This window comes from Roseateles sp. PN1 (genome assembly GCF_038419725.1).
In the GTDB taxonomy this organism is placed as follows: domain Bacteria; phylum Pseudomonadota; class Gammaproteobacteria; order Burkholderiales; family Burkholderiaceae_C; genus Paucibacter_A.
Genome location: NZ_JBCARA010000006.1, coordinates 171,879 through 287,221, shown reverse-complemented (window position 1 = coordinate 287,221; position 115,343 = coordinate 171,879). Strand labels below are relative to the sequence as shown.

General features: G+C 62.7%; 99 protein-coding genes, 1 other RNA gene and 2 pseudogenes (1 of these 102 only partly in view). 47 read left to right on the top strand and 55 right to left on the bottom strand.

Annotation, left to right across the window (positions count from 1 at the left end; all coding sequences use genetic code 11):
* Both pyrC and AABB87_RS12155 read right to left on the bottom strand, forming a co-directional pair.
* A protein-coding gene (pyrC, locus tag AABB87_RS12160) for a dihydroorotase (protein ID WP_341971490.1) crosses the window boundary here: on the bottom strand, positions 1–816 show its 5' portion. Its footprint begins 216 nt before the window's first position; only the first 816 of its 1,032 coding nucleotides appear in the window; the start codon lies at positions 814–816; its stop codon lies off the left edge, out of view.
* A 71-nt stretch (positions 817–887) separates the two neighbouring features.
* The gene (locus AABB87_RS12155; RefSeq protein ID WP_341971489.1) at positions 888–3,467 is read right to left on the bottom strand and encodes an ImpA family metalloprotease; all 2,580 of its coding nucleotides are present in this window, start codon (positions 3,465–3,467) and stop codon (positions 888–890) included.
* Positions 3,468–3,640: 173 nt separating this feature from the next.
* Here AABB87_RS12155 and AABB87_RS12150 point away from each other — a divergent pair, with 173 nt between their 5' ends.
* Positions 3,641–3,958 carry a hypothetical protein gene (locus tag AABB87_RS12150; protein ID WP_341971488.1) on the top strand — a complete coding sequence of 106 codons (318 nt, stop codon included), beginning with the start codon at positions 3,641–3,643 and terminating at the stop codon, positions 3,956–3,958.
* 460 nt (positions 3,959–4,418) lie between these two features.
* Here the strand turns inward: AABB87_RS12150 and AABB87_RS12145 are convergent, their stop codons facing one another.
* The 5 genes from AABB87_RS12145 to AABB87_RS12125 all read right to left on the bottom strand — a co-directional run bounded on the left by AABB87_RS12145 (position 4,419) and on the right by AABB87_RS12125 (position 8,974).
* Positions 4,419–5,153: an amino acid ABC transporter ATP-binding protein gene (locus tag AABB87_RS12145; RefSeq protein ID WP_341971487.1), complete on the bottom strand. Its 735-nt coding sequence runs from the start codon at positions 5,151–5,153 to the stop codon at positions 4,419–4,421.
* 171 nt (positions 5,154–5,324) lie between these two features.
* Positions 5,325–5,990 carry an amino acid ABC transporter permease gene (locus tag AABB87_RS12140; protein ID WP_341971486.1) on the bottom strand — a complete coding sequence of 222 codons (666 nt, stop codon included), beginning with the start codon at positions 5,988–5,990 and terminating at the stop codon, positions 5,325–5,327.
* Positions 5,991–6,066: 76 nt separating this feature from the next.
* A complete protein-coding gene (locus AABB87_RS12135; RefSeq protein WP_341971485.1) occupies positions 6,067–6,810 on the bottom strand; it encodes an amino acid ABC transporter permease in 744 nt (247 codons plus the stop codon).
* A gap of 183 nt (positions 6,811–6,993) precedes the next feature.
* Positions 6,994–7,890, bottom strand: a complete 897-nt coding sequence (locus tag AABB87_RS12130) for an amino acid ABC transporter substrate-binding protein (RefSeq protein ID WP_341971484.1) — start codon at positions 7,888–7,890, stop codon at positions 6,994–6,996.
* A gap of 136 nt (positions 7,891–8,026) precedes the next feature.
* Positions 8,027–8,974, bottom strand: a complete 948-nt coding sequence (locus AABB87_RS12125) for a LysR substrate-binding domain-containing protein (protein ID WP_341971483.1) — start codon at positions 8,972–8,974, stop codon at positions 8,027–8,029.
* 237 nt (positions 8,975–9,211) lie between these two features.
* Between AABB87_RS12125 and AABB87_RS12120 the strand changes: the two genes are divergently transcribed.
* On the top strand, positions 9,212–9,940 hold the full coding sequence (locus AABB87_RS12120) for a hypothetical protein (protein WP_341971482.1): 729 nt from the start codon (positions 9,212–9,214) through the stop codon (positions 9,938–9,940).
* A 106-nt stretch (positions 9,941–10,046) separates the two neighbouring features.
* Here the strand turns inward: AABB87_RS12120 and AABB87_RS12115 are convergent, their stop codons facing one another.
* On the bottom strand, positions 10,047–11,891 hold the full coding sequence (locus tag AABB87_RS12115; protein WP_341971481.1) for an ABCB family ABC transporter ATP-binding protein/permease: 1,845 nt from the start codon (positions 11,889–11,891) through the stop codon (positions 10,047–10,049).
* 135 nt (positions 11,892–12,026) lie between these two features.
* Between AABB87_RS12115 and AABB87_RS12110 the strand changes: the two genes are divergently transcribed.
* The gene (locus AABB87_RS12110; RefSeq protein WP_341971506.1) at positions 12,027–12,398 is read left to right on the top strand and encodes an acyl-CoA thioesterase; all 372 of its coding nucleotides are present in this window, start codon (positions 12,027–12,029) and stop codon (positions 12,396–12,398) included.
* 31 nt (positions 12,399–12,429) lie between these two features.
* The gene (locus tag AABB87_RS12105; protein ID WP_341971480.1) at positions 12,430–13,575 is read left to right on the top strand and encodes an NAD(P)/FAD-dependent oxidoreductase; all 1,146 of its coding nucleotides are present in this window, start codon (positions 12,430–12,432) and stop codon (positions 13,573–13,575) included.
* Positions 13,576–13,641: 66 nt separating this feature from the next.
* On the opposite strand, the gene AABB87_RS12100 is transcribed toward AABB87_RS12105, so the two are convergent.
* From AABB87_RS12100 to AABB87_RS12065, 8 genes are all read right to left on the bottom strand, one after another.
* Complete coding sequence (locus AABB87_RS12100) at positions 13,642–14,406, bottom strand: enoyl-CoA hydratase (protein WP_058720733.1); 765 nt, start codon at positions 14,404–14,406, stop codon at positions 13,642–13,644.
* A gap of 28 nt (positions 14,407–14,434) precedes the next feature.
* Positions 14,435–15,301: an alpha/beta hydrolase family protein gene (locus AABB87_RS12095; protein ID WP_341971479.1), complete on the bottom strand. Its 867-nt coding sequence runs from the start codon at positions 15,299–15,301 to the stop codon at positions 14,435–14,437.
* A gap of 95 nt (positions 15,302–15,396) precedes the next feature.
* A complete protein-coding gene (locus AABB87_RS12090) occupies positions 15,397–16,611 on the bottom strand; it encodes an acetyl-CoA C-acyltransferase (protein WP_058720735.1) in 1,215 nt (404 codons plus the stop codon).
* A 65-nt stretch (positions 16,612–16,676) separates the two neighbouring features.
* A non-coding RNA gene (locus AABB87_RS12085) (sX9 sRNA) lies at positions 16,677–16,751 on the bottom strand.
* A gap of 51 nt (positions 16,752–16,802) precedes the next feature.
* Positions 16,803–19,199 carry a 3-hydroxyacyl-CoA dehydrogenase/enoyl-CoA hydratase family protein gene (locus AABB87_RS12080; protein WP_341971478.1) on the bottom strand — a complete coding sequence of 799 codons (2,397 nt, stop codon included), beginning with the start codon at positions 19,197–19,199 and terminating at the stop codon, positions 16,803–16,805.
* A gap of 67 nt (positions 19,200–19,266) precedes the next feature.
* Complete coding sequence (locus AABB87_RS12075) at positions 19,267–19,701, bottom strand: DUF2147 domain-containing protein (protein WP_341971477.1); 435 nt, start codon at positions 19,699–19,701, stop codon at positions 19,267–19,269.
* 66 nt (positions 19,702–19,767) lie between these two features.
* Positions 19,768–21,558 (bottom strand): acyl-CoA dehydrogenase C-terminal domain-containing protein, encoded by a 1,791-nt coding sequence (locus AABB87_RS12070; RefSeq protein WP_341971476.1) that lies wholly within the window; start codon positions 21,556–21,558, stop codon positions 19,768–19,770.
* Positions 21,559–21,604: 46 nt separating this feature from the next.
* Positions 21,605–22,351 (bottom strand): TetR/AcrR family transcriptional regulator, encoded by a 747-nt coding sequence (locus AABB87_RS12065; protein ID WP_058720739.1) that lies wholly within the window; start codon positions 22,349–22,351, stop codon positions 21,605–21,607.
* Positions 22,352–22,838: 487 nt separating this feature from the next.
* On the opposite strand from AABB87_RS12065, the gene AABB87_RS12060 reads away from it, so the two are divergent.
* From AABB87_RS12060 to AABB87_RS12000, 13 genes and pseudogenes are all read left to right on the top strand, one after another.
* A complete protein-coding gene (locus AABB87_RS12060) occupies positions 22,839–23,396 on the top strand; it encodes an HNH endonuclease (protein WP_058720740.1) in 558 nt (185 codons plus the stop codon).
* Positions 23,397–23,571: 175 nt separating this feature from the next.
* Positions 23,572–24,069 carry a glycine zipper 2TM domain-containing protein gene (locus AABB87_RS12055; RefSeq protein ID WP_341971475.1) on the top strand — a complete coding sequence of 166 codons (498 nt, stop codon included), beginning with the start codon at positions 23,572–23,574 and terminating at the stop codon, positions 24,067–24,069.
* A gap of 433 nt (positions 24,070–24,502) precedes the next feature.
* A complete protein-coding gene (locus AABB87_RS12050) occupies positions 24,503–25,009 on the top strand; it encodes a hypothetical protein (RefSeq protein WP_341971474.1) in 507 nt (168 codons plus the stop codon).
* 40 nt (positions 25,010–25,049) lie between these two features.
* Positions 25,050–25,415: a response regulator gene (locus AABB87_RS12045; protein WP_058720743.1), complete on the top strand. Its 366-nt coding sequence runs from the start codon at positions 25,050–25,052 to the stop codon at positions 25,413–25,415.
* A gap of 84 nt (positions 25,416–25,499) precedes the next feature.
* On the top strand, positions 25,500–25,811 hold the full coding sequence (locus AABB87_RS12040; RefSeq protein WP_341971473.1) for an STAS domain-containing protein: 312 nt from the start codon (positions 25,500–25,502) through the stop codon (positions 25,809–25,811).
* Positions 25,812–25,815: 4 nt separating this feature from the next.
* Positions 25,816–28,104, top strand: a complete 2,289-nt coding sequence (locus tag AABB87_RS12035; RefSeq protein ID WP_341971472.1) for a chemotaxis protein CheA — start codon at positions 25,816–25,818, stop codon at positions 28,102–28,104.
* Between the two features lie 60 nt (positions 28,105–28,164).
* The gene (locus tag AABB87_RS12030) at positions 28,165–31,014 is read left to right on the top strand and encodes a methyl-accepting chemotaxis protein (RefSeq protein WP_341971471.1); all 2,850 of its coding nucleotides are present in this window, start codon (positions 28,165–28,167) and stop codon (positions 31,012–31,014) included.
* A gap of 72 nt (positions 31,015–31,086) precedes the next feature.
* A pseudogene (locus AABB87_RS12025) lies at positions 31,087–32,061 on the top strand (PAS domain-containing protein); the annotation flags it as partial.
* A 939-nt stretch (positions 32,062–33,000) separates the two neighbouring features.
* Positions 33,001–33,747, top strand: a pseudogene (locus AABB87_RS12020) (methyl-accepting chemotaxis protein); the annotation flags it as partial.
* Positions 33,748–33,756: 9 nt separating this feature from the next.
* Entirely contained in the window at positions 33,757–34,317 is a 561-nt protein-coding gene (locus AABB87_RS12015) for a chemotaxis protein CheW (protein ID WP_341971470.1), read from the top strand.
* 34 nt (positions 34,318–34,351) lie between these two features.
* The gene (locus tag AABB87_RS12010) at positions 34,352–35,164 is read left to right on the top strand and encodes a CheR family methyltransferase (RefSeq protein ID WP_341971469.1); all 813 of its coding nucleotides are present in this window, start codon (positions 34,352–34,354) and stop codon (positions 35,162–35,164) included.
* A gap of 18 nt (positions 35,165–35,182) precedes the next feature.
* On the top strand, positions 35,183–35,782 hold the full coding sequence (locus AABB87_RS12005) for a chemotaxis protein CheD (protein WP_341971468.1): 600 nt from the start codon (positions 35,183–35,185) through the stop codon (positions 35,780–35,782).
* Positions 35,783–35,816: 34 nt separating this feature from the next.
* Entirely contained in the window at positions 35,817–36,926 is a 1,110-nt protein-coding gene (locus AABB87_RS12000) for a protein-glutamate methylesterase/protein-glutamine glutaminase (RefSeq protein ID WP_341971466.1), read from the top strand.
* Between the two features lie 65 nt (positions 36,927–36,991).
* Here the strand turns inward: AABB87_RS12000 and AABB87_RS11995 are convergent, their stop codons facing one another.
* Positions 36,992–37,357, bottom strand: a complete 366-nt coding sequence (locus AABB87_RS11995; RefSeq protein ID WP_341971465.1) for a response regulator transcription factor — start codon at positions 37,355–37,357, stop codon at positions 36,992–36,994.
* Positions 37,358–37,555: 198 nt separating this feature from the next.
* Here AABB87_RS11995 and AABB87_RS11990 point away from each other — a divergent pair, with 198 nt between their 5' ends.
* The 7 genes from AABB87_RS11990 to AABB87_RS11960 all read left to right on the top strand — a co-directional run bounded on the left by AABB87_RS11990 (position 37,556) and on the right by AABB87_RS11960 (position 44,892).
* A complete protein-coding gene (locus AABB87_RS11990; protein ID WP_341971464.1) occupies positions 37,556–39,100 on the top strand; it encodes a methyl-accepting chemotaxis protein in 1,545 nt (514 codons plus the stop codon).
* Between the two features lie 239 nt (positions 39,101–39,339).
* Positions 39,340–41,007 carry a type IV-A pilus assembly ATPase PilB gene (gene pilB / locus AABB87_RS11985; RefSeq protein WP_341971505.1) on the top strand — a complete coding sequence of 556 codons (1,668 nt, stop codon included), beginning with the start codon at positions 39,340–39,342 and terminating at the stop codon, positions 41,005–41,007.
* 38 nt (positions 41,008–41,045) lie between these two features.
* Positions 41,046–42,272: a type II secretion system F family protein gene (locus AABB87_RS11980; RefSeq protein WP_341971463.1), complete on the top strand. Its 1,227-nt coding sequence runs from the start codon at positions 41,046–41,048 to the stop codon at positions 42,270–42,272.
* Positions 42,273–42,279: 7 nt separating this feature from the next.
* Entirely contained in the window at positions 42,280–43,209 is a 930-nt protein-coding gene (locus tag AABB87_RS11975; protein ID WP_341971462.1) for a prepilin peptidase, read from the top strand.
* Positions 43,206–43,808 carry a dephospho-CoA kinase gene (gene coaE / locus AABB87_RS11970; protein ID WP_341971461.1) on the top strand — a complete coding sequence of 201 codons (603 nt, stop codon included), beginning with the start codon at positions 43,206–43,208 and terminating at the stop codon, positions 43,806–43,808. The genes AABB87_RS11975 and coaE overlap by 4 nt, the downstream gene beginning before the upstream one ends.
* A gap of 113 nt (positions 43,809–43,921) precedes the next feature.
* On the top strand, positions 43,922–44,677 hold the full coding sequence (zapD, locus tag AABB87_RS11965; RefSeq protein WP_058722348.1) for a cell division protein ZapD: 756 nt from the start codon (positions 43,922–43,924) through the stop codon (positions 44,675–44,677).
* A gap of 11 nt (positions 44,678–44,688) precedes the next feature.
* Positions 44,689–44,892, top strand: coding sequence for a DNA gyrase inhibitor YacG (locus tag AABB87_RS11960; protein WP_341971460.1), 204 nt, complete (start codon positions 44,689–44,691; stop codon positions 44,890–44,892).
* On the opposite strand, the gene AABB87_RS11955 is transcribed toward AABB87_RS11960, so the two are convergent.
* From AABB87_RS11955 to tal, 3 genes are read right to left on the bottom strand one after another with little or no spacing between them, the layout of a single operon-like run.
* On the bottom strand, positions 44,881–45,492 hold the full coding sequence (locus AABB87_RS11955; RefSeq protein ID WP_341971459.1) for an HAD family hydrolase: 612 nt from the start codon (positions 45,490–45,492) through the stop codon (positions 44,881–44,883). The two genes, AABB87_RS11960 and AABB87_RS11955, sit on opposite strands and share 12 nt — an antisense overlap.
* A 17-nt stretch (positions 45,493–45,509) precedes the next feature.
* The gene (gene pgi, locus AABB87_RS11950) at positions 45,510–47,141 is read right to left on the bottom strand and encodes a glucose-6-phosphate isomerase (RefSeq protein ID WP_341971458.1); all 1,632 of its coding nucleotides are present in this window, start codon (positions 47,139–47,141) and stop codon (positions 45,510–45,512) included.
* Positions 47,142–47,143: 2 nt separating this feature from the next.
* Positions 47,144–48,088 (bottom strand): transaldolase, encoded by a 945-nt coding sequence (gene tal, locus AABB87_RS11945; RefSeq protein ID WP_058720759.1) that lies wholly within the window; start codon positions 48,086–48,088, stop codon positions 47,144–47,146.
* 275 nt (positions 48,089–48,363) lie between these two features.
* Between tal and zwf the strand changes: the two genes are divergently transcribed.
* Both zwf and AABB87_RS11935 read left to right on the top strand, forming a co-directional pair.
* Entirely contained in the window at positions 48,364–49,809 is a 1,446-nt protein-coding gene (gene zwf / locus AABB87_RS11940; RefSeq protein ID WP_341971457.1) for a glucose-6-phosphate dehydrogenase, read from the top strand.
* A 55-nt stretch (positions 49,810–49,864) separates the two neighbouring features.
* Positions 49,865–50,725 (top strand): MurR/RpiR family transcriptional regulator, encoded by an 861-nt coding sequence (locus AABB87_RS11935; RefSeq protein WP_058722349.1) that lies wholly within the window; start codon positions 49,865–49,867, stop codon positions 50,723–50,725.
* On the opposite strand, the gene AABB87_RS11930 is transcribed toward AABB87_RS11935, so the two are convergent.
* From AABB87_RS11930 to AABB87_RS11810, 25 genes are all read right to left on the bottom strand, one after another.
* Positions 50,713–51,060, bottom strand: a complete 348-nt coding sequence (locus AABB87_RS11930; protein ID WP_341971456.1) for an STAS domain-containing protein — start codon at positions 51,058–51,060, stop codon at positions 50,713–50,715. The genes AABB87_RS11935 and AABB87_RS11930 overlap by 13 nt on opposite strands.
* A 20-nt stretch (positions 51,061–51,080) precedes the next feature.
* Positions 51,081–51,731, bottom strand: a complete 651-nt coding sequence (locus AABB87_RS11925; RefSeq protein ID WP_341971455.1) for an MlaC/ttg2D family ABC transporter substrate-binding protein — start codon at positions 51,729–51,731, stop codon at positions 51,081–51,083.
* Between the two features lie 93 nt (positions 51,732–51,824).
* The gene (locus tag AABB87_RS11920) at positions 51,825–52,583 is read right to left on the bottom strand and encodes an MlaA family lipoprotein (protein WP_341971454.1); all 759 of its coding nucleotides are present in this window, start codon (positions 52,581–52,583) and stop codon (positions 51,825–51,827) included.
* Positions 52,580–53,068 (bottom strand): outer membrane lipid asymmetry maintenance protein MlaD, encoded by a 489-nt coding sequence (gene mlaD / locus AABB87_RS11915; RefSeq protein WP_058722351.1) that lies wholly within the window; start codon positions 53,066–53,068, stop codon positions 52,580–52,582. The genes AABB87_RS11920 and mlaD overlap by 4 nt, the downstream gene beginning before the upstream one ends.
* Before the next feature lie 14 nt (positions 53,069–53,082).
* Positions 53,083–53,868, bottom strand: coding sequence for a lipid asymmetry maintenance ABC transporter permease subunit MlaE (mlaE, locus tag AABB87_RS11910; RefSeq protein ID WP_058720763.1), 786 nt, complete (start codon positions 53,866–53,868; stop codon positions 53,083–53,085).
* Positions 53,865–54,701, bottom strand: a complete 837-nt coding sequence (locus AABB87_RS11905; RefSeq protein WP_341971453.1) for an ABC transporter ATP-binding protein — start codon at positions 54,699–54,701, stop codon at positions 53,865–53,867. The genes mlaE and AABB87_RS11905 overlap by 4 nt, the downstream gene beginning before the upstream one ends.
* A gap of 126 nt (positions 54,702–54,827) precedes the next feature.
* The gene (locus AABB87_RS11900) at positions 54,828–55,277 is read right to left on the bottom strand and encodes an energy transducer TonB (protein WP_341971452.1); all 450 of its coding nucleotides are present in this window, start codon (positions 55,275–55,277) and stop codon (positions 54,828–54,830) included.
* Between the two features lie 296 nt (positions 55,278–55,573).
* The gene (locus tag AABB87_RS11895; protein ID WP_341971451.1) at positions 55,574–59,074 is read right to left on the bottom strand and encodes a pilus assembly protein; all 3,501 of its coding nucleotides are present in this window, start codon (positions 59,072–59,074) and stop codon (positions 55,574–55,576) included.
* A gap of 29 nt (positions 59,075–59,103) precedes the next feature.
* Positions 59,104–59,754: a pilus assembly PilX family protein gene (locus tag AABB87_RS11890; RefSeq protein ID WP_341971450.1), complete on the bottom strand. Its 651-nt coding sequence runs from the start codon at positions 59,752–59,754 to the stop codon at positions 59,104–59,106.
* A gap of 1 nt (position 59,755) precedes the next feature.
* Positions 59,756–60,868 carry a PilW family protein gene (locus AABB87_RS11885; RefSeq protein ID WP_341971449.1) on the bottom strand — a complete coding sequence of 371 codons (1,113 nt, stop codon included), beginning with the start codon at positions 60,866–60,868 and terminating at the stop codon, positions 59,756–59,758.
* Between the two features lie 4 nt (positions 60,869–60,872).
* Positions 60,873–61,280, bottom strand: coding sequence for a type IV pilus modification PilV family protein (locus AABB87_RS11880; protein ID WP_341971448.1), 408 nt, complete (start codon positions 61,278–61,280; stop codon positions 60,873–60,875).
* Positions 61,281–61,309: 29 nt separating this feature from the next.
* On the bottom strand, positions 61,310–61,912 hold the full coding sequence (locus tag AABB87_RS11875) for a pilus assembly FimT family protein (protein WP_341971447.1): 603 nt from the start codon (positions 61,910–61,912) through the stop codon (positions 61,310–61,312).
* Position 61,913: 1 nt separating this feature from the next.
* Complete coding sequence (locus tag AABB87_RS11870; protein WP_341971446.1) at positions 61,914–62,387, bottom strand: type IV pilin protein; 474 nt, start codon at positions 62,385–62,387, stop codon at positions 61,914–61,916.
* 340 nt (positions 62,388–62,727) lie between these two features.
* Entirely contained in the window at positions 62,728–64,203 is a 1,476-nt protein-coding gene (locus tag AABB87_RS11865) for a glutamate synthase subunit beta (protein ID WP_341971445.1), read from the bottom strand.
* A gap of 30 nt (positions 64,204–64,233) precedes the next feature.
* Positions 64,234–68,988, bottom strand: coding sequence for a glutamate synthase-related protein (locus tag AABB87_RS11860; RefSeq protein WP_341971443.1), 4,755 nt, complete (start codon positions 68,986–68,988; stop codon positions 64,234–64,236).
* Between the two features lie 116 nt (positions 68,989–69,104).
* A complete protein-coding gene (locus AABB87_RS11855) occupies positions 69,105–69,827 on the bottom strand; it encodes a transposase (protein ID WP_341971442.1) in 723 nt (240 codons plus the stop codon).
* Positions 69,828–69,868: 41 nt separating this feature from the next.
* Positions 69,869–70,993, bottom strand: coding sequence for a deoxyguanosinetriphosphate triphosphohydrolase (locus AABB87_RS11850; RefSeq protein ID WP_341971441.1), 1,125 nt, complete (start codon positions 70,991–70,993; stop codon positions 69,869–69,871).
* A gap of 115 nt (positions 70,994–71,108) precedes the next feature.
* Entirely contained in the window at positions 71,109–72,230 is a 1,122-nt protein-coding gene (aroB, locus tag AABB87_RS11845) for a 3-dehydroquinate synthase (protein ID WP_341971440.1), read from the bottom strand.
* Positions 72,231–72,278: 48 nt separating this feature from the next.
* The gene (locus AABB87_RS11840; RefSeq protein ID WP_341971439.1) at positions 72,279–72,872 is read right to left on the bottom strand and encodes a shikimate kinase; all 594 of its coding nucleotides are present in this window, start codon (positions 72,870–72,872) and stop codon (positions 72,279–72,281) included.
* A gap of 21 nt (positions 72,873–72,893) precedes the next feature.
* Positions 72,894–74,897 carry an Ig-like domain-containing protein gene (locus AABB87_RS11835; protein WP_341971438.1) on the bottom strand — a complete coding sequence of 668 codons (2,004 nt, stop codon included), beginning with the start codon at positions 74,895–74,897 and terminating at the stop codon, positions 72,894–72,896.
* Between the two features lie 111 nt (positions 74,898–75,008).
* On the bottom strand, positions 75,009–77,195 hold the full coding sequence (pilQ, locus tag AABB87_RS11830) for a type IV pilus secretin PilQ (protein WP_341971437.1): 2,187 nt from the start codon (positions 77,193–77,195) through the stop codon (positions 75,009–75,011).
* Positions 77,192–77,731 carry a pilus assembly protein PilP gene (locus tag AABB87_RS11825; RefSeq protein ID WP_341971436.1) on the bottom strand — a complete coding sequence of 180 codons (540 nt, stop codon included), beginning with the start codon at positions 77,729–77,731 and terminating at the stop codon, positions 77,192–77,194. The genes pilQ and AABB87_RS11825 overlap by 4 nt, the downstream gene beginning before the upstream one ends.
* Positions 77,728–78,426, bottom strand: coding sequence for a type 4a pilus biogenesis protein PilO (locus tag AABB87_RS11820; protein WP_341971435.1), 699 nt, complete (start codon positions 78,424–78,426; stop codon positions 77,728–77,730). The genes AABB87_RS11825 and AABB87_RS11820 overlap by 4 nt, the downstream gene beginning before the upstream one ends.
* A 19-nt stretch (positions 78,427–78,445) precedes the next feature.
* Positions 78,446–79,090: a PilN domain-containing protein gene (locus AABB87_RS11815; RefSeq protein ID WP_341971434.1), complete on the bottom strand. Its 645-nt coding sequence runs from the start codon at positions 79,088–79,090 to the stop codon at positions 78,446–78,448.
* Positions 79,087–80,124, bottom strand: a complete 1,038-nt coding sequence (locus tag AABB87_RS11810) for a pilus assembly protein PilM (protein ID WP_341971433.1) — start codon at positions 80,122–80,124, stop codon at positions 79,087–79,089. The genes AABB87_RS11815 and AABB87_RS11810 overlap by 4 nt, the downstream gene beginning before the upstream one ends.
* 351 nt (positions 80,125–80,475) lie before the next feature.
* Between AABB87_RS11810 and AABB87_RS11805 the strand changes: the two genes are divergently transcribed.
* On the top strand, positions 80,476–82,860 hold the full coding sequence (locus tag AABB87_RS11805) for a penicillin-binding protein 1A (protein WP_341971432.1): 2,385 nt from the start codon (positions 80,476–80,478) through the stop codon (positions 82,858–82,860).
* Here AABB87_RS11805 and cyaY read toward each other — a convergent pair.
* Positions 82,846–83,232: an iron donor protein CyaY gene (gene cyaY / locus AABB87_RS11800; RefSeq protein WP_341971430.1), complete on the bottom strand. Its 387-nt coding sequence runs from the start codon at positions 83,230–83,232 to the stop codon at positions 82,846–82,848. The genes AABB87_RS11805 and cyaY overlap by 15 nt on opposite strands.
* Positions 83,233–83,250: 18 nt before the next feature.
* On the opposite strand from cyaY, the gene lptM reads away from it, so the two are divergent.
* Complete coding sequence (lptM, locus tag AABB87_RS23070; protein WP_445944859.1) at positions 83,251–83,478, top strand: LPS translocon maturation chaperone LptM; 228 nt, start codon at positions 83,251–83,253, stop codon at positions 83,476–83,478.
* Positions 83,479–83,524: 46 nt separating this feature from the next.
* Here the strand turns inward: lptM and AABB87_RS11795 are convergent, their stop codons facing one another.
* The 7 genes from AABB87_RS11795 to AABB87_RS11765 all read right to left on the bottom strand — a co-directional run bounded on the left by AABB87_RS11795 (position 83,525) and on the right by AABB87_RS11765 (position 90,870).
* Complete coding sequence (locus AABB87_RS11795; RefSeq protein WP_341971429.1) at positions 83,525–84,541, bottom strand: ABC transporter ATP-binding protein; 1,017 nt, start codon at positions 84,539–84,541, stop codon at positions 83,525–83,527.
* Positions 84,538–85,518, bottom strand: coding sequence for an ABC transporter ATP-binding protein (locus AABB87_RS11790; protein ID WP_341971428.1), 981 nt, complete (start codon positions 85,516–85,518; stop codon positions 84,538–84,540). The genes AABB87_RS11795 and AABB87_RS11790 overlap by 4 nt, the downstream gene beginning before the upstream one ends.
* 5 nt (positions 85,519–85,523) lie before the next feature.
* A complete protein-coding gene (locus AABB87_RS11785) occupies positions 85,524–86,483 on the bottom strand; it encodes an ABC transporter permease (RefSeq protein ID WP_341971504.1) in 960 nt (319 codons plus the stop codon).
* Positions 86,484–86,485: 2 nt separating this feature from the next.
* Positions 86,486–87,463 (bottom strand): ABC transporter permease, encoded by a 978-nt coding sequence (locus AABB87_RS11780; protein WP_341971427.1) that lies wholly within the window; start codon positions 87,461–87,463, stop codon positions 86,486–86,488.
* A 232-nt stretch (positions 87,464–87,695) separates the two neighbouring features.
* Positions 87,696–88,421: a DUF3047 domain-containing protein gene (locus tag AABB87_RS11775; RefSeq protein ID WP_341971426.1), complete on the bottom strand. Its 726-nt coding sequence runs from the start codon at positions 88,419–88,421 to the stop codon at positions 87,696–87,698.
* A gap of 183 nt (positions 88,422–88,604) precedes the next feature.
* Positions 88,605–89,675, bottom strand: a complete 1,071-nt coding sequence (locus AABB87_RS11770) for a porin (RefSeq protein WP_341971425.1) — start codon at positions 89,673–89,675, stop codon at positions 88,605–88,607.
* Positions 89,676–89,865: 190 nt separating this feature from the next.
* The gene (locus AABB87_RS11765; protein WP_341971424.1) at positions 89,866–90,870 is read right to left on the bottom strand and encodes a porin; all 1,005 of its coding nucleotides are present in this window, start codon (positions 90,868–90,870) and stop codon (positions 89,866–89,868) included.
* Between the two features lie 281 nt (positions 90,871–91,151).
* Between AABB87_RS11765 and coq7 the strand changes: the two genes are divergently transcribed.
* Entirely contained in the window at positions 91,152–91,808 is a 657-nt protein-coding gene (gene coq7, locus AABB87_RS11760; protein ID WP_341971423.1) for a 2-polyprenyl-3-methyl-6-methoxy-1,4-benzoquinone monooxygenase, read from the top strand.
* A 27-nt stretch (positions 91,809–91,835) separates the two neighbouring features.
* Here coq7 and AABB87_RS11755 read toward each other — a convergent pair whose 3' ends face one another.
* The gene (locus tag AABB87_RS11755; protein ID WP_341971422.1) at positions 91,836–92,267 is read right to left on the bottom strand and encodes an OsmC family protein; all 432 of its coding nucleotides are present in this window, start codon (positions 92,265–92,267) and stop codon (positions 91,836–91,838) included.
* 399 nt (positions 92,268–92,666) lie between these two features.
* Between AABB87_RS11755 and ilvA the strand changes: the two genes are divergently transcribed.
* Both ilvA and AABB87_RS11745 read left to right on the top strand, forming a co-directional pair.
* Positions 92,667–94,256, top strand: a complete 1,590-nt coding sequence (ilvA, locus tag AABB87_RS11750) for a threonine ammonia-lyase, biosynthetic (RefSeq protein WP_341971421.1) — start codon at positions 92,667–92,669, stop codon at positions 94,254–94,256.
* Between the two features lie 47 nt (positions 94,257–94,303).
* Positions 94,304–95,392 carry a nicotinate-nucleotide--dimethylbenzimidazole phosphoribosyltransferase gene (locus AABB87_RS11745; RefSeq protein WP_341971420.1) on the top strand — a complete coding sequence of 363 codons (1,089 nt, stop codon included), beginning with the start codon at positions 94,304–94,306 and terminating at the stop codon, positions 95,390–95,392.
* A 60-nt stretch (positions 95,393–95,452) separates the two neighbouring features.
* Here the strand turns inward: AABB87_RS11745 and AABB87_RS11740 are convergent, their stop codons facing one another.
* A complete protein-coding gene (locus AABB87_RS11740; RefSeq protein WP_341971419.1) occupies positions 95,453–96,058 on the bottom strand; it encodes a hypothetical protein in 606 nt (201 codons plus the stop codon).
* Positions 96,059–96,204: 146 nt separating this feature from the next.
* On the opposite strand from AABB87_RS11740, the gene gspG reads away from it, so the two are divergent.
* From gspG to AABB87_RS11660, 16 genes are all read left to right on the top strand, one after another.
* A complete protein-coding gene (gene gspG / locus AABB87_RS11735; protein WP_058720796.1) occupies positions 96,205–96,672 on the top strand; it encodes a type II secretion system major pseudopilin GspG in 468 nt (155 codons plus the stop codon).
* A 53-nt stretch (positions 96,673–96,725) separates the two neighbouring features.
* A complete protein-coding gene (locus tag AABB87_RS11730; protein WP_341971418.1) occupies positions 96,726–97,253 on the top strand; it encodes a prepilin-type N-terminal cleavage/methylation domain-containing protein in 528 nt (175 codons plus the stop codon).
* Positions 97,243–97,617, top strand: coding sequence for a type II secretion system minor pseudopilin GspI (gene gspI / locus AABB87_RS11725; RefSeq protein ID WP_341971417.1), 375 nt, complete (start codon positions 97,243–97,245; stop codon positions 97,615–97,617). Before AABB87_RS11730 ends, gspI begins: the two co-directional genes overlap by 11 nt.
* A complete protein-coding gene (locus AABB87_RS11720) occupies positions 97,617–98,285 on the top strand; it encodes a PulJ/GspJ family protein (RefSeq protein WP_341971416.1) in 669 nt (222 codons plus the stop codon). The genes gspI and AABB87_RS11720 overlap by 1 nt, the downstream gene beginning before the upstream one ends.
* Before the next feature lie 2 nt (positions 98,286–98,287).
* Positions 98,288–99,313, top strand: coding sequence for a type II secretion system minor pseudopilin GspK (gene gspK, locus AABB87_RS11715; protein ID WP_341971415.1), 1,026 nt, complete (start codon positions 98,288–98,290; stop codon positions 99,311–99,313).
* A 175-nt stretch (positions 99,314–99,488) separates the two neighbouring features.
* Entirely contained in the window at positions 99,489–100,760 is a 1,272-nt protein-coding gene (gspL, locus tag AABB87_RS11710) for a type II secretion system protein GspL (RefSeq protein ID WP_341971414.1), read from the top strand.
* On the top strand, positions 100,757–101,281 hold the full coding sequence (gspM, locus tag AABB87_RS11705) for a type II secretion system protein GspM (protein WP_341971413.1): 525 nt from the start codon (positions 100,757–100,759) through the stop codon (positions 101,279–101,281). Before gspL ends, gspM begins: the two co-directional genes overlap by 4 nt.
* Entirely contained in the window at positions 101,278–102,222 is a 945-nt protein-coding gene (locus AABB87_RS11700) for a type II secretion system protein N (protein WP_341971412.1), read from the top strand. Before gspM ends, AABB87_RS11700 begins: the two co-directional genes overlap by 4 nt.
* A 2-nt stretch (positions 102,223–102,224) precedes the next feature.
* Entirely contained in the window at positions 102,225–104,492 is a 2,268-nt protein-coding gene (gspD, locus tag AABB87_RS11695) for a type II secretion system secretin GspD (RefSeq protein WP_341971411.1), read from the top strand.
* A 24-nt stretch (positions 104,493–104,516) separates the two neighbouring features.
* On the top strand, positions 104,517–105,938 hold the full coding sequence (gene gspE / locus AABB87_RS11690) for a type II secretion system ATPase GspE (protein WP_341971410.1): 1,422 nt from the start codon (positions 104,517–104,519) through the stop codon (positions 105,936–105,938).
* Positions 105,939–105,969: 31 nt separating this feature from the next.
* Positions 105,970–107,181, top strand: coding sequence for a type II secretion system inner membrane protein GspF (gene gspF / locus AABB87_RS11685; RefSeq protein WP_341971409.1), 1,212 nt, complete (start codon positions 105,970–105,972; stop codon positions 107,179–107,181).
* A gap of 323 nt (positions 107,182–107,504) precedes the next feature.
* Complete coding sequence (locus AABB87_RS11680) at positions 107,505–108,035, top strand: PEP-CTERM sorting domain-containing protein (protein WP_341971408.1); 531 nt, start codon at positions 107,505–107,507, stop codon at positions 108,033–108,035.
* 48 nt (positions 108,036–108,083) lie between these two features.
* Entirely contained in the window at positions 108,084–109,796 is a 1,713-nt protein-coding gene (locus tag AABB87_RS11675) for a hypothetical protein (protein WP_341971407.1), read from the top strand.
* Between the two features lie 58 nt (positions 109,797–109,854).
* Positions 109,855–110,721, top strand: a complete 867-nt coding sequence (locus tag AABB87_RS11670; protein ID WP_341971406.1) for a peptidylprolyl isomerase — start codon at positions 109,855–109,857, stop codon at positions 110,719–110,721.
* Between the two features lie 67 nt (positions 110,722–110,788).
* Positions 110,789–111,691 carry a 5'-nucleotidase gene (locus tag AABB87_RS11665; protein ID WP_341971405.1) on the top strand — a complete coding sequence of 301 codons (903 nt, stop codon included), beginning with the start codon at positions 110,789–110,791 and terminating at the stop codon, positions 111,689–111,691.
* A gap of 194 nt (positions 111,692–111,885) precedes the next feature.
* The gene (locus AABB87_RS11660; protein ID WP_341971404.1) at positions 111,886–115,281 is read left to right on the top strand and encodes a S41 family peptidase; all 3,396 of its coding nucleotides are present in this window, start codon (positions 111,886–111,888) and stop codon (positions 115,279–115,281) included.
* The last annotated feature ends 62 nt before the right edge of the window (positions 115,282–115,343 follow it).

Genomic DNA, 115,343 nt, shown 5'->3' with positions numbered 1-115,343 from the left:
CTCCAAGGCCGACATGGCGGTGTAGCAACCGGCACCACAGACCGAGTTCTCTTTCAGCACCGAGGCATGCGGCGCGCTGTCGGTACCGAGGAAGAATTTGTTGCTGCCCGAGGTAGCGGCTTGAATCAGCGCCAAGCGATGTTGCTCGCGCTTGAGCACCGGCAGGCAGTAGTAATGCGGGCGCAGGCCACCGGTGAAGATGGCGTTGCGGTTGTAGAGCAAATGCTGGGGCGTCAGCGTGGCCGCGGTGAAGCGGTCGCTCTCGGCCACGTATTGCGCGGCTTCCAGCGTGGTGATGTGCTCGAACACCACCTTCAGTTCCGGGAAGTCCTTGCGCAGGGGGCGCATGACGCGGTCGATGAAGACGGCCTCGCGGTCGAACACATCCACCTCCGGGTCGGTCACCTCGCCGTGCACCAGCAAGAGCAAGCCCTCGCGCTGCATGGCCTCCAGCGTGCGGTAGGTCTTGCGGATATCGCTCACGCCCGCATCGCTATTGGTGGTGGCACCGGCCGGATACAGCTTCAAGGCCACCACGCCAGCATCACGCGCCCGGCGGATTTCCTCCACCGGCGTGTTGTCGGTGAGGTACATGGTCATCAAGGGCGTGAAGTTCGCACCTTCCGGCAGCGCCGCCAGAATGCGCTCGCGGTAAGCCTGTGCCAGCGCGGCCGTGGTGATCGGCGGGCGCAGATTCGGCATGACGATGGCGCGCGCGAATTGACGTGCGGTGGCGGGCAAGACGGCGGCCAGAGCAGCGCCGTCGCGCAGGTGCACATGCCAATCGTCGGGGCGGGTAATGCGGATCTCGTTCATGCTTGAATTATCTCATCCGCCGCTGCGCACCCGCCCATCAGGCCGGGCGCAACAAAGGCTTTGGCCTGCCCTTAGAAGCTGGGGTAGGCCGGCACGCTGGCCTCGATGTCCACCCAGCGTCCGGTGGCCAAGATGTTGTGCTTGCCCGCTGGCAAGGCGTAGAAGACTCGCGAGGCCACCGGCAACTTCAAGTCCTGCACCGAGCCCACGGCCTCAGGGCTCAAGGGCAAGCCGTACATCTCGAAGTACTTGCTCACGTCCTTGCCGATGATTTTGGAGCTCAAGACATAGAACAAGTCTTCGTTCTTGATGGTGTTGTTGGCATAGCGGCCCATGGCGTACTTGCCACGGTTATTGGCATCCCAGGCGCGCGCCACCAGGCGGTCGGCCTTGGTGAGCAGCTGGAAGAATTCCAGCGTGGTCAGCATGGTGGGTTGGGCCAGGCCATAGCGTTCCTTGGCATACAGGAAGGCCAGTTGGAAGTGCACCGCACGCATGGGGTTTTGCGAGCTGCCGCCCCACAGCTGCGTCTGCATATTGGCACGCAAGGCCTCACCGGTCAGACCCGCACCGCGCGCCGCCAAAAGCATGGCGTAGAGGCCTGGGTGATCCAGGTTATGCCCGGTATTGATGCCCATGGTCTCGTAGATACGCAACATGGTGGCGCTGGCCAGGATGTTGTTGTCGCACTCGGTCGAGCAGCCCTTACCGCCAGGCACCATGCGCATCACGCGCTGCACGGTGTTGTGACCCAACTCGTGCGCCCAGCCCCAGCCGACGCCCAGGCCGGCGGAGCCATCCGATGGGTTGCCGGAACACAGGAAGCCACAGGTGGCGATCCAGCCAATGAAGTGCTGCACGCCGGGCGCGTTATGAATGGGGCCGCTGCAGTCCCAAGCGAAGGCATCGCACAGCGTCGTGGCCGTGGCCGAAATGGGCATATTGCGATAGCCGTTGGCGAAGTGATTGCTATCGAACAAGCCTTCCTTGAGGTTGTTCACCACATAAGTGCGCGGGTCGCCGTTACCGATGGCGCTCTTGGCATATTTGGTGATTTGCTGGATTTCCCCACCCACAAACTTATTCGTCTGCCAACCAAAGTCGCCCTTCTTGAGCGCGGCCACCGCCTCGTCGAGTTCTGCCTGGCTCGGGTTCTTGGTGAAGTCAAAGTGGGCATATTTCGCCGCACCCTTGATACGCAAAGTGATCACAGTGGCAGGTGTTGCGCCACCGTAAGACAACATCAAAGGGCCGCCAAATGGCGAGACGAAATTGGTCACGCCACGCAAGGGAATGGCAAAAGAATTCGGGCGGCGCGGGCGGGCATAGCTGCCGTCCGTGAGGGGGTTGCCCCAGACGCGCAGGTAACTGGTTTGCAAAGACAGGCTGGTGGCGCCCTTGGCATCCAGCACTTCGACTTGCAGCGGCTTACCTGGGATGGACGCACGCCCGATCAGCGTAACGCCGCCGGTCTGCGGAATGGTCACCGTCAGCGTTTCCCAATCATTGCTGACCGCGATATCACGCGCCTGCGGGGGCATGTAATCACCTGCGCCGTTGGGCGGCACCGTGGTCGCACTGCGATTGAAGACCAGCCAGGAGTCAGAGGCATAGGTCCGCAAAAAGTCCCCTGAATTGCCCTTGGCCGAGAGCGGCGCGCCATAGCGCACATTCAAGCGCTGCAGGTCAGCCCACAAGGCGAGGTGGCGGAACAGCATCGCATCCGGGTCGGCAAAGACATTGGTGCCGGCACCCTGGATGCTGGACAAGGCGGTGCTGACGGTGTTGATGGGTTGCAGCGCCGTGCTGTCGGTCGCAAAGTCGATCTTCAAATCGGTGCGCGGCAGCATGCGCAGGGTCGAGATCAAACTCCCGAACTGATCGGCCTTGGCTATCAAATCAGCAATGGTTCGCGTGGCGCCAATTGACACCGCCGCGGCTGCGGCAAAGTAGTTGCCTGGGTAGCCGCCCAGGCTGAGGCCCATGCCGGAGACAACCCGCTGCGCGCCGTTGGAGGCGTTCCAGCTGGATTGCATAAAGACCACCGCCTTGCCGGCTTCTTGGTAGCTACGCACCAGATTGCCGAGTGCGGGGTTGTCGGCAACGCCGTTGCCAAACACGATCAGATCGAGCTGGCGCCAGCATGTGTTGGCCGGATCGGCCACCGCGCAGCTGGATACAACGCCCGTGCTGCCCACCCGGGTCAGGTATTGCTTGACCGTATTGCCGTCGTAAGCCGCGACACCGACGCGAACTTGCGCGGGCAAAGTCCCGTTGGCATCGCCGGTGATGACCCAATTCATGGCACGGCGGAAGATGGGAAAGTGCTGCTGCTGAGCGCTGGTACCGGCCATCCAGGCCAACACATTGGCGCCATAGACCAAGCCGCGGCCCGCGCCGATCATGGAGATTGCCGCCATGCCTGCGCCACTATCCGCACTCAGCAAGGGCGCAGCAAGACTGCTCTTGGCGACATTGACGGTGGTGCTATTGGTGCTGTGATTCAAGACCAGGCTGGCCGCGTCGTCCCCCAAGATGGCACGCACTGCGGGCATTTGGCTATTGGACAAAATCGAAGCCAAGCCCACCGCGCGATCCAACAAGGTGGCCTGATGGCCAGCATTCAAAGGGTTGGCATCGCCGGTGACCAAAGCCCGTTCGATCGGGTCGATGGGTGCGGGTGCGGGTGCTGGTGCTGGTGCAGGCGCGGGAGCTGGTGCGGGCGCAGGCGCGGGAGCTGGTGCGGGCGCAGGCGCAGGCGCGGGAGCCGGAGCTGGTGCCGGACCAGGCGCAGGTGCAGGTGTAGGCGAGGGAGCCGGTACGGGTGCAGGTGCAGGTGCAGGCGCCGGTGCTGGTGCTGGTGCTGGTGCTGGTGCTGGTGCTGGTGCAGGCGCCGGTGCCGGTGCCGGTGCGGGTGCCGGCGCTGGCCCAGGTGCGGGCGCATCCGGCTCCGCCGGGCTTGTCGGTGTCCCAGGCGCGGGCGCAGGCGCCGGCCCCGTCACCGGAGCGGAACCATCCGGAATTACTGGGTTGGGCGCCGGTGTTGGCGCGGGTATCGTGGGCTCAAGCTGGGGCGGAAGTGTTTCGACCCAAGTGTCAGGCCCGGGAGCCGGTGCCGGCGCTGGCTCGGGGGCAGCCGTAAAACCTGGGTTGGGGTCGGCGCTGCCGCCACAGCCAGACAAACTCAGACCCAGGGCCAGCGTCAGCGCGAGGGAAAGGGGGGCAAGAGGGGCAAGGGGAACAGGCGCACGCGAAGGCAGCAAATGCATGAAAAAGTGTTCTCGGTCAGGTCAACAAATCGACAAGGCCTGACCGCCTTCTTCAACATCGGCACGCCAGACCCCTCAAATAGGGGGGGGAGGCGGAAGTCTAAAAGTCCACTCCGGCGACCGATATGGCCGGAGCGCTCACTCAGCGAACATTTGCGCTCACATTCGCGCCTATTTGCTCGACAGGCGCACGGCGGCGCCAAACCAGAAACACCTGCTTACAAAGCACACAAATTGCTACAAGTGCGACCTGTGTCACCGCGACAGGCGCCGCAAGCAGGCGGCACCGTCAAGCCACACATCGGTCCCGGCGCAGGGTGGCCGGGACTGAGTTCAGTGTTGCAGGATCTTGTTGAGGAAGTCCTTGGCGCGCGGCGAGCGGCCATCCGGATTGCCGAAGAACTCTTCGCGCTTGCAGTCCTCGATGATCTTGCCGGCGTCCATGAAGATGACGCGGCTGCTGACCTTTTTGGCGAAGCCCATTTCGTGCGTCACGCACATCATGGTCATGCCTTCTTGGGCCAAATTGACCATCACGTCCAGCACCTCGCCCACCATTTCGGGGTCGAGCGCTGAGGTCGGCTCGTCGAACAACATCACGATCGGATCCATGCTGAGTGCGCGGGCAATCGCCACGCGCTGCTGCTGGCCACCGGAGAGCTGACCGGGAAACTTGTCCTTGTGCGCCGACAGGCCCACACGGTCCAGCATCTTCAGGCCACGCACCTTGGCGTCTTCCGGCGTACGGCCCAGCACCTTGATCTGCGCCAGCGTCAGGTTCTCGGTCACGCTGAGGTGCGGGAACAGCTCGAAATGCTGAAACACCATGCCTACGCGCGAGCGCAAGCGGGGCAAATTGGTCTTGGGGTCGGCCAGCGAGATGCCGTCCACCACGATGTCGCCCTTTTGAAAAGGCTCCAGCGCATTGACTGTCTTGATCAGCGTGGACTTGCCCGAGCCCGAGGGGCCGCAAACCACTACCACCTCACCTTTTTCGATTTTGGTGGAGCAATCGGTCAGCACCTGGAAGGGGCCGTACCACTTGGAGATGTTCTTGATTTGAATCATGACTTTGCTTTCTTCAATGATGCATTGCAGCACTAAACCTAAGGCATTCGGGCCGAGCGCCGGGCCGCCCCAAGCCGGCCCGCCTTGGCGATGTTTGGCGGTCAATCCGCCAAACATCGCCGCCCCCAAGGGGGGCGGATCAGCGTACTCGCTGGGCCGGGGGCAACATGCTTATCTGATGATGGCGATCTTCTTCTGCAGGCGACGCACCAGCATCGACAGGCTGAAACAGATCACGAAGTAGACAACGGCCGCAACCAGATAGGTTTCCACCGGGCGATTGAAGTTCTTGCCGGCCACCTCGAAGCCCTTGAGCAAGTCGTAAGCGCCAATGGCATAAACCAGCGAGGTGTCCTGGAACAAGATGATGGTTTGCGCCATCAGCACCGGCAACATATTGCGGAAGGCCTGCGGCAGCACCACGGTCTGCATGGTCTGGCTATAGGTCATGCCCACGGCATAACCGGCACTGACCTGGCCGCGCGGCACCGACTGAATACCGGCGCGCATGATCTCGGAGAAGTAAGCCGCCTCAAACACCGTGAAGGTGATCATGGCCGACATCTCCGCGCCCATGGGCCGCCCCACCAGCAGCGGGATCAGCAGGAAGAACCACAGAATCACCATCACCAGCGGAATGGAGCGCAAGGTGTTGACGTAGAAGGCAGCCGGCCAGACCAGCCACTTCTTGCCCGACAAGCGCATCAGCGCCAGCAAGGTGCCGAGCACAATGCCGCCCAAAGTTGCGATCACGGTCAGCTGAATGCTGAAGATCAGGCCCTTGAGGATGAAGCTGGAGACGACGCCCCAGTCGAGGAATGCGAAATCGAGATTCATAAAGCTTCCCGCTGGGCCGCCCCGAGGGAGGCTTGCGCCCCCTTGGGGGGCAGGAACGAAGTGACGTAGGGGCTCATCATCTGCCGGCTCCCAACATGCCAGGCACTTGGACGCGGTGTTCAATGAACAAAGCCAGGCGATTGACGAAGAAGGCGGAGATGAAATACAGGCCGGTCACTGCCAGATAGATCTCGATACCCTTGGAGGTTTCTTCCGACACTTGCAAGGCATACATGGTCAGCTCGGCAATGCTCACGGCAAAGGCCACCGATGAGTTCTTGATGATGTTCATGCTCTCGCTGGTCAGCGGCGGAATGACGATGCGAAACGCCACCGGCAGCAAGACATAGCGGTAGGTTTGCGGCAGGGTCAGGCCCATGGCCAGGCCGGCATAGCGCTGGCCCTTGGGCAGGCTTTGAATGCCGGCGCGCACCTGCTCGGCAATCCGTGCCGAGGTGAAGAAGCCCAGGGCCAGCACCACCAGGATGAAGCTGGGCACCTGGCGCAGCGGCGGGATCAGCGCGGGCAAGACGTGGTACCAGAGGAAGATCTGCACCAGCAGCGGGATGTTGCGGAAGGTCTCGGTCCAGGCGTCGCCAATGAAGACCAGCCACTTGTTCGGCGTGGTGCGCAAGATGCCCATCAAGGAACCGACGGCCAAGGCCACCACCAGGGCCAGGGCCGAGACGCTCAGCGTCCAGCCCCAGGCCGACATCAGCCAGTTCAAATAGGTGATGTCACCGCCGCTGCCAAAGCAACTCGGTATCACCTCCCCGTCGATGGTGTTCTTGCAGAACACCTGCCAATCCCATGTCGCCACGGCCTACCTCCAATCCACAAAACTCACGCAGACCTGCCGCAGCTTGCATCCGAGACCCGGTCATCGCGGGCGCTCGGTGCCTGGCATTCAGCCTTGCTGCAACTGATTCTCGTCAGTCCCATTCAAAAAACAAAGGCCGCGTTGCAGCGGCCTTCACAAGCACAAAGTGCTGGATCGATCCGCTTACTTCTTGGCGTAGTCTTCGGCCGGCTTGTCGTTCGGATTAGCCAGCGCAGCCTTGAGGTTATCGCTCATCGGCAGGCCCACCTTGGTGTTCGAGGGCGGGATCGGCTGCAGCAACCACTTGTCATACAGCTTGGCCACATCGCCAGACTTGATCATGGCCTTGATGCTGTCGTCCACGGCCTTCTTGAAGGCGGGGTCGTCCTTGCGGAACATGATGCCGATGGGTTCGACCGAGAACACGTCGCCAACGATCTTGTAGTCGGCCGGGTTCTTGGAACGCGACACCAGGCCAGCCAGCAGCGAGCCGTCCATCACGAAGGCATCGGCGCGGCCGGATTCCAGCAGCAGGAAGCTGTCGGCGTGATCCTTGCCGAAGACTTCCTTGAAGTCCACGCCAGTCGCGCGCTCATGCTTGCGCAGGGTCTGCACCGAGGTCGTGCCGGTGGTGGTAGCCACCGTGCGGCCAGCCAATTGGTTCACGGCGGTGATGCCGGAATTGGCCTTCACGACCATGCGCACTTCTTCCACGAAGGTGGTCACGGCGAAGGAAACATCCTTCTGGCGGGTGGCGTTATTGGTGGTGGAGCCGCACTCGATGTCCACGGTGCCGTTTTGCACCAAAGGAATACGGTTCTGCGAGGTGACCGGCTGATACTTCACGTCCAGCTTAGCCAGGCCCAATTGCTTTTGCACATCGGCCAAGACCTTCTGGCAGATCTCAACGTGGTAGCCCACGTACTTGCCATCACCCAGGGTGTACGACAGCGCGCCGGAAGACTCGCGCACGCCCATCGTGGCCGTGCCGCTATCCTTGATCTTCTTCAGCGTATCGGCTTGCGCGGCACCGATTGCAGCGGCAGCCAGGGCAAGGACGAGCAGAGATTTTTTGTTCATGAACACTCCTGAGTTTGAAGTCGCGGTGAACCGCAAAGATAGGTTGCGCTAGTGGTTAGCGGCACAACCCGAAGCAGAACATGCCCAAGGGCAGGTTCGAATAAGTGATTACACGAATTTGGACCCGACGCCGCCATCAGGCCGCGGTCAGGAATTGCCACAGCGCCAGTGCAGAGGCCTTGTTACGCCGGGACAGCTCAGGGCGCTCGCGATAGATGCGCAACTCCATCGTCAGCTCAAATTCGCCCGCGGCCGAGGCCTGCACCAGGCGGCCGTTGCGCAATTCTTGCTGTACCGAGCTGGCCGGCAAGAAGGTCAGGCCGTGGCCCTCCAAAGCCATCGCCTTGAGGCCTTCGGCCATATCGGTTTCGTAAATGGCATCGAGGTTCAAGGGCACAGCAGAGCCCTTGGCGATCAGCTCCACCAAGCGCCCCAAATAGGCACCCGAGGCATAGCTGAGGAATGGGATCTTCGGGCCGGCGTGGCCGTTGCTGGTGGCCAGCTTGCCCTTGGTTTGGCGGGGCAGCTGAAACATCGGCCGGCCCTTGGCATCGGCCTTGGCATAGGCCGCCAGGGTTTCCTGCCCCAGGGAGGCCATCTCGTAGCGCTCGGGGTCCAGCTGCAAAGGCTGGCTGGCGTGGTGATAGACGATCAGCAGGTCGCAATTGCCTTCGCTCAGCTGCAGCATCGCGTCATGCACATTGAGCGCATTCAGCCGGCACTTGAGCGCACCAAAACGCTGGCGCAGCCCCATCAACCAATGCGGAAAAAAGCTAAAAGCCAGCGAGTGCGGGACGGCGAACTCGATCATGTCCACGTCGGAGGACTGATGGCTGCGCATCATATTGCGCGTGGCTTGCAGATTGCCGAGGATCTCCACCGCCTGGGCCAGCAAGGTCTCGCCCGCTCCGGTCAAGCGGGTCGGGTAAGAGGAGCGATCCACCAAGTCAGTGCCCGCCCAGGCTTCCAGCGCCTGAATGCGGCGCGAGAAGGCCGGCTGCGTGACATGCCTCAGCTGCGCCGAGCGCGAAAAGCTGCGCGTCTCGGCCAAGCTCACAAAATCTTCAAACCATTTGGTTTCCACGCCGGGGAGTGTAGCCGCGCAGCAAGCGCCGCTTGATCGCCCGAGCGAATACCGGATCGGCTCTTGCGGCCGCCCTCACAGCATCCTCACCGCGCCCTCGCCACCCTCTCGTTTACCAGAAGATGCGCCGCACTCCCCCTCAATTGCAGGGGCTTGAGGTGAAGTTTTTCACGACTTGCCTGTATACAGTCAGCCGTAAGGTCATCTTCCAACTCACCGGCATTCGGGAGCTCGCTCATGCTGACATCAAGACTTTTGCTGACCGGCGCGTTCAGCGCATTTGGCGTATTTGGCGCAATCGCCGCCCTCACCTCGCCCGCGCAAGCCGCGCCCATCTTCGTCGACTTTGAAGCGGTGCCCAACACGGTCAACAACCTGGCGACCCAGGTCAACCCCTACAGCGCCGATCTGCAATTTGTCACCGGCGCCTTGAGCGTGACCAGCGCCTGGCCGGGCTCGCCCAATGGCGGAACCGGCTTGGGTAATTTCTTCCGCGATCCAGCCAAATACGGCTCGGGCACGCAGGGCGCGGTGTTCATGTCTGGTGATGCCGATCAAAACGGCAAGACCAGCTTGGTTTTCAACGTCGGCGCCGGTTTCGGTGAGTCGTTCTCGATGCTGTTCGCCACCAGTTCAGGTGTGGGTTCGGTCAGCGTCTTTGACGAGCTGGGTGGCGCGGGCCAGCAATTGGGCGAAGCCCAAAGCCTGATCAGCACCGGCGGCTGCAAGGACCCCGCAACGGGTGCTCCGCTCGCCGACTTTGTTTGCGAATGGCGCACGGCCACGGTGAACTTCTCCGGCACCGCCAAATCGGTACGGATTTCGGGCACCAATACGGCTTTCTGGCTGGATGACTTCCGCCTCGGCGCCAACGGCGGCGGCACCATTCCGGAGCCCGGCGGCGTAGCGTTGAGCTTGGCCGCGCTGGGCGCCTTGGCGCTGGGCCGCAAGAAGCAGGTCAAGTAAGGCCAAGCCCGCACAGCACTGCACAAGAAAAGGCCGCTGCACGGGATGCCGTGCAGCGGCCTTTTTCATTCACCTAATTCAAATCGCTCCAGCCTCAGGGCTGGGCTCAAGCTGGCGCCACCTCACCGTCACCGCCGCTCTGCTGCATCCGCCACATCCGGGCATAAACGCCCTGCTGCGCCAGCAAGGCGTCGTGGTGGCCGCGTTCAACGATGCGGCCCGCCTCCAAGACCAGAATTTCATGCGCATCCACCACGGTGGACAGGCGGTGGGCGATCACCAGCACGGTCTTGTTCTGCCCGGCGGCGTCCAGCTCGGCCTGAATGGCGCGCTCATTGCTGGAGTCCAGCGCCGAGGTCGCCTCATCAAAAATCATCAGCGGCGGGTTCTTCAGCAAGGTGCGGGCAATCGCGACGCGCTGCTTCTCGCCGCCCGAGAGCTTGAGCCCACGCTCGCCCACCATGGTGTCGTAGCCCTTGGGTGTGGCTGCAATGAAGTTGTGGATGTGCGCGGCACGGGCTGCTGCCTCCACCTGGGCTTGCGAGGCACCGGGCTGGCCGTAGGCGATGTTGTAGGCCACCGTGTCGTTGAACAGCACCGTGTCCTGCGGCACGATGCCGATGGCGCGGCGCAGGCTGGACTGGGTGACGCTGCGCAGCTCCTGGCCATCGATACGAATGGCGCCAGAGTCGATGTCATAAAAGCGGAAGAGCAAGCGCGCCAGCGTGCTCTTGCCCGAGCCGCTGGGCCCGACCACCGCCACCTTCTTGCCGGCCGGGATCTCAAAACTAACATTGTGCAGGATGGGCCGCGCCGGGTCGTAGGCAAAGCTGACATGATCGAAGCTCACGGCCGCGCCCTGCAGTTGCAAGGTCTTGGCGCCGGGCACATCGGCGATCTCGCGTTCGCGCTCCAGCAGGCCAAACATCTTGTCCAGATCGGTCAGGCTTTGCTTGATCTCGCGGTAGATCACGCCCAAGAAGTTGAGCGGGATGTAGAGCTGAATCATGAAGGCATTGACCATCACCAGGTCGCCCAAGCTCATGCGCCCGGCCACCACGCCTTCGGTGGCCCGCCACAGCATCAGCACCAAGGCGCTGGCGATGATGAGTTGCTGGCCGGTATTGAGCAGCGACAGCGTGGACTGCGCCTTGAGCTGAGCGCGGCGCAGCTTCTCCAGGCTTTCGTCGTAACGGCGGGCTTCGAAGTCCTCGTTATTGAAGTACTTGACGGTTTCAAAGTTCAGCAGCGAATCAATCGCCTTGCTATGCGCCACCGAATCCAGCTCATTGAGTTGCTTGCGGAACTTGGTGCGCCACTCGGTCACGGTGATGGTGAAGCCGATGTAGAGCACCAAGGCGGCCAGGGTGATCCAGGCGAACCAGGCGTCGAATTTGATCGCCAGCAGGCCCAGCACCAGGCCCACCTCGATCAAGGTCGGGACGATGCTGTAGAGCGAATACGAGATCAGCGAGTGCACCGCCCGCGTGCCGCGCTCGATGTCGCGCGTCATGCCGCCGGTCTGGCGTTCCAGATGGAAGCGCAGGCTCAGGTCGTGCAAATGGCGGAACACTTGCAAGGAGATTGAGCGTGCCGTGCCCTCGGTGGCCTTGGCGAAGATCAGCTCACGCAACTCGGTGAACAGCGAGGTCGACAAGCGCAGCGCACCATAGGCCACCAAAAGCCCCAACGGCACCACCGCCATGCTCTGCACCGAGCCGGGCTTGATGGCCAGGCTGTCCACCAGATTCTTGAGCAAAAGCGGCACGCCCACATTGGCCAGCTTGGCACAGAGCATGAAGCCCAACGCAATGCCGACGCGCCAGCGGTAGCGCCACAAGTAAGGCAAGAGCTTTTGGACGGTGGCCCAGTCGCTGCGTTCGGGCTGAGGGCTGTGAGGCTTGCCGTTAGCTGTGTCAACGGGCAAGGCAAGAGCTGGACTTTTTCGCATGGACGCTTTGGAGTGTCTCGGACTGAGGGTGGCGTATTCACCGAGAATAGGCCTCGATTCTCTCAGGTGACCACGATGTCCGACGCCCACACGCCCAATTCCGAAACCCCGACCCCTGGTACCCCCCTCGCCGACATGCCGCGCGAGTTGGTGCTGCGCGTCATGCCCTTGCCCGCCGATGCCAATGCCAATGGCGACATCTTCGGCGGCTGGATCATGGCCCAGGTGGACTTGGCCGGCTCGGTGCTGCCCGCCAAGGTTTCGCGCGGCCGCGTCACCACCGTGGCGGTGAATCAGTTCATCTTCAAGCAGCCTGTCTCGGTGGGGGATCTGCTGTCCTTCTACGCCCAGGTCACCCGCATCGGGCGCACCTCCATCACCGTGCATGTGGATGTGATGGCCGAGCGCAACCCGGCTGACCCGCAAGTGGTCAAGGTCACCGAGGCCAATCTGACCTATGTGGCGATTGACAGCCAGGGCAAGCCACGCGTGATTGAAGTGAAGTAAAGCCCAACTCAACACCACCGCCCCGCCCCCAATGCCGCAGCAACGCGTTCTGATTCTGGGTGGCGGCGCCATCGGCAGCGCGGTGGCGGCCTTTCTGGCCGGCATGCCCGGCTGGCAGGGCCAGCAAATCACGGTGCTGGAGCGGGACCCCAGCTATGCCCGCGCCTCATCGGCCTTGTCCGCGGCCTCGATCCGCCAGCAGTTCAGCACGCCGCTGAACATCGCCCTCTCCCAGTTCGGCCTGCAGCAGCTGCGCCAGCAGCCCGAAGCGGGCTTGCAAGAACAGGGCTATCTCTACCTGGCCAGCGAAGCCGGCCGCGGCCGCATGGAAGCGCTGCACCAGCTGCAAACCCGCCATGGCGCAGCCACCGAGTTGATGGGGCCCGCCCAGCTGCGCCAGCGCTGGCCCTGGCTGGCCACCGAAGATATTGCCCTGGGCAGTTGGGGCCGCGAAGGCGAAGGCTGGTTTGATGGCTGGGGCCTGCTGCAAGGTCTGCGCCGCCAGGCCATGAAACAAGGCGTTAGCTATTTGCAGGCCGAGGCACTGAGCCTGCAGCGCGACGCCAGCGGCGCCCTCAGCGGCGTGCTGACGAATCAGGGCCTGCAACAGGCCGACGTCTATGTGCTGGCTTGCGGCGCTTGGTCCGGCCAACTGGCAGCAACGGCCGATTTGCAAGTGCCGGTGAGCGCCAAGCGGCGCAGCGTGTACGCCTTTCGCAGCGCCGAAACAGCGGCAGCCTGCCCGTTGGTGATCGACCCGAGCGGGCTTTGGTTTCGCCCCGAGGGCGAGCAATTCATCTGCGGCGGCCCACCCTTGGGTGAAGACCTCGCTGATTTGCCCCTGGACCCGGAGCCGCAACTCTTCGAAGAACGGCTCTGGCCCGCCCTGGCTCAGCGTGTGCCGGGCTTTGAGGCGCTGCGGCAGACCCGTGCCTGGGCCGGCTACTACGAGATGAATGACTTTGACCACAACGGCCTGGTCGGCGCGCTGGAGGCCTGCCCCAACTTGCTGCTGGCCTGCGGCTTTTCGGGCCATGGCCTGCAGCATGCGCCGGGCGTGGGCCGCGGCCTGGCCGAGTGGATCAGCCAGGGCGCTTATCAAAGCCTGGATCTGTCGCCACTCTCGCCCACGCGGATGGCGGCAAAACGCCCGCTGCTTGAGCTCAATGTGATCTGAGCGCAAGCACGGGCGTGGGCGTGAATAGCCAGAGCAGCCGCAGCTGCCGGAGCGGCTACAGCAGGCTCAGTCGAACTTAGAAAAGTCCGGTGCGCGCTTTTGGAAGAAGGCCTGGAAGGCTTCCATCGCTTCGGGCGAACGCAGGCGCGCGCCGAAGATTTCGGCCTCCACCTTGATGGTCTCTTGTACCTGCTCGGCGCTGTGGCGGCGCATCAGACGCTTGCTTTCGCGCACGGCGCTGGGCGCCAGGGTGTTGAAGCGCTCAGCCACGCGGCGTGCGTGGTTGGCCACTTCAGCGGCCGGCAGCACCGCATTGGCAATGCCGCACTCGGCCGCATCGGCGCCGGTGAAGGGGTCGCCGAGCAGCAGCTTTTCCGCCGCCTTGGCATGGCCCAGCAAGCGCGGCACGATCAGGCTGGAGGCAAACTCCGGCACCAGGCCCAGGCCCACGAAAGGCATGGCCAGGCGGGCGTCGTCGGCCACATAGACCAAGTCGCAATGCAGCAGCAAGGTGGTGCCAATGCCGATGGCGGCGCCGTTAACGGCGGCAATCACCGGCTTCTCGCAGCCCACCAGGGCGCGCATGAACTGGAACACCGGCGCTTCTTCATCGCGCGGCGGGCTGCTCATGAAGTCCTCGATGTCATTGCCCGAGGTGAAGATATTGGGCTGACCCTGGATCAGCACAGCGCGCACGGTCTTGTCGCTATTGACAGCGACCAGGGTGTCGGCCATCTCTTGATACATGGCGCGAGTCAGCGCGTTCTTCTTTTCGGGGCGAGCAATTTCGATGCTGGCCACGCCATTCACGATGGCGGTCTTGATGCTCATGGCAAAAACTCCTCAAATTGGGTGGTGATCATGATGCCAGCCATTGCTGCATCCGATGCCACAGACTGAATTGAAAACGCTTGCGGAAAAAGCCGAAATGGCCAATGCGGGGCTCGCCCAGCTCGGCCGGATCGATGCGCCACATCTCGGCCTGGGTGCCAGTGAAAAATTCATGCAAAGTGGCGATGCTGCGCGCCGACATGAATTCATCGTCGGTGAATGAGAGCGAAAGCATGGGCTGCTGCAGCGTGCCGTACTGGGCGCGCAGCGCGTCGCCACCCTCGACCATCATGTAATCCTTGCTGAGGCACCAGCGGCGCCACTGCGCCATCACCCCTTGCGGCAGATCGCCCACCATGCCCAGGCGCCGCCCAGGGAAATAGCCAAACAGCGGCAAACACAGGGGCACCAGGAAATACCACAGGAACCAGACCGAACGGCGCAAGCTCGGCGCATTGTCCAGCCAGTAACCATTGCCGCTGCCGACGGTGATCACGCGAGCGAGCTTCTCCCGATTGGGCAGCAGACCGAGGATCTGCCCGCCCAGGCTGTGGCCGATCCAATGAATCGGGCGGGTGTCGGCCGGTCCACCCAGGCGGCGGCACAACTCGTCCAGCGCGCCGGCGGCGTCTTGCTCGGCCCAGGTCTTGATGTCGGCCTGCAGGCCGCGCAGCGAGCGCCGCATGGCTTGCGGGCGTGAATGCCCCATCCCGCGGTAGTCAAAGCTCAGCACCAGATAACCTTGCTCGGCCATCCAGTGCGCAAAGTCCGCGTAGAAATGCTGCTCCACCCCCATTGCCGGGGCAATCACCAAGCCGGCCTTGGCCGTGGCCGGGTCGCCAAAGCATTTGCCCACCAGGGGGAATCCGTCGCGGGCAGAAAAGTGAATGCTCATGGCGGCCCTTGGGTGTGGAGGATGCAGCGGACTGGCGATTTGGCGAAAGGCAGTGAAAAAAAAGCGCGGCCGGAGCCGCGCCTTCAGTCAGCGGATCAGAGCCGCTCGATGATGCCTGCAGCGCCCTGGCCAGCGCCCACGCACATGGTCACCATGCCGTACTTGCCACCGGTGCGGCGCAGGCCATGGATGACGGACGCGGCGCGGATGGCACCGGTCGCACCCAGTGGGTGACCCAGGGCGATCGCGCCGCCGTTGGGGTTGACCTTGCTGCGATCCAGCACGATGCCCTTGCTATCCAGATCGTTCAAGACGGCCAGGGATTGCGCGGCAAAGGCTTCGTTCAGCTCGACCCAGTCCAGATCGGCGGCGGTGATGCCGGCCAACTTCAGGGCTGCGGGGATGGCTTCGATCGGGCCGATGCCCATGATTTCGGGCGGCACGCCGCGCACGGCGAAACTCACGAAACGAGCCAGCGGGGTCAGGCCGAAGCGCTTGACGGCGGCTTCAGAAGCCACGATCAGGGCGCCGGAGCCGTCCGACGTCTGCGAGCTATTACCAGCGGTGACGCTGCCCTTGGCGGCGAACACCGGCTTCAGACGAGCCAGGCCTTCCATCGAGGTGTCGGCACGTGGGCCTTCGTCGATGTCAACGATGCGGCGACGCTCGCTGACCGAACCGTCCAGCAGATTGGGCAGGCGCTCGATCACTTCGAAAGGCGTCATCTCGGCCTTGAAGTGGCCAGCAGCGATGGCGGCCAGCGCACGGCGATGCGACTCGACGGCGAATTCGTCTTGCGCTTCGCGGCTGATCTTCCACTGGTTGGCGACCTTCTCGGCCGTCAGGCCCATGCCGTAGGCGATGCCGACGTTCTCGTCACGCTCAAAGATGGCGGGCGAGAAGGAAGGCTTGTTGCCGCCCATCGGCACCATGCTCATGGACTCGACGCCAGCGGCGATCATCACCTCGGCTTCGCCGATGCGGATGCGGTCGGCCGCCATTTGCAGAGCGGTGATGCCCGAAGCGCAGTAACGGTTGACCGTCACGCCGCCCACCGTGTTGGGCAGGCCGGACAGCACAGCCGCCACGCGGGCGATGTTCATGCCTTGCTCACCTTCAGGGAAGGAGCAGCCGACGATGGCGTCTTCAATGGCCTTGGGGTCAAGACCTGGCACCTGGGCCAGCGCGGCCTGAATGGCGCGCGACAGCATTTCGTCCGGACGGGTGTTCTTGTAATAACCACGGCCCGACTTGCCGATAGGCAGGCGGGTGGCGGCGCAGATATAGGCTTCTTGAACTTGTTTGCTCATGATCCTGATCCTTTCATGATCAGTTAAATCTGTATTCAAAGACCGTGCGCGAAGGCACGGTGCGCGGCTGAGTGGGCGTAGCGAGCGGCTGTCAGGCTAGGCGGACGGAGCGCAGGAACCGGAACGTACTTCCTGTACGTGAGGATTCCGAGCACCGCCCAACGACGCATGACGGCCGCGCAGTAGACCAATCAGTTGCGCACAGGCTTGCCGGTTTGGAGCATGCCCATGATTCGCTCTTGCGTCTTCGGATGCTCCAGCAACGAGCAGAAGTGCTTGCGCTCCAAGCTCATCAGGTATTCCTCGTCGACCAGGGAACCGGCTTCCACTTCACCACCGCAGACCACGTCAGCGATCAGGCTGGCCAGGTGATAGTCGTGGGCGCTGATGAAGCCGCCGTCACGCATATTGACCAGCTGACCCTTGATGGTGGCGATGCCCGAGCGGCCGGCCACAGCGAACTTGGCCTTGAGCGGCGCGCGGTAGCCGGAGTCGAACATGGCTTTGGCTTGGGCCGAGGCCACGAACAGCAGCTCGTCCTTGTTCGGGACGATGATGTCGCTGTCCAGCAAGAAGCCGTTCTTCTTGGCTTCCAGGGCCGAAGTCGCCACCTTGGCCATGGCCGCAGTGGTGAAGCCGTCCTTCAGGAACATGAAGATGTCGGCATTGGCATTGCCAGCAGCAGCCATCTCGGCGGCACGGCGGGCGATATAGGTCAGGCCACCACCACCGGGGATCAGGCCCACGCCCACTTCCACCAGGCCGACATAGCTTTCCATGTGGGCGACGCGGCGAGCGCAATGCACAGCCAGCTCGGCGCCACCGCCCAGGGCCAGGCCACGCATGGCGGCCACCACCGGCACATTGGCGTAGCGCAGGCGCAGCATCATGTCCTGCAGCTTCTTCTCTTCCGGGGCAATGCCCTTGGCGCCCTTGGTCATGAAGACGGGCATCAGGGCTTCCAGATTGGCACCGGCCGAGAACACCTCGTCGGGCGACCAGATCACCAGGCCCTTGTAGCCAGCTTCAGCGATTTCGACTGCCTTCAGCAGGCCGTCGGTCACGGTCGGGCTGATCAGGTGCAGCTTGGCGGTGATGGAGGCGATGACAACTTCGTTGTCCTGCGTCCAGACGCGCACTTCTTCGTTCTTGAACAGCTCGGTACCGGCCTTCAATGGCTCAGCAGCACCTTCGCCGAACAGCGCTTCAGGGAAAGCCTGACGCTGGTAGACGGGCAGCTGGGCGCGCGGCTTGAACTTGCCTTCGGCAGCGCTCCAAGAACCGGCTGCGCTGTGCACGCCGCCGTTGTCGGCCACCGGGCCTTCAAACACCCAGGCGGGCAGTGCTGCGCTGGACAGGGTCTTGCCGGCAGCGATGTCTTCACGCACCCACTCGGCCACTTGCTTCCAGCCGGCTTGTTGCCACAGCTCGAAGGGACCTTGGCTGGAGCCGAAGCCCCAGCGCATGGCGAAGTCGATTTCGCGCGCGGTGTCGGCCACGGTGTCCAGATGCACGGCCACGTAGTGAAAGCTGTCACGCAGGATGGACCACAGGAACTGGGCTTGCGGGTTGGTGGATTCGCGCAGCAGCTTGATGCGGTCAGCCGCGGGCTTCTTCAGCATGCGGGCAACGATTTCGTCGGCCTTCTTGCCGCCGGCCACGTATTCGCCGGTGGCGAAGTCCAGGCGTTGGATGTCCTTGCCAACCTTTTTGTAGAAGCCGCCGCCAGCCTTCTGGCCCAGGGCGCCCTTCTCGATCAGGCCTGCCAGCACCTTGGGCGTGGCGTAGGTCGAGAAGAAGGGGTCATCCTTCAGGTTGTCCTGCATGGTCTTGACGACATGGGCCATGGTGTCCAGGCCAACCACGTCAGCGGTGCGGAAGGTGCCGCTGGAGGCGCGGCCGAGCTTCTTGCCGGTCAGGTCGTCCACCAGGTCCACGCTCAGGCCGAACTTCTCGGCTTCGATCATGGTGGCCATCATGCCGGCGATGCCGACGCGGTTAGCCACGAAGTTGGGCGTGTCATTGGCGCGCACAACACCCTTGCCGACGGCGGTGGTGACGAAGCTTTCCAGCTGGTCGATCACTTCCGGACGGGTGGTGGGCGTGTTGATCAACTCCACCAGATACATATAGCGCGGTGGGTTGAAGAAGTGGATGCCGCAGAAGCGCGGCTTGATTTCTTCGGGCAGCACTTCGGCGAGCTTGGTGATGCTCAGGCCCGAGGTGTTGGAGGCCACGATGGCGTTCGGCGAAACGAAGGGAGCGATCTTCTTGTAGAGATCCAGCTTCCAGTCCATGCGCTCTGCGATGGCCTCGATGATGAGGTCGCAGTCCTTGAGCAATTCCAGATGCTCTTCGTAGTTGGCTTGGCTGATCAGCACGGCGTCGGCCGCATCGCCCAGGGGCGCGGGCTTGAGCTTCTTCAGGCCGTCGATGGCCTTGGACACGATGCCGTTCTTCGGGCCTTCCTTGGCCGGCAGGTCGAACAAAACGACAGGCACCTTGACGTTGACCAGATGCGCAGCGATCTGCGCACCCATCACGCCAGCGCCGAGCACGGCGACTTTACGAACTTGGAATCGACTCACGGACTTCTCCTAAAAATCATGGCAGCGGCGCCCCGGGGCGCCGCCAGAAACAGCTATCGGGGCCTACTTACTCGACGCGCAACCAGACTTGGGTGCGGTAGAAGAAGCCGATATAGCCGCGCATCTCCAGCTTCTTGCCGCCCTCGACGGGCTTGAGCCGGGTCTTATAAACCTTGCCGTTATTGGGATCGAGGATTTCACCCCCGACCCAATGCAGCTTGTCATCGCTATCTTGTTTGACACCACGGATGATCTGCATGCCAGTGACCGGCTTGTCCTTGCGGTCATCGCTGCACTTGTCACACTTGGCATCCTGCTTGCCTGCCTCGAAGACTTTCTCGATCGTGCCGGTCAACACACCGTCTTTTTCGGTGATGCGAACCAGCGACTTCTCGCTCTTGCCATCGTCGTCAATCGTCTTCCACAGCCCGACCGGACTGCCGTCGGCGTGAACAAGGCCGGCGACAAGGCTCAGAACTGCAGCAGCAAACAGCTTTTTCATGGTGTCTCCAAGGGTTGTGACCGATCCACCTCTAGCGGGCGGATCTGGGCTTAGCGAAAAAGGGAATCAGAACAAGGCTTCGTCCATCTCCATCAAGGACGGCAGGCCCGCGCGGGCAGTGCGGATCAGCGATGCCGTTTCGGGCAGCAGCTTGGCGAAGTAGAAGCGTGCGGTGCACAGCTTAGCGGTATAGAACTTGTCGCCGCTGGCTTCCTTCTCCAGTGCCACCTTGGCCATGCGGGCCCAGAAGTAGGCGAAGGTCATGTGGCCCACCACGCGCAGATAGTCCACGGCGGCCGCGCCGACTTCGTCGGGGTTCTGGAAGGCCTTCATGCCGATTTCGGTGGTCAGCTTGGTGACCTTGTCGCCGATGTCGGCCAGCGGGTTGATGAACTCTTGCATCGCCTCGTTGGTGCCCTCTTCTTCAACGAAGGCAGCGATCTTCTTGCCGAACTTCCTCAGCTTGGCGCCGTTGTCACCCAGGATCTTGCGGCCCAGCAGGTCCAGCGACTGGATGGTGTTGGTGCCTTCGTAGATCATGTTGATACGAGCGTCACGCACGAATTGCTCCATGCCCCACTCGTGGATGAAGCCGTGGCCACCGAAGACTTGCATGCAATGCGAGGTCGAGATCCAGGCGTTGTCGGTGATGAAGGCCTTGATGATGGGCGTCAGCAGCGCGACTTCGTCTTCGGCTTCCTTGCGCTCGTCTTCGTCTTGCGAAGCCAGGGCGCGGTCCAGCGTCACGGCAACGTAAGTCGAGAAAGCGCGGCCGCCTTCGGCATAAGCACGCGCGGTCAGCAGCATCTTGCGCACATCGGGGTGCACGATGATGGAGTCAGCAGCCTTGTCGGGCGACTTCGGGCCGCTCAGGGCGCGCATCTGGATGCGGTCCTTGGCGTAGGCGGCGGCGTTTTGGTAAGCCACTTCGGTCAGGCCCAGCGACTGGTTGCCAACGCCCAGACGGGCGGCGTTCATCATCACGAACATGGCAGCCAGGCCCTTGTTGGGCTGACCAACCAGGGTGCCGACAGCGTCTTCCAGAACCATCTGGCAAGTCGAGTTGGCGTGGATGCCCATCTTGTGCTCCAGGCCGGCGCAGAAGATGCCATTGCGCTTGCCCAGGGTGCCGTCGGCGTTTACCAGGAACTTGGGCACGACGAACAGCGAGATGCCTTTGGAGCCTTCCGGCGCGTCGGGCAGGCGGGCCAGCACCAGGTGAACGATGTTGGACACCATATCGTGCTCACCGGCGGAGATGAAGATCTTGGCGCCGTTGATCTTGTAAGTGCCATCAGCCAGAGGCTCGGCCTTGCTGCGCAGCAGGCCCAGGTCGGTGCCGCAATGCGGTTCGGTCAGGCACATGGTGCCGGTCCACTCGCCGCTGGTCAGCTTGGGCAGATAGGTGGCTTTTTGCTCGGCCGTGCCGTGGGCATGCAGGGCCTCGTAAGCGCCGTGGCTCAGGCCGGGGTACATGGTCCAGGCCTGGTTGGCCGAGTTCATCATTTCGTAGAAAGCCTGGTTCAGCACCAGGGGCAGGCCCTGACCGCCGAACTCGGGGTCGCAACCCAGCGAAGGCCAGCCGCCTTCCACATACTTGGCGTAGGCTTCCTTGAAGCCCTTGGGCGGGCTGACCTCATGCGTGGTCTTGTCCAGCGAGCAGCCTTCAGCGTCGCCGCTGAGGTTCAGGGGCGCCAGCACCTCGGCTGCGAACTTGCCACCTTCTTCCAGCACGGCATTGATGGTGTCGGCATCGATGTCAGCGTGCGCGGGCAGCGTTTTGAGCTGCTCCACCACATTGAGCACTTCGTGCATGACAAACTGCATGTCGCGCAATGGTGGGTTGTATTGGGGCATGTCGAACTCCGGGGTGAAAAAAGAGACAGGAAGAAATGGGTGAGGCTCAGCGCCGCGGCTTTTTAGTTGCCGCTGCGGCTGCGTGTTGCTTGGCCAGCGCGTCTGCAGCCAGCCCAGCGGGCGTGGCGTAGGACTGCACGGCCCGCTCGAAACCCATGCCGGCACGGGCCAGGGCTCCGGGGTTGCGCAAGAAGCGCGCGTCGTGATGCAAGGACAAAATCAGCCCGTGCAACTCGAACAAAATCTGTTCCACATCGGCATCGGCATGCAGATGGCCGGCCTTCTGGGCCAGCACAATGGCTTTGTGCAGGGCGGCGTGCCAGTCACGCACCATGCTCACCAGCGCATCACGCACCGGGCCGATGCGGTCATCAAATTCCACCGCGCCGCTGATATAGATGCAGCCCGAATCCAGCTCCAGCGAGACGCGGCGCACCCAGCGCTCGTACAGGGCGCGCAGGCGCGGCAGGCCGCGCGGCTCGCGAATCGCGGCGAAGAAGACTTCTTCCTCGAACTTGGCGTGGTACTCGGTCACCACCGCAATCTGCAATTCCTCACGCGAGCCGAAATGGGCGAACACGCCGGACTTGCTCATCTTGGTCACATCGGCCAGGGCGCCGATCGACAAACCCTCCAAGCCCATGTGCGAGGCCAAGCCCAAAGCCGCTTCCAAAATCACGGCGCGGGTGTGCTGGCCTTTGTGCAGGGTGCGCACCGTGCGTGCCGACTTGGCCGCAGGGGCGACGGGCGCGGCAGCTTTGGCGGTGGCAGTTGACTTGGTGGGCACGGTCATGGACAGAGGCAGGTTGCGGATGAAAGCGAGCGGATGGTGGCGGGCTTGAGTTGGGCGTGGCGCCGAAATCGGATGAATCGCGGCGAATAATAAAACGAACGGTCGTTCTATTTTGCAGAAAGTTTGTCGACTTTGCATGTCAGCCCGAGGTTTTTTTGGCGATTTTTTAGAGGCTCGCGCCTAGCAGCGAACAAAGTGCTCATCTAGCGCACGCCCAGCGCCCACCCGCCACCGCACTGAGCGGCGCAATTCGCACAAGACGCACAAATAAAGCGCATTCACCCAACCGCCGCCGGACTTGGTTCGGCGGCCTGCCGGCGAACACATCAGTCTCCCGGCCTCCGATGACAGTGATTTGACGGGCGCCGCACCCGATCCGCTCCCGCCCCTAACTGTCGCCACGCACGCACAGCGGCAGCCTCTGCGCCAGGAATACTTGAGCTTGCGGGCCCACATGCAGTACGCTCCGACTTGGAGGTCTCACGCTGTGGATGTGCTTCAACTGGATGTTTCTGGTCGACCGCAAGCCTGGATCACGACCCGCGAAGCGGCCGTCATCTACGCCAGCGACGGCGTGGCTTGGACACTGGGCGATCCCTGCCAAGTGATGCGCGGCGGCATGCAGCGCCGCACGGGCCAGCAGTCGCGCATCGAGGTTCACCCCATCATTGCCGTGCGCGGCTCGGTCCCCAGCCGGGCGTGGCGACAAGCCCCCGCGCTCTCCAACCCCAAGCTGTTCGCGCGCGATCGATTTGTGTGCGCCTACTGCGGCCACCGCTTCCACGCCGATGACCTGACGCGCGAGCACATCCACCCCAGCTCGCGCGGCGGGCGCGACAGCTGGATGAACTGCATCACCGCCTGCCGCGGCTGCAACGGGCGCAAAGGCAGCCGCATGCCCGAGGAAGCGAATATGAGCCTGCTCTATCTGCCCTATGTGCCCAATCTGCACGAGGACATGATTCTGCGTGGCCGCCGCATCCTGGCCGACCAGATGGAGTTCTTGCTGGCCAGCGTGCCGCGCTCCAGCCGGCTTTACACCTGAACCTGCGCCTGTGCCTCCAGGGCCAAGGCACAACGCCTCCGGCCCCCTTCCCCGCAGCCCAAGCCTGCGTTGGCTAACCGGTTGCCGGCGAGTTAAAAAACGTCAAGCGGTCAACCTCGGCACAATGTCCGGCGTTGGGTAGCTGTCTGCCCAAGGAGAAATCAACGTGATCCCCATGAAAAAACTCTTTCTCAGCACTTCGCTCGTCGCCCTGGCTGCCTTGAGCGCTTGCTCCACCACCAGCCCAGACGTGATTTCGCGTGACCAGGCGCAGCGCATGTCGCAGATCCAGGACGCCACCGTGCTGTCGGTGCGCCCGGTGACGGTGGACGGCTCGCAAAGCGGCATCGGTGCCGTGGCCGGCGGCGTGGTGGGCGGCGTGGCCGGCTCATCGGTGGGCGGCCGCCGTGAAGGCGCCATCGTCGGCGTGCTGGGTGCTGTGGCCGGCGCGGTCGTTGGCAATGCGGTGGAGCGTGCAGGCACCCGCGAAGAAGCCGTGGAAGTGATCGTGCAACTGCGCAACGGCGAGCGCCGCTCGGTCGTGCAGGCCAAGGGCCAAGAGACCCTCGCCCCCGGCGAGGCCGTGATTCTGGTCACCACCGGTGGCAAGACCCGTGTCAGCCGCGCCCCGGCCGGCACCGCACCCGCCAGCGGCAACACCAGCAAGTACTGAGCCCGAGCGGTTTTTCGCTCACTCAACCAAGAGGTGCCGGCGCCATGCCCGCACCTCTTTTTCATTCCTGTCTGGGATGCGCGCGCCGGCCGACACACGCCGCGGCCGCGGCACGCCAAACGCCTGCCAAACCGCAAGCACAGCAAGGCCAACACCACAACAGCGTTGCCCCGGCCTCAAGATTCCCCCCATTTGCTCCGTTAGCTTGCTAAATTAGCCCCTTATCCAGGCATTGGCCAAATCGGCCGCTGGGGAAACTGCTGTCCTCAACTCATCCGCGCCGCCAGTCGTTCGCACGCGAACAACAAACCAGGTCCAAGCGCAGCCGGTGAATTGATCACAGGGAGGGGCCTATGGGTTTTGCAGAGCTTCCACTCCAAGGGATCGGCCTGATCCACCCGCTGGCGTGCCACAAGGCCGGGGCGGCACACTCATGAGCCGCCGCCAGCAGTCGGCCTCTCCCGCAGCCTCCGCCCCACCTGACGCGGGCATCACGCTGATGACCGCCACCGTGCTGCCGATCTGGAGCCGCCAGCTGCGCGCCATTCAAAACACCGTGCAAGGCGGGGCGGTGGATTTGCTCAGCTGCTTTGCCGGCATCATGGGCTTGCAGGATCTGCTGGACAGCGAACTCAAGGCCATGCCCGCAGATGCCACGCACACCCTGGCCCTGCAACAGCTCAGCCAAGAACTGGCACTGCAATGCGAGCGCGCCCTGGTCGGCCTGCAGTTTGGCGACCGCGCCACTCAGATGCTCGACATCCTGCACGACGACACCCAACGCTTCAGCCAGGAATTGCCGAATATGGCTCACGCCGATGCCGCCGAGGCACAAGCCTGGCTGGACGCCCTGGAAGCCCGCTACACCACCGACGAGCAACGCGATTCCCACCACGGCGAAAGCACCGGCCCGCCGCACAACAACGTTGAGTTTTTCTGAGCCCTGTTCCAGTCAGCATCCACAACATCAAGAGGACGCCATGAGCAAGACAATTCTGGTCATCGATGACTCCGGCAGTTTCAGAACCGTCGTCAAGCTGGCGCTGCAAAAGGCCGGCTACACCGTCATCGAGGCCGTGGACGGCCAAGACGCGGTGGGCAAGCTGACGGGCGCCAAGATCAATCTGATCGTCTGCGACGTCAATATGCCGAATATGGACGGGCTGACTTTTCTGCGCCACGTCAAAACACTGCCGACCTACAAGTTCACCCCGGTGATCATGCTGACCACCGAATCTCAAGAGTCCAAAAAGGCCGAAGGCCGCGAGGCCGGCGCCAAGGCATGGATCACCAAACCCTTCCAGCCCTCGCAATTGGTGGACGCCGTCAACCGACTCTGCGTCTGACCCCATGTGGGCCGCCCATGGCCCCCATGTACCGGTCCCATCCACCGGCCCCGTGCTTGCTGTTCTAGCCCCGGAGGTTTTGCGATGTCAGAGTCCGATCTGTTCACCCTCTCGCTCGGCCCTGAGCTGACGATTGCCCAAGCCGCCGATGTGCATGGCTTGCTGCTGGAGACCGTCGCCCGCTTGAACTCGGGCCTGCGCCTGGAGCTCAGCGGCGTCAGTGACTTCGACAGCTCCGCGATTCAGCTGCTGCTGGCCACCCAGCGCAGCCTGCAGGAACGTGCGGCCGAGTTGGTGCTGCACGAGCCCAGCGCGGTGGTGGTGGCCGCGCTGCAATGCTTCGGCCTCGACACCCAGTTGCAGCCCCTGCCCCACAGCCTGGCTGGCGCGGAGTGATGCCATGTCGATGAATGACGATGATGATGCAGAGATTCTGGCCGTTGCCCGGGCCGGCTTCCTGGACGAGGCGCAGGAAATGCTGCGCCAGTTCGAGCAAGGCCTGCTGATCCTGGAAGGAGACCCCAGTGACTCGGAAAGCCTGAACTCGGCCTTTCGCGCCGCCCACACCATCAAGGGCACGGCCGGCATGTTCGGCTGCGACGCGGTGGTGGCCTTCACCCACGAGGCCGAGACCCTGCTGGAGGCGCTGCGCTCCGGCCAGCGCCAGCTCGATGACGCCGTGGTCGCCGCCCTGCTGGAAAGCCGCGACCAGATCGAACTGCTGCTGGGCGAAGTGCAAAGCGGGGAAGCCGACCCCGCCGTGGCCGCCGCCAGCGCAGCGCTGGCAAGCCGCTTGCGCGCGCTGCAAGGCCTGGAGCCGGTGGCCGCCGCGACAAGCAGTGCCGCTGCGGGCGAGGCGGGCGCTTCGGCGACGTCGGAGCAGGCCCTTGGGACCGGCGCGACCACCAATCCCTTTTGGCATTTGTCGCTGCGCTTCGGCCAGGACGCGCTGCGCAACGGCCTCGACCCACTGGCTTTTTTGCGCTATCTGGCCACCTTGGGCAAGGTTCAGGCCATCAGCACCTTGACCGACGCCGTCCCGAGCCTGGACGCGCTCGACGCCGAAGCCTGCTATCTCGGCTTTGAGTTGCGCTTTGACTCCAGCGCCACGCGCGAAGACATCGAGCGCGTATTCGAGTTCGCGGTCGAAGACAGCGATGTGCAAATCCTGCCGCCAGGCAGCACGCCCGCCGCTTTTGAAGACCTGGCGGCCCTGCGCTGCGGCGATGACGCCGATGCCCGCGCCGGCCTGTTCCAGTGCTGGCACGAGATGGGCATGCGCTTCGCCGTGCGTCTGGAGGTGATTGAGATCGAAGCCGGCGCGGCAGCCCTCGAGGCCGAAGCCGTGGCCCCGGTCGTCATCCCTCACATCGAACGCCGCAGCAGCACCGACAGCGCCAGCAGCGGAAGCGGCGAGCGCCGCAACGACCGCCGCAGCGGCGAAGGCGAGCGCCGCGAAGGCGGCCGCGATCGCCGCGCCGGTGACGAAACCCGCTTCGTGCGCGTGCGCGCCGACAAGCTGGACAAGCTGATCGACCTGATCGGTGAGTTGGTCATCGCCGGCTCGGGCGCGCAGATGGTGGCGCATCTGGAGAACTCCGCCGTGCTGCTGGAAGCCACCCAGCGCGTCATGGATCTGGTGCAGGAAACCCGCGATGGCACGCTGGCCCTGCGCATGGTGCCCATCGGCGAAACCTTTGGCCGCTTCCAGCGGGTGGTGCGCGATGTGTCCAAGCAGCTCGGCAAGGAAGTCGATCTGGTGGTGACCGGCGGTGACACCGAGTTGGACAAGTCCATGGTCGACTCCATCGCCGATCCCTTGATGCATCTGGTGCGCAACAGCATGGACCACGGCCTGGAGACGCAGGACGAGCGGCTCGCTGCCGGCAAACCGGTGATGGGCCGGCTGAGCCTGAACGCCTATCACGATGCCGGCGCGGTGGTGATTGAGGTCAGCGACGACGGGCGCGGCCTGGCGCGTGAGCGCATCCTCAAAAAGGCGGTCGAGCGCGGCCTGATCGCCGAGGGGCAGATCTTGCCCGAGCACGAAATCTGGCAGCTGATCTTCCATGCCGGCTTTTCCACCGCCGAGCAGGTCACCGACCTGTCCGGGCGCGGCGTCGGCATGGATGTGGTCAAACGCAATATCGAGGCCTTGCGCGGCACCATCGCACTCAGCAGCGAGGTCGGCCGCGGCACGCTGACGCAGATCCGCCTGCCACTGACGCTGGCGATGATCGACGGCTTCCTCACCATGGTGGGCGGCGTCAACTATGTGCTGCCGCTCTCGGCGGTGGCCGAATGCATCGACGTGCCGGATGAATGCAGCAAGCAGGGCGAGCGCGTCAGTGGCACCTTCGACTTGCGTGGCGAGGTGCTGCCATGGCTGGACCTGGCGCGCTTTTACGGCGTCACGGCCGACCACAGCCGCCGCCGCAGCGTGGTGGTGGTGCGCGACGGGCAAACCCGTGTCGGCTTGATCGTCGACCGCCTGATGGGCGAGCACCAAACGGTGATCAAGCCCCTGTCCAGCATTTTTCAGCATCTCAAAGCCCTGGCCGGATCCACCATTCTGGGCTCCGGCGAGGTCGCACTGCTGCTTGATGTGGCGGGCCTCTTGGCGGTGGCGATTCGCAAGGGGCAAACGGACAGCAGGACGGTATCACTCAGTCACGGCAGCCCCAGCTAGTCGCCTTGACTCTGAGTTCGCTTCAGTCACTTGTTCTTTTAGGGAAGCCAGGGAAACAAAATGAGCAAACTTCTCCGCAATTTGCAGCTTTGGCACAAATTCGCCTTGCTGGGTGCCTTGGCGCTGATCTTGGCCGGTGTGCCCACGGCCCTGCGCCTGAGTGACACGCTGAACAAGATTGGCGTCGCCAAGGCCGAAGTGGCGGGGCTGGCACCTTTGAACTCGTCGCAGACCTTGCTACGTGCCCTGCAGTTGCACCGCGCGGCGGTGAACCGGGAACTCGGCGGCGATGCCAACGGCACCGCCGAGCGCGGCAAGCAAGCCGAGCTCATCCACAAAAGCCTGAACACATTGCAGACTCAGTTGAGCGAGCCCGCCATGGCGGAGGCCTTGGCGGCGACCAAAGCCCTGGCCGCCGGATTTGAGCGCCTGGGGGGCGACCTCAGCAACAAGCGCCTGCTGGCCAAGGACAATTTGCCCCGCCACGCTGAGCTGATCAAGGAAGCGATGAGCCTGATGAGCGCGGTCGCCGATGGCTCGGGCTTGACCCTGGAGCCGGACCCCGCCAACTACTTCATGGTCACTGCTTTGGTCACCCATCTGCCAAAGGCGGTCGATGCGGCCGGCGTGGCCAGAGCCGTAGGCAACGGCATGTTGACCAGACAAGAGTTCCCTCTTGACGGACGCTTCCAGACCGGCGCTGAATTGAATCAAGCGCGCAGTGGGCAGGAACAGGCCAATGAACAGCTGGGCAAAGCCATCAAGGCGCATCCGCCCCTGGCGAATGGCCTGAGTGCCTTGATGAAGGAACTCGACAGCAGCATGAGCGTCTACGCCAGCAAAGGCAGCACCGATTTGGTCAAGTCCGACAAGCCCGCCATCCGGGCCGAAGACTACTTTGCCCTGGCCAGCGCGGCAATCGAGTCGGCCTTCAAGCTGATGGACAAGACCGAAGAGCTCCTCACCGCTGCGCTGCAAGCGCATATCAACAGCCTGCAGCGCGGCGCCATGATCGAAGGTGGGGCCTTTGCCGTGGTCTTGGTGCTGGCCACGATACTGGCACTGGCGGTGGTGCGCTCAGTCACCCAGCCCCTGAACCGCGCCATTGCCGCGGCCGATGCCATCGCCGAGGGCGATTTGAGCCATCGTATCGACGACCAGGGCCGCGACGAGGCCGGCGTTCTGCTGCAGCGTTTTGGCGTGATGCAGAGCAATCTGCGCGAGCGGCATGAGCGCGACGCCCGTGTTGCCGCCGAGAGCGGCCGGGTCAAACAGGCGCTGGACCGCTGTTCCACCAATGTGATGATCGCCGACCCCGACGGTCGCATCATCTATATGAACCATTCGGTGGCGAGCATGATGCAGGGCAACGAGGCCGAGCTGCGCCGCGCCCTGCCCAACTTCGACGCCAAGCATCTGATCGGCGCCAATATCGACACCTTCCACAAAAACCCGTCCCACCAGCGCAATCTGCTGGGCGGGCTCAAGGGCGAGTACAAAGCGCAGATCAAGGTCTCGTCGCTGGACTTCTCGCTGATCGCCAACCCCATCATTGACGACAAGGGCGAGCGCCTGGGCACCGTGGTGGAGTGGAAGGACATGACGCAGGAGCTGCTGGCGCGGGCCCGCGAGCAGCAACTCGCCGCCGAGAACGCCCGGGTCAAGCAGGCGCTGGACATCTGCTCGACCAATGTGATGATCGCCGACCCCGACGGCAACATCATCTACAACAACCTCTCGGTGGCGCAGATGATGCAGCGCAACGAGGGCGAGCTGCGCAAGGTGCTTCCAGCCTTTGATTCCCGCCGCATCGTCGGCAGCAACTTCGACCAGTTCCACCGCAACCCCAGCCACCAGCGCAATCTGCTGGGCGGATTGAAGAGCGAGTACAAGACCGAGATCAAGGTCAGCTCCCTGACCTTCAGCCTGATCGCCAACCCGATCAATAGCGCCGATGGCACCCGGCTGGGCACCGTGGTTGAGTGGAAGGACCGCACGGCCGAAGTGGCCGCCGAGGCCGAAGTTGGCGCGATGGTGGACGGCGCCAACCAGGGCAACTTCGCCAGCCGCATTGCACTGGAAGGCAAGGAGCCATTCTTCAAAATGTTGGGCGAGAAGTTCAACTCCCTGGTCGAGACGGTCAGCGGCACCATCCGCGAGGTGCGGGTCGCAGCCGATCAATTGTCTGGGGCCTCGGACCAGGTCTCGCAGACCTCTCAGTCGCTCTCGCATTCCGCCAGCCAGCAGGCCGCCAGTGTGGAAGAAACCACCGCCTCGCTGCAGGAAATGGCGGCCAGCGTGAAGCAAAACGCCGACAGCGCCACCGTCACCGACGGCATGGCCACCAAGGCCGCCAAGGAGGCGATGGACGGCGGGCAAGCGGTGGGCATGACGGTCGATGCGATGAAGCAGATCGCCACCAAGATTTCCATCATCGACGACATCGCCTACCAGACCAATCTGCTGGCACTCAACGCCGCCATCGAGGCGGCGCGGGCGGGCGAGCATGGCAAGGGCTTTGCCGTGGTGGCAGCCGAGGTGCGCAAACTGGCCGAACGCAGCCAGGTGGCCGCGCAAGAGATCGGTGCCTTGGCCAGCTCCAGCGTGCAGATGGCCGAGAAGGCCGGCGACCTGCTCAGCAATATGGTGCCCTCGATCCAGAAGACCTCGGAGCTGGTGCAAGAGATTGCCGCCGCCTCAGGCGAGCAAAGCGAGGGCGTGTCGCAGATCACCGCGGCCATGAACCATTTGTCATCCACGACCCAGCAAACGGCTTCGGCCTCCGAGGAGTTGTCGGCCACCGCCGAGGAGTTGTCGGCCCAGGCCGCGCAGCTGCAGGAGCAGATGGCCTTCTTCCGCCTGGCCGACGATGAGCAGATGGACCGGGCGCGCCAACGCGGCCAGCGCTGATCAGCCGCCGCATTTCCGCCCGACCGCCACCGCCACACCAAGCGCCGTATTCCGCCATGAAAGACCAAAGCCATGCGTAGTAATTTGCCGGTCACTCAACAGGAATATCTGCTCCGAGAAGGCATGACCATCGTGTCGCGCACCGACCTCAAGGGCAAGATCACCTATATCAACGACGACTTCCTCGAAGCCAGCGGCTTCGCCGAAGCCGAGCTGATCGGCCAGCCCCACAACATCGTGCGCCACCCGGACATGCCGGAAGAAGCCTTCGCCGATATGTGGGCCACCCTCAAGGCCGGGCGCCCCTGGACCGGCCTGGTCAAGAATCGCTGCAAGAACGGCGACTTCTACTGGGTGGTGGCCAATGCCACGCCGCTCAAAGAGGGCGAAACGGTGGTGGGCTATTTGTCGGTGCGCACCCGCCCCAGCCGTGAACAGGTGGCCGCCGCCGATGGCCTCTACCGCCTGTTCAAGGAAGGCAAGGCAGCGGCATGGGAAATCCGCGACGGGCGCGGCGTCAAGACCGGCATGCTGGACGGACTGGGCCGGCTGATCGCCGCGATGAACCAAGCGAGCAAGGTGGCGGTGTGTACCGTGGCTGTGGGCTTGGGCGGCGCCGGCCTTGGCTACGCCCTGCCCGGCCAGCAATGGCCGACCGCCGCTGCGGCCTTGGGTCTGGGCTTGGCGGGCGCCTGGGGCCTGGCCGCCCTCACCCGGCGCCTGCGCAAGGGGCTGGCGCAGGCGGGCAGCCAGTTGGAGAAGTTCGGCCAAGCGCGCTTTGACGGCATCGTCAGCGTGGACGGCAATGACGAGCTGACGGCCATGCAACTCGCCCTCAAACGCGTGCAAACCCGCCTGGGCTTTGAATTCGCCGACACCAAAAAGCGCAGCGAAGCAGCCGAGCGCATCCGTCAGGCCCTGGATGTGGCCGCCACCAATATGATGGTGGCCGACCCCGGCTACAACATCATTTACGGCAACGCCTCGCTGCAAGCCATGCTGAGCCATGCGGAGGAAGACATCCGCAAAGACCTGCCGCGCTTCAGCGCCGCCAGCGTGATCGGCAGCAATATCGACAGCTTCCACAAGAATCCGGCCCACCAACGCGGCATCCTGGATCGCCTCAGTGGCGCGCATCAAACCCGGCTGACGCTGGGTGGCCGGCGATTTGACTTGATCGTCAACCCGGTGATGGCTGAAGGCCGGCGCCTGGGCACCGTGGTGGAGTGGAAGGACATGACGGCCGAGCTGGCTGCACAAGAGCGCGAGAGTGCGCGGGCAGCCGAGACGACACGGGTCAAGCAGGCCCTGGACATCTGCTCCACCAACGTCATGATTGCCGACCCCGACGGCAACATCATCTACAACAACGCCTCGGTGGCGCAGATGATGCAGCGCAACGAGGGCGAGTTGCGCAAGGTGCTGCCAGCCTTTGATGCGCGCCGCATCGTGGGCAGCAATTTCGACCAGTTCCACCGCAACCCCAACCATCAACGCAATCTGCTGGGCGCGCTCAAAGGCGAATACAAGACCGAGATTAAGGTCGGCTCACTCACCTTCAGCCTGATCGCCAACCCCATCAACGACGCGACGGGCACCCGTTTGGGTACGGTGGTGGAATGGAAAGACCGCAGCGCCGAAGTGGCCGCCGAACAAGAAGTCAGCGGCATGGTGGACGGCGCCAATCAAGGCGACTTCGCCAGCCGCATTGCACTGGAAGGCAAGGAGCCCTTCTTCCGCATGCTGGGCGAGAAGTTCAACTCGCTGGTGGAAACCGTCAGCGGCACGATCAAAGAAGTGCGGGCCGCCGCGGATCAGCTCTCCAGCGCCTCGGACCAAGTCTCGCAAACCTCGCAGTCGCTCTCACATTCGGCCTCCCAGCAAGCCGCCAGCGTGGAGCAGACCACCGCCTCGCTGCAGGAGATGGCGGCCTCGGTCAAACAAAACGCCGACAGTGCCAATATCACCGACGGCATGGCCACCAAGGCTGCGCAAGAAGCCCTGGACGGCGGCCACGCCGTCGGCCTGACGGCAGACGCGATGAAGTCCATTGCCAGCAAGATTTCCATCATTGACGACATCGCCTATCAAACCAATCTGCTGGCCCTCAACGCGGCCATCGAGGCGGCGCGTGCTGGCGAGCATGGCAAGGGCTTTGCGGTGGTGGCGGCCGAGGTGCGCAAGCTGGCCGAGCGCAGCCAGGTGGCCGCGCAAGAGATCGGCACCCTGGCCGGCTCCAGCGTCACGCTGGCAGAAAAAGCCGGCAAGCTGCTCGGCAATATGGTGCCCTCGATCCAGAAGACCTCCGAGCTGGTGCAAGAAATTTCGGCCGCCTCGGGCGAGCAGAGTGAAGGGGTGTCGCAGATCACCGCCGCGATGAACCATCTCTCGGCCACCACGCAGCAAACGGCCTCGGCGTCGGAGCAGCTCTCGGCCACGGCCGAGGAACTCTCGGCCCAGGCCGCGCAGCTGCAAGAGCAGATGGCCTTCTTCCGGCTGGCCGAAGACCAATCGCGCGCGAACTCGCCTTCGCCCCGCAGCGGCGCCAGGCCCGGCAGCGCCGCGCCGCGCAGCAGCAACCGCCCTGGAGTTAGTAGTGGCAAGCCATCCGGCAGCCCGCCCCCCGCCCGCAACAGCACCACCAGCATGGCAAGACTGCCGCAGCGCGGCAATATCGAAGCCAGCGGCGGCGGCCCGGATGAAGTCGATGAGTCCTTTTTCAAGCGCTTCTGAGGAGCCGCGATGAGCACAGCGACGGGAGCAATGGGCCAAGGCGCACCGGCCGACCTCGTGCGAGGCGCCATGGCCGCTCAGGCCAAGGCCGGGCCGATGCAGCAATTGCTGCGCATGGCCGTGGGGCGCGAAACCCTGGTGGTGCCGATCGAGACGGTGCGCGAGATCTTGGAAGTTGGCCGCCTGACCCCGCTGCCGCAAACGCCCGACTTTGTGCGCGGCGTGATGAACCTACGCGGTGCCGTGGTCCCGGTCATCGATTTGAATGCCCGCTTCGGCTTCGGCCGCACCGAGCTGGGCCGGCGCAGCGCCATCATCGTGGTGGAAGCCAAGGGGGACGATGAACATGGCCGGCTGATCGCCGGCGTGCTGGTGGACGCCGTGTTCGAGGTGCTGGAAGTCGACAGCCAACGCATCGAGCCCGCGCCCACGCTGGGCGTGGCGATTGCGGCTGATTTTCTGGCCGGCATGGTCAATGTGCGTGGCAGTTATGCCGCGCTTCTGAATCTCGATCAGGTGCTGTCTCCCGCAGCACTGGCGGCCCTGATGTCTGGCTCCCCCGGCGCCTGAACTCACCCACAGCGCCCCCACCGCAGCCGACGCAATGAGCCACCTCTCCCCCCAATCCTTCACGGCGATTACCGATCTGTTTCATCGCATCTCGGGAATCCGCCTGACCGAGGCCAAACACGCCTTGGTGCAAAGCCGCTTGCAGAAACTCGCCGCCGACGCCGGCGAACCGGACCTGAACAACTTCGTGCAGAAGATGGTGCGTGGCCAGATGCCGGAAAGCATGCTGACCAGCGTGGTGGACAAGCTCACCACCAATGAAACCTATTTCTTCCGCGAACCGGCCCACTTCGACGATCTGGCGCGCCGGGCCGAAGGCGCTAAAGCCAAAGACAGCAAGAGCGAGTTCCTGGTCTGGAGCGGCGCCTCCTCCTCCGGCGAAGAGGCCTACAGCATCGCCATGGTGCTGGCCGACAAGCTCGGCAGCGGCCCCTGGTCGGTACGCGGCACCGATCTCTCGTCCTCGGTGGTGGCCAGTGCGCGCCGCGGCCTCTACCCGATGGAGCGGGCGCGCGACACCAGCAAGGACTATCTGCGCCGCTTTTGCCTGCGCGGTGAGGGTCCGTACGAAGGCACCTTGCTGATCCAGCGCGAGCTGCGTGCGCGGGTGCGCTTCCAGTGCGCCAATCTGATGCAGCCGCTGCCCGCCGACCTGCCCTTGTTCGATGTGATTTTTCTGCGTAATGTATTGATCTACTTTGATGCTCCGGCCAAGCGCGCCATCGTCAGCCGGGTGATCGAACGACTCAAACCCGGCGGCGTGCTCTACCCCGGCCACGCCGAGTCACTGGCGGCGCTGGACTTGCCGCTGAGTGCCATTGCACCGGCCATCTACCAACATGCTTGACCCCAGGGTGATGATGAAATGACCAAGCCCTTCGTCCGCCCCCCCACGCCGCCCAGCGGGGCCGCGCCAAAGCGCGCCATGGCGCCAATCGCGCCGCCGGCAGCGGCTGTACCCGCAGCGCCCGGAGCGCCGGGCGCATCCGCCATCCTGGTCCCCAAGGTCCTGCACCTGATGCCCGGGCAGTGGCATTTCGGCCAGGGCCTGCAATTGCGCACGCTGCTGGGCTCGTGCGTGGCCATCACGCTGTGGCATCCCAGCAAGCGGATTGGCGGCATGTGCCATTTCCTGCTGCCCTCGCGCGCGTCGCGCGGCCAGGCGCCGCTAGACGGCCGCTACGGCGATGAGGCGGTGGAATTGCTGCTGCAATCCATCAAGCAAAGCGGCGCCCAGCCCAAGGACTTTCTGGCCCATCTGTATGGCGGCGCCGACACCATGCCGGACGGCGCTAACGTCAAATTCAATGTGGGCCAGCGCAATATCGAACGTGGCTGGGCCTTGATCGACCAGCACGGTTTTCAGTTGCAAGACGTTGATGTGGGCGACTTCGTGCCCCGCACCGTGACCCTGGACCTGCCCAGCGGCAAGGTCGAGATCAAGCGCGGCGCCGCGTCCAGATAGGCCAAGTCAAAACAACTAATTGGGGAGTTCATCTATGAGCCAGGCGCTGCGGGTTGCTGTGATTGATGACTCCGCCGTGGTGCGCAAGCATCTGGCCGGCCTGCTCGAAGCGGCCGGCATCCGGGTCACCATCACCGCCAGCGACCCCTTGTTTGCCTGGCCCAAGCTGGAAGCGGCCTGGCCCGATGTGATCGTGCTGGATGTGGAAATGCCGCGCATGGATGGCATCAGCTTTCTCAAGCGCCTGATGCGCGAGCACCCGATGCCGGTGGTGATGTGCTCCACTCTCACCGAGGCCGGCTGTGAAACCACCATGCAGGCACTGGCGGCCGGAGCGGTAGGCTTTGTCACCAAGCCCAAGCTCGGGCTGCGCGACTTTCTCGAAGACCCCGGCAACGGCCTGGTCGGCATGGTGCGGGCCGCTGCGCGGGCCAATGTGCGGGTCATGCCGATTGCCGCTGAAAGCGGGCCCGCTAGCCCGCTTGGCAGCGCCAAGCCGAGCGCAGCCGCCAGCTTGGCGAGCAGCTTGGCTAGCAGTTTCACCAGCAATGCGGCCATGGCCGAGACCACCGACCGGGTGATCGCCTTTGGCAGCTCAACCGGCGGCGTGCAAACCATCGAGGCGGTGCTGCGCCAACTCCCGCGCACCATGCCGGGCATCGTGCTGGTGCAACACATGCCAGAGAAGTTCACGCAGTCCTTCGCGGCCCGACTCAACAGCATGAGTGAGCTGGAGGTGCTGGAAGCCAAGGACGGCGACCGCGTCATCAATGGCCGTGTGCTGGTGGCTCCGGGCGGGCGGCATATGCAGCTGCGGCGCAGCGGTGCGCAGTATGTGGTGGAGGTGCGCGACGGCCCGCTGGTCAACCACCACAAGCCCTCGGTGGATGTGCTGTTCAAGTCGGTCGCGCAATGCGCGGGCCGCAATGCCATCGGCGCGATCTTTACCGGCATGGGCGAAGACGGTGCCCGCGGCCTGCTGGAGATGCGCAAGGCCGGTGCCACCACCCTGGCGCAGGACGAGGCCAGCTGCGTGGTCTACGGCATGCCCAAGGCCGCGGCGGAGATGGGGGCCGCCCAACATGTGGTGGCCTTATCGGCCATGCCGGCCGCCCTACTCAGGTTATGCAGCCAAGGGGTATGAGCATCTTGCGCAATCTCCGCAGCACGCAAAGCCCAACCTCCAGGCAGGCAAACTCGAAGGCAAATTCAGCGGATCACTTTGCCGATCACCTTCATCAACTCCAAAGGGCTGAAGGGCTTGATCAAATACTCATCCGCGCCGGCCTGCAGGCCCGCTTGGCGGTCGGCCTCCTGGCCACGCGCGGTCAGCAAAATGACCTTGGTGCGCTTGAGCGCCGCGTCAGACTTGATGCGCTGGCAAACCTGCAGGCCATTCAATCCGCCCGGCATCATCACGTCCAGCAAGACCAAGTCGGGGCGAAAACTGGCGGCCTTGCGCAGACCTTCATCGCCATTGGGCGCTTCCTGAATGTCGTAGTCGTCAAACTCAAGCGTTACGCGGATCAGCTCTCGAATCTCTTCCTGATCTTCGACGATGAGAATCTTCTTCACGATTTACACCCCATGGCAGTGATGACGCCTGCCCATGATGCCTGATCGCAGCGCAGTAGTGGGCAGAAAAGCACGCGAATTGCTGCCACTCGCTTGCACACGGCATGGCAAAGAACGTACAAACTAGGCGGATATTGTGTGCGGCCCCGCTTGCCGAGTTGCGCACCCACCGCCCGCATCCTGAGGATGGTCACCCGCATGAACAACCCTGCTCTTCTGAACAGTAATCGGCGCCAGGATCTCACCATGCTGATGGTGGTGGTGGCCAATGCCTTGTTGTGCTTGGGCCTGGGCTTTTACAACCAGGCCACGAGCTTGGCACTGCTGGTCAGCATCCCCTGCTTGATTGCCTGCGGCCTGGCTTATCACTTCTGGGGCGGCAGCCTCAATAACCGCCTGCTGCTGGCCACCGTACTGGTCATTCTGGTGGCACTGCAATTGCAAATCACCAAGGGCTCCACCTCCATCCATGCCAATGTCTACGTCAGCCTTTGTCTGCTGCTGCCCTATGGCGACTGGGTGGTGATTGCCTATATGGGCAGCCTGCTGGCAGCCCACCACCTGGGCACGCAAGCGCTGAGCACGGCCGACTACCCACTCTACGTCCATTCGACGGGCGAACGCTGGGGCCACTTGGCTGACCTGGGATTTCTGCTTGTACTCTGCGCCTTCTTGATCAACGCCGCCAAGTATCTGCAAAAGCGCGCCGGCGAGACCTTCGAGATGGCGTTTCTGGTCAATGCCATGGGCCAAGAGGGCCCGATCCGACTCAACCTCGACGCCGTGCGCACTGCCTCCAAGACGGGTGGCCGGCTGCGCGATGTGCAGCAGCGCATGGCCGCAGCGCTGCGCCTGGTGCGCGAGGCGCTTTTCAGCATGCACAAGGCGGCCGAGGAAGTGGGCCACACCAGCGGCGAGTTGCTGTCACGCACCGACCGCACCGCCAATGGGCTGAAAGACGCGGCCATGAGCCTGGAGCAAATCACCATGATCGTGCAGGCCAGCGCGCAAGCGTCGAAAGAGGCGCTGGAGCTGTCAAAGGCTTCGTCGACCATGGCCACCCAAGGCGGCGCGGTGGTGTCGCAAATGGTCAGCACCATGCAGGAGATTGAGCAGTCCTCGCGCAAGATCACCGACATCACCTCGGTGATCGACGCGATTGCCTTTCAGACCAATATCCTGGCACTGAATGCCGCCGTGGAAGCCGCCCGTGCGGGCGAGCAAGGGCGCGGCTTTGCCGTGGTGGCCACCGAGGTGCGGCGCCTGGCCGGCCGCTCGGCCGAGGCGGCCAAGGAAATCAAAGGCCTGATCTCGGCCTCGCTGGAAACGGTCGAGCGCGGGGCCAAGCTGGCCGATGAGGCGGGCTCCACCATGGTGGATTTGGTGGCTTCGGTGAAACGGGTCGGCGATGTCTTCGACAGCCTGACCGCCGACAACTCCGAACATGCCCAAGGCCTGGAAGTGGTGGCCGCCTCGGTCAAAGAGTTGGATGAAGTGACCCGGCAAAACGTCCATGTGGCCGAGCGCTCAGGGGAGATCGCCCATGAGTTGCTGGAGCAAGCCGTGGCCCTGGCCGAGGTGCTAAGCACCTTCCGCCTCGGTGACGACGCGGCGGTGGCAGACTTTTTGGTGGCCGCGCAAGCCGCCGTGGCAGCCGCGGCGGCGGCGCGGGCCAGCGTCGCCGCACGGGTGGAGAGCGGGCCTATCCAAAGCCATGCAGGCTCGAATGTGGACTTTTTCTAGAGCTAAACCGTGCCGCCTGAGCGCGACCCAGCCTCTCAGTCAGAGGCAAAGCGTGCGCTAGCGCACACTTTGCAACAGGCAGTCGGGGCGCCACGGTTTACAGTGCCGCACTGACGCCCCAGCGCCACACCCCTTCAACTTGGGGCTGGACAGCCCTCAACAAACAGCAAAGACAGAGACTCTTCGTGGAACCCACCCTGGCCGAGCCGCCTCAATCCGCCCTCTCGGGCGTAGCACGCATGCTGGTGCATGCGGGCAAGCTGCCGCAAAAGCAGGCCGAGGAGCTGATGCGGCAGGCCCGCGAAAAGAAGACCAGCTTCGTCAATGCGGTCATCGCGGCGGGCACGCTCAGCTCGGCCGAGTTGGCGCACACCTTGTCAACAGCGCTGTCGCTGCCGCTGCTGGACATCAGCGCGATGGATGTGCAGCGCATGCCGCGCGACATCGTCGACGCCAAGTTGGCCCACCAGTACCAGATCGTGGTGCTGGGTCGACGCGGCAACCGGCTCTTCATCGGCGGCGCCGACCCGACCGATCAGGACGTGGTCGAGCGCATCAAGTTCGCCACCCAGCTCAGCCCCGAATGGGTGATCGTCGAGCACGACAAGCTCAGCCGCATGCTGCAGGGCTCGGCCGCCAGCGCCAGCGAGGCGCTGGAGCAACTGGCAGGTGGCGACTTTGAGTTCGACATCACCGACGAGGAAAACGCGCCCCAGCAAGAGGCGGCCGAATTGGCCGATGTGGAAGACGCGCCGGTGGTGCGTTTCCTGCAAAAAATGCTGGTGGACGCCATCAATCTGCGCGCCTCGGACTTGCATTTCGAGCCCTACGAGTTCCATTACCGCGTGCGCTTCCGGGTCGACGGCGAGCTGCGTGAAATCACCCAGCCGCCCATCGCCATCAAGGACAAGCTGGCCTCACGCATCAAGGTGCTGTCACGTCTGGACATCGCTGAGCGCCGCATCCCGCAAGACGGGCGCATGAAGCTCAAGTTCGGCGCCAAGGCGATCGACTTCCGGATCTCAACCTTGCCGACCCTGTTCGGCGAGAAGATCGTGATCCGTATTCTTGACCCCTCCTCGGCCAAGCTTGGCATTGACGCCCTAGGCTACGAGAAGATTGAGAAAGACCGCTTGCTGGCCGCCATCGCGCGGCCCTACGGCATGGTGCTGGTCACCGGCCCGACCGGTTCGGGCAAGACGGTGTCGCTGTACACCTGCTTGAACATCCTGAACCAGCCGGGCGTCAATATCTCCACCGTCGAAGATCCGGCCGAAATCAACTTGCCTGGCATCAACCAGGTGAACGTGAACGACAAGGCCGGCCTGGGCTTCTCGGCAGCGCTGAAGTCCTTCCTGCGCCAGGATCCCGACATCATCATGGTCGGTGAGATTCGCGACCTGGAGACGGCCGACATCGCCATCAAGGCCGCGCAAACCGGCCATATGGTGATGTCCACCCTGCACACCAATGACGCGCCCAAGACGCTCAGCCGTTTGCTGAATATGGGCGTGGCGCCCTTCAATATCGCCTCCAGCGTCTTGCTGATCACGGCACAGCGCCTGGTGCGGCGGCTGTGCGAAAACTGCAAGGCGCCGGCCGAATATCCGCGCGACGCTTTACTGCGCGCCGGATTTGCCGAAGAAGAGCTGGATGGTTCCTGGAAGCAGTACCGCGCCGTGGGCTGCGCCAATTGCACCAATGGCTACCGCGGTCGGGTCGGCCTTTACCAAGTCATGCCCATCACCGAGCCGATCCAACGCATCATCCTGGCCGAAGGCTCAGCCATGGACATCGCCGTGCAAGCCCAGCAAGAAGGCGTGCGGGATTTGCGTCAGTTCGGCTTGGTCAAGGTGCGCGCTGGCGTGACCACCCTGGAAGAAGTGCTGGCCGCAACAAATGAATAATTCGAGCCGCAACAGGCATTGCGGCTCCTGGAGGTGATATGGCGACATCGGCAACAACAGCGGTCAAACGAGCGAACGAGTTCACCTACGAGTGGGAGGGCAAGGACCGCAATGGCAAACTGGTTCGCGGTGAGATCCGTGCCGGTGGCGAAGCCATGGTCAGCGCCCAGTTGCGCCGCCAAGGCATTCTGGTCAACAAGGTCAAGAAGCGCCGCGTCAGCGGTGGCAAGAAGATCACGCAAAAAGACATCGCCGTCTTCACGCGCCAGCTGGCCACCATGATGCGCGCCGGTGTGCCCTTGCTGCAGTCCTTCGAGATCGTCGGCCGCGGCAGCACCAACCCGCGCCTGACTCGCCTGCTCAACGACATCCGCGGCGATGTGGAAACCGGCACCAGCTTGTCCACCTCCTTGCGCAAACACCCGATGTACTTCGACGCGCTGTACTGCAATCTGGTCGAAGCCGGTGAAGCCGCCGGTATCTTGGAAGCGCTGCTGGACCGCCTGGCCATCTACCAAGAAAAAACGGTGGCCTTGAAGAACAAGATCAAGTCGGCGCTGACCTACCCGATCGGCGTCTTGGTGGTGGCCTTCGTCGTGGTGGCCGTGATCATGATCTTTGTGGTGCCAGCGTTTGAGGATGTGTTCAAGTCCTTCGGCGCCGAACTGCCCGCGCCGACCATGATGGTGATCGCCATGTCGAAGTTCTTTGTCTCCTACTGGTGGGCCATCTTTAGCTCCATCGGCGGCGGCATCTACTTCTTCATCCAGTCCTGGAAGCGCTCGGTCAATATGCAAAAAGCCATGGACCGCTTCTTGCTGAAGATCCCCGTCTTCGGTGACCTGCTCTACAAATCCGCCGTGGCGCGCTGGACCCGCACCTTGTCGACCATGTTCGCCGCCGGCGTTCCCTTGGTCGAAGCCCTCGACTCGGTGGGCGGCGCCGCCGGCAATGCCGTGTTTGCCGAAGCGACCGAGAAGATTCAACGCGATGTCTCCACCGGTACCGCGCTGACCACCTCGATGACCGCCACCGGCATCTTCCCCACCATGGTCTTGCAGATGGCGGCCATCGGTGAGGAATCCGGCTCGCTCGATCACATGCTGTCCAAGTCGGCCGAGTTCTACGAGGACGAGGTGGACGAGGCCGTCAAAGCCCTGTCCAGCCTGATGGAGCCCTTCATCATCGTGATCCTGGGCACCATCATCGGCGGCATCGTGGTCGCCATGTATCTGCCCATCTTCAAGCTCGGCCAGGTGGTTTAAAAAAGCAATGTCCGCAGAAATCGAATTCCTCTTGTCGCCCTGGGTGTTGGGCGTGCTGGGCCTGTGCGTGGGCAGTTTTCTAAACGTCGTCATCCATCGCCTGCCTTTGATGATGGAGCGGCAGTGGCTGGCCGAGGCCGCCCACACCCTCAGCGACGGCACCGAGCTAGCCCGCGCGGCCGCCTGCCCCAAGGCCGAGGCCGACAAGCTGGCTGCCGCTTGCACCAATCTCTCCACCCAGCTCGAAAAGCTGCCCCATCTGGGCATTTCAACGCCTCGCTCGCGCTGCCCGTCTTGCGGCCATCAACTGGCCTGGCATGAAAACATGCCCCTGCTGGGCTGGCTGCGCCTGGGCGGCAAATGCAGCAAGTGCAAGAGCGCCATCTCGATGCGCTACCCGCTGATCGAACTCGCTACCGGCGCGCTCTTCGCCGCCCTGTCCTGGCGCTTTGGCGCCCAGCCGACCACGCTGCTGTGGTGCGGCTTTGCTGCGGCGCTGCTGGCCCTGGCGGCGATCGACTGGGACACCACCTTGCTGCCCGACGCGATCAACCAGCCGCTGCTGTGGGCCGGCTTGGCCGCCGCCTTGCTCGGCTACACCATCCCGCTCGATGCGGCCATGATCGGTGCGCTGGTGGGATACCTGTCGCTGTGGTCGATCTACTGGCTGTTCAAGCTGCTGACCGGCAAGGAGGGCATGGGCTACGGCGACTTCAAGCTGCTGGCGGCCCTGGGCGCCTGGCTGGGTTGGCAAATGATTCTGCCCATCGTGCTGGGCGCCTCGCTGATCGGCGCCATCGTCGGCATCGGCATGAAGATGAACGCCAAGCTGCGCGAAGGCCGCTATGTGCCCTTCGGCCCCTTCCTGGCGGGCGGCGGCTTTGTGGTGCTGTTTGCCGGCGCCCCACGGGTGTTGGGCTGGCTCGGCTGGGCATGAGCCGGCCTAGATCCCTTCAGATTGGCCTGACCGGCGGCATCGGCAGCGGCAAGAGCACGGTGGCACGCCTGCTGGCTCAGGCCGGCGCCACGGTGATTGACACCGACGCCATTGCCCGATCACTGACCCTGCCCCAGGGCGCGGCCATGGCCGCACTGCAAACCGCCTTTGGGCCGGCCGCCGTGGCCAAAGACGGCAGCCTGGATCGCGCCTGGATGCGTCAGCAAGCCTTTGCCGACAGCAGCATCAAACAGCGCCTGGAAGCGATCCTGCATCCCCTGATTGGCGCCGAGACCGAGCGCCAGGCGGCAGCGGCCACCAGCAGCTGCATCGTCTTCGACGTGCCCTTGTTGGTGGAGTCCGGCCGCTGGCGGCAGCGCGTGGATCGCGTGCTGGTGGTGGACTGCGAAGAAGAAACACAGATCAGCCGCGTGATGGCGCGCAATGGCTGGGAGCGCGCCGCCGTTGAAGCCGTTTTGGCCCAGCAAGCCACGCGTGCGGCCCGGCGCGCCTGCGCCGATGCAGTGCTGTTCAACGAGCAATTGCCGCTGCCAGCGCTTGAAAAGCAAGTCCTGACCCTCGCCAAACGCTGGTTCTGAGCGGTGCCGGCGGCGCGAGCCGCTCAGGCTGTGAAACAATCACGCTCAATCACCTGCGCCGCATATTGCTGCAGCAGGACTCGCCTTCACGCTGATCGATAGGGATGGCCGCCTTGGTCCTATACGAATATCCGTTCAACGAAAGCATCCGCACGATGCTCAGACTGGAGCATCTGTTCGACCGCCTCGGTCAACTGATGGAGCGTGACTCCCCGCTCGATCACCATTTCGCCCTGGTCTCGGTGTTCGAGATCATGGACGTGGCCTCGCGTGCCGACCTCAAGTCTGACCTGCTCAAGGAGCTGGAGCGCCACAAGGCCCAGCTCAATAGCTACCGCGGCAACCCCGGCGTGTCGGAAGACGCTTTGGACCAAGTCGTCGCGCGCATCGACCATGCGTTTGAGGGCCTCAACAAGCTGGTCGGCAAGGCCGGCGCCTCACTCACCAGCAACGAGTGGCTGATGAGCATCCGCAGCCGCATCAGCATTCCCGGTGGCACGTGCGAGTTTGACCTGCCGGCCTACTACACCTGGCAGCAATTCCTGCCGGTGCGCCGCCGCAAAGATTTGATGCAGTGGACTGAGACCCTGATGCCGCTGGCCGAAGCCCTGCAAGTGCTGCTGGGCCTGCTGCGTGATTCGGGCTCGCCACACAAAGTGGCGGCCGGCAACGGCCAGTTCCAGCAAAGCCTGCCGGCCGGGCGGGTGTTCCAACTGCTGCGCATGCGCATTGACCCCAGCCTGGGCCTAATTCCCGAGATCAGCGGCCACCGCCTGATGGTGTCGATCCGCCTGATGCGACAAGACGAAGAAGGCCGACTCAAACCAGCCCAGCAAGACGCCAGCTTCGAGCTGACCCTGTGTTCCTGAAAGAAAGTCCCATGAACAGCCCCCGCATCGTGCGCTGCCCCACTTGTGGTGGCGACAGTGTTTTCGCCCCCAGCAACACCTGGCGGCCTTTTTGCAGCGAACGCTGCCGCCAAATCGACCTGGGCGCCTGGGCCAGCGAGAGTTTCCGCGTCGAAACCACGCCGCCCTTGGAAGACCTGGACCCGGACGCTCTGCCGCCCGATTTACAGCACTAAATAAGTCAACTGTGGGCGTACTTCTTCGGCCCGCGTGAATAACAGCGCCTGCCATCCCAAGGCCTTGGCGGCATCGATATTAACCGGGTGATCATCCAGGAACAGGCAGCTTTGCGGCGCCACGCCAAAACGCTGGCTGGCCAACGCAAAGATCTCAGGCATGGGCTTGGACAGCTTCACTCGGCCCGAAAACACCCCGGCTTCGAACCAGTCGTGTAGCGGGTAGTGACGCTCCAAATGATCGGCATAGGGCTCGGGCATATTCGACAAATAGAACAGCCGGTGCCCGGCGCGCTTGAGCTCTTCGATCAGCGCCACGGTCTGCGGCAAGACCTGCAACTCATCCGGCACGGCCGCCACCACCTGCGCCACCTCGGCCGCCGGCCAGCCGGTGCGCGCGGCGATGCGCTCAATCACCGTGGGGGCGTCGATCAAGCCTTGATCAAACGCGCCCCAGTCGCCGCTGTAGTTCTGGAAGAACTCAGCCGCCACCGCCGCAGCTTGCTCGGCATCAGCCGCACGATGCGGCCAGACCCGCGCCAAAAAGGTGGCCGGGTGCCAGCGAAACAGCACGCCGCCGAAGTCAAAAACAATATTCATATCGATCTAGGTTTGCTCTATTTGGCCAGCAGGTGGCGCAGCAAGCCGGCGGTCGAGCCATCTAGCCCGGCGCCGTCGCCGCTGCTCAGGCGCGGCAAGAGCTGGCCGCACAAGGCCTTGCCCAACTCCACGCCCCATTGGTCAAAGCTGTTGATGCCCCACAAGGCGCCGCTGACAAACACCCGGTGCTCGTACAGCGCGATCAAGGCGCCGAGCGATTGCGGCGTTAGCGCGTCCAGCACAAGAGTTGTGCTCGGGCGGTTGCCGGGGAAGCTGCGATGGCGGGCCAAGGTGTCCGGCGCCATGGTCTGCGAAGCGGTCGGCGCCTTTTCTGCCAAGGCTTCTTCAAAACGCTTGCCCTGCATCAGGGCCTGCGATTGCGCCAGGCAGTTGGCCAGCAACTTCTGATGTTGATCTTGCAGGCAAGCAACCAATTCGCCCGTCACATGCGCGCCGAAATTGGGCGTCTTGACGGCAATGAACTCCACCGGGATCACATCCGTGCCCTGGTGCAGCATCTGGAAGTAGGCATGTTGGCCGTTGGTGCCCGCCTCACCCCAGACCACCGGGCTGGTGGCATAGGGCAAGGCCTGACCCTCGCGGTCCACGCCCTTGCCATTGCTTTCCATCTCCAGCTGCTGCAGATAAGCCGGCAGGCGCTTCAAGCCCTGGTGATAAGGCGCCACGCTGCGGCTGCTGAAGCCATGGAAATTGCGGTACCAAACGTCCAGCAAACCCAGCAGCACCGGCAGGTTTTGCGCCAGCGGCGTGTGGGCGAAATGCTCGTCCATCGCATGGGCGCCGGCCAGCAGGGCGCGGAAGTTCTCGGCGCCGATGGCGATGGCAATCGGCAGGCCGATCACCGACCACAGGGAATAGCGCCCGCCCACCCAGTCCCAAAAGCCAAAGGTGGTGCTGATGCCAAAGGCCGCAGCGGCGGCCACATTGCTGCTGGTCGCAACGAAGTGCTTGGCGATATCGCTGCCGCCGTTAGCCAGGAACCAGGCCTTGGCGGCTTGCGCATTAGCCAGGGTTTCCTGGGTGGTGAAGGTCTTGGAGGCGATCACGAACAAGGTGCTGGCGGGCTTGAGATCGCGCAGCACCGGGGCCAGGTCATGCCCATCCACGTTCGAGACGAAATGCAGCTTCAAACCCGGCTGAGTAAAGGACTGCAAGGCACCCACCACCATGGCCGGGCCAAGGTCGCTGCCGCCGATGCCGATGTGAACCACATCGGTGATGCCGCTCTTGGCTTGCGCGCGCACGCTCTCAGCAAAGGCCAGCATGGCCGCCAGGGAGGTTTGCACCTCATCGCTGAACAGGCCCTGGCCCGCTGGAGCGCGCAGGGCCGTGTGCAGCACGGCGCGGCCCTCGGTCAGATTGATGGGCGCGCCGGCGAACAGCGCCTCGCGTTGTGATTCCAGGCCGACGTCGCGGGCCAGTTGCAGCAGCAAGTCCAGGGTCGCGGCATCGATGCGGTTCTTGGACAGATCGGCAAAGACTTCCGGCGCCCGGAAGCTCCAGTCGGCGAAGCGGTGCGCGCCCTGGGCCGCGAAGGCCTCGCGCACATCGAAGGCTTGGCCTCGGGCCTTGAACTCGGCTTGCAACAGGCCCCAGGCGGGGCTTTGATCACAACGCGAAACACTCATCGTCAACTCACAATCATCTGATCCAGCTTGGCCGAGTCCACGGCGAAGAGGCGGATGCCTTCGGCCAACTTCTCAGTGGCCATGGCATCTTGGTTGAGGGCAAAGCGGAAGCCCGCTTCGTCGAATGAAACCGGGGCAATGTCGGCAGCGCGGGCGGCATCGGCGTCCAGCGCGCGCAGCAGCGGCGCCTCGCTGGCCTGCAGCTGGGCCAGCAAGTCGGGGCTGATGGTCAGCAGATCGCAGCCGGCCAGGGCCTGAATCTGGCCCACATTGCGGAAGCTGGCACCCATCACCTCGGTGGCGATGCCGTGCTTCTTGAAGTAGTTGTAGATCTGCGCCACCGACTTGACGCCGGGGTCGTTCACGCCGCTGCTGGCGGCCTCGTCCCAGGCCGCGCCGGCACTCTTTTTGTACCAGTCGTAGATGCGGCCCACAAAGGGCGAGATCAGCTGAATGCCGGCCGTGCCGCAGGCAACGGCCTGGCAGAAGGAGAACAGCAGCGTCAGATTGCAATGGATGCCTTCGCGCTCCAGCTCGGCGGCGGCTTGAATGCCTTCCCAGGTGGCGGCGATCTTGATCAGCACGCGCTCGCGGCCAATGCCGGCGGCTTCGTACAGGGCCATGATGCGGCGTGCGCGCGCCACGGTGGCGGCGGCGTCAAAGCTCAGGCGGGCGTCCACTTCGGTGGAGACGCGGCCGGGCACGACCTTGAGGATTTCCAGGCCGAAGCGCACCAGCACATGGTCAACCACCTCGTCCAGGGGCTTGCCGGCATGGGCGGCAACGGTGTCCTTCAGCAAAGGCGCGTAGTCGGCCGACTGCACGGCTTTGAGAATCAGCGAAGGATTGGTGGTCGCGTCACGCGGCGCGAATTGCGCCAGCTGCAGAAAGTTGCCGGTGTCGGCAACCACGGTGGTGAAGGACTTGAGTTGGTCGAGTTGATTCATGGCCGTAGCTCGAGGTTTGAGGGGAATCCCGTATTAGAACCGCTCCGGCGAGCACCGGTCGCGCGCCGCAGCATGGCAGCTGATGCTTGGTTACAGCGCGAAATTCAGGAAAACCCCCATGAAATCTGTCAACTGGGCCAGCCACATTGACCGAATCACGAAACTGCGGCATCATAATTCCAGAAACTTTGTTACATCAACAAAACATTGCGCCAGTCCTTTCCTCGCACCGGCGCGCTTCACCGTCACCCCTCTCACGGCTTCGGCACCTAGCTATGTCATTCGACCTCGTATTCTTTGGCGGCACCGGCGATCTCACCTGGAGAAAGCTCATGCCCGCCCTGTTCCAGGCCTTCCGCCACGGCAAGCTGCCGGCCGGCGGACGCATCCTGGCCGTGGCCCGCGACGAGATGCCCGACGAGCAATACCGCCAATGGCTGAAAGAGCGCTTTCAGGAAGTGGACGGCTCCAAGCGCCCAAGCGACGAAGAGTTCGAACAATTCGCCGCCCTGCTGCATTACCGCCGCATGGACTTGTCGCAGCCCGAGCATTACCAGCGCCTGAAGGACTGGCTGGATGAGCGCCAGGCCGACACCGTGGTGCTGTATCTGGCCACCAGCCCGCACCTGTTCACGCAGATCTGCCAGCAACTCGGCGCCGTTGGCCTGAACCATGAGCGCGTGCGCGTGGTGCTGGAAAAGCCGCTCGGCCACGACCTGGCCAGCGCGCAAGAAATCAACCAAGTGGTGCGCTCGGTGTTCAAGGAAGAACAAGCCTTCCGCATCGACCATTACCTGGGCAAGCCTTCGGTGCAGAACTTGATGGCGCTGCGCTTTGGCAATGCCTTGTTTGAGCCCCTGTGGCGGCGCGAGAGCATTGCCAACATCCAGATCACCCTGGCCGAGCGCCTGGGCGTAGGCACGCGTGGCGCCTTCTACAACGAGACCGGCGCCCTGCGCGACATGATTCAAAACCATGCGCTGCAGTTGCTGACCATGATCGCGATGGAGCCGCCCTCGACCAACGATGCCGACGCCATCCGCGACGAAAAGCTCAAGGTGCTGCGCTCGCTCAAGCCCTTCACCGCCGAGAGCGTGGCGCGCGATGTGGTGCGCGGCCAGTACCGAGCCGGTAATGTTGATGGCCAGGCCGTCAACGGCTATCTGGACGAAGGCAAGGTGCCGGCCGACAGTCAATGCGAGACCTTTGTGGCCCTGCGCACCGAAGTGCAGAACTGGCGCTGGGCCGGCGTGCCCTTCTATCTGCGCACCGGCAAACGCTTGGCCGAGCGTGATGCGCAAATCGTCATCAACTTCCGCCCCGTGCCTCACCCGATTTTCCCCGGCACCAATCAGGCCAACCGCCTGGTGATCAAGCTGCAACCCGAGGACGGGCTGGAGCTGCAATTGCTGGCGGCCAAGGGCGGTGCCCACGGCGAGGCGCTGGCGCCTGTGTCGCTGGATCTGGACTTTGACAAGGCCTTCGCCAGTAACCGCGTCGGCGCCTATGAACGCCTGCTGCTCGATGCGATTGCCGGCCGCCTCAACCTCTTCGTGCGCAGCGATGAGCAGGAACAAGCTTGGCGCTGGGTGGAGCCGATTCTGGACGCCTGGAAGCACGACAACACCGGCCCGCGCCCTTACAGCGCCGGCTCCTGGGGCCCGGCGGCCTCCAGCGCCCTGGTGGCGCGGGATGGCTTTGCCTGGGGGGAAGAAGAGTGAGGACGCTTGTGAGCCAGCCGCTGACTACCCGCTTTGAGCGGAGGCTCGCATGAGCATTCTGGAGCGGGTCAAAGCCGCCCTACCCGCCTTGCCGCCGGCCGAACAGCGCGTGGCCAAGCTGCTGCTTACCGATGCGCGCGCCTTTGCCAACTTGCCCGTCAGCGAGTTGGCGGACCGGGCCCATGTCAGCAAGCCCACCGTGGTGCGCTTTTGCCGCAGCGTGGGCTATGACGGCCTGGCCGACTTCAAGCGCAAGCTCGCGGGCAGCGTCAACGAAGGCGTGCCCTTTGTGCACCGCGCGGTGGATGAAGATGAAAAGCCGGGCGATTTGATCGTCAAGGTGGTGGACAACGCCGTCGCAGCCTTGCTCCACTACCGCAATGATGCGGCCAGCCATGCCTTTGAGCGCGCCATCGACGCCATGGCCGATTCGGCCAACGCCGGGCGGCGCATCGAGTTCTACGGCGTCGGCAATTCCGGCATCGTGGCGCAGGACGCTCAGCACAAGTTCTTCCGCTTGGGCGTCAACACCGCCGCCTGGAGCGACGGCCATGTGCAGCTGATGAGTGCCACCATGTTGCAAGCGGGTGACTGCGCGGTGTTGATCAGCAACTCAGGCCGCAGCCGCGACATGCTGGACGTGGCCGAGATCGCGCGCAAAAAAGGCGCCACCATCATCATCATCACCGCCAGTGGCACGCCTTTGGCGGCACTGGGCCAGAGCCAGGGTCAGGTCTTGCTCGCGGTGGATCACCCGGAAGACTACGACCGCTACAGCCCGATGGTCTCGCGTCTGCTGCACCTGGTGGCCATCGACATCCTGACCACCGGCGTGGCCCTGCGCCTGGGGCAGACGCTGCGGCCGATGTTGCAAGAGATCAAGCGCAATCTGCGCAGCAAGCGTTACGCCAGCTGATTGACCGGGGCGGCCGGGCCAGCCGGGCTGAGCAGTTCGGGCCACAGAAGTTCGGCCACGCCGTAAACGCGGGCCAGCTCTTGCAGCTTCAGCGGCACTTCACAGACCTGCATCTGCACGCCTTCCTGGCGGCATAAACGCGCGGCACTCAGCAGCAGGGTCAGCACGCCGGAGTCAAAGTCCTGCAGATCAGCCGCGCTGACCTGCAGGCCGATGGCTGAACCGGCACCACCGCTGCCATGCAGCTGCCGCGCCTCCACCCGCAAGGTGTTTTGCCAGGCCGCCCACAGCGTGGGCAGCTCTTGCAAACGCAGCGACACCGGCAGCTTGAGCATGGTTCTTGCGCTTGCTGTCATCAGGCCTTGGCGGCGTTGCCGGCCGCAGCCTTCTGGTTCTTGTCGGCCAGGGTCTTGATCAAGCCATCAATGCCATTGGCACCGATCTCTTGCGCGAAGCTGTTGCGGTATTGATCCGCCAGCCAAATGCCCAGCACATTGACGTCGTAAATGCGCCAGACGCCCGAGCCCTTTTCCAGGCGGTAGTCCAGCTGGATCGGGTCACCCTTGCCGCGGATCTCGGTCTTCACCACCACCTCGGTGTCGGCGGCGCCGGCACGCAGGGGCTTGAGGGCAATGGTCTGGTCCTTCACCTGCGTCAGAGCGCCGGCATAGGTGCGCACCAGCAGGGTCTTGAACTCGTCTTGCAGACGCTGCTGCTGGTCAGGCGTGGCCTGGCGCCAGAAGCGGCCCACGGCCGAGGAGGTCATGCGCTGGAAGTTCACATGCGGCATCACCTTGGTGTCGACCAAGTTGATGATTTTCTGGATGTCGCCGGCCTGGATGGACTTGTCGGACTTGACCGCTTCCAGCGTCTCCAGCGAGAGCTGGCGGATCAGCAGATCAGGCGCCGAGTTGTCGGCGGCCAGGGCCGGTGCCGGGCTCAGGCCGGACAGCAGGCTGGCCGACAAGAGGCCGCAGATCAGGAATACACGTTTGCTCGCAATCATGGCGCTACTCTCTTCTTTCATTCGGGTTGACCACCAAGTGGCCTGACACTTGAACGCGGCAGACCGCATTCGGTTCACAGCTGTCACAAAGCCTTACGGCCCGGGTTGGGTCGGTGGATCGGGCTCCGCCTTCGCCGGCGTCAGCACTTCGAACTCTTCATCATCGGAAAAACTGCCGCGGCGCTGCAGATAGGCGTCGCGATAGAAGGTGTACTTGTCGAGCGCGATGCCTTCCAGCATCTGGCTGGCACGCAGAAAATTGGCGCGGGTATTGATGGTCTGCAAGCTGTAGATCGCCACCTTGGCGCTGCCCTCACGGAACACCAGCGAGGGCGAGGCCGACCAATCCGCCGGCATAGCCACGGTATCGCGCACCGACGAGGGGCCGAACAAAGGCCAGACGATGTAAGCCCCGGTGCCAAAGCCCCAGCGGCCAAAGGTCTTGCCCAGGTCTTCGCTCTTCTTCTCCAGGCCCACCTCGGTGGAAATATCCAGAATGCCGCCGAAACCCAGCACCGTGTTGACGGCAAAGCGCATGCCTTGCTCCACGCTGGCGCGCAGGCGGCCCTGCAGCACCAGGTTCACCGCCGACCAAGCGTCGTTGACATTGCCGAAGACGTTGTCAATGCCCTGGCGAACGGGGGCCGGCACCAACTCGCTATAGGCCGTGGACACCGGCACCAGCACATGCTCGTCCAACTTGTCATTGAAGCTGAAGACCTTGCGGTTCCAGGACTCCCAGGGGTCCAGCTTCTGCCCCGGCGCACCCGGGCCGCGCAAGCTGGCACAGCCGCCCAGCAGCAGGGCCAGGCTCAGCAGAACAAGGCTGCGCCAAATGGAGCGCTGACTCATGGCTTGCCCGCCGCCGCTGGTGTTGCGGCGCTATCTGCGGCCTTGTTGTAGAGGAACTGGCCGATCAGGTTTTCCAACACCACGGCCGATTGGGTTTGGCTGATGTTGTCACCGGCTACCAGGTTCTTTTCGTCGGCACCCGCTTCCAGGCCGATGTACTGCTCACCCAGCAGGCCCGCCGTGAGGATCTTGGCCGAGCTGTCCTTGGGGAAGGCCATCTTTTTTTGCATCTTGATGGTGACCTTGGCCTGGAAGCTCTTGTCATCAAAAACAATCGACTCCACCCGGCCCACCACCACGCCGGCACTCTTCACTGCGGCATTGGCCTTGAGGCCGCCGATATTGTCGAATTTGGCCGTGACCTGGTAGGTCTCGTCAAAATTCAGGCTCAGCAGATTGCCGGCCTTGAGGGCCAGGAACAACAGGGCGGCCGCACCCAAAAGCACGAAGAAGCCCACCTTTGCATCATGTCGAGAGGCTTGCATGCCAGACTCCAAAATCAGATCGAAAACATCATGGCGGTCAGCACAAAGTCCAGTGCCAACACCGCCAGAGAAGAAACCACCACGGTGCGGGTGGTGGCCTGGGCCACACCCTCGGGCGTCGGTTTGCAGGCATAACCCTGCAGCAGCGCCACAAAGGTCACGGTGACACCGAACACCAAGCTCTTCACCACGCCATTGCCGACGTCGGCAAACACATCCACCCCGCCCTGCATCTGTGACCAGAAGGCGCCCGCGTCGATGCCAATCAAAGGCACCGCCACCAGCCAGCCGCCGATCACACCAATCGCCGAGAACAGCGCAGCCAGCAAAGGCATGGCGATCACGCCGCCCCAGAAGCGCGGCGCCAGCACCCGGGTGACCGGGTCCACCGCCATCATCTCCATGGCGGTGAGTTGCTCGCCGGCCTTCATCAAGCCGATCTCGGCCGTCAGCGAAGTGCCGGCGCGGCCTGCAAACAGTAAAGCGGCCACCACCGGGCCCAGTTCACGCACCAAGCTCAAGGCCACCAGCAAGCCCACCGCCTCGGCCGAGCCGTAGCGTTGCAAGGTGTAGTAGCCCTGCAGTGCCAGCACAAAGCCAACAAACAGGCCCGACACACCAATGATGGACAGCGAGCGATTGCCGAGGAAATACACCTGCTCGCGCACCAAACCGAAACGCATCAAGGCCTGCGGCGTGCGCGCCAGCACCTGCATGAACAAGCGTGTGCCCGCGCCGACTTCCGCCAGTTGGCCACGCGTGGCGCGGCCCAGGCGCGCCAATCCGTCAAGCGCCGTCATGCGCGTGCTCCCAAGCCAAAGTCTTGCGCTACCGGCACGGCCGCTTGATGAAAACGCACCGGCCCATCGGCATGGGCGCCCACAAACTGCTGCACCAGCGGATCTTCGCTATGGCGCAACTCATCGGGCGTGCCTTGGGCCACCACACGGCCATTAGCGATCATGGCGACTTCGTCGGCAATGCCGAAGGTTTCATGCAAATCATGCGAAACAATGATGCTGGTCAGGCCCAGCGCGTCGTTCAAATCGCGAATCAGGCGTGCCGCCACGCCGAGCGAAATCGGGTCCAAGCCCGCAAAGGGCTCGTCATACAAAACCAAATCGGGATCGAGCGCGATGGCCCGTGCCAGCGCCACGCGCCGCGCCATGCCGCCCGACACCTCGGAAGGCATCAGGTCACGCGCACCGCGCAGGCCCACCGCATTGAGCTTCATCAGCACCAAGTCGCGGATCATGGCTTCAGACAAATTCGTGTGCTCTCGCAAGGGGAAGGCCACGTTCTCGAACACCGACAAGTCGGTGAACAAGGCGCCGAACTGGAACAACATGCCCATGCGACGACGCACGGCATAGAGCTGATCCAAATTGAGCGGGGCCAAATCCACGCCATCAAACAAGACTTGGCCCTTGAGGGGGCGAATCTGCCGCCCCAGCAAACGCAGCACCGTGGTCTTGCCGCCGCCCGAGGTACCGATCAAGGCCAAGACCTTGCCGCGCGGCACCGTCAGATTGACCGACTCAAGAATCACCCGGTCGCCATAGCCGCAACTGACATCGCGCAATTCGATCAAGGGTGAAGCGGGAGTAGAGATCAGGGAAGTGTGGGTCGACATGGGCCTCGAGCAGACGGGGCCAAGGCCCGATGAACGAAAAACGAGATTCGCATCATAGGGGAATCACTGAGCGGCCGCTGGGCCGGGGAAATTAGGGCAAGGCTGAACAGTCCCTCGTGCGCGGCCTTAGCGCGGCAGTGCAGGCCCGACTGGCGGCGCCTCGGCATCAAAACGCACTTCCACGCGGATGCGGGATTTGACCCGCTGCCCATCCAACTCCGCTGGCGAAAACACCAGGGATTGGAAAGTTCGCTTCGCGACCTCGGCCAAGGCTTCAGGCAAAGCGTCATCGTCCAATACCACGCGCTGCACCCGACCTTGCTCATCAATGAACAGCTTCAAGATGCCGGTGTAGGAACCAATCAAGCTGGTGTCGGTCGGCCACAGCAAATCCACCGGCGCCTGCGCGACCGGCGCGACGGTCAGCATAGGCCGCGGCAGGTAGCGGCCCTCGTCCGTGGCATCGCTATCGCCAAGCAAGGCTAGGCCGGAAAACAGCGCATTGGGCGCATCCAACGCAGCATCAAGCTCGGTTGCAGGAATGGCCTGCACCGCAGGCTGCGGCAGCACGGCCATCGCGGCAAGCTTAGGCGCAGCGGCACTGGCCGCCCGAGCACTTGCCTGCGGCGCCTCCCCTGACGTCCCTAAGCCCGAAGGTGGGATGACACGGCTCGTCATGCCAGTCAGCGCGGGCGTAACTGGCGGCAACACCTTGAACGCCGCCACCCTGCCCGGCAGCGCGCAGCTCAACAAGAGCAGATGCGCCGCCAGAACAGCCACGCAAAAAGGCCACAGCCTCGGCGCGCTGCGCCGTCGCTGTGGCCTTGAAATGTGGCCAGAACTGCACCCAGCATCACGCGGGGTGCAGAGGCTCAGTTCATCAGCTCTCGCCATGAAGTTCTGCGCATCGTGCCGGCCGCCGGAGTCGACGCGTCGGCGCCTTGGCGCGCCGTATTCTTACCGTCCACACCCTGAATCAAGGTGATCAACTTACCGGTCGAACCCACAATCGTCGTGATACCGGCCACCAGGGTACTGCCTTCATAAGTCAGCAGCGGCTTGCCGGAGCCGACGTCCAGGTAATACAGCCAAGAAGTGCCGCCTGGCTTACAGACCGTGGGAGTAGGAATATTGCTGGCCACAATCAGCTGATTGAGTTGCTGATCAAAGTCCACATTGACCCGCTCGCCTTTGGTCAAGTCCAGATCCACAAACCATCCCTTCTTCGTGGCCCAGTCCACCGGCTGCGGATTGAGCAAGCCGCTTCGATTGGCGGCCAGAGTCTGTTGCACCATGCCTGCGTTGCTGCGCAAATCGCCCAAAGACGTGGAGTTGAGCTCATCCTTGAATGTGTAAATCGATTGGGTCGCCGTATCAGTCACGTCGGTACTACCCAGATAGCGCCCGGTGGCCACAGAAACCGCTGCATAGGTGTAGGCGCCGACTGCAATTTGCGTCAATACAGGTTTGGTCGTGATCGGCTGGTTAGAGCCGGTCGTACCCAACAACTGAGCCTCTTTGCCTGCGGGGCCGAAATTGTCATCAAAGTCAAAGCGCCAGACATTGCCCAGCATATCGGCGCCATAAATACGGCTGGCAATATTGAGCTTGCTATCGGTGACCCAAGCATTGATCTTGCCCAGATTGCTCGGCGTGCCGCTATCGCCGACGTCACTACTTGCGATAATTTTGTCCAGACGCACCCCTGTCACCGCGTCCAGGACATACAAGTAACCCTTTCCAGTACCTGGATTCACATTGTTATAGCCTGAACTGAAGGCCACGATCCAATTGCCAGCCTTATTCTTGGTGATGATCGGATTGCCAAAGGTGTAACCCAAGTCAGCATCCGAGTACTCCCACAGGGAAATTGGGCTTTCGGGCTTAGTGATATCCAGCGCATAGTAACCGCGCCCTCCCTTACCCATACCGCCGACAAGGATGGTGCGCCATTTAGTGCCGTCAAAAATATCCGCCACCACCGGCGCAGCATCTACAAAAAAGCGATGCTTGTTTTCATAATTTGTGTCGGCCAACACGCCCATATTGGCGATCGCAAAGCTGGGCACATACGCCCACAGCTCTGTGCCACCGGTGGGACCCAGATCGACCTTGAGGGCGTGCAACATGCCGTCATTTGCTGCGACGTAAAGGACACCTTGCCGCTCGGACTGCTCCTTCGCATAAGCGGCATAACTATCACCGAAAGCCAACGGCGGCTTGCCCACATAAACTGGCGCACCATTGACGATATCGCCCATGGGGACGGCGCGCTTTCTAAACACTTGATCCTTTTCTGACGAAGCAGAAAACTCATAAGTGCTATCACCGCGCAGGAAGTTAACCACATTGGTGGCGGTCACCTTGGGCAAGGCATCGGCATTCAGCTTCGAGCACTGCGACAGTTGCGTGGCACCGACTGAGCAAAGATTATCAAACGCCCCCGCCCGCCCGGCTGTCCGCAAATTGGGCTCAGTAAACTCAACCAAATCATTGCCAGATCGGAAATAGATATTGCGCGTTTTTTGCCCTTTCATGCGCTCTGCAGCATTCCAAAGCGGGGCATTCGGCGAAATGATGGTGCCGGCCGCGGTGTCAATCTTATATGCGAGAACCGTCCCTTCCCAAGATTGAGTCTTGTAGGTGGGAATAAACAACCAATCATCCCCCGACGACGGCGTGAGTGAACTGGTTGCCGCAGCCGCCGAACTACCCGTGGCCGCGTCGATGCTGGCCAAGGCCTCGGACAGGCTGGTCGCCATATCTGAGGCATTACTTGCACTATAGTAATTTCCGCGGCCATTGACTGCGGCATGCCAGAGGTCATCAATCCGAGTCAAATCTTCTCTGATCGTCGGGTCGGGCCAGTTTTTACTACCTTGCTTCAAATCCGCAAAATCGCCTGCGGTCTGCGTCTCGTAGTCCTTTGTAAACTTCAGCGTACCACTCAAACCCAAACCCATGGTAAAGGTGGTCATGTGCTGGGCCGAATTGGTATCCTTGGTCGCGTCAGTGGGTACGTTGTTCGTACAAACATTTTCGCCAACCACCGCGCCGGAGCAATTGCCGAGCGCTTCTGTCCGCAAATCATTGGAATAGTAATACATGGCGACATCCGCCAGGGTTTCGGCCGCACCTGCGCCAGAATTGATATCGTCGCGCAGGGGACGTGGAACACCGGCACCGGCGTCGAGGTTGCCAACCCCCTCATCGCCCGATAAATTCAAGGGCGGATATTCGGTCGTATTCCAATAACCATCAGTGGAAAGAATCGTGTAGTTGCGCTGGCAGGAATACTGAACCGGATCCGACTGATTCGACAGTTTTTTTGCAAAATAGCGACCAGCGCGCGCCAGCGCTGGTCGCAGCGGCGTACCCCCGCCCCCACTGGATGAATACAAGCGAGTGAAGAAATCGACTTTCTGAGTCCCTCCGTCATAATCACGGATATTAAGAAAACCAGTACTGTCGCTGCCACCGTTTGCATGCTGGCTGATTTTAGAAAAACCAACCCGAAAGCGAGTGGGGTCAATCTTGGCAAAAGCAAAACCGGCACCGGCACGTATCGCCAGCATTCGAGTTCGGTAATAAGAATACCAATTTGCATAATTAGTTTTCTGCTCATCGGTCAATGCAGCCGAATAGCGCACGATGTCATGATCATTAATGCTGCAGCTATTAGCCGGCGCCCCAGCCTTACGCGTCGCCCACAAAAACTGGGTTTTGGCCCCTTGATAGGTGGCGACTGTAGTGGTCGTCGTGAGGGAGCAGGAATTGTAGGAACCGTTTTTACAAGTCTTCCCGGGCGCATTGACGCGATTGACTTGTACCGTTGTAATAACCGTATTCGCCCCATCAAATGCTTCGGTTGTCCTAGGATTCGGATTTGGCAAAGCGCACGCCCAACTGTCGCGCGCACCGCAAATCGCAGTATTTGAACTATTAGACGTACTCAAAAATGACGTCGCAATACTCGGCGTATTCGGGTGGTTATTGCGCAAATCGACCACCGCACTGCCCGATTTATAGCCATCATTCCACGCAGCGGTAAATGAAGCGTTGGCCATCGAAACGCCTGCAGCGGTGACTGGAGGCACATAAGTGCGCGCGGGGTCGTAAAAGACGAGATTGCGGGACGCCACGCCAAAACAGACGTCATTGGTCGGTGCATCGTCCGGCAAAAAATCCCAGGTCATCGAGCCCGAATCATCCAGGATGAACATGATATTGCTGCGCACCGTTTTACCATTGGTCGCAGTGCCCAAGGGCACATCCGACAGGTCCGCAGTGCCAGCCTGCACGGAAATGCTTAACAGCACCGCCGCAAACCCGGCCAACAAACCAAGCTGACGACGTAAAGTTAGTTTAAACATGCTTTTCTCCCGAGAATCGACGCCATCGATTAACGTTGGACTATGGTTTCTGTAAACGCGGCTGTACCACGCGGGCCTTGCACGCGAACCACAATGCGGTAGTACTGAAGATTAGAAACGGGCACAGAGAGGTTGCGAGCTTTGTAATTGACCTCGCCCATATTGCCGCCACTCGTCAAGGCCGAGCCCAAAGGCATGGCGCAGTCGACGGCAGCGGGCGCGCCTTCGGCCGAACACAGACGGGTAATGACATAGCGCCCCCGATTGCTTCCACCGTTGAGCTGGATTTCGGGCGAGGCTTGGACGCAGGCGCCTGCGGACCCAGCGCAGCCGTTGCCATCCCAGTCCACCACGGCGCGGTTTTTGTCGCTGGAGCCTTGGCCAGTTACATCCAAACTTGTGCGACTCGCAGCGTAATAGCCCTGGGCGACCAAGTCGTTTTGCAAGGCGGGGCCAGCATTGGCATTGATCCAGGTGATGGCCTGCTCGGCCACTTCGCCGGCGGCCACGGTGGCATCTTGCTTGAAGCCCAAGTTGCCGATCACTAAAGAGCCGGTGTCCACCGAGCGGACCAAGGCTACGGCGGCCAGGGAGATGACCACCAAAGCCATCATGGCAAACAACAGGGACATGCCGCGCTGCTGACGCGCGGTGTTTTGAACGGTTACGCGAATCGTCATCTCAACTTCCCCACAACATATTGCGCAGCGGAATCACCACGGCGTAGATGGAGTAGCGGTAATGCTTCCAATCATCCAAGCCATCGACCTTGAGCGTGATGCAGCGGCTGGTGCCGCAGGCGGCTGCACCCGCCACCGGCACGGCAGCACCCACATCCCACTGGGGCTGTGCTTGCGTGACTTCTTCCTTCTGGAACGTCGCGCTGCGCGCCACCAGGGCCAGGCGAACAGTCAGCACCTGCCGCCAACCTGCATTGGTAGTTGGCGTCACGTTGTCGTAGGCATCGACAACGCCATCGGCATTGGTGTCCTTGCCGTACATGGCTTGCATATTGACGATTTGCGGAAACAACTCTTCCACGGTCGCCGCACCGGAAGTGCTGCTGCGGGTTTGCTGCTGCAAGCTAAGGGCAGCGCTGACCGAGAAACTGCGATTCACCAAAGCGCCTGTATTGAGCAAGCGCGTCCCCGCCGGGTAGCCAGCACCGGGCAAGACCGCGGCGAGCGCCTGGTTCCAACCACTCGCGCCATTGCTCATCAGCTGATTCGTGTTGAGCACACCATCCACAGCGAAAGCACTGCACCAGTTGTTGGCATTCACATAGCCCGAGGGCACAGCAATCAGCAAATCACCGGGCATTACCCCAAGCGCGGAGTTCACCACGAACTTGTCTCCCGCGAGGCCGCGGTCCACGGTCATGGTCATGGGCACCGAAAAGCTGCGCGAAGCCGACATCACGGCCACCGTATCGGGCGCGCCATTGGCGCCATCGGTAATAACAACCGGCGCCAGCGTCCAGACGAAATTGCCGGCCGTGGCATGGGTGGCATGCACATCGCAACCCAGGGCGCCTGGATCGGTGGTCAAGCCGTAGCCGGCCATCTGGATTTCACGCTGCAGGCTGTAGACGGCCAGGGCGCCATTCACTTGAGCATCGGCGCCACCGGTGGTGGTACGCCGCTGCCCCTCGGAGAAGGACAGCACTTGCGTCACCACCAACACGACGACGAGGCCCAGCACCATGCCGATCATCAACTCGATCAAGGACACGCCCCGCATCGCTGCAGCAGCCATGGGTGCGCTGGGCGCTTGTTTCTTCAAAAAGTGCTTCACGGGCTTACCTCGGCCTGATGGAGGTTGACGTTGTGTAGCGATTGCTCGAGTCGCCCGGAGGGGTCCAGCGGATCACAATCGTCACGCCGCCAGCGGCGGTGACCGTCACGGTGGCGTTGCCGCTAGGCAAGCGCGACGCAACCCGGCGTTGCCATGCCGTACATGCCGCCTGGCAATTGGTACTGTCGTATTGGCTGAGATTCGTCACGTCCGACCACATCTCACCAATCAAGGCCTGCGCCAAAAACGAGGCATCGGCGCGGTAGATGGCGGAGGACTGCGCCCGCGTCATGGAGGCCTGCAGACCCACCACCCCCAAAACGCCCAGTGAGACGATCAACAAGGCAATCAAGGCCTCGAACATGGCAAAGCCATGCATTGAGCGCCGGGTTTTGGACTTCAGCAAGTTCACGGTGTTCTCCTGTCGGGCCCGCATATCAATCAACACCTGCGGGGATCGGACGCGCTGGTGACGCCGGGCTCGCACATGCGTACCGTGCCGCCAGCGCCAACCATGATGCGAAGGGCTCGGTAGTCGGGGCCGGGCGTGTCATTGTCAATGTCGATCCAACTGATGGGCTCCGGCCCGACGGAGCGCCCGAAGCCGTTGAAAATGAGGGTGTCAGCATCCTGTCCATCAACTTGATTGCCAGTGACTTTGACCCACTTGCCACCGCTGCCGCTGGCATGTTTATCCACGATGCGGGGCGCCGTGGTTTCAGACACCGCAACGCCACATAGGCCGTCAGGATTGTCTTGGCTCACCACCCAGGAAACGCCGGCCTCCGACACCCTGCAGCTACCGTCCATCACAGCCGAATCGCTGAGACTCACCAAAGAGAAACGCATCGGCGCATTGCGGCGGATCGCCTCGGCCCGCGCACGTTGCACCCCGGTCAAGATCGAGGTGGCGACGTTGCGGATTTGGGTATTGCGCATCCAGGCACTCACATTCGGTGCGGCCACCATCAGGAGCAGCGAAAGAATGGCCAGCGTGACGATCAGCTCGACCAGGGTCACACCGCGGGAGTGCTGGGCACGCATATCAGCACTCGTTGCCGCGTGAGAGCCAGCAAGCCTTGGTTACTGCCGAGCCCTTGTAAGCAGTGGTGCCCTGCGCATTGGTGTGGGTGATGGTGTAGGCGTGCCCCTCTGCCGCCGTGCCCGTCTTTCCGGTTGCCGTGACGGTGAAGCCCTGACCGGCGGCGCTCAGGCCGCAGCTGTAGGTGAAATTCTTGGCCGAAGCTGGCGTGAAGTTGTTCCAGGCCGGGCCGCCTGCTGCATCGGCACAAGTACCTCCGCCGTAGTTACGGTTGTCTTGGTAGTACTGTTCCAGCTTCACCCGGTAGTCGGCCAACTGGGAAAAGGACTCCGGCAAGTTGCCGCGCCGAACGTAGTCTTTGTATTGGGGCAACGCTACGGCGGCCAGGATGCCCACGATGCCAACCACAATCATCATCTCAACCAGCGTGAAGCCGCGCTGATTGAGGGCCGAACTTGCCTGCTTGGTGTTGTTCATCAACATTCTGCTCACCTAGTGTTTTGTTGTTACTGCACTCACTGCTGAGACTGACTCAGCATGCTTTTTTGGTCTGCCCCTGAAACCATAGGAACCATGACCCAGCTTTGCCTTTGGGGCGATTGTCGGCAGCATTGCCTTCTTGGGCTGTGCGAAATTGCACATCTCAAGCCCTAGGCCCGACGGGCGCGAGGGCAAGCGCGACAAACGGTCAATCCCTCATGCACGGGAGCGATGAACGCCACAGCCCCACATCATCCTGCCAACAAAGCGGCTGCGCAAAGGCATTAAAAAAGCCACCCGAGGGTGGCTTTTCCGAGAGCTGAGGCGCCTGGCCTGATCAGCGCGGCAAGTCGCTCACACCCATCAGGAACTCATCCACCGCCCGCGCGGCTTGGCGGCCTTCGCGGATGGCCCAGACGACCAGGGACTGGCCGCGGCGCACATCACCCGCGGCAAAGACCTTGGGCACATTGGTCTGGTAGCCGCCGATCAGATCGGCGGTGGCTTTGGCGTTACCGCGTGCGTCTTTGCTAACGCCGAAGGCGTCCAGCACGGTCGCCACCGGGGAAACAAAGCCCATGGCCAAGAACACCAGGTCGGCCTTGAGCACTTGCTCGGAGCCGGGCACTTCCACCATCTTGCCGCCCTGCCATTCCACCCGCACGGTCTTGACGCCGGTGAGCTTGCCCTTCTCGCCCAAGAACTCCTTGGTGGAGATGGCGAACTCGCGCTCACAGCCCTCGTCGTGGCTGCTGCTGGTGCGCAGCTTGAGCGGCCAGTAAGGCCAGGTCAGCGGCCGGTCTTCCACTGCGGGCGGCTGGGGCATGACTTCGAACTGAGTCACGCTCTTGGCGCCGTGGCGATTGCTGGTGCCTACGCAGTCGCTGCCGGTGTCGCCACCGCCGATGACGATGACATGCTTGCCATCGGCACGGATCTGGCCTTTGAGCTTGTCGCCCGCATTGACCTTGTTCTGCTGCGGCAGGAACTCCATTGCGAAATGGATGCCGCTCAGCTCACGGCCGGGCGCAGGCAGATCACGCGAGTTCTCGCTGCCGCCGCTGAGCAGCACCGCGTCGAACTGAGCCTTCAACTCGTCGGGGCTGATGCTTTCCTTGGCCCAGTTGGTGATCTTGGAGTCCGCCGGCAAGGCGCCCACCATCACGCCGCATTTGAAGACGACGCCTTCGGCCTCCATCTGCGCGACGCGGCGGTCGATGTGGCTCTTCTCCATCTTGAAGTCGGGGATGCCGTAACGCAGCAAGCCGCCCACGCGGTCATTCTTCTCGAACACCGTGACGCTGTGGCCGGCGCGCGCCAGTTGCTGCGCTGCCGCCAAGCCTGCGGGGCCGGAGCCGACGATGGCGACCGTCTTGCCGGTCTTCACCTTGGGCAGTTGCGGCTTGACCCAGCCCTCGGCCCAGGCGCGATCGATGATGGCGTGCTCGATGGACTTGATGCCCACCGCGTCGTCATTCACGTTCAGAGTGCAGGCGGCCTCGCAAGGTGCGGGGCAGATGCGGCCAGTGAACTCGGGGAAGTTGTTGGTGCTGTGCAGCACGGTGATGGCGCTGGCCCAGTCCTGCGGGCGGCCGCGATACACCAGGTCATTGAAGTCAGGAATGATGTTGTTGACCGGGCAGCCGCTATTGCAAAACGGCGTGCCACAGTCCATGCAGCGAGCACTCTGCTGCTTGACCTGATCGGTGTTGAGACCGATGACAAATTCCTTGTAGTTCTTGACCCGCGCCGACACGGGCTCATAGCCCTCGTCCAGTCGCTCGTATTCCATGAAGCCGGTGACTTTTCCCATGATGCTTCTTCCTCTATCTGTGGTTCAGGCTCAGGCCTTGACGGGTTTGGCGGCGGACTTGGCCTGCGCGATCGACTCGGCAGCTTCCTTGGCGGCGTTGATCTCGCCCAGGGCGCGGCGGTACTCGTGCGGGAAGACCTTGACGAACTTGGCGCGCGACTCGGCCCAATGGTCGAGGATGTGGCGGGCGCGGGCGCTGCCAGTCCAGCGGTGATGGTCTTCCAGCATCTTCTTCAGAATCGCTTCATCGGTCTGCTGCGCGCCATTGGCCAAGCCGGCGTGGTGATGCCAAACGGCCTTATCCAGCGCGGCCTCTTGCTCGGCGGCAGGCAGCAGTTTGTCCAGGGCCACCATGCTGGTGTTGCAACGTGTGGCGAACTGGCCGTCCTCGTCAAACACATAGGCCACGCCGCCGCTCATGCCGGCCGCGAAGTTACGGCCGGTCTTGCCCAGCACCACCACGGTGCCGCCGGTCATGTATTCGCAACCATGGTCGCCGGTACCTTCCACCACAGCTGAGGCGCCCGACAGGCGCACGGCAAAGCGCTCACCGGCCACACCGCGGAAGAAAGCCTCGCCACGGGTGGCGCCGTACAGCACGGTGTTGCCGACGATGATGTTCTGCGTCGCGTCACCGCGGAAGTCAATGCTGGGGCGCACCACCACGCGGCCACCGGACAAGCCCTTGCCGGTGTAGTCGTTCGCTTCACCGATCAGGTAGAAGGTAATGCCCTGGGCCAGGAAGGCGCCGAAGCTCTGACCGCCGGTACCTTCCATCTGGATGTGGATGGTGTGGTCCGGCAGACCTTCGGGGCGGCGGCGGATCAGCTCGCCCGAAAGCATCGCGCCGACGGTGCGGCGCACATTCGTCACCTCCTGCATAAACTGCACCTTCTCGCCGCGCTCGAAGGCGGGCAGGCACTTCTCGATCAGCTTCACATCGAGTGCGCGCTCCAGGCCGTGCTCTTGCGTGTCCACATGGGTGCGCGCCACATCGCCCGGCACCACGGGGCGGTAGAACACGCGGCTGAAGTCCAGGCCCTTGGCCTTCCAGTGCGAGATGCCTTTCTTGGTGTCCAGCAAATCGCTGCGGCCAACCAGGTCTTCGAACTTGCGAATGCCCAGCTGGGCCATGATCTGGCGCGCTTCTTCGGCAATGAAGAAGAAGAAATTCACCACATGCTCAGGCTTGCCGGTGAACTTGGCGCGCAGCACCGGGTCTTGCGTGGCCACGCCCACCGGGCAGGTGTTGAGGTGGCATTTGCGCATCATGATGCAGCCTTCGGCCACCAGCGGCGCGGTGGCGAAGCCGAACTCATCAGCACCCAGCAAAGCGCCGATGACGACGTCGCGGCCGGTCTTCATCTGACCGTCGGCCTGCACCCGCACGCGGCCGCGCAGGCGGTTCAGTACCAGGGTTTGTTGCGCTTCGGCCAAGCCCAGTTCCCATGGCGTGCCAGCATGCTTGATCGAGGACCAGGGCGAAGCGCCCGTGCCGCCGTCGTGACCGGCGATCACCAGGTGATCGGCCTTGGCCTTGGTGACGCCCGCGGCGATGGTGCCCACGCCCACTTCCGACACCAGCTTGACCGAGACATCGGCCTTGGGGTTGACGTTCTTCAGGTCGTGGATCAGCTGGGCCAAGTCCTCGATGGAGTAGATGTCATGGTGCGGCGGCGGCGAGATCAGGCCCACGCCTGGCACCGAGTAACGCAGCATGCCGATGTACTCAGACACCTTGCCGCCGGGCAGCTGACCGCCCTCACCCGGCTTGGCACCTTGGGCCATCTTGATCTGGATCTGATCGGCGCTCACCAAATACTCGGTGGTGACACCGAAGCGGCCCGACGCCACTTGCTTGATCTTGGAGCGCAGGGAGTCGCCGTCTTGCAGCTCGTAATCGACCGCGATGACCTTGTTGCCGATCACGTCCGACACCTTGGTGCCGGCGGTGATCTTGATGCCCTTCAACTCATTGCGATAGCGGGCCGGATCTTCACCGCCCTCGCCCGTATTGCTCTTGCCGCCGATGCGGTTCATCGCCACGGCCAGGGTGGCATGCGCCTCGGTGCTGATGGAGCCCAGGGACATGGCGCCGGTGGCGAAACGCTTGACGATTTCCTTGGCGGGCTCAACCTCGTCCAGCGGAATCGCCTTGCTGGGGTCGAACTTGAACTCAAACAGGCCGCGCAAGGTCATATGACGCTTGCTCTGGTCGTTGATGATCTGGGCGTATTCCTTATAGGTATCGAACTTGCTGGCGCGCACGCTGTGCTGCAGCTTGGCGATCGCGTCAGGCGTCCACATATGCTCTTCGCCACGGGCGCGCCAGGCGTATTCACCGCCGGCGTCCAGCATGGTTTCCAGCACGGGGTCATCGCCAAATGCGGCTTGGTGCAAGCGGATGGCTTCCTCGGCCACCTGGAACACGCCGATGCCGCCCACTTGGGTCGGCGTGCCGCGGAAGTACTTCTCCACGAAGTCGGACTGCAGGCCGATGGCCTCAAAGATCTGCGCGCCGCAGTAGGACATATAGGTCGAGATGCCCATCTTGGACATGATCTTGGACAGACCCTTGCCCACCGCCTTGATGTAGTTGTAGATGGCCTTCTCAGCCGACAGATTGCCGGGCAGCTCGGCGCACATATCGCCCAAGGTTTCCAGCGCCAGATAGGGGTGAACGGCTTCAGCGCCGAAGCCAGCCAGCACGGCGAAGTGATGAACTTCGCGGGCGCTGCCGGTTTCAACCACCAGGCCGGCCGTGGTGCGGCGGCCTTCACGCACCAAGTGGTGGTGAATGGCGCTCAGTGCCAGCAGGGCCGGAATGGCGATGCGCTCGGCGCTCAGATGACGGTCGGTGATGATGAGGATGTTGTGGCCGCTCTTGATCGCGTCCACGCTCTCGGCGCACAGCGAGGCCAGCTGGGCCTCGACACCTTCCGGGCCCCACTCGCGCGGGTAGGAGATGTCCAGCTCATAGCTCTTGAACTTGCCGTGGGTGTGCGCCTCGATCTGACGCAGGCGCGCCATGTCCTTGAAGTCCAGCACGGGCTGGGCCACTTCCAGACGCATGGGCGGGTTGACCGCATTGATGTCCAGCAGATTGGGCTTAGGGCCGATGAAGCTGTTCAGCGACATCACGATGTTCTCGCGGATCGGGTCGATCGGCGGGTTGGTCACCTGGGCGAACAGCTGCTTGAAGTAGTTGAACAGCGGCTTGTTCTTGCTGGACAGCACGGCCAGGGGCGAGTCATTGCCCATCGAGCCGATCGCCTCTTCGCCATTGCTGGCCATGGGGGCGAGCAGGAACTTGATGTCCTCTTGCGTGAAGCCGAAGGCTTGCTGGCGGTCCAGCAGCGCGGTCTTGAATTCGGCGGGCTTGACCTCGCTGAGTTCGATATCGTCCAGGCGCACGCGCACGTTCTCGATCCACTGGCGATAGGGGCGCGCATTGGCGTACTGATGCTTCAGCTCTTCGTCATCGATGATGCGGCCCTGCTCCAGATCGATCAGGAACATCTTGCCGGGCTGCAGGCGCCATTTCTTGATGATCTTGTTCTCGGGGATGGGCAGCACGCCGGATTCCGAAGCCAGGATGACCAAGTCATCGTCGGTGATGCAGTAGCGGGCCGGGCGCAGACCATTGCGGTCCAGCGCAGCGCAAACCTGGCGGCCATCGGTGAAGACCATGGCGGCTGGGCCGTCCCAGGGTTCCATCATGGCGGCGTGATATTCGTAGAAGGCACGGCGGCGCGTGTCCATCTGCTCATGCTGCTCCCAGGCTTCCGGGATCATCATCATGGCGGCATGGGCGAGCGGATAGCCGGCCATGGTCAGCAGTTCGATGGCGTTATCGAACGTGGCCGTGTCGGACTGGTGCTCGAAACTGATCGGGTAGAGCTTGTTCAGGTCATCACCCAGCACCGGCGACTTCATCACGCCTTCACGGGCGCGCATCCAGTTGAAGTTGCCCTTGACGGTGTTGATCTCACCGTTGTGCGCCACCATGCGGTAGGGGTGGGCCAGCGGCCATTCGGGGAAGGTGTTGGTGGAGAAGCGCTGGTGAACCAGGGCGATGGCGGAGACCACGCTCGGGTCGGCCAGGTCCTTGTAATAGCTGCCCACCTGATCGGCCAGCAGCAGACCCTTGTAGATGACGGTGCGGCAGCTCATGCTGGGCACGTAGTACTCGCGGCTGTGGGTCAGCTGCAGGGCCTGGATGGCGCTGCTGGCGGTTTTGCGGATGACGTAGAGCTTGCGCTCCAGAGCGTCGGGAACAATGATGTCCGGGCCGCGGCCAATGAAGATCTGGCGGATGATGGGCTCTTTTTCGCGCACGGTGGGCGACATGGGCATGTCGGCATCCACCGGCACATCACGCCAACCCAGCAAGACCTGACCCTCGGCCTTGACGGCTCGGGCCAGCTCTTGCTCGCAGGCCAGGCGGGAGGCGTGCTCTTTCGGCAAGAAGATCATGCCAACGCCGTATTCGCCGGGAGGCGGCAGGTCCACGCCCTGCTTGGCCATTTCGACGCGGTAGAACTCGTCGGGAATCTGGATCAGGATGCCGGCGCCATCGCCCATCAGCTTATCGGCACCGACAGCGCCCCGATGGTCGAGGTTTTCAAGAATCTTCAGACCCTGCTGCACGATGCTGTGCGCCTTCTGGCCCTTGATATGGGCCACAAAACCCAGGCCGCAAGCGTCCTTCTCGTTCTGGGGGCGATAGAGGCCATTGGCACTCAGGTCTTGCATCTCGGCTTGAAATTCAGCTGCCTTGGTCATGGCGCACTCCGGGGTTTCGAAAACGTTCCGAAGATTACTGCGCCGCAGCAATTGCATCAAGCAGAAATAAATAGGGTCAGAGTTAATTTATTGATCTGGCCACGACAAGCAATCAATTAAATGGGGTCGGAGTCAATTTTCTTCGCTGATTTTCCCGATCCCACAGGACGGCCACGCGGTTTGACCAAAGCGGGAAGAACGCCTTGGCGCACCATTTGTTGCTGAAACTGGGGCGAGCAGAGCGGCCGGCCCTTGAGCACGGCGTCGGACAAACGCTGGCGCTCCTCATCCGAAACACCCTGCTCCAAGAATTCCCGATAGTTCAGTTCACGCTCAAACGGCGTGTTGCCCAAAGACCAAAAATGCGCGTGATCGCTGAGCAGGGAATCGGGGCGTTTGCCCAGGTGCGCAGCACAGCTGGACCAAGGGAACTCCTCGGCATGCGCGCACATGCCTGCACGCACCGGGTTCAGTTCGATATAGCGCATGCACGCCATGAAGTAGGCATCACTCTCAATCAAAGACGCCCTGAATCGCCCTTCCCAAAGCGTGCCGGAACGCTGGTACTTGAAATTGAACCAGCCGACGTAGCGCCGCCCTAGTGCTTGCATCATGCGGCTCAGGCCTTGCTCGTCCTGCGGCGTCGCCAGCAAGTGGAGGTGGTTGTCCATCAGCACATAGGCGTGGATCGCCACCTTGTAAGTGGCCGCGCAATCTCGCAGCACATCCAGAAAATGCTGACGGTCGGCATCGGTTTGAACGATGGCTTGGCGATTGTTGCCGCGCTGAATGATGTGGTGCGCTTGCTCGGCAAGCACTTGCCGGGGGGCTCGGGCCATGGGGTCACCCTCAAAAAATTGACTCTGACCCCAATTATCTTTCAGAACAAGGTTTTACCGGTCAAACGTTGATGTTCGCGCAGGGCGAAACGGTCGGTCATACCGGCGATGTAGTCGGCGCAGGCGCGCGGAGCGTCGGCGGCGCCAGCAAAGTCGCTGGGTAGTTGCTGGGGGTCGGAGAAATAGATCCGAAACAGATCGCGCAAGACTTCCTCTGCCCGCAAGCGCGTCGCTTGCACTTGGGGGTGCCGGTAGAGTTCGGCGAACAAGAAACGCTTGAGCTGGGTGCTGGCCTGACGCATTTCAGGGCTGAAGCGAACCAAGGGTCCGGCTGCACGTACGGCATCGGCGTCGGCCGGCTGCGCCTGCGCCAAGGCTTGCGCGGTGGCATCGATCAGGTCGTAGACCTGGGCGGACAACATTCGCCGAATCGTTTCAAACAAGAGCCGCTTGCCCTGCAAGCTTGGGTAAGCCGCCAAGGCCTCGGCCATGAAGCGTTGCACCAAGGGCACCGCCTCCAGTTGTTCCAGGGTCAACAACCCGGAGCGCACGCCATCATCGATGTCGTGCGCGTTGTAGGCCACTTCATCCGCCAGATTGCACAACTGCGCTTCTAGGCTCGCTTGGCCGCCATGCACAAAGCGTGCGGCCACACCACCCGGCTCGCCCTCCTCCAACTGCAAGGCATTGCGCTTGGAGCAATGCTTGAGAATGCCCTCGCGGGTTTCGAAGCAGAGGTTCAGGCCGTCGTAGGCCGGATAACGCTGCTCCAGCTTGTCCACTACGCGCAAGGACTGCAGATTGTGCTCAAAGCCGCCATGAGCCTGCATGCACTCATCCAGCACATCCTGGCCGGCATGACCGAAAGGCGTATGGCCGAGGTCATGCGCCAAGGCGATGGCTTCGATCAAGTCCTCGTCTAGCCCCAAGCTGCGCCCCACCGAGCGGCCCAGTTGCGCGACCTCGAGGGAATGCGTCAGGCGGGTCCTGAACAGATCGCCCTCGTGATTGAGGAAGACCTGAGTCTTGTAGACCAGGCGCCGGAAAGCGGTGCAGTGGATGATGCGATCACGATCACGCTGGAACTCACTGCGCGTCGGCGCGGGCACTTCGGCATAACGGCGACCCCGGCTGCGGGAGGCATCACTGGCATATCTGGCGAGCACGTTGATCCTTGCTTGATCTATCCATCAGTCAGTTGTCGACCGATCGACCGTTCATTAGGTCGGTCGATCCGCCGTCTAGAAGCCTGGCCTAGCTGGCTAGCCTAGCCGCCCACGCTCAGGCGCGATGGCTGCGGATGACTTCGGCCACCACGGCGTCAGGCGCGGCGCGCATCACCGCACTGCCCAAGCCGTCGATCAACACAAAGCGAATCTCGCCGGCTTCGGCCTTTTTATCGACACGCATCAAGTCGAGATATCGCTCAACGCCCAAGTCCGGTGCCACCACCGGCAAACCTGCTCGCTCGATCAGCCGGCGCATGCGCGGCAGAAACTCAGCAGGCATCAAACCCAGGCGCACCGAAAGATCTGAAGCCATGACCATGCCGCAGCCCACCGCCTCGCCGTGCAACCAGGCGCCATAGCCCATGCCGGTTTCGATGGCATGGCCAAAGGTGTGGCCGAAATTCAGAATCGCACGCAAGCCCTGCTCACGCTCGTCCTGCCCCACCACCCAGGCTTTGATTTCGCAGCAGCGCTTCACCGCGTAAGCGAGTGCTGCCTTGTCACGCGCCAGCAAGGCCTCGATGTTGTCTTCGATCCATTGCAAGAAGGCCGCGTCAGCAATCGGGCCGTATTTGATGACCTCGGCCAGGCCGGCGGAAAGCTCGCGCTGCGGCAAGCTGTCCAGGCTGTCGAGGTCGGCAATGACGCGCTGCGGCTGGTAGAACGCGCCGATCATGTTCTTGCCCAGCGGATGATTGATGGCAGTCTTGCCGCCAACCGAGGAATCCACCTGGGCCAGCAAAGTGGTGGGCACCTGCACAAAAGGCACGCCGCGCATATAGACCGCCGCGGCAAAACCGGTCATATCGCCGATCACACCGCCGCCCAAGGCGAACAGCACGGTCTTGCGGTCACAGGCTTTGGCCAAGAGGCAATCAAAAATGTGGTTGAGCGAGTCCCAGGTCTTGAAGGCTTCGCCATCCGGCAAGATGACCTTTTCCACCCGCGCGTAGTGGCGCAACAAGCGCGCTTCTAGCTGCGGAAGAAAGAGCGGGGCCACCGTCTCGTTGCTGACGATCACGGCTGTCGCCGCGCGTGGCAAGTCTTGCCAACTGCTTTCGCTGGCCAATAGGCCAGGGCCGATCAGGATGTCGTAGGCTTCATGCGCCAGTTGGATGCCAACACATTGCGCGGGAGGATTGATGAGGCTTGCGTGTGGGTTTGCGACAGTCATGCCCCAAGTGTACGGGGCTGACGATGCAGCGATGGGCTGCCGGCAGCTTCAGCCGCGCTCAGCTTCGTTGAGCTGCACCAAGCTGCGCTCGGCCCCGACTGTGGCCGCCACCCGGCTTGGGTCCACGACACCAGCAAGCTCCAGCTGCATCAAGGCCATGTTGACCAAGCCATTGACGGTGGGCCGACCGGTCTCCAGCACGAAGTGGGCGCAGCGCCGATACAGCGGATTGCGCGCCGCATAGAGCTCCCGCAGCTTTTGCAGTGGGTCGCGCACCTGCAGCAGCGGCCGCTGCGTGTCATGCCGCAAGCGCCGGAACAACTCTTCCGGCGTGGAACGCAGATAAAGGACCGTGGACTGCTTGTGCAACAAATCGCGGTTCGCTTCACGTAGCACCGCACCACCACCCGTTGCCAGAACAAACTCGTCTGTGCGAGCCAGCAAAGCGGCAATCACCTCGCCCTCGACATCCCGAAAAGGCGCCTCGCCCTCGCGATCAAAAAAAGCACGAATCGTCTCGCCCAAGCGAGCTTCGATTTCGGTATCGGAATCGACAAATGGCACGCCAAGCTGGCGTGCCATTTGTCGCCCGACAGTGGATTTACCACTGCCGGGCATGCCGACCAAAGTGATGATGGTCACTGGCGGTGCAAAGTCAAAGCATCAATCTGGAACGGCGCACTGATTGCTCCTGGCAATGCCATAAGGGCTGGCGCGGAATGCGGGTGGAGGACTTTCGCGCTTGATGGCATCAGAGTCAACAGGAAGCAGGCTAGTCCAAGTTGCTGGCGGGCTACGCACGTCCGCAGCAACCGACAAAGTGAGGCCAACCCAACCCGCCAAACTCTTTGGATACTCAAGCTTCAACACCGCTTGACCCGATGCGTCGGTCTTCGTCGAGCCAATCAGGCTGACCGCAACGTCAGACTTTCTTGGCTCGAGGACATTGTTGCCATTGAAATCCTCACCCGACTCCAGTGTGCCGTTGCGATTGGCATCTTCGTTGGCGCAGAAAACAACATCGCCAAGCCTGGCAGAAAGGTCACTGGAATACCTCCCCGAAACCCACTTCTTGGAATCCCAGGCATATTCACCCTTAACGTAAGCGATCAAGTCAACCGAAGGTGTCACCTCTTGATTCCCGACTGGATTGCCTGCCGCATCGACGACCTGAACCACGAAGCGCTTAATGTAGGTCAGCGCCGAGGCCCCCACCTGAATGGTGTCGTCCGTGCCTACGGTAACCGCCAGGCCTTCAGCAACAACCGTCAACGGAACCGTGGTCGAGTTGGGGCAGGTACCGACATCAAAGTCAGCGTAGTCCCAGCAGGCCCGCACAATGACGCCACCTGTAGCGCTAGCCGTCGTACCAGCACGGTAACTGGTCACTGCAGCACCTTGCGGATCGGAATAGACCAGATCCGTACCCGAACTCAAGGTTCCATTCGGGTTGCTGCTGCCATTGAAGTCAAATCGCACCCGTACATTTTGAACGGGCGTACTTTCTGCGGCCAAGAAAACTGCCTTGATTTGGGATTGATTGCTAGTCGTGGCAGTGTTGACCTTCAACACATTGGGTGTCGCCGACACCGGTGCAGGCAATGAAGTAATGACTTTATTCGCAGGAGGAATGGTGATTACTCCCGACTTGATTAAGACATTCTGCGTTACCGAGACACCGGCAGCGGTTGCGACAAACGCAAGATTGCCAGCGGAATTTGGCGCCACGTAATTGAATTTGTAATAGCCGTTGTCGTCAGTTGTGCCCGTGCTGGTGGCAACGCCGGGAGCAGTAACCGTCACCGGGAACTTGGTCATCGGTGTTCCGTTGACGTCATTCAACCGGTACTCGATCACGCCTGCTGCACCGGGTACGGTAGTTGCCGGCAAAGCGGTAGGCTGCAACTTCGCACCAGTGACTTGGAAACTTTCCGTCTTGCTCAATAAGCCGCTCTTCACAGTCAAGTTGATCAAACGATTCGACTTGTCGTCGCCAATCTTTACAACTGCCGTGAGTTCGCCGTTCTTGTCCGTAGTCGATCCTGAGGGTACGAACAGCGCATTGCTATCAACTGAAAACGTGACTGGTATGCCCGCGACAACGCTGCCGCTGTCTGCTTTGGCTGTCACCGTGACTGTGACCTGATCAGTGCCCGAGTTGTTGACCGTCCGCTTATCGAGCAAGACCGCAAGAGATGCGGCTTGAGGCAAGGTGACAGTGGAGTCAACCACCGCGAAACTGACCTTCTTGGAAATGGATCCGGTCGTGACGGTCAGCGAAATGGTGCGATTCGTTTTATCCGAGCCGATTTCAACCGTGGCCTGCAACTCGCCCTTATCGTCGGTCACGGTACCGGCAGGCTTGACAACGCCATTACTGTCGACAGCAAAGCTGACCGGAACTTTCGCAACTGCAGCTCGGTTGGCATCAATGGCAGTCACTGTCGCCTTGACTACTTCAGTACCAGTGTTCGGCACGCTGACCTTATCCAACACGATTGACAGGTCGGCCACGGTTGTCGCAGCAACTCCGCCACCCGTGCCACCGCCCAGCACAGGCTCCCCCGCCGACCCGCCGCCACCACAGGCGGCGAGCAGGCCGCTCAACAACACCGCCCCGGCCCATTGACCGAGACGACGTCCTAATAATTTCTCAATCTTCATCATGATTCGCAAATCTCCTGCCAAGCCAGCCCGCTCATTCGCAGGCTGCACCCTCATTGTTGCCTCGCCCGCACACCCGCATTGCAGCAGAGTGCCGGCACTTCAATCTCTCAATTAGCGCACCGTAGCGCGCTCACTCACGACCTTCGGTGTCAGGAAGATCAGCAACTCAGTCTTGGATGAGGTGCGCGACTTGCTCTTGAACAAGTTGCCCAAGTAAGGCACGTCACCCAACAGGGGTACCTTCTGCACAGACTCGCCCTCGTCTTGCGTGAAGATGCCGCCGATCACCACGGTGCCGCCGTTCTCAACCAAGACCTGTGTTTTCACATGCTTGTTGTTGATGGCATAGCCCTGCGGGGTCAATGTGCCGCGGCTGTCTTTGTTGACGTCCACATCCAGAATGACGCTGCCTTCGGGCGTGATCTGTGGCGTCACCTCCAGCTTCAGCACAGCCTTCTTGAACTGGATGGAGGTGGCGCCGCTGGAGGTCGCCACTTGGTAGGGCAGCTCTTCACCCTGCTCAATCAAAGCCTTGACCTGGTCGGCAGTGATGACGCGCGGGCTGGACACGATCTTGCCCTTCCCATCAGCTTCCAGGGCCGAGATTTCCAGGTTCAAGAATCGGTTAGCCGTAGCGCTGAACAAAGACAGTGCAAAGGAAGCCGCACTGGCAGCGGCACCAAAGCTGTCCGAAGTCACATTGGCCGGCAAGTTGACGAACTGGGTATTGGCGTAGTCGTTGACGTTGTTCTGCTGGGTTTGATAGCCCACACCGGTGTAATTGCCGCCGGTCGTCACGTAGTTGGCGCCGCCCAGGTTGTAGCCAGGAATGCCGCCTTGACGGCCGCGCAGATCATTCGCACCCAGCTTCACGCCGAGCGAGCGACCGAACTTGTCATCCGCTTCCACGATGCGCGCTTCGATCAAGACCTGGCGAACCGGGATGTCGATCTTGGCAATCATGGCCAGGATCTCCTCCAGCTTGCTCGGGATGTCGGTGACGAAGAGCTGATTGGTGCGAGTCTCGAAAATCACGCTGCCGCGCGGTGACAACAAGCGCGAAGAATTGCTAGCGCCAGCACCGCTACCCGCGCTACTGCCGCCGCTGGATTGCCCGCTGATGCCCTTGGCCACTTCTTCGGCCTTGGTGTAGTTCAGCTGAATGGATTGAGTGCGCACAGGTTCAAGGCTAGAGATCTGCGCCTTCGACTCGAGGTCCAGCTTTTCCTTGGCGGCCAGTTCGTCCTTAGGCGCAATCCACAGCACATTGCCGGACTTGCGCAGGCCCAGGCCCTTGGCTTGCATGATGATGTCCAAGGCCTGATCCCAAGGCACATCCTTCAAGCGCAGGGTGACATTGCCGGTCACGGTGTCGCTGGTCACCACGTTGAAGTTCGTGAAGTCGGCGATCACCTGCAGCAAAGCACGCACTTCAATGTTCTGGAAGTTCAGCGACAGCTTGTCGCCGGCATAGCCCGGGCCGGTCGTCAGCTTATTCGGGTCGACCTTTTGTGGGCGCACTTCCAGCACAAACTGGTTGTCGCTTTGGTAGGCGCTGTGCTCCCAATTGCCCTTGGGCTCAACCACCATGCGCACCTTGTCGCCGACCTGGCTGCTGGCGATGAACTGCACCGGGCTGCCGAAGTCACTCACGTCCAGACGGCGGCGCAGGCTCTCGGGCAGGCTGGAGCGCAGGAACTCCACCACCAGATTCTTGCCCTGCTGCTGAATGTCCACCCCCACCTGATTGCTGGGCAAATTGACGATCACGCGGCCGGCACCATCTTGGCCGCGGCGGAAATCAATGTCACGAATCGATTGCGCCTCGGCATTCAGGCTTTGCGAGAAATGCACGGGCTCATCGCTGCCCTTGGCGGCCGGGGCTGGCGCCGACTCCAGTGCCAGCACCAGGGCCGAGCCTTGCAACTCCGCTCGATAGCTGGAAGCTTGGCGCAGATTCAGCACCACACGCGTGCGCTCACCTGCTTGCGCGACGTTGGCCGAACGCAGATTGCCTTGATTGATCTCCACCATGGAGCGGCCGATGCCGTTGACCACACCGGGCAGGTCAATCGCGATACGCGGCGGCGTTTGCACCGTGAAGCCCTTGGGCACTTCGGTCAGCGCCTGCGTCAGCTCGATGCGGACAACCTCTACGCCCGCCTGCTGCTGGCTGGTGATGGATTTGATGGCCGTCTGCGCCAAGGCATGTGCCGAGCTCAGCAAGCCTACGGTGACGGCCAATGCCAGATTGCGCCAATGGCTCATCCTCGAAATCTCCTGGAAATTCTTGTTCATCGTCCCTGCTCCTGAAGCTGGAGGGTACTGCTACGTTCTGTCCATTCGCCTGCAGCGTCCTGAACGACTTCTCGCAAGGTGATATCGGTTTCGCTGATCTTCATGACCCGCCCGAAGTTCAAGCCGAGATAGTCGCCACTCTTGACTTGGTAAAGCAGGTTATCCACCCGCAGCAAGGCATAACGATTGTTCTGGCGCGTGATGCTGCCAACCATGGACATGCTGTCCAAAGGGAATGACTCCAGCGGCTCGCGCCGACGGTTCATCTCCGCCGTCAGCAAGGAGTTGGGCTGGGCCGCCTCCTGCTTGATGGCAACGCTGAGCTTTTGCGGGCTGAAAGGCTCCACGCCAGCACTCGCTTCATAAGGTTGCGGCAAGAATTTCTTTGGCGGCACCAAAGGGGTGATGGTGGCTTTGGCGTTGTCGCGCTCTTGCTTCATCCATTGGCCCAACTCTTCCGTGTCAGCGGCACAGCCGCCCAGCAAGGCACCGGCGATGAGCAGGGTCAATCCTGAGACTTGTTTGGCGTGGCTCACTTCTTAGCTCCCGCCGCAGCTTTGGCTGCATTCTTCTTTTGTTCAGCCACTTCCAAGGCATCCAGATAGCGATACGTCCGTGCGGTCGCCTCCATGCTCAGGCTATTGCTTGATGCATCCTTGCCGGTGGGCGCCAAAACCACCAGATTGTGCAACGTGACGATGCGCGAGAGATTGGAAACATCAGCAGCAAAGGAGCCGATATCGTGATATCGACCCGAGACGCGCAAGGCGATAGGCAGCTCGGCATAGTAGTCCTTGACCACCACTTGGCCAGGCCGAAACAGTTCAAACTGCAAGCCGCGCCCAAGTCCCGCCTGGTTGATATCGGACAGCAGCGCGTCCATCTCGGCCTTGCCGGGGAGCTGCTTTTCCAACTGGGTCACATACTCTTCGACCTGGCTTTTTTGCTTGCGCAACTCCGGCAGATTGACCGCCTGCGCGAGCTTGCCTCGGTAGTCTGACTTCAGAACTGGCTCGCGGTCTCGCTCGGCATCCAGGCCGGCCTGCACATCCGCCAGCATGAACACCCAGCCCAACACACACACAAGCAAAACGACCGCCAGGAATGAGGCCAACTTGGGCATCAAAGGCCATTGGCCGGGTTCATTGGGGTTAAGGCCACGGAACTGATCCGCAATGCCCTCGAACGCGGCACTGGGATCGAACTTCAAATTGATTGATTTAGCTGCCATGATGATCTTGGCCTGCGGCTTAGGGTTTCTGGGCCGCCGGCGCGCTGGCACCGCGGGCCTGGCCAGGCAGGCCATCCTTGCCATCTTTGGCTTGCGTATCGCGGACTGGCTCTTTGATCGAGATCTTCATGGAGAAATCGAACAAACGCTTCTGATCACGGCCACTGGTGCTCAGATTGGCTACCTTGACCTCCACCAGTTCAGGCCGATCCAGCCATTCGGAATGACGCGAAGTGTTGCGCAAGAACTCCGACACGCGCTCATTGGTCTGGGCGATGCCGGTGACCGTCACCACCTTGTCGGCCTGCCGGATGCCGGTCAGGTAAACGCCTTCCGGCGTGTGCTGAGCCAACTCATTGAGCAGTTGCACGGGGGTGTTGCGGTCGGTTTGCAAATCTTCCACCGCGCGCTGGCGGGACTTCAGCGCTTCAATTTCAGAGCGCAAATTGGCGATATCCTTGATTTGCTCGTCAAGCCGGGCAATTTCACCGCTCAGGTACTGATTGCGATTCTGCTGCTCCGAGGTCAGGTACTGCAGCAGCAAATAAGTAGCCGTCAACACGCCAACGCCGACCAAGGCCGCAAGGCCCAGACCGGCAAAAAATGCATTCTTGCGGCGCTTGCGCTTTTCTTCACGGTAAGGAAGAAGGTTAATCAGGATCACTGGAAAAACCTCCGCATCGCCAAGCCACATGCCGTCAGATAAGCCGGCGCCTCACGCTGCAGTTTGGATTCGCGCACCGCCGCGCCCAGGGACATGTTTTCAAATGGATTGACCACCATGCAAGCAAAGCCCGTCAATTCAGTCACCCGCTCCTTCAGGCCCGGCAATGTGGCGGTACCACCGGCCAGCATCACGTAGTGAACCTTGTGATGCGGCGTACTTGTAAAAAAGTATTGCAAAGCGCGACCAATTTCTTGCGACAGGCTATCGACAAAGGGATTCAAAACCACCGTCTCAAAATCCTCCGGCAGATCGTTGGCGAGTTTCTTCTGCTCGGCCTCTTCAAATGAAAACCCGTATTGACGCGATATCAATTGCGTCAATTGAGAGCCGCCGAAAGCCTGATCGCGGTCGTAAAGCATCTCCTCATCACGCAGCACCTTGAGGCTGGTGGTGTCGGCGCCAATCTCGAACAAGGCCACTAAAGCGTCCTTGCCGGCACCCGGCAAATTGGCAATCAAGCGGCCCATGGCCATGCGCGAGGCGTGCGATTCAATGTCCAGAATCACCGGGCGCAAGCCCGCCGCTTCGGCCAGGCCTTGGCGGTCCTGCACGCGGTCCTTGCGTGAGGCGGCGATCAGCACCTCGACATCACCGACCGAGGTCGGGCTGGGCCCGATAACGCAGAAGTCAAGACTCACCTCGTCCAGAGAGAACGGGATGTATTGATTGGCCTCGGCCTCGACCTGGATTTCCAATTCTTCATCGCGCAGGCCGGCGGGCAGCATGATTTTCTTAGTGATCACGGCCGACTGAGGCATGGCCAGAACGGCGTCGCGGGTCTTGCAACCGCTGCGAGCCACAACGCGGCGCACCGCATCGGCCACCTCGTCGAATTTCTCGATTTGGCCGTCAGTGATCCACCCCTTCTCGAATGACTCCGTGGCCAGTCGTTCCAGCACCATATCGCCGTTGGCCGCCTGGCTCAACTCCACCAACTTGACACTGCTTGAACTGATATCCAAGCCTATCATCGGCGGATGTTTACGCCTTAAAAGTACGTCAAGTATTCCCACGCCCCGAATCCCCCAGCGTTTTTGGCCCGGACTGTTAATAAGTTACTTGAATGCTAGCAGCAAAGCCCTTGAGTTCCCAAGAAACGCCCTGCATAGAAAGTAACACCACGTTGCGAAACATACACGGCCGAAGCCCAGGCAAAAGCCGGAAAAACAAGGCAAAACCCATTTGACAAGCGCGGCTCGCCTCGCTCTGCGGGCCTCGGCGAACTCGCTATTGGGCCGACAACACATGGGCCACTTACGCTGGCCGGCCACAAATCAGGCTTAGCCGCTGTTTCTATAATGGCCGCACTCATTCGGAGGCCCATGAGCGACACCCAGAAGAAATCCACTCAGAAATCCAACACTGAGTCCCGTTCCGCCAAGGCTCATCCTGTGGCGTCGTTGATTGGCAAGAGCCTGCTTTGGCTTAGCGGTCTGGCACTGGCCATGGTGCTGAGCATTGCTCTGTTGGCCGCCCTGGCATTGTCCTTGGCCTACCCGAATTTGCCGGACATCAGCGGCTTGACCGACTACCGGCCCAAGCTGCCGATGCGCGTGATGTCGGCCGATGGACTGGTGCTGGGTGAGTTTGGCGAAGAGCGCCGCAACTACCAGTCCATCAAAGACATCCCCAAGGTCATGCAAGACGCCGTGCTGGCGATTGAAGACGCGCGCTTCTATCAGCATGGCGGGGTTGACTATTTGGGCGTGATCCGCGCCGGGCTGGCCAATGTGGGCGAGTCACGCAGCCAAGGCGCTTCCACCATCACGATGCAGGTGGCGCGCAATTTCTACCTATCTACCGAAAAGACCCTGACGCGCAAGATCTACGAGATCTTGCTGGCCCTGAAGATCGAGAACGCGCTCAGCAAGGAGAAGATTCTCGAGATCTATATGAACCAGATCTTTCTGGGTCACCGGGCACACGGCTTTGCCGCCGCCAGTGAGATCTATTTCGGCAAGCCCCTGAAGGACGTCTCCATTGCCGAGGCCGCCATGCTGGCCGGCCTGCCCAAGGCCCCTTCGGCCTACAACCCGATCAACAACCCGCGCCGCGCCAATATTCGCCAGCAATACATCATCGAGCGCATGCTGGAGAACGGCTACATCACGGCCGATCAGCGCGACGCGGCCAAGGCCGAGGTGCTGCGCTACCGCACGGTCAATGAATCGCTGCCGCATGCCGAGTACGTGGCCGAAGCCGCCCGCCAACTGATCTTCAGCCAATACGGTGAAGACGCCTACACCCGTGGCCTGAACGTCTACCTGACGCTGCGGGCGGATGAACAGACCGCCGCCTACCGCGCCCTGCGCCGCGGCATCATGGACTACGAGCGCCGCCAGGTGTACCGTGGCCCCGAGGCCTATGCCGACCTGCCGGCTGAGCCCAAAGATGTAGATGTGCGCGTTGCCGAGGCCTTGGCCGATCACCCCGCCAATGACGAACTATTGGCAGCCGTGGTGCTGCAGGCCGATCCGAAAAAAGTGGTGGCGGCCTTGCAAAGCGGCGAGCTGGTCAATATCAGTGGCGAAGGCCTGAAGCCAGCCACCTCCGGCCTGGCCGAGAAGGGCAACCCCAAGACTCGCATCCGGCGAGGCGCCATCATCCGGGTCATCAAATCCACCCGGGCCGGCAAGGACGAATGGACTATCACCCAACTGCCCGAGGTCGAAGGCGCCTTCATCGCGCTGGATCCGCGCAACGGCCGCGTGCGCGCCCTGGTGGGCGGCTTTGATTACGCCAAGAACAAGTTCAACCATGTGACGCAGGCCTGGCGCCAGCCGGGCTCCAGCTTCAAGCCCTTCATCTATTCGGCCGCGCTGGAAAAAGGCTTCACGCCGGCCACCATCGTCAACGACGCACCGCTGTTCTTCGATGCCACCAGCACCGGCAGCCAGCCCTGGGAGCCCAAGAATTACGACGGCACCTTTGAAGGCCAAATGACGATGCGCCGCGCCCTGGCTCGATCCAAAAACATGGTGTCGATCCGGGTGCTCAACTCCATCGGCGTGCACTATGCCCAGCAATGGGTGACGCGTTTCGGCTTCGAGGCCGAGAAGCACCCCGCCTACCTCACCATGGCGCTGGGCGCTGGCTCGGTCACGCCCATGCAGATGGCGCAAGGCTTTGCGGTCTTTGCCAACGGCGGCTTGCGCGTCGCGCCACAGCTGATCGCCAAGCTGACCGACAACAAGGGCAAGCTCTTGTACGAGGCGCCGCAAGCCGATGCAGGCGAAGAGAGCCGCGTCATCGAGGCCCGCAATGCCTTCATGATGAGCAGCTTGTTGCAAGAAGTGACCCGCAGCGGCACGGCTGCCAAGGCGCAAGCGCAGCTCAAACGCCCCGATATCTACGGCAAAACCGGCACCACCAATGATTCGATGGACGCCTGGTTCGCTGGCTACCAGCAGGAAGTGGTGGCCGTGGTGTGGATCGGCTATGACCAGCCACGCAAGCTGGGCGACCGGGAAACCGGCGGCGGCTTGTCTCTCCCCGTGTGGATCGAATACATGAACTTTGCCCTACGCGGCAAGCCGGTGCAGGAGCCTGCAGCCCCAGAAGGCCTCGTCAACGTCGGTGGCGAGTGGTACTACGACGAGTACAGCGGCAACCAGGGTGTGCGCAGCCTGGCCGGTGATGAAAGCAAGCTGCCGGCGGCCGGCACCGAGGAAGAAAAGAAGAGCATCCTCGATCTATTCAAGCGCTGAGAAAGTCAGCGCCTTCCCAGCCTGCGCGGAGGCTAGGCTGGACAAATGGGCGTGGAACTCGCTGCTGGTCTTGGTGTCCAGCCATGCGCCAGCCACAAAGCGGAAGTGGTAGCCGCCCGCCTTTGCCGCCAGCCACAACTCCTGCAGCGGGGCCTGGGTGTTGATGATGATTTTGCTGCGGTCAGGAAAGCTCAACTCCAGCAGGCCGCCGGAGCGGTGGCTGTCGATATCGATGACATCAGCGTCCAGCCATTGATCGACCTGCGCCTCGATGCGATCCAAGACGGCGCGGGTGCGGGCGGCGTACTCGACGTCTGTCAAAGGGGTGGCAGCGGGTGCGGCAACTGCAGCGGCGGGATGATCAAGCGACATGAGGGCTAAACTTCCAAGATGAATCACGAAAAATCATCCCGCAGTGTAGGCCCGCAAGCCCAGCCCGAGGCCGCATCAGGGTCTTGCCGAGGCGCTCAGCTGCTGCTTGCCGCCCTGTTTGTAACACTGACCGGCTGCGGGCAAAAAGGCGCCCTCACCCTCCCTCAGGACGCAGTGAAACCAGCGACGGGCGCGGCAGCAGCATCAGGTTCTGCGGCCTCGGCCCCAGTTCTGGCGCCACGCTGACCTAGCACCGGCAGCAAAAAGCCGGCGCAACCCAAGCCGGCAAGGCTCAAGCAATCCGGTCTTCTTGCACCGCGTGGCAAGCCACGCGCACGCCCTGGAATTCCAGCATCTGCGGGCGCTCGCGCTGGCAGCGTTCATTGGCATGCGGGCAGCGCGGGTGGAAACTACAACCCGAGGGCGGGCTCAGCGGATTCGGCACCTCGCCCTGCACCGGCGTGCGGGCGCGCCCGCTCATATGGATGTCCGGGATCGCGTCCAGCAGCATGCGGGTGTAGGGATGGCGCGGCCGGGCGAATAGTTCGGCCTTGTCGGCCACCTCGACCAAGCGACCCAAATACATCACACCAACCTGATCCGCCACATGGCGCACCACGGCGAGGTTGTGGGAAATGAACAGATAGGTCAGCCCACGCTGGCGCTGCAAATCCTTCATGATGTTGAGCACCTGGGCCTGCACAGACACATCCAAGGCCGAGGTCGGCTCGTCGCAGACTAAAAACTCCGGCTGCGTCGCCAGCGCCCGGGCGATCGAGATGCGCTGCCGCTGACCGCCCGAAAACTGGTGTGGGAATTTCTCGGCATCCGCCGCGGCCAAACCCACCGACAGCAAAAGTTCGGCCACCCGCGCGCGCAACTCCGCTTCGCTGCCGATCAAGCCATGCTCGCGCAGCGGCTCAGCAATGATGTCTTGCACCTTCCAACGCGGATTCAGCGAGGCATAGGGATCCTGAAAAATCATCTGCATGCGCCGGCGCAAGGCCAGGGCACCGGGCGAGGCCAGGGTCTTGGCAATGTCCAGGCCGTCAACGCTGACCGTGCCACGGGTGGGCGGGTAAAGCCCCACCAACAAGCGCGCCACCGTGCTCTTGCCGCAGCCCGACTCGCCCACCAGCGCCAGCGTTTTGCCCTTGCCAATGCTGAAGCTCACCCCGTCCACCGCATGGACGAACTGGCGCTGCTTGCGCTCCAGCACCCGGTTCAACCAAGGCGCCGACACATCAAAAGTCTTGGCCAGGTCTTGAACCTCCACCAAGGGCTGCATCAGGACTTCAGAGGCACTCATGCGCGCGCCTCCTTCACTTCGCTCAGCCAGCAGGCGGCTTGTGTCTGGCCCACCGGCCGCAGCTCGGGCCGCTCGCTGCGGCAGCGCTCAAACACCTGTGGGCAACGCGGGTTGTAGGCGCAGCCGGTCGGGATGGCATTCAGGCGCGGCATGGCGCCATCAATTTGCAGCAAACGCTCACGGTCTTCGTCCATGGCGGGAATGGCGCCCATCAAGCCCGCCGTGTAGGGATGCGCGGGATGGTGAATCACTTCGGCCACCGGGCCGACCTCAACCACCCGGCCGGCATACAGCACGGCCACGCGATCACAGGTTTCGGCGATCACGCCCATATCGTGGGTCACCAGCATCACGGCCGCGCCCTGCTCTTTGCAGACCCGCTTGAGCAAGGCAATGATTTGCGCCTGGATGGACACATCCAGCGCGGTCGTCGGCTCATCGGCCACGATCAATTTGGGATTGGCGGCGAGCGCCAAGGCGATCACAACACGCTGGCGCATGCCGCCGGAGAACTGGTGGGGATACTGGTCGATGCGCGCCTCGGGGGCCGGAATGCCGGTCTGCGCCAGCAGCTCAATCGCACGCTGGCGGGCTTGCGCCTGACTCAGATCGAGGTGAGTGGTGATGGTTTCGATCAACTGCTGGCCCACGGTGTAAAGCGGGTTCAGCGAGGTCAGCGGGTCTTGAAAGATCGCGCCGATCTGGCGGCCGCGGATCTTGCGCATCTGCTCGTAAGGCAGGTTGTCGATGCGCTGTCCCTGCAGCAAGATCTCGCCACCGGCGATGCGCCCCGGCGGATCGAGCAAGCCGATGATGGCCGCGCCGGTCAGGGACTTGCCCGCGCCGGACTCGCCCACCACGCCGAGAATCTCACCCGGCGCAATATCAAAGCTGATGTCATCCAGGGCCAGCAAGGTGCCGCGCCGGCCGGGGAATTCCACGCGCAGATGGCGTACTTCAAGAAGCGGAGTGCTCATAACGTTCAACGTAAACGGGGATTGAGCGCGTCGCGCAGCCAGTCACCCAGCAAATTCACGCTGAGCGCGATCAGCACCAACATCAAGCCGGGCCAGATGGTGATCCACCATTCGCCGGAGAACAAAAAGTCATTGCCGACGCGGATCAAGGTGCCCAGCGAGGGGCTGGTGGGCGGCACACCCACACCCAGGAATGACAGGGTCGCTTCGGTGATGATGGCCGAGGCCACCTGGATGGTGGCCAACACCATCACCGGCCCCAGCACATTGGGCAGCACATGGCGGCGCATGATGCGGGCCGAGCTGACGCCGATCACACGGGCCGCCTGCACATATTCCTTGTTGCGCTCCACCATGGTGGAGCCGCGCACCGTGCGCGCGTATTGCACCCAGCCGGTCAGCGAGATGGCCAGAATCAGCACCCCGAAAGCCAGTGCATCATGGGCGTTAGGGAACATGGCGCGACCAACACCGTCGATCAGCAGCGCCACCAGGATGGACGGGAAAGACAGCATCACATCGCAGATGCGCATGATGAAGGCATCCACCTTGCCGCCCACAAAGCCAGCCAACAAGCCTAGGCCAACGCCAATCACCATGGACACCAATACCGAGGCCAGGCCCACAAACAAAGAGATGCGCGCGCCATACATCAAGGCCGAGAGCAAGTCGCGACCCTGGTCATCGGTGCCCAACAGGTATTTGCTGCTGCCACCCTCCATCCAGGCCGGCGGCAAGCGCGAGTCCATCAGCTCCAGCGAGGCCAGATCAAAGGGGTTGTGCGGCGCCACCACATCGGCGAAGACCGCGCAAATGACGCAGACCAGCGCCACCAAGGCCGCCACGATCGCAACCGGCGAGGACTTGAAGGAGTGCCAGACATCGCCGTCCAGAAAACGCGCCAGGGCGCCGGGCGCTTTGACAGCGGCAGACGCAGGGGTCGATGCCCCAGAAGGATTGCTCATCATCAGTGGGCCTTGCCCTCAACACGCAAGCGCGGATCAACCGCGAAATAAAGCAAATCCACCAAGAGATTGATGGTGACGAAAATGAATGAGATCAGGCACAGATAGGCCGCCATCACCGGAATGTCGGCGAACTGAACAGCCTGAATGAAGAGCAGTCCCATGCCGGGCCACTGAAACACGGTCTCGGTGATGATGGCAAAAGCAATCAAGGAGCCGAGTTGCAGGCCGGTGATGGTGATCACGGGCACCAGTGTGTTCTTCAAGGCGTGGCCGAAGTAAACCGCGTTATTGCTGAGTCCGCGCGCGCGGGCGAACTTGATGTAATCGGTGCGCAGCACCTCCAGCATCTCCGCCCGCACCAAACGCATGATCAAGGTGAGCTGGAACACCGACAAGGTAATGGCGGGCAAGAGCACATGGCGCAGGCCATCGGCGGTCAAGAGCCCGGTGGTCCAGGAGCCAAAGGCCAGCACATCACCGCGGCCGAAGCTGGGCAGCCATTTTAGCCAGACCGCGAACACCAGAATCAGCAAAATACCGATCAGAAACGTGGGGAGTGAGACGCCCAGCAAAGACAACATCATCAGCAACTGCGAACTGGCCTTGCCGCGCCGCAGGGCCGCGTAGACCCCCAACGGAATGCCGACGCCCAGCGCGATCAGTGCCGCCACCAATGACAGCTCCAGCGTGGCCGGAAAGCGCTCAGCAATCAAGCTGGACACTTTGCGCCCCTGGCGCAGACTCAGGCCGAACTCGCCTTGCACCGCATTGCCGATGAAGCGAGCGAACTGCACCGGGAACGGGGCGTCCAAGCCCAGATCGCGCCGCAGAGAGTCGCGCTGCTCTTGTGTGGCGTCCTGACCCAGCAAATTGGTGACGGGGTCCCCCACATACTGAAACAGCATGAAGGCAATGAACGCCACCGAAAGCATCACGATGATGGCCTGGGCCAGGCGGCGGAGAACGAAAACTAGCATGCGTGAGAAGCGGCGGCAGGCACCGGCAGCGAGACGCGCCGGGCAAGATTCCCGAGAAGAGAAGAAGTGGCGATGATGTCTAAGTCCGGCCCCAAGAACAAAGGGGTAAGCCCTGAGTCGGGGCTGGCAATGCTTTCGCCGTGCGATGTGTGTGATGTTTGCGAAGGCCTGACAGACTATCCAGCCCAGCAGCTATCCGCAAAGCCGAAAACCAAGGATTGAACTGCCACCCTCACATTTGCAAGCTACCAGGCAAGACCTGACCCTGGTGATCGCGGAGCATGATGTTGCCATAGCAGGCCTCCGAGCGACTGCGGGTGTTATCACCATCAGTCATCAAGGCCATGCTGATCAGCGGGCCAGGCATCTCGCCAAATGCGCGGGCAAAGTCAGCCGCCACATCGCGCTGCAAACGCACCCAGCCCTTGTGCTCGGCACTGCGCGGACCGGAGCCCACAACGATCTTGCGGATGCGATCACTGCGGGTGCTGACCACCAAGGTGTCAACCGGGGCTGAGGCGTCCCAAACATACATCAGCAAGGCATAAGGAGGCGCCTCGCCCGTCAAGGTCTGCACCAGGTCGAACTGCATGCGATTGCGCATCGACAAGCGCTCGACTTCGCCATCGAAGCCAAGCAGCAGCCGGGCAGGCGCGTCATCGGTCTGCGCGCTGGTCACACTGGCGGTATCGGCAAAGCTGCCAATCCACCAATCGAACTGCAAGCCAGCCAGCTGATCGGGCCCCAGCTTCATGCCGCGCCGCCACAGACTGGCGGACTTATTGGCCTGGGCCAGCACACAGGGGCGGCCGGCCCGTTCGATCAGCGAATACTGGGTCGCGCTTTTGCCCGGCAATTCGCGGGAGGACCACTCGCGCAGGGCGCCAGCCGCCGCCGACTCGGTGCCTTGGCTCAGCTCCGGCCTTGTCGGCTGCCAAGCGCATGACGCGAGAGCCACGCTGCTCGACAGCACAAGCACCCGAGCCAAGTGGCACTTATGAAAAAACTTAAACGTACTCATGGCTAAGTATGGCGCCTACCTGAACCAGCAACCGGTCGGCCACAATAAAAAAGGGCCGCGCAGCGGCCCTTGCTTGAAATTGCCTGGCCACGCCTATGGCCAGGCAAATCGCTTCAGAACTTAGAAGCGATGGCGCACACCCACGGTGGCGCCGTAGCGGTGCGTGGCACCGTTAGCAAACTTCACATAGCCATTGCTGAACTTTGTGTAGTCGAATTCTGCGTAGGCATCGGTGCGCTTGGAGAAGGCGTAGTCGGCCACCGCAGCAACGTAGTCCGCGTTACTCTTATTCGGTCCAGACAAGAAATGCGTCTGATCGGCACGCCAGTAGTGACCACCCAAGTTGATCTGGGGCGTGAGTTGATAGGTCACGCCAGCAGCGTACATATCACGCTGATTCACATCGTTGGCAGCACCATTCAACACACCAGCACCAATCAAACCGGCGGTATAAGCCCCGCCCAAGAGACTGCCCTTGTCAAACTTGTTCTGCGCCCAGGAAGCATTCAAATACCATGGGCCGCTGGTCCAAGCGGCACCCACCGTGGCGCCCTTGACCTTCTTGCTGGCCGTATCGGTCACTTCCAGATAGCCGCCACCCACCGAGAACTCACCCATCTGGTAGCGCAACATGCCGCCCAAGGACTTGTTCTGCGAATTGCCCTCGCCAGCACTCACCTGCACCTCACCACGCAGGCCACCTGCTTCAATCAGGTACTTGACCATATTGTCCTGACGCGCGCCCATGGACAGGCCGATTTCTGGCTTGTACGCCTCGATATAAGGCGAGTACTTGAATGAAGCATAAGTCGACGTGTAGATATCGAACAGCACGTTGTACTGACGACCCACGGTGATGCGACCAAAGTCAGCGGACTGCAGACCAACCCAGGATTGACGCCAGAAATCGGCCGCTGCGGCGGTTCCTGTATCAGAATTCAAGCGATGTTCCAAATTGGCGATGGCCTTCAAGCCTCCGCCCATATCTTCGGTGATATTGAAGCCCAAACGGCTTTGCGACATGCCACCGGGAATCACTTGCCACAAGGCGCCCGTGCCCGGAGCAGTTCCCGAATTGCTGATGTAGCGCACACCCGCATCGACGATACCGTACATGGTCACGCTGGATTGCGCCCATGCACCAGAGGTGCTGGCCGCCAAAAGGCTCAAGATCAAGGCAGTCTTTTTCATATCGATGTCTCCTGTTTGGAATGGATGCCGCTGCCCCATTCTGTAGTAAGCACAGGAAAATCGGGGGCTGTCGTTGCGCCTGACCAACAAGAGCTAACCCTGTCCCTCAGGAGACTTGCAGCGCTGCGGAAACGAAAAAAGCCACCCGAAGGTGGCTTTTTAGGCATCAAGCGAAAGCTTGAATGCTCGATCAGAAGCTGTGACGCACGCCCAGATCGAAACCGCCGGAACGGCCGTCGGCTGCAACAGCAGGCGAGTTAGCAACTGCGAACTTAGCAGCTGCGCCGTTGTCGATCAGCGACACGGTCGTGTACAGAGCGGTACGCTTGGACAGGTTGTAGATGTAACCAGCAGCGATTTGGTTGGCCTTGTACTTGGTCGACGACACGGTGCTCTTGTCAGCAGCGTCGCTGTACGAAGCCCACACCGAACCAGCGCCCAGAGGAGCGGTCACGGCTGCGGTCCAAACTTCTTGCTTGGCAGCGCCGAATTCGGTCGTTGTGTACATCAGCGAAGGCTTGACGATGCCGAAGTCATACGAACCACCCACGGTCATCAGCTTGAACTTGGTGTTCACGCCGGTTTCCATGTAGGCAGCGCTGACGTTGATAGCGTCAACCTTGTAGCCCACGCGGCCGCTGTAGGACTTGCCCATAGCGGCGCCTTCGCCAGCAGCCACGTCCACCGAACCGTAGAAACCACCCAGATTGCCAGGCAGAACGTAGGTGACTTGGTTGTCATAGCGACCCAGACCAGCGGTCGAACCCAGGTTGCTGATCAGGTTTTCAACACTGCCCAGACCAGTTGCCGACGTAGGATCGAAATCCTCATAAGCCAGCTTGGTGGAGTTCTTGTTACGGCCCAGGTTCACGGTACCGAAGTCGCCCGACAGGCTGACGGTAGCGCGGCGGCCCCAGAACTTGCCATCGGAACCAGCAGCGGTGCCGGCGTCAACGTTGACTTGGGTTTCCAACCAGAAGCTAGCCTTCAGGCCGCCACCCAGGTCTTCAACACCGCGCACGCCCAGGCGGCTGGTGGTGTTGCCACCGGAAGCCAGGCTGTACAGGTCTTGGCCGTTGGCCGAGGTGTAACGGGCTGCAGCGTCAACCACGCCGAACAGGGTCACCGACGATTGAGCGGCGGCAACACCAGCGAAAGAGCCGAGGACGGCCAGTGCGACTAGAGATTTCTTCATTTGATAGCTCCTAAGAATTCAACGAGGTCCCGATCAGCAAGACTCAGCAAAGAGCCCACCGGACCAACCCCCTCAGTGGAAGTTGCCGTATTTCACCAGACGAATGAGCCTGTTCCGGCATGCACGCCTCGAAATATAGGGTTTACGTTGTGGTGACACAACGAAAGTGCCTTATCACAAACTAGACACAATGCTAAGAGTAGTTTCCATTTATTAGCACTCAATCGCGGTGTCGCCCGTAAACTGCCGAGCAACTTGATGATGCAAAGACCGGCTCCACCATGACGCTTCGCCCACCACTTTCCCGGCTCGACCAGTTGCTGGCCAGCGCGCAACATGGCTTGAACACCATGTTCGGCAAGCCCAGCGCGGCACGCCCCATGCCCACCGAACCACACCCCGAGGGCGTTGTTGCGGCGCCACTGAGCAGCGCGGAGGCCGCCCTGTCCGCCGCACTGATGCGGGTCAACCATGTCGGCGAGGTGTGCGCCCAGGCGCTTTACCAGTCACAAGCCTTGATGAGCCGCAATCCGCAACTCAAGTCCCATTTCGAACAGGCTGCGCGTGAGGAACTGGACCACTTGGCATGGACCCAACAGCGCCTGGACGAACTGGATAGCCATCGCAGCTATCTCACTCCGCTTTGGTATGGCGGCGCTTTCGGCATCGGCTGCCTCGCCGGCTTGGCGGGCGACCGAACCAGTCTCGGCTTCGTGGTTGAGACCGAAAACCAGGTCGAGCAACATTTGGCCAGCCATTTGGATCGCCTGCCCGCGGGCGACTTCGCCTCGCGGGCCATCGTCGCGCAAATGAAGGAAGAAGAAGCCCACCACGCCGCTGAGGCAATGGCAGCAGGAGCGCAACTACTACCCGCGCCGGTGAAGCAAGCCATGAAGGTCGCCGCTAGCGTGATGACGCGCACCGCTCACTACATCTGAGCGGGCCGCGCGCGCCGAAGCGCCCATTTAGGCCTCGGCAACGTCCACCAGTTCCACCGAGGTCGTGATGGCCGCCGTCTTGCCCAGCATGATGCTGGCCGAGCAGTACTTTTCATGCGACAGGGCCACGGCGCGCTCCACCACCTCCTGCTTGAGCCCTCGCCCCGTCACCACGAAGTGCATATGGATAGCGGTGAACACCTTGGGCTCGGTATCAGCACGTTCGGCCTTGAGCTTGACCTGGCAGCCGCGCACATCGTGGCGGCCGCGCTTGAGAATCAACACCACGTCATAGGCTGTGCAGCCGCCGGTGCCAGCCAAAACGGTTTCCATCGGGCGCGGCGCCAAATTACGGCCGCCACCATCGGGCGCGCCGTCCATGGTCAACATATGGCCGCTGCCCGTTTCGGCCACAAAGGCCATGCCGCCGGCGCCCATCCAATCAATCGTGCATTCCATTGAAATCTCCGAGAAGTGAGCGCATTCGCCCGGCGCCTCTTAAGTTTTAGAGACAGAACCCGACAAATTTCACGCGAATTTATTGCGGTGCAGCATAGCTTGCGAGTAGAATTTTAGCCAAGCGTATGAGATTGGTGAGGAGGCAGTAAACATGCCCGCCTCCGACACAGATTTCGGTTCGCACCGTTTGTCTCCTCCACCGCCTCCATGGTGGATTCAGCCCGGACTCGCAAGAGTTCGGGCTTTTTTTCGCCACCGCGCCACAGGACGACGTCTCGCTCGACCTTCAAGCCCCCCCTCGCCCGGAGCAGGAAGTCGGCTCAACCAGGTAGTGCACGGAGCTCCCACGCAGCCCTGACTTATCATGCTGCGCTGCAATAGCAGTGCAATGGAGAGTTCATGGTTGCCCCCGCCCGCCCGCGCAAGACAAAGAGCAAAACAAGCCCCGCCAGCCCCCAGCTGCCCAGTTTTGCGCCCGAAGGCAATAGCTATCTGCAGCGCATCCTGAACGCAAAGGTCTACGACGTCGCCGTCGAGACCGCGCTGACGCCGGCCAAAAGCCTCTCCAAGCGCCTAGGCAACAAGGTCTTCTTCAAGCGCGAAGACGAGCAGCCCGTCTTCAGTTTCAAGCTGCGCGGCGCTTATAACAAGATGGCCCATCTGACGGCCGAGCAGTTGGCCAAGGGTGTCATCTGCGCCTCAGCCGGCAACCATGCCCAAGGCGTGGCCCTGGCCGCCAAGAAAATGGGTTGCCGCGCCGTCATCGTGATGCCGGTCACCGCGCCCTTGGTCAAAGTCAATGCGGTCAAGGCCATGGGCGGCGAAGTCGTGCTGATGGGCGACAGCTATTCAGATGCCTACGCCCACGCGCTGACGATCGAGAAAGCCGAAGGCCTGAGCTTCGTCCACCCCTTCGATGACCCCGATGTGATTGCCGGCCAAGGCACGGTGGCGATGGAAATCCTGCGCCAGCACCAAGGCCCTATCGACGCGGTGTTCGTCGCCATCGGTGGCGGCGGCTTGATCTCCGGTGTGGCCGCCTATATCAAGGCCGTGCGGCCCGAGATCAAGGTGATCGGCGTCCAGACGGTGGATTCCGACGCCATGCTGCAATCGGTGCGCGCCGGCAAGCGGGTGCAACTGGCCGATGTGGGACTATTTGCCGATGGCACCGCGGTCAAACTAGTGGGCGAAGAAACCTTCCGCATCACCAAGGCCTTGGTGGACGACTTCGTGGTGGTCAACACCGATGCCGTCTGCGCGGCGATCAAAGATGTGTTCGAGGACACCCGCAGCATCCTGGAACCCTCGGGCGCCATGGGCGTGGCCGCCCTCAAGCAATATGCCGCGGAGCACGGCCTCAAGGGCAAGACCTTGGTAGCAATCACCTGCGGCGCCAATATGAACTTTGACCGCCTGCGCTTTGTGGCCGAACGGGCCGAGGTGGGCGAGCACCGCGAGGCACTTTTCGCCGTCACCATCCCCGAGCAGCAAGGCAGCTTCAAGCGCCTGTGCGAGCTACTGGGCCCGCGCAGCGTCACCGAGTTCAACTACCGCATCTCTGATGCCGCCCAAGCCCATGTCTTCGTCGGCATCGCCACCCAGAACCGTGAAGAATCACCCAAGCTGCTGAAAGCCTTCGCCAAGGCCGGCTTTGCCGCCACCGACCTGACCCATAACGAGCTGGCCAAGCAGCATGTGCGGCATATGGTGGGCGGGCGTAGCGAGCTGGCCCGCGATGAGCGGCTCTACCGCTTCATCTTCCCGGAGCGCCCCGGCGCGCTGATGCGCTTCCTCTCCAGCATGCACCCGGACTGGAACATCAGTCTGTTCCACTACCGCAACCAAGGCGCCGACTACGGCCGCATCCTGGTTGGCCTGCAAGTACCTAAGAGTGACAATGCGGCCTTCAAGCGCTTTCTGGATTCGCTCAACTACCCCTTTGAGGATGAGAGCCAGAATCCGGTCTATCGTTTCTTCTTGCGCTAACCTTCGAGTTAGCCGGACTCAACCAGGCCTGATGTAGCCCGCTCGCCATGCCCATCCAACAGTCCCTGATCTCGCCCACCGCCAATCCTGAGCTGGAACGAGCGCTACGCGAGCGGGTCGAGCAGCACGGCAGCATTGCCGGCGGTCTGGGTGAGTTGGAACCCCTGGCGGTACGCCTGGGGTTGGTGCAAAACAACTTGAGCCCGCGGTTTCGCGACCCGGTGCTGGCCATCTTTGCCGCCGACCATGGCCTGGTGGTCAACGGTGTGGGCAGCCAGTGGGGGCGCAGCACCCGCGAACAAGCCCAAATGGCGCTGGGCAACCGTCTGCCCTTGGCCGTGCTCGCGCGCCTGCAGGGCCTGCAACTCAATTTGATTGACTGCGGCATTGCCGAGATCATGGCGCCTCATCCACGTCTGGTGTCTCGCAAGATCGCGCATGGCACCCGCAATTGCAAGGCCGGCCCGGCCATGAGCCTGGAGCAAGCCCATGCCGGCGTGCGCGTCGGCATGGAAATCGCCGACAAGCTGCCCGGCAACGCGCTGGCCTGCGCAGGTATGGGCCAAGGCTCGGCCGAAAGTGCGGCCCTGGTGCTGTCGCGCCTGATGGAGTGCCCGGTGCAGAACTTCGTCATTTCCGGCCCAGACATGCGCCAGGACGAGCTGACCCATCTGCTTGGCGTGCTGCATGCCGCGCAGGCACGTCACCGTGATGTCAGCGACCCGATGGAGGTCTTGGCGGCTTTCGGCGGATTCGAGATCGCGGTGATGGTGGGCGTGATGCTGGTGGCCGCCTCCAAACGCAGCCTGATCATCGTCGACGGCATGACCGCCTGCGCCGCCCTCAAGCTGGCCGCCCGCATCGCCCCGCCGGTGACCGATTACGCGGTGTTCTGCCGCAGCCACACCCATCGCGGCCTGGACGAAGCCCTGGCCTTGTTTCACGCCTCGGCCTTGCTGGAGTTAGGGATGGAAAGCGCCGACGGCACCGGCGCCGCCTTGGCTTGGCCCATGATTCGCAGCGCGGCCGCCTTGCTGACCGATCTACATGAAGCCCATACGCCAGGGTTTGAGCCGTCCGGCCCGGGCTTGCCGCCGACCTTGTTTCAGGCCGTGGACAATCCGCTCAATTTTTAAGCGGCCGGCCCTGTTGATCGCGCGGGACGCGCTGATCAGGCCTGACAAAGATTTGCGCGTTTAACGGGTCGGCAAGCCCGAGGGGTCAACGACGCCCTGCTGCTCATTGCCGATTTGCTGCGACGGCGCGTTCATGCCTTGCACAGGCATGGGCGGGGGCGCCGGCAAGCCTCCAAGCACCTGAACACCACCCAGATTGGTCGCAGATGGCTGAGCCGGGGGCAACGCGCCAGTGGCGGCAGGGGCTTGCTGCGCCATCTGCAAAGTCATGCTGACCACGCCGTTGGCGCCGAAGCTGGCGGAATACTTGTCGAGTGCCATCAGGCGCAAATCGCCGTCCAACACCGCGCCGACGCGCACCGTGCGCGCCACGCCGTCCACCGCGATCAAGGCCAAGCCCTCACCAGCACGGCTGAGTTGCACATTGGTGGGGGCCACCACGCCCAGCAGCTTGAAGCGGCTCTCCAGCGCCGGGGCGGCTTCCACCTGCACGGGCGCCGGGGCACCGAACAAGCGCGTCAGGTCGGCCTGCGCCACGCCCTGTTCGCTGACAGGCAAGGCTTGCGCCGGCGTCAGCAAGGGCTTGGCCCACAACTGGATCAACCAGTAAGTGCCACTGCAGGCCAGCAGGCCCCACACTACAAAAGCCATCATTCGTGCAAGCATGGGCGGATTATGATTCAAGCGCTGACCTTGCCCGGCCAAGCTGCATGATTTACGCGGCCAGCCGAGCGCCTTGTTTCTTGCGTCATCGTTCGATCCCTTGTTGGTTCGTTCGTTCCACCGTTTTCACCTCGCCAGCCACCGCCTCTATGTCAACACAAGTTTTCTCTGCTGCCCTCGCCCAGCCGGCCGCCGCGCGCAAGGGTCGCCGCCACGCCGGCTTCACCCTGATCGAATTGCTGGTCGTGCTGGTCATCATCGGCGTGCTGGCCGCCCTGGTCGTGCCCAATGTGCTCAACCGCGCTGACGATGCTCGCGTGACGGCAGCCCGCACCGACGTCAACAATCTGATGCAAGCGCTCAAGCTCTACAAGCTGGACAACCAGCGCTTCCCCAGCGCCGATCAAGGCCTGGACGCCCTGGTGCGCAAGCCCACCGCCGGCACCCCGCCGCCGAACTGGAAGCCCTATATCGAAAAGCTGCCCAACGACCCCTGGGGACGCCCTTACCAATACGCCAACCCCGGCATCAAAGGTGAGATCGACGTCTACAGCTTCGGCGCCGATGGCCGCGCCGGTGGCGAAGGCAATGATGCGGATATCGGGTCCTGGCAATAAAGATGCCCCTCGCCTGCGGGTACACAGTCGATCCCCCGGGGGGATCCAAGCCCTTGCAGGGTTGGCCCAGCAAGGGCTTGGCCGCGCCGTCCTTGGGGCTGCCCGGCGGACGGCTTGAAAGCCGTACGGCGATCACAGGGTCATCCCGCGGCTTCTCGCTGATCGAGTTGCTGGTGGTGGTGGCGATGATCGCCATCGCGGCGGCCACGGTGAGTCTGTCGCTGCGCGACCCGGCGGCGGCGCAGTTGGAGCGCGAGGCTGAGCGCCTGGTGGCCTTGTTTGAAACCGCCCGAGCCGAAAGCCGAGCCGCTGGTTTGAATGTGCAGTGGACCCCGGTCGAGCTCGCCGGCAGCGCTGACCAGTTTCGTTTTGTCGGCCTGCCCGCGCGCATTCAGCTGCCGCGCCGCTGGTTGGGCGAGGCGGTCAATGTCGAAATCGCCAATGCCCGCAGCGTGCGCCTGGGCCCCGAGCCGATGATTGGCGCGCAGCAACTGCGCCTGCGGCTGGGCAGTCAACAACTCACCGTGAGCACCGATGGGCTGGCCCCGTTTGAAATCTCCCACAGCAGCAATGCGCCCTGAGCGACTGGCCGCCCAGCGCGGCTTCACCCTGATCGAGGTGCTGGTGGCCCTGGTGATCGTCGCGATCGCGCTCGGCGCTGGCATCAAAGCCGCCGGCGCCCTGACCGACAACGCCGAGCGCCTGCGCAGCATCAGTTCGGCGCAATGGTGCGCGGACAATCAGTTGAACGAGTTGCGTCTGAACAAGCAATTCCCCAGCATCGGCGACTCCGAATTCAGCTGCGAGCAGCTGGGCCATGTCTTCAAGGGCAATCTGGTGGTGCGCGCCACGCCGAACGCCAATTTGCGCCGGGTCGATGCGGTGGTCAGCGACCCCGACAACGGACATCGGCTGGTGCTCAGCGCCATCATGGGGCGCTATTGATGGCCCGCCCAACAGCGTTGCACAACCGTGGCTTCACCCTGGTCGAAGTCCTCGTCGCCCTGGTGGTGATGGCCACCATGGCCATGATCTCCTGGCAGGGCCTGGACGCCCTGATGAAAAGCCGCGAGATCGCGCAAACCCATCTGGACCAAAGCATGCGCCTGCAAACCGTGGTGGCGCAATGGGAGCAGGATCTGCGCTCGGTACAGGATTCCACCTTGGTCGATGCGCTGGCCTTTGACGGCGCCAGCATGCGCCTGACCCGCCAACAGCCCGAAGGCGTGCAGGTGGTGGTCTGGACGGTGCGCAATGGCGCCCTGTACCGCTGGGAAGGCCTGCCAGTTCAGACCAACACCGCCCTGCAAGAAAGCTATCAACGCAGCCAGCTGAGCATCAACCAAGACGCTGGCCAGCTGCGCGCGCTGGAAGGCGTGACGGGCTGGCAGCTCTACTTCTTCCGCGGCAATAGCTGGAGCAATGCCCAGTCCAGCGGCAATGTGGCCGCGCCCACGCCACCCTCACCGCCTGCCAGCGGCTCCGGCACCGGCCAGCCCGGTCCAGTCACCCAGCGCCAGCAACTGCCCAGCGGCGTGCGCATGGTGCTGCAGTTCGGACCCGGCAGTGGTTTCTCCGGGCCCTTGACCCGCCAAGTCATGCTGGGCTCGTGACCATGAACCGCCACCTGCTCGCCCCCCAACAGACGCCGCACCAGCAACAAGGCGCCGCCTTGCTCACGGCCATGATCATCGTCACCCTGGTGGCCAGCTTGGCTTCGGCCATGGTGTGGCGCCAGTACCGCGCGGTGCAGATCGAGGCGGCAGAGCGCTCGCGCGCCCAGTCCGCCCTGATGCTGCGCGGCGCGCTGGACTGGGCCCGATTGATCCTGCGGGAAGATGCCATCGGCAACCGCAGCACGCCCACCGACAACCTCAACGAGGTCTGGGCCGTGCCGGTGGCCGAGGGCCGCATCTCCAGCTTCCTGGCGCTGGACGGCCAAACCACGGATGATGGCGTGGAAGCCTTTTTGTCCGGCGGCATCACCGACGCTCAGGCCCAGTACAACCTGCGCAATCTGCTGGTGACCGACCCCGACACCCTGGCCTTGGAGCAGCGCAGCTTGGCGCGCCTGTGTGAAAGCGCCCAAGCCCCGCCCGGCACGGCCACCCTGATCGCCACCAAGATGCGCCGCGCCTTTGCCGGCAGCGGCAACATCAAGGGCGAGGCCGCCAGCGCCCCGGATCCCAATGAGGAGCGCCCGCTGCAGCCGCGCAATCTGGACGAGCTGCGCTGGTTCGGCCTCAGCGCCGAGACGATCGAGCGCCTGCGCCCCCTGCTCACCCTGCTGCCGCTGCCCACGCCGGTCAACCTCAACACCGCGCCGCGTGAAGTGATTGCCGGTGTGCTGGACGGCGTTGATCTGGCCTCGGCCGAGCGTCTGGTGCAAGCCCGCCAAGCCCAGCCGCTGAAAGACCCGCAAGAGGCGAAGAACTATCTGCCCAGCACGGCCGTCATCAGCAGCGACCGTGTGCATGTCGTCAGCTCTTACTTCATCGTCAGCGGCCGCATGCGCCTGGATGAGCGAGTGCTGGAAGAGCGCTCACTGGTGTACCGCAACCAGCTCGACATGGTTGTGCTGGATCGCCAGCGCATCAATCAGGTGCTGGACGGCAAGGAAACCAAGGAAAGCAAGCGCTGATGTGGCGAGCGGAATTTTCCGGAATTGATACAAACAGTGTTTGCCCCAGGGCTGCAAACGCAAATCAGCCATCTTCCCCTCCTAGAATGCGCCAGCCTTTCCCAGGCAGTCCCAGCACGCTCGGCGTGATTGGCCCGGTCACTGCTGTTTTCGCTGTACCCGTTCATCTGCGCCCATGAGTACTTTGCTTGTTTTCCTTCCGCCCCGCAGCCGCCTGCGAGCCCAAGGCCGCGCGGTTCAGTCCAACGAAGGCCTGGGGCACACGGCAGCAAGCGCGCTCAACCGCGACTATGATTTCCTCTTCTGCGCCGACGGCCGCACGATCAGCACCCAGGGCAGCCAGAGCGCCGCCCAGCTGCCACGCGCCGACCAGGTGATCGTGATCCCCGCCGAGAGCGATGTGGCCTGGCGCCGCGTCACCCTGCCCAAGGCCGGCCGACAAATGCGCACGGCCCTGGCCGGCATGCTGGAAGAAGCGCTGCTGGATGATGCCGAGAGCCTGCACTTCGCCATCGAACCCGAAACCATGGGCGGCGACACCGCCTGGGTGGCCATCAGCTCGCGCAGCTGGTTGGCCCAGCATCTCAGCACGCTCGAAGCGGCCGAGGTTTTTGTGGACCGCATCACGCCCCTGTCCTGGCCCGAAGCGCCACGCGGGCATTTCTACGCCACCGGCACCGAAACCAGCCCGGTGGCCCTGCGCTGGAGCCACCCCGAGGGCGTCAGCAACCTGCCTTTGGAAGGCGGGCTGAGCCGCCAGCTCTTCCCCGCCGCGCTGGTGCAAGCCTCGCAATGGACGGCCGCCCCGGAAGTGGCCGCTGCGGCCGAAGTCTGGCTGGGCACGTCGGTGAGCGTGCTGAGCCCAGCCCAGCGCGCCCTGCGGGTGATTGACAACCCCTGGGACCTGCGCCAGTTCGAACTCGCTCAACGCACCCGCGGCACCCGCGCCCTGCGCCATTTCTACCGTGGCTTGATGCGGCGCGAATGGCGCCCGGTGCGCTGGGGCCTGGCTGGCTTGGTGGCCGTGCAATTGCTGGGGCTGAACCTGGTCGCCTGGCAGCAGCATCAGCAACTGAAAAGCCGGCGCGCCCAGCTCGACAGCGTTTTGATGGAAAGCTTCCCCAAGGTGCGCGCCATTCTTGATGCGCCGGTGCAGATGCAGCGCGAAACCGAGGCCCTGCGCAGCAGCGCGGGCCGCGCCGGTGAACAAGACCTGGAAGCCCTGCTGGGCGCCGCCGCCATGGCTTGGCCGGCCGATCGTGGCCCGGTGGACAGCCTGAGCTTCGAGCCCGGCCGCTTGACGCTGTCGTCCGCCGGCTGGAGCGAGCCACAAATTCAACAATTCAGCAGCCAGCTGCGCAGCGAAGGCTGGCAGCTCGAAGCCAGCGAGGGCAAGCTGGCCCTGAGCCGCAACAAGACCGGCAAGGGCGGAGCTAACAAGACATGAGTATCGAGAGCAATAACAAGGCTCGCCAGCCCGCCTGGCAGCAATCCCTGGCCGGCGTGAAAACCCATTGGGAGCAGCTGGGTGAGCGGGAGCGCACGCTGCTCAAGATCGCCGGTGGCACCCTGGGCCTGCTGCTGCTGTGGCTGGTGGCCGTACAGCCCGCGCTGCGGGTGATTCAGCAAAGCCCGGCACAGCTGGAGGCGGTGGATCTGCAGCTGCAAAACATGCAAGCCTTGGCCACGGAAGCGCGAGAGTTGCGCGCCATCCCGCCCGTGCCCGCAGCCCAAGCGGCGCAAGCCCTACAAGCGGCCAGCGAACATCTGGGCCCCGCCGCCAAGCTGAGCCTGGCCGGCGACCGCGCCGTGCTCAGCGTCAACGGCGTCAGCAACGAGGCCTTGCAGGCCTGGCTGGGCGAGGTGCGCAGCGCCGCCCGTGTGCGCCCGGTGGAAGCGCAGTTGCAGCGTGGGCCCAAAGGCTATACCGGCACCGTGGTGCTGACCCTGAACGGAGCCGGCCAATGAAGCGCCCCTCCGCACTGGCCCGCCTTTTCGGTCGTGGTCTTGGCCGCGGCCGCCAATCGCGCCCGGCCCCGCTGACCCAGTTCAGCGAGGCCCCTTCGCAGTGGCAAGACACCTTGCAGGTCGAACCCGCCAAGCGCGCCCGCAGTGAAGCCAGCCTGCGCTGGAGCGTGGCTGGCGCCCTGCTGGGCCTGAGCGTGGCGCTGATCGTCTTCGCCCCCGCCAGCTGGCTGGCGCGTGGCGTGGCCAGCGCCAGCAATGGCCATTTATTGATCACCGACACCCGCGGCAGCATCTGGCATGGCAGCGGCGTGCTGGTGCTGACCGGCGGCGAAGGCAGCCGCGACGCCAGCCAATTGCCCGGCCGCCTGAGCTGGGATATGAGCATCAAGGGCTGGGCGCTGGCCCTCCAAGCCCGGCAAGACTGCTGCATCAACGGCGACCTTCAACTGCAACTGCGCCCCGGCTGGGGTCGCTTTGAAGTGGCGGTGAGCAGCCGCGCCGACTGGCTGGCCCGCTGGCCCGCCGGCTGGCTGGCTGGCCTGGGCACGCCTTGGAACACCTTGCGTCTGGGTGGTTCGATGCGCATGTCCACCCGCGACTTCCGCCTGGAATGGGTGCAAGGGCGCTGGCGCCAGTTTGGCCAGTTAGACCTCGATTTGCTCAATGTGTCTTCGCGCGTTTCCACCCTGGCGCCGCTGGGCAGCTACCGCTTCAGCATCCTGGCCGATGACAAAGACGCCAGCCAGGCCGGCATCAGCGAATTGCGCCTGAGCACGCTGGACGGCGCGCTGATCCTGAATGGCCAAGGCACTGTCAACCTGGGCAAGCTGCGCTTCCGGCTTGAAGCCAGCGCCGCGCCGGGCCGCGAGGGCGCCCTGAACAATCTGCTGAACATCATCGGCCGCCGCCAAGGCGAGCGCTCCGTATTTTCGATTGGATGACCATGAATAAGAAACGTCACACAAGTCGTTCGCCGCAGCGCGCCGGTTTGTCGCTGCTGGCTTTGTCGATCTTGGCCGGCCCGACGCTGGCGCAGACGGCCGACGGCAATATCAGCCAATCCCCCGCCGCTCGCATCCACAGCCCGGCACTGAAGTCACGCACCCCCGTCACGCTCAACTTCGTCAATGCCGATCTAGAGGCGGTGACCCGCGCCATGGGCGTGATGCTGGATCGCCAATTCATCATCGACCCGCGCGTCAAAGGCCAGATCACGGTCTATAGCGAGCAGCCGGTGAGCGTGCGCGAGGCCTATCTCAACTATCTGGCCGCGCTGCGCGGCCTGGGTTTCACGGTGGTGGAAAACTCCGGCCTGCTCAAGGTGGTGCCCGAGGCGGACGCCAAGCTACAAGCCGGCTCGGTGGCCATTGGCGGCAATAGCGCGGTGCGCGGCGACCAGATCATCACGCAGATCTTCAAGCTCAATCACGAGAACGCCAACAATCTGGTGGCCGTGCTGCGCCCGCTGATCAGCCCCAACAACACCATCAATGCCAACCCGGGCAATAACAGCCTGGTGATCACCGACTACGCCGAGAACCTGCAGCGCCTGGGCCGCATCATCGCGACTATGGACACGCCCGGCAGCACCGATCTGGAAGTGGTGCCGCTCAAGCATGCGATTGCTTCGGACATCGCCGCGCTGGTGCAAAAGCTGGCCGATGGCGGCGCGGCCGCCGTGCCCGGTCAAGCCAGCAGCAGCATGAGCGTGCTGGCCGACCCGCGCAGCAATGCGCTGATTCTGCGCGCCGCCAACCCGGCCCGCCTGGCCACCATGCGCAGCATGATCGAGAAGCTCGACCAACCCGGCGCCGACAGCAACAACCCCGGCGGCAATATCCGCGTGGTCTACCTGAAGAACGCCGATGCCGCCAAGCTGGCCACCGTGCTGCGCGCGGCCTTTGCCTCGGGCGGTTCCGCCGGCGGTGGCAGCACGGGCAGCAGCGCTGGCGGCAGCAGTAGCAGCAACTCGCTGGGCAATAGCCTGGGCAGCTCGCCGCTGAGTGGTGCCAGCCAGAACAACAGCAGCAGCGGCGGCACCTCGGCCGCCAGCACCACCCCGGTGGCGGCCTCACAAACGCCCTCAACCGGCGGCTTTGTGCAGGCCGATCCGGCCACCAACTCGCTCATCATCACCGCGCCTGAGCCGCTGTATCGCCAGATCCGCGGCGTGATCGACCAGCTGGATGTGCGCCGTGCCCAGATCTATGTGGAGACCATGATCGTCAAGGTCGACGCCAGCAAGGCCGCGCAGTTCGGCGTGCAATGGCAGAACCTGTTCGGCAATAAAGGCGACGCCAATATCCCCGGCATCGGCACCAATTACGGCTCTGGCCTCGGCAATATCATCAACGGCAGTTTGGCCGTGGCCGGCGGCACCAGCGGTGTGGCCACCGCCCTGGCCTCGGCCGCCGCGCCCCAGGGCCTGAACATCGGCGTGCTGAAGAATCTGGGCGGCCGCTACACCCTGGGCGCCATCGCCAACTTCCTCGAATCGCAGACCGGCGGCAACATTCTCTCCACCCCCAATTTGGTGGCGCTGGACAACGAAGAAGCCAAGATCGTGATCGGCCAGAACGTGCCGTTTGTGACCGGCAGCTATTCCAACACCGGCAACAGCGGCTCCTCGGTCAGCCCCTTCCAAACCATCGAACGCAAGGACGTTGGCCTGACCCTGCGCATCCGCAGCCAGATCGGCGAAGGCGGCACGGTGCGCATGATCATTTACCAAGAAAACTCCTCGGTGGTGCAAGCACTTGCCAGCAGCGCCGGCCCGACCACCGACAAATCCTCGGTAGAAACCACCGTCGCGGTGGACGATGGCCAGATCATCGTGCTGGGCGGCTTGATGAAGGACGAGTACAGCGACGGCCAAGACGGCGTTCCCGGCCTGGCCAACATCCCCTGGATCGGCGGCCTGTTCAAGAGCGAGAACCGCAAGCGGGTCAAGACCAATATGATGGTTTTCCTGCGCCCGGTGGTGATGCGCGGCCAGGTCTCGGCCGACCAACTGACGCTGGATCGCTACGAGTCCATCCGCTCGCTGCAGCAGAACGCCCAGCCCGGCCCCAGCGTGGTCTTGCCCAATACTGGCGCGCCGGTGCTGCCGGCCAGCCCGGCCACGCCTGCCGGCGGCCAGAGCCTTGACCCCAGAGCCTTGTTGATCGCGCCCGTGACTGTGCCGGTGCAACAACCGCAGCAACAGCAATAACTCCTGCCCGACGAGCCCCACGCTATGGCCACCCGCCACCCCCTGCCCTACGCCTTTGCCAAGGCCAACACCGTCTTGCTGGAAGACGACGGTGCCTCGCTCGTCCTGTGGGCGCCCGCCGAAGTCAGCCTGGCCAGCCTGGCCGAGGTGCAGCGCCTCTACCAGATCGACCGCTTTGAAAAGGAAGCGGCCGGCAGCCTGGCCGAGCGCATCAACGCGGCCTATGCGGGCAGCGAGTCCAGCGCGGCGGTGGTGATCGGCGAAGTGGAAAGCGCGGTGGACCTCTCGCGCATGATGCAAGACCTGCCCGCGGTGGAAGATCTGCTGGAAGCCGCCAACGACGCGCCCATCATCCGCATGCTCAATGCGCTGCTGACGCAAGCCGCCAAGGACGGCGCCAGCGACATCCACATCGAGCCCTACGAGCGTGCCAGCTCGGTGCGCTTTCGCGTTGACGGCACCCTGCGCGAGGTGGTGCAGCCCAACCGTGGCCTGCATGCCGCGTTGATCTCCCGCCTGAAGATCATGGCTGAGCTGGACATTGCCGAGAAGCGCCTGCCGCAAGACGGCCGCATCAGTCTGCGCATCGGTGGCCGCGCCATCGATGTGCGCGTCTCCACCCTGCCCTCGGCGCATGGCGAGCGTGCCGTGCTGCGTTTGCTGGACAAGACCGAATCCAAGTTCACCTTGGAAGGTTTGGGCATGAGCGGCGATGTGCTCAGTGCCTTCAAGAAACTGGTGCAGCAGCCGCACGGCATCGTGCTGGTCACCGGCCCGACCGGTTCGGGCAAGACCACCAGCCTCTACGCCTCACTGCAAACCGTGGACACCAGCACCACCAATGTGCTGACGGTGGAAGACCCGATCGAGTACGAACTGTCCGGCGTCGGCCAGACCCAGGTGAACGCCAAGATTGAGCTGACATTCGCCAAGGCCTTGCGCGCCATCCTGCGCCAGGACCCGGACGTCATCATGATCGGCGAAATCCGCGATTACGAGACCGCGCAAATCGCCATCCAGGCCTCGCTGACCGGCCACTTGGTGCTGGCCACCTTGCACACCAACGACGCGCCTAGCGCCGTGACCCGACTGACCGATATGGGCGTTGAGCCCTTCTTGCTCAGCTCCAGCTTGCTGGGCGTGCTGGCCCAGCGCCTGGTGCGTAAACTCTGCCCGGTGTGCAAACGCCAGGACGAACATGGCCGCTACCACCCCGTGGGCTGCGATGCCTGCTCGCGCACCGGCTACAAGGGCCGCACCGGCGTTTACGAATTGATGGTGGCCGACGACCATGTGCGCAGCCTGATTCACCAGCATGCCGCCGAAAGCGACTTGCTCGAAGCGGCCCAGAAGGCCGGCCTGCGCAGCATGCGCGAGGACGGTGCCCGTCTGATCGAACAAGGCATCACCTCGGAAGAAGAAGTGCTGCGGGTCACCCGCGACTGAGCGCCGGCACGCCCACGCCCACGCCACCACCATGCCCGCCTACAAATACGAAGCCCTCAACGCCGCCGGCCGCAACAGCAACGGCCTTGTCGAGGCCGACAACCCGCGTGCCGCGCGCGCCCAGCTGCGCGGGCTCAATCTGGTGCCGCTGTCCATCACGCCGGTGCAGCAGCATGGCCAAAGCGGCGGCAGCCGCTTCACCCGCCGTATCTTCAGCCCAACGGCCCTGGCAGTGTGGACACGGCAGTTGGCCGGCCTTGTCGGCTCGGGCCTGCCGCTGGAGCGGGCGCTGACGGCACTGGCCGATGAGAGCGAAGACGCCAAGCAGCGCGAACTGCTCTCGCAGCTCAAGGCCGAAGTCAATGCCGGCTCGCCCTTTGCCCGCGCCTTGGCCAGCGCACCGCGCGAGTTCGACGAGGTGTTTCGCGGCGTGGTGGCTGCCGGCGAACAAAGCGGTGCCCTCGGACCGGTGCTGGAAAAGCTGGCCGATGATCTGGAAGAACGCCAAGATCTGAAGGGCAAGCTGGTCGGCGCCATGGCCTACCCGGCCATCGTCTCGCTGATCTCGGTCTTCATCGTGATCTTTCTGGTGACTTATGTGGTGCCGCAAATCGCCACCGTGTTCACCAGCTCCAAACGCGCCCTGCCCGCCATCACCGTGGCCATGCTGGCCATCAGCGCCTTTGTGCGCAGCTGGGGCTGGCTGATGTTGCTAACGCTGATCGCCGGCGGCTTCGGCCTGGGTACGGCACTGCAGCGCCCGGCCTTTCGCATCCGTTTTGATTCCGCAATGCTGGGCCTGCCCATCATCGGCCGACTGACGCGCGGCTATAACGCAGCGCGCTTCGCTGGCACGCTGGCCATGCTGGCCGGCTCAGGCGTACCCATCTTGAAGGCCTTGCAAGCGGCCGCCGAAACACTCTCCAACCACGCCATGCGTGCCGACGCGCTCGACGCCCTGGTGCAGGTGCGTGAAGGCGCGCCCTTGGGCTCAGCCCTGGCCGGCAAGAAGCGATTCCCCGGCATCCTGGCCATGTTCGCCCGCCTGGGCGAGCAGACCGGCCAGCTGCCACAGATGCTGGAACGGGCCGCGCGCCAGCTCAGCGTTGAGGTGCAGCGCCGCTCCATGGCCGCCGCCACCTTGCTGGAGCCGCTGCTGATCGTGGCCATGGGTGCCATCGTGTTGATGATTGTGCTGGCCGTGCTGCTGCCCATCATCCAGCTCAATACCTGGGTGAAGTGAGGCCGGGGGGTCAGGTCTTGCTTGGCCGGAAAAGGCAATACTGACTAGCACGGCGCTAGAAATCCCTCAAGAGTCATCGAGGGTAAATACCACCCCGCGAATTCGGGAGAGGGTTCGCAGCTCGCACAAATTTGCAGGGCTGTGGCACATTCGTATCGCATGAGGCCGCTGATTTGCGCTTCATGCCTTGCCAAGGAGTGCCCATGTACCGCTCTGCTTTTCGTACAGGCCTAGTGGCCGCAGCCGTTTGCCTAGCGACCTTTTCAGCGCACAGCTCGATTGTTCTCAACAACGGTCTCCCCGATCAAATTTGGGGCACCAATATGAGTGAACAACTGGTGGCCGAGAACTTCACCCTCAGCGGCGCCACCAATGTCACCGGCATCCGCTTGTGGAGTATTCAAGACACGGCCGCCGCCTATCGAGGCAGCATCTACTGGGCCATTTACAGCGATTTGGGCGGCATTCCCGATGCCGTGCTGAGCGGCGGGACGAGCAGCATCGTCAGTGAAGTCGCCACCGGCAACAGCACTGGTTTCGGCTATGCCGAATACGAAATCAATATTGCCGCCAGCTTCAACCTCGCCGCCGGCAATTACTGGCTGGCCCTGCATAACGGCGACTTGAGCGACAACAGCAGCGCCGAAATGCTGTGGAGCACCACCGGCGGCGGCAGCGCCGATGGCCGCTACCTGGACAGCACTTTTGGCTGGGTTCAGTCCGGCAATGAGCAGGCCTTTCAACTCGACGGAACTCCGGGCGGAGGGGGCGGCACGATACCCGAGCCATCAACACTGGCCTTGATGTCACTGGCCCTGCTGGCCGCCACCAGGGCACGTCAGCGCTCAAACTGAACACGCCGGAATCACCTGGGACTGCACTCAATCCACCGGGAGCACGCCATGCGCCGAATTGTTTTGCTCAGCTTGTTTAGCGGCAGCGCCGCCATGGCCCAAGTTTCCGGGCCGCTCGTTTCCCCTCCCACCCATTTCAACCGCTCTGATCATGTCGAGCAAATGGCTAGATCCGCTCAGGTGAGCGCTTTTGCGGTGCGCGAGTTCCGGCCCAATCGCAATCACCAGGTGGACAAGGCTTTGCTGGTGGCTGAAGCCGCCCGCAATGCCGGGAATGCAGGGAGTGCGGGCAATGCCAGCACCAGCAGCCGCAGCCTGAATGCCTTGGTGGCCACGCCGACCAGCAACGCATACAACCAGACCGCCACCTACCAACCTCTGGGTGCCGTCATGGGCGCCAACTTCGAGGCACTGGGGCTGGGCACGCCGGGCTATGCCATCTCCGGCGCACCTCCCGACACCACCCTGGCGGTCAGCCCGACGCAGATCGTGCAGTGGGTCAACTCACAGTTCGCTGTCTACAACAAAGCAGGTGTGCCGCAATTGCCCGCGCCTGGATTTTTGTCCGGCAACACCATCTGGGCAGCACTTGGCCCAACAAGCTTGTGCGCCAGCACCAATCGCGGTGACCCCATCGTTCAATACGACCGGCTGGCCGGACGCTGGATCCTGTCGCAATTTGCCTTCACATCCAATTTCAGCAACAACGCCCAGTGCATTGCGGTCTCTACGACCAACAATGCCATGGGTAGCTACAACCTCTACGAATACAACTTCGGAACCAATTTGCCGGACTACGGCAAGCTCGGTGTCTGGCCCGACGCCTACTACCTCACCTACAACATGTTCAACCAGGGCCAGAACTACTCCGGTGGGCGCGCCTGTGCCTACGACCGGGCGGCCATGCTGGCCGGCACACCAGCCCCCAGCCAAATCTGTTTCAACAACACCAGCCGCTTCAGCTTCCTGCCCGCAGACCTCGACGGCACCACGCTGCCGCCTGCGGGCACACCCAATGTGCATATCTCTTGGAACTGGGCGTTTCTGGCCGCACCGCCCTACACCATGCAGCTGACCAAGTTCGTACCGAACTTCGCCAACCCCGCATCGTCCACCTTCGATGACGGCTTTGGTGGCGCACCTTTCAGCTTTGTATCCGTGCCGCTCGACGCGGCCACCGTGGCGGCCTGCAACGACAGCGGCAGCAACTGCGTGCCCCAGCTTGGCACCAACAACCGGCTCGACACCCTGGGCGACCGGCAGATGTACCGATTGGTGTATCGAAACTTCGGCAGCTATGACGCCCTTTTGGTTACGCAATCGGTGGATGCGCAGCCCGGCAGCACCGCCAATTTGCGCTGGTGGGAAATTCGCCAGCCCAGCGCCAACCCGCCCGGGGTCTACCAGAACAGCAACTTCGTTCCCAATACCGATGCGCGCTGGATGGGCTCGGCCGCTTTTGACAAGCTGGGCAATATCGGCATCGGCTACTCAGCCTCATCTGCGGCCATGAATCCCGCCATCAAAGTGAGTGGCCGGCGCAAGACCGACCCCAAGAACATGCTGCGCACCGAGGTCTTGGTGCAGGCCGGTGGCGGTAGCCAGACCGGCACGCTGACCCGCTGGGGCGACTATTCCACCATGCAGATTGACCCCGCCGATGAATGCACCTTCTGGTACACGACCCAGTACATCGGCAGCAATGGCACCTTCAACTGGCGTACCCGCATTGCCTCATTCAGATTCCCCAACTGCACTTGAGCCCGCCGCAACTCACCTCGCAGCAGCGCCATCGTCAACTAGATTTCTGGGAGCCCTCATGACGCAAAGCCTCGCGTTGAATTTGACCTTGCTCGCCGCCCTGTCTGGCTTCGCAGCTCAGGCGGCGCATGCCCAAACCGCCAACGCAGTCGCAGATAGTGCGGTCGTGATCACCGCCAAAGGCCTGAGCATCACCAAAGCTGATTTTGAGCAAATGCTGGCCGGCGACCCCCGCTTGGCCATGGCGCGCGAACAAAGCAGTGCCAAAGCGGCCTTGGGGACGGACTTTGGCCGGGCCTTCGCACTGGAAGCAGAAGCACGCCGCCGTCAACTGGACCAGCTGCCGTCGGTTCAACTGAAGGTTCGGGCCTATACCCAGCAGGTCTTGGCCAATGAGCTACTGCTGAGCCTGCGCAAAGAGTATTTGAAGGACGACGCCCTGCTCGCCAAGACCTATGCCAACGAGCAAGATCGCTTCGCGCAGCCGCGGGTCCGGCATATCCTGGTGCGCATGCACGGCTCGCAGGTGGCACTGCGCAAGGGCATGCCCGACCTGAGCGCGACACAGGCACGCGCCAAGGCCGAAGGCTTGCTGAGCCGCCTGAATCAAGGCGCTGACTTCGCCAAGCTCGCCAAAAGCGAATCCGATGACTTAGGCTCGAACGACAAGGGTGGCGACATTGGCTTTGTTCCCAAGGGTGCCAGCTCCGCCAACTTCGAGGCGGCCGCCTACAGCCTGCCAATTGGACAGCTGAGCAAGCTGGTTCAAACCGAGTATGGCTTTCACATCTTGCGGGTTGAGGAGCGCAAGTCGCTGCCACTGGACACCGTCAAACCCATGATCGCCAATGAGTTGGCGCACCGCGATTTGGACAACATCATTCGCGACGGCTACACGCTCAATACCGCGTACTTTGGCAATTAGGGCTGCTTGCCTGACGTGTCGGCAGGGCTGAGACAATCAGTCCACGCCCACCACGCCAAAGCCGCTCATGCCTGCCACCCTTGAAGGGCAACTTGTCGTTGCCATTTCCTCCCGCGCCCTGTTCGACTTCGAAGCCGAGAACGAACTCTTCGAAGCCGGCGATGACCGCGCCTATATGGCGCTGCAACAGCAGCGGCTGGATCAACCGGCCAAGCCGGGCGTGGCGTTCTCGCTGGTGCAAAAGCTGCTGGCCTTCAATCAGCATGACCCGCTGCAACCGCAGGTCGAAGTGGTGGTGCTGTCGCGCAATGACCCGATCTCGGGCATGCGGGTGTTCCGCTCGGCCGCGCATTACGGCCTGCCGATTCAGCGCGGCGTGTTCACCCGCGGTGAATCGCCTTGGCGCTATCTGCGGCCTTTGAAGGCGCATCTCTTCTTGTCGGTCAATGAGGCCGATGTGCGCGCCGCGCTGAATGCCGGCGTGGCCGCCGCCCGAGTGTTCCCGCAGTCCACCCACGCCACCACCACCCACCCCGACGAGGTGCGCATTGCCTTCGACGGCGACGCGGTGCTGTTCTCCGACGAAGCCGAGCAGGTGTTTCAAAACCAGGGCTTGTCGGCCTTTCAGTCGCATGAAATCCAGCATGCCAACCGCCCCTTGCCCGCCGGCCCCTTCAAGCCGGTGCTGGAGGCCTTGCAGCGCCTGCAGCAAGCGCCCGGCAGTGGCATGCGATTGCGCACCGCCCTGGTGACTGCCCGCAGCGCGCCGGCGCATGAGCGCGCGATTCGCACCCTGATGGATTGGCAGATCGAGGTCGACGAGGCCATGTTCCTCGGCGGCCTGGCCAAGGGCGAGTTCCTGCGCGAGTTCGAGCCCGATTTCTTCTTCGACGACCAGGCCGGCCACATCGCCAGCGCCGCCGCGCATGTGCCCTCCGGCCATGTAGCGGCAGGCATCGCCAACCTCTGACTGCGCGACTGTCGCCCAAACGCACACTTTCAAGCCGCGCCGGCGCGTCTGGCTAGGGTTTGCATCGAGATGGGGTCCGCCGAAGGCAGCGAGGGCCGTTGGACAATGCAGGGTTTGGCTCGCGCCAGTTCGTAATTCCGTCACAGGCGCCATCACGCCCTCGCTCTCCCCGCTTTCCCACAAGGATTCCGCAGATGCATCCCGCCCCCACCCTCAAAGCCATTTCCTTGGCCGCACTGCTTTGTGCCGGCCTGCCCGCCTTGGCGCAGCCCGTGTCGCCCACGAGCACAGGCATCGGCTTCTATCGACAACCCGCCGTGCAAGGTCAGCAAGTGGTGCTGGTGGCCGAAGGGGATTTGTGGCGGGTGGGCCTGAACGGCGGCCGCGCTGAGCGGCTGACCACCCATGGCGGCCAGGAAACCCAGCCAGCCATTTCTGCTGACGGGCAATGGCTGGCTTTTGTGGGCCAGTACGACGGCCCGGGCGATGTCTACCTGATGCCCATGCAAGGCGGCGTGCCCAAGCGCCTGAGCTGGGACGGCGCGGCTGTGCGCGTCTGGGGCTTCAGCGCCCAGGGCGAGATTTTGTACACCGGCCCCTCGCAAGCCGGCCAGCCGATCACGCAGCTCTACGCCATCGACCCCAAGACCCTGCAGCGCCGCGCCTTGCCGGTCGGCCAGGCCAGTGATGGCGCGCTCAGCGCCGATGGCAAGACGCTCTACTTCACCCGCAACGGCCTGCGCGGCGACAACGCCCGCCAGTACCGCGGCGGCGCCATCGCCCGCCTGTGGGTGATGGATTTGAGCAGCCAGACAGAAGCTCGCCCCCTGCTGCCCGAAGGCGCCAACGACCGCCGCCCCATGGCTTACAAGGCCAGCGATGGCCGCGAGCGCATCGCCTTTTTGTCTGACCGCGACGGCACGGTGAATTTGTGGTCGGTGGACGGCCAGGGTCAGGACTTGCGCCAGCACAGCAACTTCAAGGGCTGGGACATCCGCCACGCCTCGATCAGCGAAGGCCGCGCCGTGCTGGCCGTCGGCGCCGATCTGTTCAGCCTGGACCTGAATGCGGCAGCCGCCGCCAGCCAAGGCAGCAAGCTCGCGATTCAGTTGAGCGGCGACTTTGAGCAGCAGCGCGAGCGTTGGATCAAAAAGCCGCAAGACTTTTTGACCCACACCACCCTGGCGCCCAATGGCGAGCGCGTGCTGCTGGCCAGCCGCGGCCACCTGGCCACGCAAGGTGTTGGCAGCTTGCGCCGCGCCGAGTTCTTGCAGCCGACGGACGGCCGCTGCCGCACGGGCGAGTTCAGCGCAGACAGCGCCCAAGTCTTCGCCCTGTGCGACTTCAGCGGCGAACGCGAGATCTGGCGCTTTGCCGCCAATGGCCTGAGCAAACCCGAGCAGATCAGCCACGACGCCAAGGCCATGCGCACCGGCCTGCTGCCCTCACCCGATGGCCGCAGCCTGGCGCATACCGACAAGGAAGGCCGTTTGTTCCTGACGGATCTCAACGACTTGAAGGCCGGCAAGGGCAACGCGGCCACCAAGCTGATTGCGCACGACAAGCTGGACGGCTCAATCGACAGCCTGGCCTGGTCGCCCGACGGTCAGGCACTGGCCTTCACCTTGGCGCTGCGCAATGGCAACCGCTCGCAGCTGATGCTCTACAGCCTCAAGGACGGCAGCAGCCATCAGCTCAGCAGCGACCGCTACGACAGCGATTCGCCCGCCTTCACACCCGACGGCAAATGGCTTTACTTCGCTTCGCGCCGCCACTTTGCCGTCAGCAATAGCAGCGGCCCTTGGGGCGACCGCAATATGGGCCCCTACTTCGACCGCCGCACCAAGCTCTACGCCCTGGCCTTGCAGCCCGAGCTGCGCTTCCCCTTTGCGGCAAAGGATGAGCTCAGCCCGGCCGAGGCCAAGGCTGACGCGAAGGCTGATAGCAAAGCAGACGGCAAGCCGGATGCCAAGTCGGACGCAAAAGCCGACAGCAAGGCCAAGCCCGCCCTGCCCGCCATTCAGTTCGCGGGCTTGAAAGAGCGCCTGTTCGAGGTGCCCCTGCCCGCCGGCAACTACAGCAAGCTGAGTGCCGATGCCAAGCGCCTGTGGTTCCTTGACAGCGAAGGCAGTGGCGCCGAGCGCAAGCTCAGCCTGAAAGCCCTGCCCATCGCCAACCTGGGCGAGAACGTCGAGACCGTTTCCGCCGATATGCGCAGTTATGCGCTCAGCGCCGATGGCAAGAAGCTGATGTTGGTGCGCGCACCCAAGCCCGAGGCCACACCGGAAATTTTGCTGGTCGATGCGGCGCCCAAATTGCCGGCCGAGCTGCCCAAGTTCCAGGTCCGCTGGTCCGACTGGCAGATCGCTACCGAGCCCAAGCAAGAATGGCGGCAGATGTTTGCCGATGCCTGGCGCATGCACCGCGACTACTTCTACGACAAGGGCATGCACGGCGTGGACTGGCAGGCCACGCGGGCCAAGTACGAGCCCCTGGTGGCGCGCGTGACGGATCGCGCCGAGCTCAGCGAGCTGATGGGCCAGATGTCCAGCGAGTTGGGCGCCCTGCACAGCCAAGTCGGCAGCCCGGACCTGCGCAGCGGGCCAGAGGTACCAGGTCTTGCCGGCCTGGGCGCCGTGTTCTCTCGCAGCGACAAAGGCTTGCGCATCGAGAAAATCTACCGCAGCGACCCCGAACTGCCCAGCGAGCAAGCGCCGCTGGCCCAAGCCAGCCTGGGCCTCAAGGTGGGTGATGTGATCACCGCGGTGAACGGCCGCCCGGCCGCCGGCGTGGCGCACATCGCCGAACTGCTGCGCGGCCAAGCCGGCAAGCAAGTGCTGCTGCAGGTGCTCAGCGCCGAGGGCAAAACGCTGCAACGCATCGTCACCCCGGTGGAGGGCGGGCGCGAAACCCAGTTGCGCTACAACGACTGGCGCTTCAGCCGCGCACAGGCCGTGGCCGCCGCCTCGGGTGGCCGCATCGGCTATCTGCATTTGCGCGCCATGGGCAGCAATGACATTGCCGACTTTGTGCGCGAGTTCTACGCCCAGACCGATCGCGAAGGCCTGATCATCGACGTGCGCTTCAACGGCGGCGGCAATATCGACAGCTGGATTCTCGAAAAGCTGCTGCGCCGCGCCTGGGCCTTCTGGCAGCGCCGCGCGCCCGAAGGTTCGCCCACCTACCCGAATATGCAGGAAGCCTTCCAGGGACAGGTGGCCGTGCTGATGAATGAGGAAACTTACTCCGACGGCGAAACCTTCTCCGAAGGCTTCAAACGCCTGGGCCTGGGTGCCACCATCGGCAAGACCACCTCGGGTGCCGGTGTCTGGCTGTCAGACCAGAACCGCTTGCTGGACAACGGCATCATGCGTGCCGCTGAGACCGGCCAAATCACGGCGGATGGCAAGTTCCTGATCGAGGGCATTGGCGTCAAGCCGGAGTTCGAGGTGGACAACCCACCACGCGCCACTTTCCTGGGTGGCGACGCGCAACTGGACAAGGCCATTGAACTGCTCAAGAAAGCCATGGCCGATAAGCCTAAGCTGCAGGTCAAGCCCGGCGACTACCCGCGCCCAGTGAAGCCCTGAGTTGGCATGACGCACATGAAAAAGGGAGGCCGCGGCCTCCCTTTTTTGATGCACATGCAAAA

What these genes read in the sequence shown, in the direction of transcription:
- gspL (WP_341971414.1), top strand. Translation starts at nt 99,489, where the DNA reads ATGAGTACTTTGCTTGTTTTCCTTCCGCCCCGCAGCCGCCTGCGAGCC.
- ilvA (WP_341971421.1), top strand. Translation starts at nt 92,667, where the DNA reads ATGGTTGCCCCCGCCCGCCCGCGCAAGACAAAGAGCAAAACAAGCCCC.
- coq7 (WP_341971423.1), top strand. Translation starts at nt 91,152, where the DNA reads ATGACGCTTCGCCCACCACTTTCCCGGCTCGACCAGTTGCTGGCCAGC.
- AABB87_RS11720 (WP_341971416.1), top strand. Translation starts at nt 97,617, where the DNA reads ATGGCCCGCCCAACAGCGTTGCACAACCGTGGCTTCACCCTGGTCGAA.
- AABB87_RS11990 (WP_341971464.1), top strand. Translation starts at nt 37,556, where the DNA reads ATGAACAACCCTGCTCTTCTGAACAGTAATCGGCGCCAGGATCTCACC.
- AABB87_RS11740 (WP_341971419.1), bottom strand. Translation starts at nt 96,058, where the DNA reads ATGCTTGCACGAATGATGGCTTTTGTAGTGTGGGGCCTGCTGGCCTGC.
- AABB87_RS11700 (WP_341971412.1), top strand. Translation starts at nt 101,278, where the DNA reads ATGAAGCGCCCCTCCGCACTGGCCCGCCTTTTCGGTCGTGGTCTTGGC.
- AABB87_RS12035 (WP_341971472.1), top strand. Translation starts at nt 25,816, where the DNA reads ATGTCGATGAATGACGATGATGATGCAGAGATTCTGGCCGTTGCCCGG.
- AABB87_RS12120 (WP_341971482.1), top strand. Translation starts at nt 9,212, where the DNA reads ATGCTGACATCAAGACTTTTGCTGACCGGCGCGTTCAGCGCATTTGGC.
- gspE (WP_341971410.1), top strand. Translation starts at nt 104,517, where the DNA reads ATGGCCACCCGCCACCCCCTGCCCTACGCCTTTGCCAAGGCCAACACC.
- AABB87_RS12145 (WP_341971487.1), bottom strand. Translation starts at nt 5,153, where the DNA reads ATGATTCAAATCAAGAACATCTCCAAGTGGTACGGCCCCTTCCAGGTG.
- AABB87_RS11860 (WP_341971443.1), bottom strand. Translation starts at nt 68,988, where the DNA reads ATGACCAAGGCAGCTGAATTTCAAGCCGAGATGCAAGACCTGAGTGCC.
- AABB87_RS11810 (WP_341971433.1), bottom strand. Translation starts at nt 80,124, where the DNA reads ATGATAGGCTTGGATATCAGTTCAAGCAGTGTCAAGTTGGTGGAGTTG.
- AABB87_RS12130 (WP_341971484.1), bottom strand. Translation starts at nt 7,890, where the DNA reads ATGAACAAAAAATCTCTGCTCGTCCTTGCCCTGGCTGCCGCTGCAATC.
- gspK (WP_341971415.1), top strand. Translation starts at nt 98,288, where the DNA reads ATGAACCGCCACCTGCTCGCCCCCCAACAGACGCCGCACCAGCAACAA.
- AABB87_RS11890 (WP_341971450.1), bottom strand. Translation starts at nt 59,754, where the DNA reads ATGACGATTCGCGTAACCGTTCAAAACACCGCGCGTCAGCAGCGCGGC.
- AABB87_RS12075 (WP_341971477.1), bottom strand. Translation starts at nt 19,701, where the DNA reads ATGAAAAAGCTGTTTGCTGCTGCAGTTCTGAGCCTTGTCGCCGGCCTT.
- AABB87_RS11795 (WP_341971429.1), bottom strand. Translation starts at nt 84,541, where the DNA reads ATGAGTGCCTCTGAAGTCCTGATGCAGCCCTTGGTGGAGGTTCAAGAC.
- AABB87_RS11790 (WP_341971428.1), bottom strand. Translation starts at nt 85,518, where the DNA reads ATGAGCACTCCGCTTCTTGAAGTACGCCATCTGCGCGTGGAATTCCCC.
- pgi (WP_341971458.1), bottom strand. Translation starts at nt 47,141, where the DNA reads ATGAGTGTTTCGCGTTGTGATCAAAGCCCCGCCTGGGGCCTGTTGCAA.
- AABB87_RS12095 (WP_341971479.1), bottom strand. Translation starts at nt 15,301, where the DNA reads ATGAGCATTCACTTTTCTGCCCGCGACGGATTCCCCCTGGTGGGCAAA.
- AABB87_RS11665 (WP_341971405.1), top strand. Translation starts at nt 110,789, where the DNA reads ATGCCTGCCACCCTTGAAGGGCAACTTGTCGTTGCCATTTCCTCCCGC.
- AABB87_RS11780 (WP_341971427.1), bottom strand. Translation starts at nt 87,463, where the DNA reads ATGCTAGTTTTCGTTCTCCGCCGCCTGGCCCAGGCCATCATCGTGATG.
- AABB87_RS11835 (WP_341971438.1), bottom strand. Translation starts at nt 74,897, where the DNA reads ATGATGAAGATTGAGAAATTATTAGGACGTCGTCTCGGTCAATGGGCC.
- AABB87_RS12115 (WP_341971481.1), bottom strand. Translation starts at nt 11,891, where the DNA reads ATGCGAAAAAGTCCAGCTCTTGCCTTGCCCGTTGACACAGCTAACGGC.
- zwf (WP_341971457.1), top strand. Translation starts at nt 48,364, where the DNA reads ATGTCATTCGACCTCGTATTCTTTGGCGGCACCGGCGATCTCACCTGG.
- pilB (WP_341971505.1), top strand. Translation starts at nt 39,340, where the DNA reads ATGCTGGTGCATGCGGGCAAGCTGCCGCAAAAGCAGGCCGAGGAGCTG.
- aroB (WP_341971440.1), bottom strand. Translation starts at nt 72,230, where the DNA reads ATGACTGTCGCAAACCCACACGCAAGCCTCATCAATCCTCCCGCGCAA.
- gspG (WP_058720796.1), top strand. Translation starts at nt 96,205, where the DNA reads ATGTCAACACAAGTTTTCTCTGCTGCCCTCGCCCAGCCGGCCGCCGCG.
- AABB87_RS12140 (WP_341971486.1), bottom strand. Translation starts at nt 5,990, where the DNA reads ATGAATCTCGATTTCGCATTCCTCGACTGGGGCGTCGTCTCCAGCTTC.
- AABB87_RS11870 (WP_341971446.1), bottom strand. Translation starts at nt 62,387, where the DNA reads ATGAACAACACCAAGCAGGCAAGTTCGGCCCTCAATCAGCGCGGCTTC.
- lptM (WP_445944859.1), top strand. Translation starts at nt 83,251, where the DNA reads ATGAATCACGAAAAATCATCCCGCAGTGTAGGCCCGCAAGCCCAGCCC.
- AABB87_RS12070 (WP_341971476.1), bottom strand. Translation starts at nt 21,558, where the DNA reads ATGCCCCAATACAACCCACCATTGCGCGACATGCAGTTTGTCATGCAC.
- AABB87_RS11680 (WP_341971408.1), top strand. Translation starts at nt 107,505, where the DNA reads ATGAGTGAACAACTGGTGGCCGAGAACTTCACCCTCAGCGGCGCCACC.
- AABB87_RS11875 (WP_341971447.1), bottom strand. Translation starts at nt 61,912, where the DNA reads ATGCGTGCCCAGCACTCCCGCGGTGTGACCCTGGTCGAGCTGATCGTC.
- AABB87_RS12065 (WP_058720739.1), bottom strand. Translation starts at nt 22,351, where the DNA reads ATGACCGTGCCCACCAAGTCAACTGCCACCGCCAAAGCTGCCGCGCCC.
- AABB87_RS11960 (WP_341971460.1), top strand. Translation starts at nt 44,689, where the DNA reads ATGAACAGCCCCCGCATCGTGCGCTGCCCCACTTGTGGTGGCGACAGT.
- AABB87_RS11930 (WP_341971456.1), bottom strand. Translation starts at nt 51,060, where the DNA reads ATGCTCAAGCTGCCGGTGTCGCTGCGTTTGCAAGAGCTGCCCACGCTG.
- tal (WP_058720759.1), bottom strand. Translation starts at nt 48,088, where the DNA reads ATGAATCAACTCGACCAACTCAAGTCCTTCACCACCGTGGTTGCCGAC.
- AABB87_RS11895 (WP_341971451.1), bottom strand. Translation starts at nt 59,074, where the DNA reads ATGTTTAAACTAACTTTACGTCGTCAGCTTGGTTTGTTGGCCGGGTTT.
- AABB87_RS12110 (WP_341971506.1), top strand. Translation starts at nt 12,027, where the DNA reads ATGCCGCGCGAGTTGGTGCTGCGCGTCATGCCCTTGCCCGCCGATGCC.
- AABB87_RS11975 (WP_341971462.1), top strand. Translation starts at nt 42,280, where the DNA reads ATGTCCGCAGAAATCGAATTCCTCTTGTCGCCCTGGGTGTTGGGCGTG.
- AABB87_RS12015 (WP_341971470.1), top strand. Translation starts at nt 33,757, where the DNA reads ATGAGCACAGCGACGGGAGCAATGGGCCAAGGCGCACCGGCCGACCTC.
- gspI (WP_341971417.1), top strand. Translation starts at nt 97,243, where the DNA reads ATGCGCCCTGAGCGACTGGCCGCCCAGCGCGGCTTCACCCTGATCGAG.
- AABB87_RS12005 (WP_341971468.1), top strand. Translation starts at nt 35,183, where the DNA reads ATGACCAAGCCCTTCGTCCGCCCCCCCACGCCGCCCAGCGGGGCCGCG.
- AABB87_RS11805 (WP_341971432.1), top strand. Translation starts at nt 80,476, where the DNA reads ATGAGCGACACCCAGAAGAAATCCACTCAGAAATCCAACACTGAGTCC.
- AABB87_RS11980 (WP_341971463.1), top strand. Translation starts at nt 41,046, where the DNA reads ATGGCGACATCGGCAACAACAGCGGTCAAACGAGCGAACGAGTTCACC.
- gspD (WP_341971411.1), top strand. Translation starts at nt 102,225, where the DNA reads ATGAATAAGAAACGTCACACAAGTCGTTCGCCGCAGCGCGCCGGTTTG.
- coaE (WP_341971461.1), top strand. Translation starts at nt 43,206, where the DNA reads ATGAGCCGGCCTAGATCCCTTCAGATTGGCCTGACCGGCGGCATCGGC.
- AABB87_RS11745 (WP_341971420.1), top strand. Translation starts at nt 94,304, where the DNA reads ATGCCCATCCAACAGTCCCTGATCTCGCCCACCGCCAATCCTGAGCTG.
- AABB87_RS11925 (WP_341971455.1), bottom strand. Translation starts at nt 51,731, where the DNA reads ATGATTGCGAGCAAACGTGTATTCCTGATCTGCGGCCTCTTGTCGGCC.
- AABB87_RS11660 (WP_341971404.1), top strand. Translation starts at nt 111,886, where the DNA reads ATGCATCCCGCCCCCACCCTCAAAGCCATTTCCTTGGCCGCACTGCTT.
- mlaD (WP_058722351.1), bottom strand. Translation starts at nt 53,068, where the DNA reads ATGCAAGCCTCTCGACATGATGCAAAGGTGGGCTTCTTCGTGCTTTTG.
- AABB87_RS12055 (WP_341971475.1), top strand. Translation starts at nt 23,572, where the DNA reads ATGAAAAAACTCTTTCTCAGCACTTCGCTCGTCGCCCTGGCTGCCTTG.
- AABB87_RS11855 (WP_341971442.1), bottom strand. Translation starts at nt 69,827, where the DNA reads ATGGCCCGAGCCCCCCGGCAAGTGCTTGCCGAGCAAGCGCACCACATC.
- mlaE (WP_058720763.1), bottom strand. Translation starts at nt 53,868, where the DNA reads ATGACGGCGCTTGACGGATTGGCGCGCCTGGGCCGCGCCACGCGTGGC.
- AABB87_RS12100 (WP_058720733.1), bottom strand. Translation starts at nt 14,406, where the DNA reads ATGAGCATCAAGACCGCCATCGTGAATGGCGTGGCCAGCATCGAAATT.
- AABB87_RS11670 (WP_341971406.1), top strand. Translation starts at nt 109,855, where the DNA reads ATGACGCAAAGCCTCGCGTTGAATTTGACCTTGCTCGCCGCCCTGTCT.
- cyaY (WP_341971430.1), bottom strand. Translation starts at nt 83,232, where the DNA reads ATGTCGCTTGATCATCCCGCCGCTGCAGTTGCCGCACCCGCTGCCACC.
- AABB87_RS11865 (WP_341971445.1), bottom strand. Translation starts at nt 64,203, where the DNA reads ATGGGAAAAGTCACCGGCTTCATGGAATACGAGCGACTGGACGAGGGC.
- AABB87_RS11765 (WP_341971424.1), bottom strand. Translation starts at nt 90,870, where the DNA reads ATGAAGAAATCTCTAGTCGCACTGGCCGTCCTCGGCTCTTTCGCTGGT.
- gspM (WP_341971413.1), top strand. Translation starts at nt 100,757, where the DNA reads ATGAGTATCGAGAGCAATAACAAGGCTCGCCAGCCCGCCTGGCAGCAA.
- AABB87_RS12050 (WP_341971474.1), top strand. Translation starts at nt 24,503, where the DNA reads ATGAGCCGCCGCCAGCAGTCGGCCTCTCCCGCAGCCTCCGCCCCACCT.
- AABB87_RS11905 (WP_341971453.1), bottom strand. Translation starts at nt 54,701, where the DNA reads ATGTCGACCCACACTTCCCTGATCTCTACTCCCGCTTCACCCTTGATC.
- AABB87_RS11820 (WP_341971435.1), bottom strand. Translation starts at nt 78,426, where the DNA reads ATGGCAGCTAAATCAATCAATTTGAAGTTCGATCCCAGTGCCGCGTTC.
- gspF (WP_341971409.1), top strand. Translation starts at nt 105,970, where the DNA reads ATGCCCGCCTACAAATACGAAGCCCTCAACGCCGCCGGCCGCAACAGC.
- AABB87_RS12090 (WP_058720735.1), bottom strand. Translation starts at nt 16,611, where the DNA reads ATGAGCAAACAAGTTCAAGAAGCCTATATCTGCGCCGCCACCCGCCTG.
- AABB87_RS11955 (WP_341971459.1), bottom strand. Translation starts at nt 45,492, where the DNA reads ATGAATATTGTTTTTGACTTCGGCGGCGTGCTGTTTCGCTGGCACCCG.
- AABB87_RS11675 (WP_341971407.1), top strand. Translation starts at nt 108,084, where the DNA reads ATGCGCCGAATTGTTTTGCTCAGCTTGTTTAGCGGCAGCGCCGCCATG.
- AABB87_RS11755 (WP_341971422.1), bottom strand. Translation starts at nt 92,267, where the DNA reads ATGGAATGCACGATTGATTGGATGGGCGCCGGCGGCATGGCCTTTGTG.
- AABB87_RS12030 (WP_341971471.1), top strand. Translation starts at nt 28,165, where the DNA reads ATGAGCAAACTTCTCCGCAATTTGCAGCTTTGGCACAAATTCGCCTTG.
- AABB87_RS11900 (WP_341971452.1), bottom strand. Translation starts at nt 55,277, where the DNA reads ATGGCCGTGCTGCCGCAGCCTGCGGTGCAGGCCATTCCTGCAACCGAG.
- AABB87_RS11785 (WP_341971504.1), bottom strand. Translation starts at nt 86,483, where the DNA reads ATGAGCAATCCTTCTGGGGCATCGACCCCTGCGTCTGCCGCTGTCAAA.
- pilQ (WP_341971437.1), bottom strand. Translation starts at nt 77,195, where the DNA reads ATGAACAAGAATTTCCAGGAGATTTCGAGGATGAGCCATTGGCGCAAT.
- AABB87_RS12045 (WP_058720743.1), top strand. Translation starts at nt 25,050, where the DNA reads ATGAGCAAGACAATTCTGGTCATCGATGACTCCGGCAGTTTCAGAACC.
- AABB87_RS12105 (WP_341971480.1), top strand. Translation starts at nt 12,430, where the DNA reads ATGCCGCAGCAACGCGTTCTGATTCTGGGTGGCGGCGCCATCGGCAGC.
- AABB87_RS12010 (WP_341971469.1), top strand. Translation starts at nt 34,352, where the DNA reads ATGAGCCACCTCTCCCCCCAATCCTTCACGGCGATTACCGATCTGTTT.
- AABB87_RS12040 (WP_341971473.1), top strand. Translation starts at nt 25,500, where the DNA reads ATGTCAGAGTCCGATCTGTTCACCCTCTCGCTCGGCCCTGAGCTGACG.
- AABB87_RS11920 (WP_341971454.1), bottom strand. Translation starts at nt 52,583, where the DNA reads ATGAGTCAGCGCTCCATTTGGCGCAGCCTTGTTCTGCTGAGCCTGGCC.
- AABB87_RS12000 (WP_341971466.1), top strand. Translation starts at nt 35,817, where the DNA reads ATGAGCCAGGCGCTGCGGGTTGCTGTGATTGATGACTCCGCCGTGGTG.
- AABB87_RS11770 (WP_341971425.1), bottom strand. Translation starts at nt 89,675, where the DNA reads ATGAAAAAGACTGCCTTGATCTTGAGCCTTTTGGCGGCCAGCACCTCT.